This is a genomic window from Stenotrophomonas acidaminiphila, assembly GCF_014109845.1.
GTDB lineage: Bacteria > Pseudomonadota > Gammaproteobacteria > Xanthomonadales > Xanthomonadaceae > Stenotrophomonas > Stenotrophomonas acidaminiphila.
The window spans coordinates 113,378-226,379 of record NZ_CP043567.1 but is presented as its reverse complement, the minus strand read 5'-3'; the positions used below and the strand labels follow the sequence as shown (position 1 = coordinate 226,379).

105 protein-coding genes, 3 tRNA genes, 2 pseudogenes and 1 riboswitch (2 of these 111 cut by a window edge) are annotated in these 113,002 nt (G+C 67.2%); of the genes and pseudogenes, 44 read left to right on the top strand and 66 right to left on the bottom strand.

Annotation, left to right across the window (positions count from 1 at the left end):
* Positions 1-383 carry the 5' portion of a CopL family metal-binding regulatory protein gene (locus tag F0P95_RS17775; protein WP_182335394.1) on the bottom strand. 22 nt of this gene lie to the left of the window's left edge, so 383 of the gene's 405 nt are visible here — the first part of the coding sequence; the start codon lies at positions 381-383; its stop codon lies beyond the left edge, outside the window.
* Positions 384-1,241: 858 nt separating this feature from the next.
* On the opposite strand from F0P95_RS17775, the gene F0P95_RS01275 reads away from it, so the two are divergent.
* Positions 1,242-2,398, top strand: a protein-coding gene (locus F0P95_RS01275) for an IS3 family transposase (protein ID WP_139349468.1) whose coding sequence is annotated in 2 segments (ribosomal slippage) — positions 1,242-1,482 and positions 1,482-2,398 — 1,158 coding nt in all. Because the reading frame shifts where the segments join, the coding sequence is not laid out codon by codon here.
* Between the two features lie 168 nt (positions 2,399-2,566).
* Here F0P95_RS01275 and F0P95_RS01270 read toward each other — a convergent pair.
* The 12 genes from F0P95_RS01270 to F0P95_RS01215 form a co-directional block, all read right to left on the bottom strand.
* Positions 2,567-5,020: a heavy metal translocating P-type ATPase gene (locus F0P95_RS01270; RefSeq protein WP_202626336.1), complete on the bottom strand. Its 2,454-nt coding sequence runs from the start codon at positions 5,018-5,020 to the stop codon at positions 2,567-2,569.
* An 84-nt stretch (positions 5,021-5,104) separates the two neighbouring features.
* Complete coding sequence (locus F0P95_RS01265; protein WP_101099244.1) at positions 5,105-8,341, bottom strand: efflux RND transporter permease subunit; 3,237 nt, start codon at positions 8,339-8,341, stop codon at positions 5,105-5,107.
* Positions 8,342-8,356: 15 nt separating this feature from the next.
* Positions 8,357-9,610: an efflux RND transporter periplasmic adaptor subunit gene (locus F0P95_RS01260; protein ID WP_054663599.1), complete on the bottom strand. Its 1,254-nt coding sequence runs from the start codon at positions 9,608-9,610 to the stop codon at positions 8,357-8,359.
* A complete protein-coding gene (locus F0P95_RS01255; RefSeq protein WP_082393855.1) occupies positions 9,607-10,860 on the bottom strand; it encodes a TolC family protein in 1,254 nt (417 codons plus the stop codon). Before F0P95_RS01255 ends, F0P95_RS01260 begins: the two co-directional genes overlap by 4 nt.
* 518 nt (positions 10,861-11,378) lie before the next feature.
* Entirely contained in the window at positions 11,379-11,750 is a 372-nt protein-coding gene (locus tag F0P95_RS01250; protein ID WP_182335393.1) for a diacylglycerol kinase, read from the bottom strand.
* Between the two features lie 72 nt (positions 11,751-11,822).
* Positions 11,823-13,538 carry a phosphoethanolamine transferase gene (locus tag F0P95_RS01245; RefSeq protein ID WP_182335392.1) on the bottom strand — a complete coding sequence of 572 codons (1,716 nt, stop codon included), beginning with the start codon at positions 13,536-13,538 and terminating at the stop codon, positions 11,823-11,825.
* Between the two features lie 1,472 nt (positions 13,539-15,010).
* A protein-coding gene (locus F0P95_RS01240) for an IS3 family transposase (protein ID WP_139349468.1) occupies positions 15,011-16,167 on the bottom strand; the annotation gives its coding sequence in 2 pieces (ribosomal slippage) (positions 15,011-15,927 and positions 15,927-16,167; 1,158 coding nt in all).
* A gap of 354 nt (positions 16,168-16,521) precedes the next feature.
* Positions 16,522-17,340 (bottom strand): NYN domain-containing protein, encoded by an 819-nt coding sequence (locus F0P95_RS01235; protein WP_182335391.1) that lies wholly within the window; start codon positions 17,338-17,340, stop codon positions 16,522-16,524.
* A gap of 41 nt (positions 17,341-17,381) precedes the next feature.
* The gene (locus F0P95_RS01230; protein WP_182335390.1) at positions 17,382-18,194 is read right to left on the bottom strand and encodes a hypothetical protein; all 813 of its coding nucleotides are present in this window, start codon (positions 18,192-18,194) and stop codon (positions 17,382-17,384) included.
* Positions 18,195-18,371: 177 nt separating this feature from the next.
* Positions 18,372-19,634, bottom strand: a complete 1,263-nt coding sequence (locus tag F0P95_RS01225) for a Y-family DNA polymerase (RefSeq protein ID WP_182335389.1) — start codon at positions 19,632-19,634, stop codon at positions 18,372-18,374.
* A 23-nt stretch (positions 19,635-19,657) separates the two neighbouring features.
* Positions 19,658-20,056 (bottom strand): hypothetical protein, encoded by a 399-nt coding sequence (locus F0P95_RS01220; protein WP_182335388.1) that lies wholly within the window; start codon positions 20,054-20,056, stop codon positions 19,658-19,660.
* Positions 20,053-20,535 (bottom strand): LexA family protein, encoded by a 483-nt coding sequence (locus tag F0P95_RS01215; RefSeq protein WP_182335387.1) that lies wholly within the window; start codon positions 20,533-20,535, stop codon positions 20,053-20,055. Before F0P95_RS01215 ends, F0P95_RS01220 begins: the two co-directional genes overlap by 4 nt.
* A 430-nt stretch (positions 20,536-20,965) precedes the next feature.
* On the opposite strand from F0P95_RS01215, the gene F0P95_RS01210 reads away from it, so the two are divergent.
* The 6 genes from F0P95_RS01210 (at position 20,966) to F0P95_RS01185 (ending at position 25,979) form a co-directional block, all read left to right on the top strand.
* Positions 20,966-22,053, top strand: a protein-coding gene (locus F0P95_RS01210) for an IS3 family transposase (protein ID WP_182335386.1) whose coding sequence is annotated in 2 segments (ribosomal slippage) — positions 20,966-21,218 and positions 21,218-22,053 — 1,089 coding nt in all. Because the reading frame shifts where the segments join, the coding sequence is not laid out codon by codon here.
* Between the two features lie 224 nt (positions 22,054-22,277).
* Positions 22,278-22,862: an anthranilate synthase component II gene (locus tag F0P95_RS01205; RefSeq protein WP_056932814.1), complete on the top strand. Its 585-nt coding sequence runs from the start codon at positions 22,278-22,280 to the stop codon at positions 22,860-22,862.
* Positions 22,856-23,374, top strand: coding sequence for a DUF1543 domain-containing protein (locus F0P95_RS01200; protein WP_232528722.1), 519 nt, complete (start codon positions 22,856-22,858; stop codon positions 23,372-23,374). The genes F0P95_RS01205 and F0P95_RS01200 overlap by 7 nt, the downstream gene beginning before the upstream one ends.
* A gap of 13 nt (positions 23,375-23,387) precedes the next feature.
* Complete coding sequence (gene trpD, locus F0P95_RS01195; RefSeq protein ID WP_182335385.1) at positions 23,388-24,419, top strand: anthranilate phosphoribosyltransferase; 1,032 nt, start codon at positions 23,388-23,390, stop codon at positions 24,417-24,419.
* 52 nt (positions 24,420-24,471) lie between these two features.
* Positions 24,472-25,266 carry an indole-3-glycerol phosphate synthase TrpC gene (trpC, locus tag F0P95_RS01190; RefSeq protein ID WP_182335384.1) on the top strand — a complete coding sequence of 265 codons (795 nt, stop codon included), beginning with the start codon at positions 24,472-24,474 and terminating at the stop codon, positions 25,264-25,266.
* Positions 25,263-25,979 carry a haloacid dehalogenase-like hydrolase gene (locus F0P95_RS01185; RefSeq protein ID WP_182335383.1) on the top strand — a complete coding sequence of 239 codons (717 nt, stop codon included), beginning with the start codon at positions 25,263-25,265 and terminating at the stop codon, positions 25,977-25,979. The genes trpC and F0P95_RS01185 overlap by 4 nt, the downstream gene beginning before the upstream one ends.
* A gap of 42 nt (positions 25,980-26,021) precedes the next feature.
* Here F0P95_RS01185 and F0P95_RS01180 read toward each other — a convergent pair whose 3' ends face one another.
* Entirely contained in the window at positions 26,022-26,780 is a 759-nt protein-coding gene (locus tag F0P95_RS01180; RefSeq protein ID WP_182335382.1) for a sulfite exporter TauE/SafE family protein, read from the bottom strand.
* A gap of 208 nt (positions 26,781-26,988) precedes the next feature.
* A complete protein-coding gene (gene crp / locus F0P95_RS01175) occupies positions 26,989-27,678 on the bottom strand; it encodes a cAMP-activated global transcriptional regulator CRP (protein ID WP_182335381.1) in 690 nt (229 codons plus the stop codon).
* Positions 27,679-27,834: 156 nt separating this feature from the next.
* On the opposite strand from crp, the gene speD reads away from it, so the two are divergent.
* Both speD and sugE read left to right on the top strand, forming a co-directional pair.
* Positions 27,835-28,629 carry an adenosylmethionine decarboxylase gene (speD, locus tag F0P95_RS01170; RefSeq protein WP_054667806.1) on the top strand — a complete coding sequence of 265 codons (795 nt, stop codon included), beginning with the start codon at positions 27,835-27,837 and terminating at the stop codon, positions 28,627-28,629.
* Positions 28,630-28,791: 162 nt separating this feature from the next.
* Positions 28,792-29,106 carry a quaternary ammonium compound efflux SMR transporter SugE gene (sugE, locus tag F0P95_RS01165; protein WP_182335380.1) on the top strand — a complete coding sequence of 105 codons (315 nt, stop codon included), beginning with the start codon at positions 28,792-28,794 and terminating at the stop codon, positions 29,104-29,106.
* Positions 29,107-29,275: 169 nt separating this feature from the next.
* Here the strand turns inward: sugE and coq7 are convergent, their stop codons facing one another.
* Positions 29,276-29,920, bottom strand: coding sequence for a 2-polyprenyl-3-methyl-6-methoxy-1,4-benzoquinone monooxygenase (coq7, locus tag F0P95_RS01160; RefSeq protein ID WP_182335379.1), 645 nt, complete (start codon positions 29,918-29,920; stop codon positions 29,276-29,278).
* Between the two features lie 193 nt (positions 29,921-30,113).
* Here coq7 and rplM point away from each other — a divergent pair, with 193 nt between their 5' ends.
* Both rplM and rpsI read left to right on the top strand, forming a co-directional pair.
* Positions 30,114-30,542, top strand: a complete 429-nt coding sequence (gene rplM, locus F0P95_RS01155) for a 50S ribosomal protein L13 (protein ID WP_056932810.1) — start codon at positions 30,114-30,116, stop codon at positions 30,540-30,542.
* Between the two features lie 2 nt (positions 30,543-30,544).
* Positions 30,545-30,937, top strand: coding sequence for a 30S ribosomal protein S9 (gene rpsI / locus F0P95_RS01150; protein ID WP_054667799.1), 393 nt, complete (start codon positions 30,545-30,547; stop codon positions 30,935-30,937).
* Positions 30,938-31,123: 186 nt separating this feature from the next.
* Here the strand turns inward: rpsI and F0P95_RS01145 are convergent.
* The 3 genes from F0P95_RS01145 to F0P95_RS01135 form a co-directional block, all read right to left on the bottom strand.
* Positions 31,124-31,198: transfer RNA gene (locus F0P95_RS01145), tRNA-Gln, on the bottom strand.
* A 109-nt stretch (positions 31,199-31,307) separates the two neighbouring features.
* Positions 31,308-31,382: transfer RNA gene (locus F0P95_RS01140), tRNA-Gln, on the bottom strand.
* A 31-nt stretch (positions 31,383-31,413) separates the two neighbouring features.
* Positions 31,414-31,490, bottom strand: a tRNA-Met gene (locus F0P95_RS01135).
* A 120-nt stretch (positions 31,491-31,610) separates the two neighbouring features.
* Here F0P95_RS01135 and F0P95_RS01130 point away from each other — a divergent pair.
* From F0P95_RS01130 to bfr, 3 genes are all read left to right on the top strand, one after another.
* Positions 31,611-32,231: an RNA pyrophosphohydrolase gene (locus tag F0P95_RS01130; RefSeq protein ID WP_182335378.1), complete on the top strand. Its 621-nt coding sequence runs from the start codon at positions 31,611-31,613 to the stop codon at positions 32,229-32,231.
* Positions 32,232-32,345: 114 nt separating this feature from the next.
* Entirely contained in the window at positions 32,346-32,555 is a 210-nt protein-coding gene (locus F0P95_RS01125) for a (2Fe-2S)-binding protein (RefSeq protein ID WP_182336651.1), read from the top strand.
* Between the two features lie 145 nt (positions 32,556-32,700).
* Positions 32,701-33,171, top strand: a complete 471-nt coding sequence (gene bfr, locus F0P95_RS01120) for a bacterioferritin (RefSeq protein WP_104939714.1) — start codon at positions 32,701-32,703, stop codon at positions 33,169-33,171.
* 184 nt (positions 33,172-33,355) lie between these two features.
* Here the strand turns inward: bfr and F0P95_RS01115 are convergent, their stop codons facing one another.
* Genes F0P95_RS01115 through F0P95_RS01105 form a run of 3 tightly spaced genes read right to left on the bottom strand, consistent with a single transcriptional unit; the run spans position 33,356 to position 38,127 of the window.
* Entirely contained in the window at positions 33,356-35,641 is a 2,286-nt protein-coding gene (locus F0P95_RS01115) for a hybrid sensor histidine kinase/response regulator (protein WP_182335377.1), read from the bottom strand.
* A 1-nt stretch (position 35,642) separates the two neighbouring features.
* On the bottom strand, positions 35,643-37,457 hold the full coding sequence (locus F0P95_RS01110; protein WP_182335376.1) for an EAL domain-containing protein: 1,815 nt from the start codon (positions 37,455-37,457) through the stop codon (positions 35,643-35,645).
* A 31-nt stretch (positions 37,458-37,488) separates the two neighbouring features.
* Positions 37,489-38,127 carry a DUF4126 domain-containing protein gene (locus F0P95_RS01105; RefSeq protein WP_182335375.1) on the bottom strand — a complete coding sequence of 213 codons (639 nt, stop codon included), beginning with the start codon at positions 38,125-38,127 and terminating at the stop codon, positions 37,489-37,491.
* 169 nt (positions 38,128-38,296) lie between these two features.
* Here F0P95_RS01105 and F0P95_RS01100 point away from each other — a divergent pair, with 169 nt between their 5' ends.
* From F0P95_RS01100 to ampE, 5 genes are all read left to right on the top strand, one after another.
* Entirely contained in the window at positions 38,297-39,037 is a 741-nt protein-coding gene (locus F0P95_RS01100; RefSeq protein WP_182335374.1) for a DUF6776 family protein, read from the top strand.
* A complete protein-coding gene (locus tag F0P95_RS01095; RefSeq protein ID WP_182335373.1) occupies positions 39,037-39,465 on the top strand; it encodes a bactofilin family protein in 429 nt (142 codons plus the stop codon). The genes F0P95_RS01100 and F0P95_RS01095 overlap by 1 nt, the downstream gene beginning before the upstream one ends.
* A gap of 31 nt (positions 39,466-39,496) precedes the next feature.
* Positions 39,497-39,883, top strand: a complete 387-nt coding sequence (gene erpA / locus F0P95_RS01090) for an iron-sulfur cluster insertion protein ErpA (protein WP_054667784.1) — start codon at positions 39,497-39,499, stop codon at positions 39,881-39,883.
* Positions 39,884-39,969: 86 nt separating this feature from the next.
* Positions 39,970-40,875, top strand: a complete 906-nt coding sequence (gene nudC / locus F0P95_RS01085; RefSeq protein WP_182335372.1) for an NAD(+) diphosphatase — start codon at positions 39,970-39,972, stop codon at positions 40,873-40,875.
* 76 nt (positions 40,876-40,951) lie between these two features.
* Complete coding sequence (ampE, locus tag F0P95_RS01080) at positions 40,952-41,839, top strand: regulatory signaling modulator protein AmpE (protein WP_182335371.1); 888 nt, start codon at positions 40,952-40,954, stop codon at positions 41,837-41,839.
* A 114-nt stretch (positions 41,840-41,953) separates the two neighbouring features.
* Here ampE and F0P95_RS01075 read toward each other — a convergent pair whose 3' ends face one another.
* From F0P95_RS01075 to F0P95_RS01055, 5 genes are all read right to left on the bottom strand, one after another.
* Entirely contained in the window at positions 41,954-42,364 is a 411-nt protein-coding gene (locus F0P95_RS01075) for a DUF2752 domain-containing protein (protein WP_232528978.1), read from the bottom strand.
* A gap of 9 nt (positions 42,365-42,373) precedes the next feature.
* Positions 42,374-42,682, bottom strand: coding sequence for a CD225/dispanin family protein (locus F0P95_RS01070; RefSeq protein WP_182335370.1), 309 nt, complete (start codon positions 42,680-42,682; stop codon positions 42,374-42,376).
* A 22-nt stretch (positions 42,683-42,704) separates the two neighbouring features.
* Positions 42,705-43,022 (bottom strand): hypothetical protein, encoded by a 318-nt coding sequence (locus tag F0P95_RS01065; RefSeq protein WP_182335369.1) that lies wholly within the window; start codon positions 43,020-43,022, stop codon positions 42,705-42,707.
* Positions 43,023-43,111: 89 nt separating this feature from the next.
* On the bottom strand, positions 43,112-45,001 hold the full coding sequence (locus tag F0P95_RS01060; protein ID WP_182335368.1) for an MFS transporter: 1,890 nt from the start codon (positions 44,999-45,001) through the stop codon (positions 43,112-43,114).
* Positions 44,988-45,923 carry a LysR family transcriptional regulator gene (locus tag F0P95_RS01055; RefSeq protein ID WP_054667771.1) on the bottom strand — a complete coding sequence of 312 codons (936 nt, stop codon included), beginning with the start codon at positions 45,921-45,923 and terminating at the stop codon, positions 44,988-44,990. Before F0P95_RS01055 ends, F0P95_RS01060 begins: the two co-directional genes overlap by 14 nt.
* A gap of 99 nt (positions 45,924-46,022) precedes the next feature.
* Here F0P95_RS01055 and F0P95_RS01050 point away from each other — a divergent pair, with 99 nt between their 5' ends.
* The gene (locus F0P95_RS01050; RefSeq protein WP_182335367.1) at positions 46,023-47,204 is read left to right on the top strand and encodes an MFS transporter; all 1,182 of its coding nucleotides are present in this window, start codon (positions 46,023-46,025) and stop codon (positions 47,202-47,204) included.
* Here F0P95_RS01050 and yccS read toward each other — a convergent pair.
* Both yccS and F0P95_RS01040 read right to left on the bottom strand, forming a co-directional pair.
* Positions 47,201-49,399: pseudogene (gene yccS, locus F0P95_RS01045) on the bottom strand (YccS family putative transporter). The gene F0P95_RS01050 and the pseudogene yccS overlap by 4 nt on opposite strands.
* Before the next feature lie 99 nt (positions 49,400-49,498).
* Positions 49,499-50,419 carry a LysR substrate-binding domain-containing protein gene (locus F0P95_RS01040; protein ID WP_182335366.1) on the bottom strand — a complete coding sequence of 307 codons (921 nt, stop codon included), beginning with the start codon at positions 50,417-50,419 and terminating at the stop codon, positions 49,499-49,501.
* A 76-nt stretch (positions 50,420-50,495) separates the two neighbouring features.
* On the opposite strand from F0P95_RS01040, the gene F0P95_RS01035 reads away from it, so the two are divergent.
* Positions 50,496-51,491 (top strand): aldo/keto reductase, encoded by a 996-nt coding sequence (locus F0P95_RS01035; protein WP_182335365.1) that lies wholly within the window; start codon positions 50,496-50,498, stop codon positions 51,489-51,491.
* A gap of 140 nt (positions 51,492-51,631) precedes the next feature.
* Here F0P95_RS01035 and purD read toward each other — a convergent pair whose 3' ends face one another.
* The 13 genes from purD to cutA all read right to left on the bottom strand — a co-directional run bounded on the left by purD (position 51,632) and on the right by cutA (position 63,623).
* Positions 51,632-52,918 (bottom strand): phosphoribosylamine--glycine ligase, encoded by a 1,287-nt coding sequence (purD, locus tag F0P95_RS01030; RefSeq protein ID WP_182335364.1) that lies wholly within the window; start codon positions 52,916-52,918, stop codon positions 51,632-51,634.
* 23 nt (positions 52,919-52,941) lie between these two features.
* Positions 52,942-53,361, bottom strand: coding sequence for a hypothetical protein (locus F0P95_RS01025; protein ID WP_182335363.1), 420 nt, complete (start codon positions 53,359-53,361; stop codon positions 52,942-52,944).
* 57 nt (positions 53,362-53,418) lie between these two features.
* Positions 53,419-53,850 carry a hypothetical protein gene (locus F0P95_RS01020; protein WP_182335362.1) on the bottom strand — a complete coding sequence of 144 codons (432 nt, stop codon included), beginning with the start codon at positions 53,848-53,850 and terminating at the stop codon, positions 53,419-53,421.
* Positions 53,851-53,861: 11 nt separating this feature from the next.
* A complete protein-coding gene (gene purH, locus F0P95_RS01015) occupies positions 53,862-55,445 on the bottom strand; it encodes a bifunctional phosphoribosylaminoimidazolecarboxamide formyltransferase/IMP cyclohydrolase (RefSeq protein ID WP_182335361.1) in 1,584 nt (527 codons plus the stop codon).
* A 90-nt stretch (positions 55,446-55,535) separates the two neighbouring features.
* Positions 55,536-55,808: a DNA-binding transcriptional regulator Fis gene (gene fis / locus F0P95_RS01010; protein ID WP_054667755.1), complete on the bottom strand. Its 273-nt coding sequence runs from the start codon at positions 55,806-55,808 to the stop codon at positions 55,536-55,538.
* A 98-nt stretch (positions 55,809-55,906) separates the two neighbouring features.
* Positions 55,907-56,665: a DUF3426 domain-containing protein gene (locus F0P95_RS01005; RefSeq protein WP_182335360.1), complete on the bottom strand. Its 759-nt coding sequence runs from the start codon at positions 56,663-56,665 to the stop codon at positions 55,907-55,909.
* Between the two features lie 29 nt (positions 56,666-56,694).
* Positions 56,695-57,609 carry a 50S ribosomal protein L11 methyltransferase gene (prmA, locus tag F0P95_RS01000; protein WP_182335359.1) on the bottom strand — a complete coding sequence of 305 codons (915 nt, stop codon included), beginning with the start codon at positions 57,607-57,609 and terminating at the stop codon, positions 56,695-56,697.
* A gap of 178 nt (positions 57,610-57,787) precedes the next feature.
* Complete coding sequence (gene accC / locus F0P95_RS00995) at positions 57,788-59,155, bottom strand: acetyl-CoA carboxylase biotin carboxylase subunit (RefSeq protein WP_182335358.1); 1,368 nt, start codon at positions 59,153-59,155, stop codon at positions 57,788-57,790.
* Positions 59,156-59,165: 10 nt separating this feature from the next.
* A complete protein-coding gene (gene accB, locus F0P95_RS00990) occupies positions 59,166-59,654 on the bottom strand; it encodes an acetyl-CoA carboxylase biotin carboxyl carrier protein (protein WP_182335357.1) in 489 nt (162 codons plus the stop codon).
* 61 nt (positions 59,655-59,715) lie between these two features.
* Complete coding sequence (gene aroQ / locus F0P95_RS00985; protein WP_054667749.1) at positions 59,716-60,150, bottom strand: type II 3-dehydroquinate dehydratase; 435 nt, start codon at positions 60,148-60,150, stop codon at positions 59,716-59,718.
* A 222-nt stretch (positions 60,151-60,372) separates the two neighbouring features.
* Positions 60,373-60,954 (bottom strand): TlpA family protein disulfide reductase, encoded by a 582-nt coding sequence (locus tag F0P95_RS00980; RefSeq protein WP_182335356.1) that lies wholly within the window; start codon positions 60,952-60,954, stop codon positions 60,373-60,375.
* Position 60,955: 1 nt separating this feature from the next.
* Positions 60,956-63,283: a protein-disulfide reductase DsbD family protein gene (locus F0P95_RS00975; protein ID WP_182336649.1), complete on the bottom strand. Its 2,328-nt coding sequence runs from the start codon at positions 63,281-63,283 to the stop codon at positions 60,956-60,958.
* 7 nt (positions 63,284-63,290) lie between these two features.
* A complete protein-coding gene (gene cutA / locus F0P95_RS00970; protein WP_182335355.1) occupies positions 63,291-63,623 on the bottom strand; it encodes a divalent-cation tolerance protein CutA in 333 nt (110 codons plus the stop codon).
* Between the two features lie 206 nt (positions 63,624-63,829).
* On the opposite strand from cutA, the gene F0P95_RS00965 reads away from it, so the two are divergent.
* Both F0P95_RS00965 and groL read left to right on the top strand, forming a co-directional pair.
* On the top strand, positions 63,830-64,117 hold the full coding sequence (locus tag F0P95_RS00965) for a co-chaperone GroES (RefSeq protein ID WP_054667743.1): 288 nt from the start codon (positions 63,830-63,832) through the stop codon (positions 64,115-64,117).
* Between the two features lie 58 nt (positions 64,118-64,175).
* A complete protein-coding gene (groL, locus tag F0P95_RS00960) occupies positions 64,176-65,819 on the top strand; it encodes a chaperonin GroEL (protein WP_054667742.1) in 1,644 nt (547 codons plus the stop codon).
* Between the two features lie 81 nt (positions 65,820-65,900).
* Here groL and trxC read toward each other — a convergent pair whose 3' ends face one another.
* The gene (trxC, locus tag F0P95_RS00955) at positions 65,901-66,347 is read right to left on the bottom strand and encodes a thioredoxin TrxC (RefSeq protein ID WP_182335354.1); all 447 of its coding nucleotides are present in this window, start codon (positions 66,345-66,347) and stop codon (positions 65,901-65,903) included.
* Between the two features lie 306 nt (positions 66,348-66,653).
* On the opposite strand from trxC, the gene F0P95_RS00950 reads away from it, so the two are divergent.
* From F0P95_RS00950 to F0P95_RS00935, 4 genes are all read left to right on the top strand, one after another.
* Complete coding sequence (locus tag F0P95_RS00950) at positions 66,654-67,727, top strand: 3-deoxy-7-phosphoheptulonate synthase (protein WP_182335353.1); 1,074 nt, start codon at positions 66,654-66,656, stop codon at positions 67,725-67,727.
* A 147-nt stretch (positions 67,728-67,874) separates the two neighbouring features.
* A complete protein-coding gene (locus F0P95_RS00945; protein WP_152985094.1) occupies positions 67,875-68,318 on the top strand; it encodes a hypothetical protein in 444 nt (147 codons plus the stop codon).
* 18 nt (positions 68,319-68,336) lie between these two features.
* Complete coding sequence (locus tag F0P95_RS00940; RefSeq protein ID WP_054667736.1) at positions 68,337-68,597, top strand: GIY-YIG nuclease family protein; 261 nt, start codon at positions 68,337-68,339, stop codon at positions 68,595-68,597.
* A 132-nt stretch (positions 68,598-68,729) separates the two neighbouring features.
* On the top strand, positions 68,730-69,068 hold the full coding sequence (locus tag F0P95_RS00935) for a YegP family protein (RefSeq protein ID WP_182335352.1): 339 nt from the start codon (positions 68,730-68,732) through the stop codon (positions 69,066-69,068).
* 69 nt (positions 69,069-69,137) lie between these two features.
* On the opposite strand, the gene scpC is transcribed toward F0P95_RS00935, so the two are convergent.
* Positions 69,138-70,652: a succinyl-CoA:acetate CoA-transferase ScpC gene (gene scpC, locus F0P95_RS00930; RefSeq protein WP_056932486.1), complete on the bottom strand. Its 1,515-nt coding sequence runs from the start codon at positions 70,650-70,652 to the stop codon at positions 69,138-69,140.
* A gap of 304 nt (positions 70,653-70,956) precedes the next feature.
* Positions 70,957-71,388 (bottom strand): PIN domain-containing protein, encoded by a 432-nt coding sequence (locus F0P95_RS00925; protein WP_182335351.1) that lies wholly within the window; start codon positions 71,386-71,388, stop codon positions 70,957-70,959.
* Positions 71,389-71,489: 101 nt separating this feature from the next.
* Between F0P95_RS00925 and glnE the strand changes: the two genes are divergently transcribed.
* A complete protein-coding gene (glnE, locus tag F0P95_RS00920; RefSeq protein WP_182335350.1) occupies positions 71,490-74,309 on the top strand; it encodes a bifunctional [glutamate--ammonia ligase]-adenylyl-L-tyrosine phosphorylase/[glutamate--ammonia-ligase] adenylyltransferase in 2,820 nt (939 codons plus the stop codon).
* 24 nt (positions 74,310-74,333) lie between these two features.
* Here glnE and F0P95_RS00915 read toward each other — a convergent pair whose 3' ends face one another.
* The 4 genes from F0P95_RS00915 to F0P95_RS00900 all read right to left on the bottom strand — a co-directional run bounded on the left by F0P95_RS00915 (position 74,334) and on the right by F0P95_RS00900 (position 77,449).
* Positions 74,334-74,888 (bottom strand): queuosine precursor transporter, encoded by a 555-nt coding sequence (locus F0P95_RS00915; protein WP_182212700.1) that lies wholly within the window; start codon positions 74,886-74,888, stop codon positions 74,334-74,336.
* Between the two features lie 166 nt (positions 74,889-75,054).
* Positions 75,055-75,573, bottom strand: a complete 519-nt coding sequence (locus tag F0P95_RS00910; RefSeq protein ID WP_182335349.1) for a hypothetical protein — start codon at positions 75,571-75,573, stop codon at positions 75,055-75,057.
* A 16-nt stretch (positions 75,574-75,589) separates the two neighbouring features.
* Positions 75,590-76,438 (bottom strand): DUF2145 domain-containing protein, encoded by an 849-nt coding sequence (locus F0P95_RS00905; protein WP_182335348.1) that lies wholly within the window; start codon positions 76,436-76,438, stop codon positions 75,590-75,592.
* Positions 76,439-76,474: 36 nt separating this feature from the next.
* Positions 76,475-77,449 carry a mitochondrial fission ELM1 family protein gene (locus tag F0P95_RS00900; protein WP_056932847.1) on the bottom strand — a complete coding sequence of 325 codons (975 nt, stop codon included), beginning with the start codon at positions 77,447-77,449 and terminating at the stop codon, positions 76,475-76,477.
* Between the two features lie 130 nt (positions 77,450-77,579).
* Between F0P95_RS00900 and F0P95_RS00895 the strand changes: the two genes are divergently transcribed.
* The gene (locus F0P95_RS00895) at positions 77,580-78,170 is read left to right on the top strand and encodes a malonic semialdehyde reductase (protein ID WP_056932846.1); all 591 of its coding nucleotides are present in this window, start codon (positions 77,580-77,582) and stop codon (positions 78,168-78,170) included.
* Positions 78,171-78,256: 86 nt separating this feature from the next.
* Positions 78,257-78,946: a YceI family protein gene (locus F0P95_RS00890; RefSeq protein ID WP_082595147.1), complete on the top strand. Its 690-nt coding sequence runs from the start codon at positions 78,257-78,259 to the stop codon at positions 78,944-78,946.
* A gap of 109 nt (positions 78,947-79,055) precedes the next feature.
* Here the strand turns inward: F0P95_RS00890 and F0P95_RS00885 are convergent, their stop codons facing one another.
* From F0P95_RS00885 to F0P95_RS00870, 4 genes are all read right to left on the bottom strand, one after another.
* Positions 79,056-79,457: a hypothetical protein gene (locus tag F0P95_RS00885; RefSeq protein WP_182335347.1), complete on the bottom strand. Its 402-nt coding sequence runs from the start codon at positions 79,455-79,457 to the stop codon at positions 79,056-79,058.
* Positions 79,458-79,574: 117 nt separating this feature from the next.
* The gene (locus F0P95_RS00880; RefSeq protein WP_182335346.1) at positions 79,575-79,886 is read right to left on the bottom strand and encodes an I78 family peptidase inhibitor; all 312 of its coding nucleotides are present in this window, start codon (positions 79,884-79,886) and stop codon (positions 79,575-79,577) included.
* 70 nt (positions 79,887-79,956) lie between these two features.
* Positions 79,957-80,748: a siderophore-interacting protein gene (locus tag F0P95_RS00875; RefSeq protein ID WP_182335345.1), complete on the bottom strand. Its 792-nt coding sequence runs from the start codon at positions 80,746-80,748 to the stop codon at positions 79,957-79,959.
* A gap of 24 nt (positions 80,749-80,772) precedes the next feature.
* Positions 80,773-81,282 (bottom strand): PadR family transcriptional regulator, encoded by a 510-nt coding sequence (locus F0P95_RS00870; protein WP_056932842.1) that lies wholly within the window; start codon positions 81,280-81,282, stop codon positions 80,773-80,775.
* 433 nt (positions 81,283-81,715) lie between these two features.
* Between F0P95_RS00870 and aceE the strand changes: the two genes are divergently transcribed.
* The 8 genes and pseudogenes from aceE to F0P95_RS00830 all read left to right on the top strand — a co-directional run bounded on the left by aceE (position 81,716) and on the right by F0P95_RS00830 (position 91,564).
* The gene (gene aceE / locus F0P95_RS00865; RefSeq protein ID WP_182335344.1) at positions 81,716-84,403 is read left to right on the top strand and encodes a pyruvate dehydrogenase (acetyl-transferring), homodimeric type; all 2,688 of its coding nucleotides are present in this window, start codon (positions 81,716-81,718) and stop codon (positions 84,401-84,403) included.
* A 167-nt stretch (positions 84,404-84,570) separates the two neighbouring features.
* Positions 84,571-85,887, top strand: coding sequence for an ATP-binding protein (locus tag F0P95_RS00860; RefSeq protein ID WP_182335343.1), 1,317 nt, complete (start codon positions 84,571-84,573; stop codon positions 85,885-85,887).
* On the top strand, positions 85,856-86,599 hold the full coding sequence (locus tag F0P95_RS00855) for an HNH endonuclease (protein ID WP_182335342.1): 744 nt from the start codon (positions 85,856-85,858) through the stop codon (positions 86,597-86,599). The genes F0P95_RS00860 and F0P95_RS00855 overlap by 32 nt, the downstream gene beginning before the upstream one ends.
* Positions 86,600-87,053: 454 nt before the next feature.
* A complete protein-coding gene (locus F0P95_RS00850) occupies positions 87,054-87,326 on the top strand; it encodes an XAC0095 family protein (RefSeq protein ID WP_182335341.1) in 273 nt (90 codons plus the stop codon).
* Positions 87,323-87,679: a SymE family type I addiction module toxin gene (locus tag F0P95_RS00845; protein ID WP_182335340.1), complete on the top strand. Its 357-nt coding sequence runs from the start codon at positions 87,323-87,325 to the stop codon at positions 87,677-87,679. The genes F0P95_RS00850 and F0P95_RS00845 overlap by 4 nt, the downstream gene beginning before the upstream one ends.
* Positions 87,680-88,668: 989 nt before the next feature.
* Positions 88,669-88,888 (top strand): annotated as a pseudogene (locus F0P95_RS17715) (SymE family type I addiction module toxin).
* A 194-nt stretch (positions 88,889-89,082) separates the two neighbouring features.
* Complete coding sequence (locus F0P95_RS00835; protein ID WP_182335339.1) at positions 89,083-90,036, top strand: hypothetical protein; 954 nt, start codon at positions 89,083-89,085, stop codon at positions 90,034-90,036.
* A 247-nt stretch (positions 90,037-90,283) separates the two neighbouring features.
* Positions 90,284-91,564 (top strand): restriction endonuclease, encoded by a 1,281-nt coding sequence (locus tag F0P95_RS00830; RefSeq protein WP_232528721.1) that lies wholly within the window; start codon positions 90,284-90,286, stop codon positions 91,562-91,564.
* Between the two features lie 67 nt (positions 91,565-91,631).
* On the opposite strand, the gene F0P95_RS00825 is transcribed toward F0P95_RS00830, so the two are convergent.
* The 8 genes from F0P95_RS00825 to F0P95_RS00790 all read right to left on the bottom strand — a co-directional run bounded on the left by F0P95_RS00825 (position 91,632) and on the right by F0P95_RS00790 (position 100,103).
* Positions 91,632-91,841, bottom strand: a complete 210-nt coding sequence (locus F0P95_RS00825) for a hypothetical protein (protein ID WP_182335338.1) — start codon at positions 91,839-91,841, stop codon at positions 91,632-91,634.
* A gap of 291 nt (positions 91,842-92,132) precedes the next feature.
* On the bottom strand, positions 92,133-92,591 hold the full coding sequence (locus F0P95_RS17440) for a hypothetical protein (protein WP_182335337.1): 459 nt from the start codon (positions 92,589-92,591) through the stop codon (positions 92,133-92,135).
* Positions 92,592-92,649: 58 nt separating this feature from the next.
* Positions 92,650-93,381 carry a hypothetical protein gene (locus tag F0P95_RS00815; RefSeq protein WP_232528720.1) on the bottom strand — a complete coding sequence of 244 codons (732 nt, stop codon included), beginning with the start codon at positions 93,379-93,381 and terminating at the stop codon, positions 92,650-92,652.
* 270 nt (positions 93,382-93,651) lie between these two features.
* On the bottom strand, positions 93,652-94,242 hold the full coding sequence (gene pnuC, locus F0P95_RS00810; protein ID WP_182335336.1) for a nicotinamide riboside transporter PnuC: 591 nt from the start codon (positions 94,240-94,242) through the stop codon (positions 93,652-93,654).
* On the bottom strand, positions 94,239-96,407 hold the full coding sequence (locus F0P95_RS00805; protein WP_182335335.1) for a TonB-dependent siderophore receptor: 2,169 nt from the start codon (positions 96,405-96,407) through the stop codon (positions 94,239-94,241). Before F0P95_RS00805 ends, pnuC begins: the two co-directional genes overlap by 4 nt.
* Positions 96,408-96,477: 70 nt before the next feature.
* Positions 96,478-96,574: riboswitch (TPP riboswitch) on the bottom strand.
* Between the two features lie 697 nt (positions 96,575-97,271).
* On the bottom strand, positions 97,272-97,559 hold the full coding sequence (locus F0P95_RS00800) for a hypothetical protein (protein WP_182335334.1): 288 nt from the start codon (positions 97,557-97,559) through the stop codon (positions 97,272-97,274).
* Positions 97,560-98,504: 945 nt separating this feature from the next.
* Complete coding sequence (locus tag F0P95_RS00795) at positions 98,505-99,629, bottom strand: phosphotransferase enzyme family protein (RefSeq protein WP_182335333.1); 1,125 nt, start codon at positions 99,627-99,629, stop codon at positions 98,505-98,507.
* A 189-nt stretch (positions 99,630-99,818) separates the two neighbouring features.
* The gene (locus tag F0P95_RS00790) at positions 99,819-100,103 is read right to left on the bottom strand and encodes a helix-turn-helix domain-containing protein (protein ID WP_054667693.1); all 285 of its coding nucleotides are present in this window, start codon (positions 100,101-100,103) and stop codon (positions 99,819-99,821) included.
* Between the two features lie 400 nt (positions 100,104-100,503).
* Between F0P95_RS00790 and F0P95_RS00785 the strand changes: the two genes are divergently transcribed.
* Together F0P95_RS00785 and F0P95_RS00780 are read left to right on the top strand one after the other, a co-directional pair.
* Positions 100,504-102,918 carry a TonB-dependent receptor plug domain-containing protein gene (locus F0P95_RS00785; RefSeq protein WP_182335332.1) on the top strand — a complete coding sequence of 805 codons (2,415 nt, stop codon included), beginning with the start codon at positions 100,504-100,506 and terminating at the stop codon, positions 102,916-102,918.
* Between the two features lie 37 nt (positions 102,919-102,955).
* Complete coding sequence (locus F0P95_RS00780) at positions 102,956-105,046, top strand: Atxe2 family lasso peptide isopeptidase (protein WP_182335331.1); 2,091 nt, start codon at positions 102,956-102,958, stop codon at positions 105,044-105,046.
* Here the strand turns inward: F0P95_RS00780 and F0P95_RS00775 are convergent.
* The 4 genes from F0P95_RS00775 to F0P95_RS00760 form a co-directional block, all read right to left on the bottom strand.
* Entirely contained in the window at positions 105,043-106,785 is a 1,743-nt protein-coding gene (locus F0P95_RS00775; RefSeq protein WP_182335330.1) for a lasso peptide isopeptide bond-forming cyclase, read from the bottom strand. The two genes, F0P95_RS00780 and F0P95_RS00775, sit on opposite strands and share 4 nt — an antisense overlap.
* Positions 106,785-107,471 (bottom strand): lasso peptide biosynthesis B2 protein, encoded by a 687-nt coding sequence (locus F0P95_RS00770; RefSeq protein ID WP_182335329.1) that lies wholly within the window; start codon positions 107,469-107,471, stop codon positions 106,785-106,787. The genes F0P95_RS00775 and F0P95_RS00770 overlap by 1 nt, the downstream gene beginning before the upstream one ends.
* A gap of 51 nt (positions 107,472-107,522) precedes the next feature.
* Entirely contained in the window at positions 107,523-107,660 is a 138-nt protein-coding gene (gene stcA, locus F0P95_RS00765) for a lasso peptide StcA (RefSeq protein WP_152984944.1), read from the bottom strand.
* Positions 107,661-107,891: 231 nt separating this feature from the next.
* Positions 107,892-108,527 (bottom strand): GntR family transcriptional regulator, encoded by a 636-nt coding sequence (locus F0P95_RS00760; protein WP_182335328.1) that lies wholly within the window; start codon positions 108,525-108,527, stop codon positions 107,892-107,894.
* Between the two features lie 146 nt (positions 108,528-108,673).
* Between F0P95_RS00760 and F0P95_RS00755 the strand changes: the two genes are divergently transcribed.
* Together F0P95_RS00755 and F0P95_RS00750 are read left to right on the top strand one after the other, a co-directional pair.
* Positions 108,674-109,765 carry a DNA glycosylase AlkZ-like family protein gene (locus F0P95_RS00755; RefSeq protein WP_182336643.1) on the top strand — a complete coding sequence of 364 codons (1,092 nt, stop codon included), beginning with the start codon at positions 108,674-108,676 and terminating at the stop codon, positions 109,763-109,765.
* Positions 109,766-110,040: 275 nt separating this feature from the next.
* A complete protein-coding gene (locus F0P95_RS00750; protein WP_232528719.1) occupies positions 110,041-111,237 on the top strand; it encodes a serine hydrolase domain-containing protein in 1,197 nt (398 codons plus the stop codon).
* A gap of 22 nt (positions 111,238-111,259) precedes the next feature.
* Here F0P95_RS00750 and F0P95_RS00745 read toward each other — a convergent pair whose 3' ends face one another.
* Positions 111,260-111,577 carry a hypothetical protein gene (locus F0P95_RS00745; protein WP_182335327.1) on the bottom strand — a complete coding sequence of 106 codons (318 nt, stop codon included), beginning with the start codon at positions 111,575-111,577 and terminating at the stop codon, positions 111,260-111,262.
* A 250-nt stretch (positions 111,578-111,827) separates the two neighbouring features.
* Between F0P95_RS00745 and map the strand changes: the two genes are divergently transcribed.
* On the top strand, positions 111,828-112,574 hold the full coding sequence (map, locus tag F0P95_RS00740; RefSeq protein ID WP_182335326.1) for a type I methionyl aminopeptidase: 747 nt from the start codon (positions 111,828-111,830) through the stop codon (positions 112,572-112,574).
* 100 nt (positions 112,575-112,674) lie between these two features.
* Positions 112,675-113,002 carry the 5' portion of a hypothetical protein gene (locus tag F0P95_RS00735; RefSeq protein ID WP_182336639.1) on the top strand. 20 nt of this gene lie beyond the right edge of the window, so 328 of the gene's 348 nt are visible here — the first part of the coding sequence; the start codon lies at positions 112,675-112,677; its stop codon lies beyond the right edge, outside the window.

Below are 113,002 nucleotides of genomic sequence, written 5' to 3'. Positions count from 1 at the left end.
AGATTGCTCAGCGAAGCAGAAGCATGCACCGACCGGAATGACTCGGCGAGTTGCGGGTGCCGGAGGGACATATCCGCGGGCGACGACCCAGCGAGTGCCACGAAGCAGTGGTGCATGCACGCACAGCAATCGCCCGCTTCGCAGCAATTGTCAGAAGGTGATGCCGTCTTGGCTTGGTCAGCAACTTGCGGATGATGATCAGCGCGCTCGGTCACCGCCGTTTCGGCGGCCCCGTGGCACGCAGCCACGGCTTCGGCCGCCGTCTGCACTATGGTCACGGGGGTGACGTCGCTCGAGGCGTCGCCCAAGTGCTCCATGTGCATGGACACACCTGCGATGGCCGGACCGTTGGCCAACAAGGCAACGATCAGTAACAGTCGCATCAGGAGCGCGCGGAAAGGCATACGCCCGATTATACGCATGCGTGTAAACACCGGATGAATGCCGTGGTAACGCCTCGGAGGGGGGTGTAGCGGCCTCAGCGTTCAACTCGGCGATTGGCATTGGAACACGCCGCGGATCCGAGGTATCTTCGCGAAATGCGACTCTGGCTACGCCACCGCCCACTCTTGGCCAACGCAGCATTGCTGCTGCTTGCCCTTGCCTTGGTCGTGCAGCCGGTGCTTGCAGCCGTGGGGGAGTTGCACGCCGTTGGGCATGCAACGCATACGGTGAGCACCGACGGTGACGGCCATGCGTCCGACGAGGACGATCCTGCTCATGCATCGGGCGCTCACGCGCTCCTCCATCAGGCGGTTCCCGGGGGCGCTTGTGATGTGCTCCCAACTGCGTCGCCTGGGCCCGTGGTCGGGTGCCTGACAGTTGAGCCCCCGCTCACGGACCCGCAGGCCCGTCCCACGATGCTCCTGACCCTTCCGTTCAGACCTCCGATCGCCTGACGACGCTTCCGGCTGCCACGCGCGGCCGCTCCTGCGTATTCCGTCAACCGAATCGGAGGTTCTCCGTGAATCTGCGTTACTTGCTGGTTCTGGCCTTGGCCGGAACCAGCGGCGTGGCCTTGCAAAGCCATGCTGCCGAACCATTGCGCCTGGAGCAGGCTGTCTCCAGGGCCCTCGACGCCAACCCTTTGCTGGCCGCTGATACGGCAGAACTGCGGGCTGCCGAAGCGCGTTCCGCCCGTGGTGCGTTACCCAAACCCCTGACCGTCAACGGTGAGTTGGGTTCACCCCCGTTTTCACGGACACTTACAAGAAGGCCGATCGAGGCCATGAGGAGTGTTCATGTCAAAGCGTCGCAAGTTCAGTGCCGAGTTCAAGCGTGGCGCGGTGGAGCAAGCCAGTCGGCCCGGTGTCAGCTGCGCCCAGGTAGCCCGTGAGCTGGGCATCCGTGACAGCCTGCTGACCCGCTGGAAGCGGGAGGCGCAGACGGCGGGGAAAGCCGCCTTTGCTGGTACCGGGAGCCCGCGTGACGAGGAGGTTGCCCGGCTCAAACGCGAGTTGGCCCGGATCACCAAGGAGCGGGATTTTTTGCGCGAAGCGGCGACGTTCTTTGCCAAGGGATCATCCTGAGGTATCAGGTGATCGAACGTTGCCGCGATGAGTTTCCGGTTCGTCTGATGTGCCGCTGCCTGCGGGTATCGACCAGTGGCTACTACGACTGGAGCAAACGACTGCCCAGCCCTCGTCAATGCGATAACGAGCGCTTGCTGGGCCGTATCCATGTGCTGCATCAGGACAGCCGGGGCACGCTGGGTGCCGGCCGCATGCAGGAAGATCTGGTCGAGGAAGGGCTGACGGCCAGTCGGAACCGGGTTGCCCGGCTGATGGCGTTGGCAGGCCTTCAAGGCTGGCCGCGCCAGAAACGGCGTGGCCAGCGCGCTCAACCGGCCCTGACACCGCCGGGCGTGCGCAACCTGCTGGAGCGTGATTTCAGCGCCTCGGAGCCGGAAACCAAGTGGGTGACCGACATCACCGAGATCAAGACCCAGCAGGCCAAGCTGTATCTGTGCGTAGTGCTGGACCTGTTTGACCAGCGCATTGTGGGCTGGTCGATGCATCATCGGCAGGACAGGCAGATGGTGATCAGGGCCGTGCAGATGGCGGTTTGGCAGCGTCAGGAGCAGCATCGGCTGATCCTGCACTCCGACCGTGGCAGCCAATTTCGTAGCGGCGATTACCAGGATTACCTGGCCGCCAATGGCCTGCTCTGTTCGATGAGTGCGGTGGGGCATTGTGGTGACAACGCCGCCTGCGAAGGCTTCTTCGGATTGCTCAAACGCGAGCGGATCTATCGCACAACGTATCCCACACTCGATGCCGCCCGGTCCGATGTGTTCGAATATATCGAGCGCCGCCACAACCCCAGGATGCGACGGCGCCGGGTCAAGCAGGACCAGAAGTTTTCAGTCCTTTCCAAACAGTCCGTGATTTCGGGGTAGAACCCAAGCAACCAGTCAAGCACGACTGCGTCGTATAGATTGGTAGCCGCCAGATGTAGGCCCGCCAGACCATCGGCCACTACATCAAGCTGATGACCACGGGACTCGAAGTAGTCCAGAATTTGCGCTGCGTCCTTGAGGTCGCGCTCAATCAATAGAATGCGCATGTCAGGATTGGCGGTAGCCGAGGAGTCTCAGCGCATTGAACACGACCAACAGAGTCGATCCCTCATGCACTGCTACAGCAGGACCAATCCCAAGACCCATGACTGTCGCAGGCACCAACACCGCCACTACGCCCAGGCTCACGTAAACGTTCTGGCGGATCACACTTCGGGTGCGTCGACTAAGCGCCACTGAGAACGCTACCTGCCTCAAGTCTTCGGACATGAGTGCTACGTCGGCCGTCTCCAGAGCAACGTCCGAGGACGCGGCGCCCATCGCGATGCCGACGCTCGCACTCGCCATCGCAGGCGCGTCGTTCACACCATCACCAACCATCGCCACTCGCTCCGTATCCTTGAGCTGGCGGATGGCCTTCACCTTGTCATCGGGCATTAGATTGCCCCAAGCATCGTCTAGGCCCACGTCCGTTGCCACGGCCTGTGCCACTGTCTGATGGTCGCCGGAAATCATGATCATCCGCTGGATGCCCAAGCTTCGCAGCTTGTCCAATGCTTCTCGTGCTTCTGGGCGCGGCGTATCCATAAGGCCAATGACACCGATATCACGGTCACCTAGACGAACTGCCATCGTGGTTCGTCCAACGTTGCGAAGCTCGTCGATGGCCGACTGCGCCTCCGCAGTCAGGGTGCTGATGCCGCCGGTGCCGAACATCTCTGCCTTTCCGATCCAGACGTTTAGGCCATTCACCCTCGCCTGAACCCCGCTTCCAGTGAAGTTAGCGAGATCCGTGGCTACTGGCACGGGAACCTCTCCCAAGCGAGCGTTGCCATCTCGAACAATGGCTGCCGCCAGTGGGTGATCACTCAAGGCCTCTACGGCGACCGCAACCTGCAGCAGTTCCTGCTCTGTAGAGCCTTGCATCACCTTAATGTCGGTGATTCGCGGCTTTCCCTCGGTGAGGGTTCCAGTCTTGTCAAACGCGATGGCGCGAACCATTCCCAGTTCTTCTAGCGGGGCGCCACCCTTGATGAGCACTCCGCCCCGGGCCGCTCTAGCAATACCGGCCAGAACGGCACTTGGTGTGGCAATAGCCAGTGCGCACGGGCTTGCCGCGACCAGTACTGCCATCGCTCGATAGAAGCTATCTCGGAATGGCTCGTCGATCACTACCCACGAGAAAAGCAACAGCACGGCCAGAATCAGAACTGCCGGAACGAACACTCTTTCGAATTTGTCGGTGAAGCGTTGAGTTGGCGACTTTCTGGTCTCGGCCTCACTCACCATCTTGACGACGCGGGCCAAGGCCGACTCCCCTGATCGGCGGGTCACCTCAACTTCCATTGCGCCGGAGCCGTTAATGGTGCCGGCGAAGACGCGGGACTGCATCTCAACGGAGTCCGGACGCACCCGCGCCAGCGCACGATCACCTACCGGCAGCTTATCTACCGGGATGCTCTCACCGGTTACAGGCGCTTGATCAACGCTGCTGGTTCCTTTAACAACGAATCCGTCCGCCGGCATCCGATCATTGGGACGAACAACCACCACGTCTCCAGGTATCAGCGACTCAACCTGGACTTCAGTGACCTTCCCGTCTTTGACAACCCTGGCTGTCTCCGGGGCCAACTTGGCAAGCGCCTCAATCGCTCTCTTTGCGCGGCCCATCGCATAGTGTTCGAGCGCGTGGCCGAGGCTGAAGAGGAACAGAAGCAGTGCGCCCTCTGCCCATGCGCCCAGCGCAGCAGCACCTGCCGCCGCAACAAGCATCAACGTGTCGATCTCAAAGCGCTTTAGCTTGATGTTCTCAATAGCTTCGCGGAGCGTGAACCAACCTCCGAACAGGTAGGCAGCCACGTAAAGAGAAGTAGGGACCCAGTCGTTTGCGAGCAAGCCGAGCTTTTCAATTGCAAAGCCAATCAGGAGGAGCAGGCCACATGCGAGTGAGAACAGTAGCTCACTGTTGGCACCAAGGATTCCACCATGGGAATGAGCATGGTCCTGCCCATCCTTATGATTGTGACCTTCGTGCTGACCTTGCGCGCCTTGGTCGGGGGCGGGGCCGCTCCTTCCCACTCCAAAATCCTCGAGCTTCGCCCTCAGATCAGCTTCTCCTGTCTGGGTCCGGTCGTACTCGATGTTCACCCTTCCAGCAGGGCTGGTGGTCGCTTCAACGACACCGGGTATAGCTTGTAGCTGCCCCGCGATCGTCCTTGCCTTGCGGGCATGCACGGACGAGTCCATCTCCAAGGACAGATGGCCGTATCGCTCACCCAGGCCAATCCCCATAGACGACGCTAGTTCGCGCACGCGCTGAAGTGAGATCAGCTCGGGGTCATAGTGAATGCATAGGGCCTCCGGAGCTCCTGCGCTTACCCCGCGCAGATGCACGCGTGATATACCGGCCATTTCCTCAAGCTCATCGGCCAGTCTCTGTACGCAGTGGTCCTCTTGAGGTACGCCGGGGAGTACGACCGGCAGTTCGACTTCTGTGGTCATGTTCACGTATTGCCTCCAACGTCAAGAGATTGGATCGGGAGGCCCGGCAGGCAGATGCGCTGCCGGGCCCAAACACTCATTCAATCAGTGGGCGGTCTCCGGCTCCACCTTAGGATCTGACTTGGCCAGTCGCCCCGCGAAGGTCGGCAAGACAAGCAGCGTCAAGACCGTTGCAGTCAACAAGCCACCAATGACCACCGTAGCCAGAGGCTTCTGCACTTCGGCACCCGAACCACTCGCAATAGCCATCGGAATGAAGCCGACGATGGCGACCAACGCGGTGGTCACCACGGCCCGAATTCGGCTGCCGGCGCCATTCATCGCAGCAATCAGAGGGCTATCGCCGGCGTCCAGGCGCTCTCGAATAGCCTGCATGAGCACCAGACCATTCAGCGTTGCCACGCCAGAAACCGCAATGAATCCGACTGCAGCAGACACCGAGAACGGCATGCCACGAACGAGCAAAGCGAGAATGCCGCCGACCAGTGCTAGCGGAACGCAGCTGAACACGAGGCCCGCTTCCTTTGCACTGCCCAGTGCCATGAACAACAGGCTACCGATCAGCAGGAACACGATCGGCACGACGGTCAAGAGTCGCTTTTCCGCCCGCTGGAGGTTCTCGAACTGCCCGCCCCAAGTCATGTGTGCACCCGGGGGCAACTGAACATCCTTCACTGCAGCTTGGGCTTCACCTACGAACCCGCCCAAGTCACGGCCGCGTACATTGGCCTGAACCACTACACGCCGGCTACCGTTGTTCCGGCTGATCTGATTAGGTCCCTCGCTGATGTCGATGCGTGCAACAGATGAGAGGGGCACAATCCCGCCGGTGGGAGTTGCAATTGGCAGTGATGCAAGCTGATCGGGATCATTGCGGGCATCGTCTCCGAGGCGAACGACGACATCGAAACGACGATCCCCCTCAAAGATCTTGCCGGCCGCCGCGCCGCCGATGCCCGTTGCAAGGGCGTCGCTAACATCTGCAGCCGTCAGACCGTACTGTGCTGCTGCAAGGTGGTCGATCGCTACATTGAGCGTGGGCAGACCAGAGATCTGTTCCACACGAACATCCGCAGCGCCCTCCACGTTCCTCAGCTTCAGCGCAACCTGATCGGCAACAGCCTGAAGCTGCTCGAAGTTGTCGCCGTAGATCATGACAGCCAAATCCGTACGCACACCCGAGATCAACTCGTTGAAGCGCAGTTCGATGGGCTGACTGAACTCGAAGCTGTTACCTATCTGCGAGGCTGCGATCTTCTCAAACCTGGCGATTAGATCCTCCTTGCTCAAGGAAGAGTCAGGCCAATCCTTGCGCGGTTTGAGCACGATCACGCTGTCAGAGATGTTGGTTGGCATTGGATCGATAGCAGCTTCGGCAGTACCTGTTCTTGAGAAGACGGTCACTACCTCAGGCTCAGCCGCGATGGACCTCTCCAGCGCCAGTTGCATAGCCAGCGATTGCTCCAAGGACGTCGAGGGAACGCGAAGCGCCTGCATGGCAAGGTTTCCCTCATCAAGCGTTGGCATGAACTCCCGACCCAGCATCGTGAAGCCGACCACGCCCATCACAAGCATCATCAGAGCGCCAGCAAGCACAGCCTTGGGCCTACGAATGGCACCTTGGATTGCTGGCTCAATGCGCCTTCTCAGGACGCGGATGATTGCAGTCTCGTGCTCTTCATTGTCGTGAGAATCCTTGCCGTCCTTGTTCGCATGAGGCTTTGGATCTCTCACAAGGAGCGCAGCCATTGCAGGCACGAAGGTAAAGGAGAAGATAAATGCGCCAATCAGGGCGAGCATGAAAGTAGCTGCCATCGGTTGGAACGTCTTACCTTCAACGCCCTCCAAGGTGAGGATCGGTGCGAACACCAGCAGAATAATCATCTGCCCGAACGCCGCAGGACGCGCCATCTTCTTGGCTGAATCTGCAGCCACGCGGAGCCGTTCCATGGCATTCAGAGGCCGGCCAAGTTCTGCTCGGCGTTTGCCCAGCATCAGCAGGGTGGACTCGATCACGATCACCGCACCATCTACAAGAATGCCGAAATCCAGGGCGCCCAAGCTCATCAGGTTGCCGCTGATACCAAACTTGTTCATGCCGATAACGGCAAACAGGAACGAGAGCGGAATCACCAGCGCGGTAATGGCTGCTGCACGGAAGTTTCCCAGTAGCAGGAAGAGAACCACAACTACCAGCAGAGCACCTTCAGTCAGGTTCTTGGCGACCGTCTTGACGGTCGAGTTGACCAGCACGCTTCGGTCAAGCACCGGTTCTGCAAAGATATCGGCCGGCAGAGATTCGTTGACCTGCGCCAGACGCTCAGCGGCCGCCTGTGCCACGGTGCGGCTATTACCTCCGGCGATCATCAGAGCAGTGCCAAGCACGGCCTCATGTCCGTTACGGCTAGCCGCGCCCAGCCGCGGGGCACGACCCAGACCGACCTCTGCTACATCGGCTACGCGAATAACCACGCCGTCCTTGGTCGCTACCGGGGATTGGGCCAAGTCGTCGGTCGTCAACGCAAGGCCGTCGGCCCGTACTACCAGGCCCTCACCTGCACGTTGAACGAAGCCCGCACCTGCTTGAACGTTGGAACGCTCCAATGCCTGTACGAGATCGGCCAAGCCAAGTCGGTATGCCGCCAGCCGTGCGCTGTCGGGGTAGATACCGTATTCCTTGACGTAGCCACCTACCGTATCAACCCCCGCCAAGCCCGGGCTTGAGCGCATCTGGGGCGCGATAATCCAATCTTGGACGGTACGCAGATACGTTGCGCGCTCCTGCGCGGTAGCAAGGCGATCGCCTTCCGGGGTCAGGTAGACCTCGCCCTCGTGCCAACCGGCTTGGCCAGGTTTGGCCAGCTTCTTGGGGTCGAATGGCCTGAAGTCCACTGTCCACATCAGTACCTCACCCAAACCCGTAGTAACGGGCGAAAGCATGGGTGAGACATTGTCAGGCAGGTCCCCGGCCGCTTCCCGCATGCGCTCAGCGACCTGCTGGCGTGCGAAGTAGATGTCAGTCTTGTCGGTGAAGATTGCAGTGACCTGGGAGAAGCCATTGCGCGATAGCGAACGGGTGGTGTTCAGCCCCGGGATGCCAGCCAAGGCCGTCTCCAAGGGGTACGTAACCTGACGCTCGATTTGCTCAGGGGTCAGGGCTGGGGCGATGGTATTGATCTGGACCTGGCGGTTGGTGATATCTGGTACGGCATCGACTGGTAGCTTGCTTAGTTGGAACAAGCCAAAGCAGGCAATCAATGCGGCCAGAAACACCATGAGCCAGCGGAACCTGACCGCTGCTTCGATGATGATGTTGAACATGGTGAATGAGTTCCCTTAGTGGCCGTGTTCGGCTTCGCCTTTGGCCAGTTCGGCTTTGAGCAGGAAGGCGTTGGCGCCTACGACGCGCTCACTGCCCGTCAGACCGTTAAGGATCTCGATTCGATTGCCTGCACGGCGCCCGGCGAGTACCGGCGTTGCTTTGAAGCCGCCCTCGACGGCCACGAAGACAACGCTTCTGCCGTCAACGGTTTGGACCGCGTCAGCAGGCACGCTCATACCTTCGGCGGCACCACCGGCAATGATCAGTGCCGAAACGGGGGAGCCGGCCGGTGGAAGTTTCTCGGAGATTGGCTTGGCACGAATCGTGGCGGTGCCACCCTGCTGCATCACATTCGCAGCCGCAGCAATTACTTCAGCCTCGAAGCTACCTCGGGGGCCCGTGACCTCCAACTTCATCCCTGGCATGGCGACGGTGGCCAGCGCGGGGGGCGCGGTAAACACGAGTTCATTCATGTCGGGATTGGAAACCTCCGCCACCAAGGTTCCAGCCGAGACGACACCACCTGGTGTTACCTGGACGTTGCCTACCAACCCAGCGACCGGACTGGTGATGGTCACCCGGCCGGAACTGTCCGGAGAGCCGCTGGCAGCGACTTGAGCACGGGCAGCACTGGCCGCAGCATCGGCCGCCAAAGAGCGGGCCCGCGAGGCCTCCAGCTCCTGACGCGCCACCACACCTTGGTCCACCAGAGATTTATCGCGGCTGTAGGCCAAGCGAGTAGCTTCTGCCTCTGCCGCCGCCGCAGTAGCTGCGGCCTTGAACGTCGCAGCTTCGCCGCTAACCACAACTACTAGAGGTTGATTGCTTTTGACCGCTGTTCCTGGCGCAACGAGTACGCGCTCAACCCGGCCAGTGACCGTCGAGGCGATCGCTGCGCGCCCCCCGATGGCGGGCTCGACGCGACCTGCAAGCCTAGTTGAAGCGCCACCGCCCCGCCCTACTGCAACCACGCCGATGCCAGATGCCTTGATCTGATCGGACGTCAGCTTGACTAGCCCCTCCTCAGCCTCCTCCTCGCCGTGTTCACCGTCGCCGTCGCCATCATTGTGGGCTTCTGCACCATCAGGCGTGGCCTCATCTGCGTGACCACCCTTCCCTTCTTCTTTGCTGCCCTTACTCTTGGCCTCGGTGCCGGCGGCTTTTTCCGTTTCCTCCGCACCGCCACTGCATGCGGTAAGCCCCCCGGTGAGCAGGAAGGCAGCCACCAGCGTCGCTCCGATGAGCGTCTTGTTTCCGTACTTATTCATTTTGCCTCCACAAACGGTGCGCGCCCTTCAAGGCGAGCGAGGTCGATTTCTGCTGTCACCCGGCTAAGGCGGGCATCTACAGCGCTGCCACGCGCAGCAATCAAAGTTGATCGGGCGCTACGCAGCTCCAATTGCGATATACGACCTGCCTCGAATCCGATGCGGGCCAACCGATAGGCTTCGTCTGCGGCTTGTACGCTCTCATCCGCAGCTCGCGCGCGGCTGTTGGACGCTTTGAGACTCGCTACCGCTCCCAACCGAGCCGCCTCGCTGTCACGCTTCTGACCCTCTAGAACCGCCTCAGCTGCACGTTGCTCGGCATATGCAGCCCGAATCGCCCCGCGGTTGCGGTCAAACAGGGGAATGGAAAGGCTGATGCCAACGTTGTAGGCCTCGTCGCCTGCTTGGCGGAAGCGCGTTTGAGCCACAGATGCGCTCAGTTGTGGCAAAGCGCGCTTACGCTCGACATCGATGAGCCGACCTGACGCCTCCGCTTCGGCTTGGGCGATTCGAACAGCGAGCGGGGCGGCCTCGTTTGCGACCGGGTGAGATGGCACGCGATCCAGAAGGCTTTCACCGATCTCGGTAAGCCGGCCATCCAACAAAGACACCCCGGCTAGCCGCGCTAGAGCCGCGTCCCGGAAGGCCTCGGCCTCATCCAGGCTGGCCTTCGCGTTAGCAACCTCGCTACGCGCCTGGACGCCGCGCAAGTTGGGTTCCCGACCTTCGCTAACCATCGCACCTACGGCTTTCGCGTCTTGTTCAATCAACGCCAAAGCTTCGCTAGCCAACTCATAGCGGCGCAGAGCAGCCTCTGCCTCCGCATACGTGGCTGCCAGACGACCAGCCGCATCGCTGCGCATCAGATCGCCCCGCAGGCCCGCTGCGCCTGCCTCTGCACGCGCAGCGCGCACTCGCGCGCCCCGCTGACCCCAAATTTCGAGCGGCTGGGAAAGCGTCACAATGGTGTCAGCGTTGGAGAAACCCCGATAGGCACCAGTACCGTACGCGTTCTCTGCGTCGATGGAGACCGTCGGATTGGGTACAGCCCGGGCCTGTTGCACCCGAGCCTCTGCGGCCTCGGCCAGCGCGGCACCTTGGACGGACGCAGGCATCTGGTCCAAACGAGAAAGCAACGATTCGTAAGACGGTGCAGTTTGAGCACCTACATCCCCGCCAGGCACCAATGCCAGCAGAACAGCAACAGCCAACCCGGTCGCTGATAGCGACCGACCTGTCAAAATCGACATAAAAACTCCCGTAAATTATCTGAGCGAACTACCCGCTAGCGCGGGGCAGAGCCAGATCAGATACGGGGGGGGCGCATGGGCCCGTCGAGTCGAAGTGCGTAGACATCCCCGTGCTCGGTATTGCGCAGCAAGGTTCGACCATTGGCGAGCAGATCGTCGTGGCCGGCGGCGGGGAGACTAGCGGTTGAGTGGTGGCAATGCCCGTGACCGCAGGAGTCGGCGCCGGATGATTGCTTACTCTTGTCCTTGCCCGATTCCAGGTCTGAGTCACTGCTCAGGGCGTGAACATCTCCCTGGCTAGCCGGTGCTTCCTGCGCACACGCCAACGACTCGGCCACAGGCACGACCACAAATACCGCCAAAAGCAGCAGCATTAGGTACATACGAATGGCAGGAAGGGACCGGCGCATGGTGGGAAGACTATCAACCTGATTGAGACGGATACAATTACATAGAAGGGTGGAAGCGACCGCTTTTGGCACGATTTAGGCTTCCGTTCAGGTTTGGAGCTAAGGTGGTCAGTCTAGGAGGATGAATGCCCAGGTCAGTCCGACATTGCAAAGTGCTACGAACACAGCGGCTGAGCCCATGTCTTTGGCACGACCAGCGAGCTCATGGATCTCCGGCCCGTATCGTTCAATAACTGCTTCGATGGCCGAGTTCAGTAGTTCCAACGCAAGCACCAACAGCACACTCCCTACCAAGAGGGCTCGCTCTACCCCTGAGTCGCCTAACCAGACTGCGGCGGGTAGAGCCGCCAGGGCCATGACGACCTCTAGCCTAAAAGAAGACTCATGCAGCCAGGCCGATCGCAGGCCCTGAAGAGACCAGCGTAGCGCTTTCAACACACGGGCGATGCTCCGTGGACGATGACCATACATGTCTGCCATTGTGATGTTTCCTTCTTTTGCCGTTAGGAGGCGCTGCCGGGATCTCCCGGCAGCGCTGCTCCCGAGAAATGGTTATGGGGCGGCGACGCTGCCAACGGAGCAGCCGGAGAACAGATTTAGGCTCTGGTCCAACGCTTTTGTCCGCACCTGCATGAGACCGAGCACAGAATGGAAGAGGTTGTCGTGAGTGGCTGGCAGCCTTGAACGTCCCTGGACGCATTCAATATCCAGCTTGTTGCTGCTCTTCATGCCCTCTGACATCCACATCACCATCGGCACTTTGATCTGAGTCTCCGGGGCAATGGCGTAGGGAAGACCATGCAGATAGACGTTCGCCTCGCCCAATGACTCCCCGTGGTCGGATACATAGATCAAGCCTGTATCGTGGCTCTTGTCCTGTTCGAGCATACGGATTGTCTTTGCCAGAAAGTCATCCGTCGCTAAGACTGCGTTGTCATAGGCATTGACTATCTCGGCGCGAGTACACTTGCCAAGGTCGGCGTTGCGGCAGTCAGGAGTAAACTTCCTCAGGCTCTCGGGGTATCGCTTGTAGTAGCTAGGTCCGTGGTTACCAAGCTGATGCAGAACCACGACGACGTCGCCGGGATTGTCGTCAATGGAGTCATGCAATCCCTGCAGCATGATTTCGTCGCGACAAGCCTGATCGTCACATAGACTATCTTTGGCGGGAACGCGGTAAGACTCAAATGCAAGATCAGAGCACACCCCCTTGCATCCCGTCTGGTTGTCGCGCCACAGGGTCTTGATTCCGGCGCGCTCCAATACGTGCAGAAGCGACTCGGATCTTTTGATCTTGTCTCGGTCGTAGTCTCGCCTTCCATACATAGAAAACATGCAAGGAACGGACACCTCGGTATTGGAACCACAGGCCGTCACGTCGGTGAAGTTCACGACGTCCAGGGCTTCAAGTTGCGGTGTCGTGTTCCTAGCGTATCCGTTCAGCCCCCAGTTCTGGGCGCGAACCGTCTCGCCTACAACAATGACAAGAAAGTGTGGCTTCGCGCCTGGTGGATGAGGATCCATCGTGGCGTCGGGACCGACTACTTTGATCGGTCCACGCTCTGCGCGCGTCTCCTCTTTGATGACCTTCCCTATCGAGGCAAGGTAGTTCCCGGGCGTCGCAAGGTATCTGACTGACTTGTGGTTGCGCATAAGCGAGGATAGGTTGTCGAATGAGGCCAGTGCCGCACCAACAACTACCACCATAGCCATGCCCAGCAAGAGAGCTCTGGAAAGTAGTCCGCGCGCCATGGTGCAGCGAGGTCGAATTCGTACCGCACATACCGCAACGGCGGGAAGCAGACCTTTGACCAGCACCGACAGGAACAATCCCCAGGTCAGCAGCTCTCCGGCCTCCGCGCTGTCAGTCTTCAGCACGTTTCGAATCATGCTCGAATCGAAGTACACGCCGTAATTGTCGGAGTTGTATGCCGCCGCTGCTGACACAATGAGGAGCAAAGCAACAATCGGTTTCAACGTCCATCGGACGCACAGAAGCCCAAGAATAAGTACGTTCATAGCCGTAAGAAGCGCGGCCGTAGACGCGACAAGCAGCGCTCGCGCCACACCCTCCACACCACTCTTTTCAACTACCTCTGCAAAGAAGGCGTTGTTGAGGAACAACGTGAAGTAGAGTGCGACGATCACGATTAGTGTGTTGATCCCGGCCTGAGGCCCACGAAGAGGCCGGCCGAGCCGTCCTAGTGGATTTGAGCCATTCCCACCAAGCTTCCAACTGTGGTTCAGGTATTTTTTCACGTAACGCATAGCTGCTTCCTTTTGATCGACCGCCAAATGCGCTCATGGCGCATGCGGAGGCACTTCGCAGACCGCGCCAACTCGTCGAAGGGCGTTCCTGCTCGCGGGTCTAATTCCAACGGGCGCTTAGAGATGCGATGCAGGTCTGGGAGAAGGTGCGTCTGCACTCGCAAGAGGCGATGCATAAGGCCGCTGTATTGAGTCCGCGCAAGCAGACGCATCGCCGCCAAGAGGCAGAGTCCTGAAGTAGCGATTGGTTGGGCTAGAGAGCTTGCGAGGTTTCGGATCTTCACCGGGACAGTCGCCGAGCGCTGATCCCTCGATAAGTAGTCGACGCCTGCGCAGTCGGTGGCGGTTACAGTTCATCACCAGTGCAGGCTGCCGCTGACTGGCTTGCGCGAATCCATAACAGGTCGCGACTGACTGCGTCGAAAGCGAATGCTCCCCGAGCCACTTGTAGCGTCTATGCGCTGCGGAGGGCCGGGTACGTCTGGCTACTCGCGCGGAAGTCCCTGGAAATAGCTTTGAAGCGCTGTGCCATTTGGAACTCGCAAGCGCCTGGACGACTCCTACGGCGCTCATGCCCGGGGAAGGCCTCTTCAACGCACCGCGTGAGACTGACAGCACTGAGACACTACGTATCCACGCATACGCAGAGACTGATACCCGGGAGGCACCCAGGAAGGAAGTCCGCAAGGTTTCGGTTAGTTGCGCCAGCGTGGCTTGAATCCCGGTCAGTAGCGGAGGTCTGCCTACGACCAGGCCGTCCCTGTGCCACGGCAACCAGGTAGCGGTATCCACGAATTCAGGGGAGAAGACCGAGGCCAAACGTGCCTCACCGGCTGGAGATAGAGCACCGTCTCCAGGGCGTGCGGGAATGATCAGCACAGAAGCTGTCGTCAGCACGGCAGATTGACCGTACGAAACTCGGTTAGAGGTGGGAATCGGAAGAGGCATTTAGTCCACCTTTTTGAAGGCGGCACGATGCCGTTCGGCGGCTGCACCAGCAGCCACGCGTCGGCCGGGCGCGCCAAGCGCCCAGCAACAAAGTTTGATCATGGAGAGACCTGTTAAAGGTGATCGCAGAAGTACGAGCAGACGCGCTGCGCCTGTGTCGCGATCAAGCCTTGGGAGGTCTAATCAGCCTTTCGGGCGTATGGGACGTCACAGGCTGTTCGTAGAACGTATGCCCGTCTTCATTTAGTGCAGTGTCGGCACTGGTGAATCCGTTGGACGCGACGAAGGTGCTGCTGTGGTGGCAGTGCCCATGACCACACGCAGGGTGTGACTTGTCGGAATGGCCGTCGCCTGCCCCTGCTACGTCCTGATGGGCCTGCTCTTCAGAAGAGCAAATCGACGCATCCACGAAAGGCACGACCACCAGCACTGCAAGTAGCAGTGCCAGAGCGTAGCGCTTAGCGTGGATGACGAAGGAAGTCACGTGCGGCTCTGACCAATACGGTTGAGGTCGAGAAGGGGTTCTACCCCGAAATCACGGACTGTTTGGAAAGGACTGAAAACTTCTGGTCCTGCTTGACCCGGCGCCGTCGCATCCTGGGGTTGTGGCGGCGCTCGATATATTCGAACACATCGGACCGGGCGGCATCGAGTGTGGGATACGTTGTGCGATAGATCCGCTCGCGTTTGAGCAATCCGAAGAAGCCTTCGCAGGCGGCGTTGTCACCACAATGCCCCACCGCACTCATCGAACAGAGCAGGCCATTGGCGGCCAGGTAATCCTGGTAATCGCCGCTACGAAATTGGCTGCCACGGTCGGAGTGCAGGATCAGCCGATGCTGCTCCTGACGCTGCCAAACCGCCATCTGCACGGCCCTGATCACCATCTGCCTGTCCTGCCGATGATGCATCGACCAGCCCACAATGCGCTGGTCAAACAGGTCCAGCACTACGCACAGATACAGCTTGGCCTGCTGGGTCTTGATCTCGGTGATGTCGGTCACCCACTTGGTTTCCGGCTCCGAGGCGCTGAAATCACGCTCCAGCAGGTTGCGCACGCCCGGCGGTGTCAGGGCCGGTTGAGCGCGCTGGCCACGCCGTTTCTGGCGCGGCCAGCCTTGAAGGCCTGCCAACGCCATCAGCCGGGCAACCCGGTTCCGACTGGCCGTCAGCCCTTCCTCGACCAGATCTTCCTGCATGCGGCCGGCACCCAGCGTGCCCCGGCTGTCCTGATGCAGCACATGGATACGGCCCAGCAAGCGCTCGTTATCGCATTGACGAGGGCTGGGCAGTCGTTTGCTCCAGTCGTAGTAGCCACTGGTCGATACCCGCAGGCAGCGGCACATCAGACGAACCGGAAACTCATCGCGGCAACGTTCGATCACCTGATACCTCAGGATGATCCCTTGGCAAAGAACGTCGCCGCTTCGCGCAAAAAATCCCGCTCCTTGGTGATCCGGGCCAACTCGCGTTTGAGCCGGGCAACCTCCTCGTCACGCGGGCTCCCGGTACCAGCAAAGGCGGCTTTCCCCGCCGTCTGCGCCTCCCGCTTCCAGCGGGTCAGCAGGCTGTCACGGATGCCCAGCTCACGGGCTACCTGGGCGCAGCTGACACCGGGCCGACTGGCTTGCTCCACCGCGCCACGCTTGAACTCGGCACTGAACTTGCGACGCTTTGACATGAACACTCCTCATGGCCTCGATCGGCCTTCTTGTAAGTGTCCGTGAAAACGGGGGTGAACCCGTGTGTTGCATCGATCAATTGAATCCGCGACCCACAGCGGACATTGCCGACCCACCGGGCTAGGCGCCCAATATCAGTCGTCCCACTCTTCGTTCCGCTTGGCCTCGCGCTGACGATCAATGCAGCCGCAGTCTTGGTCGTATATGCGTTCAAAGCCACTATGTCCGTCGTCCACGTCTTCGGAACGAACGGTGCGCTGACAGTTGTAACACTCGTAGTAAAAAGTGGTCATGAAGGACTCTACGGTCAGGTGACGGCACGCGCGATATGTTTCTGGCTAGCGAACAATTAGCTAGGCCGCCGCTGTAGTTTTGATGCGAAATTCTTGGTCGTGCTGCCCCTTTCTGACCTCGAAGACATCGGAGTGCTTCTTCAGCAGATCGGCGAAGTTAGAGGCGTTGTAAGTACTTTCGTCAAAAGTCGGGTCGAGCCGTTTAACCATAGGCCGAATCGCGGCCTTAAGAACCCATGGGTCTCCTCGATTCGCTGAAAGGCGCAAAATCGCTCTGCGAATCAAGTCGACAGGGTCAGCAGGTGCAGGAGCTATATCCTCGTTCGGGTCTTCGCAGGCGGCCGGCTTGGTGCCGTCTATCAGAAGGGACTCGTAGTATCTGAATTCGTGGCAGCTATGAGCCCAGTGGCGATTGGTTGTTGCTTCGCAGCCCACGCCCACCAACGTCTTTCCGGCAGCTTTGATCTTCTGTGCAACAGGCAGGAAATCGCTGTCGCCTCCCACGATGACGATCGTCGTGATGTGCGGAAACCGGATGATGTCCTCGGTAGCGTCCAGACATAGCTTGATGTCCGCACCGTTCTTTGCGGAGGCACCTGGCGGGAACAGCTGGATCAGTTCGACCGCGTTGTGCAGGAGGACTTCGCGGTATCGTGAGAACCATTGCCAATTGCCGTAGGCCCGGTTGATGGCCACCGAACCGAGCGAAGCTATGAATTCCATCAGAGCTTCGACGTCGATCACGGGCTCTTGATTGGTAAAGCGTGTTTGCTTGTAAGCGCCCACGCCCTTTCGGCGGTCCAATACGCTTGCATGGATATTTTCGAAATCCCAGTACAGCGCAACCGTCGACTGGTCCGAGCTTTGAAATGCGTTCATTTGCGTTGCATGCTGTGAGGAGTCGGCAGGCGTCCGCCGAATCATTCAGGAAGTGTTCCATCAGGGCTAGCGAACTCTCCACGACCCTTGCGAAGGTCGCTTACGATTTGCCTGACCGTGTAATCGAGATCAAGCTTCCGCCTTAACGCTTCATCAAGCTGTGCTCGAAACTCTTCGAAGGTCGCGCAGGAACGGGTCAACGCAACGATCTGGCCGATCATATCTGCATGGTTGCTTGTGGCGCGCCGGGAGCTGATCTCCATTTCCGTCAACCGCTGGGCCAATTCCATTAGGTCGGCGGACCGCCACTTGTGGAGCGTGGCTTCTTCCTCTGCAATCTCGGCCTCGGCAAGTTGTAAGGAGCGCTGATCACGCAGTTGGGTATGGAACGCCAGTGTTTGTCCGCTAGGCGTGCTGTGAAGAATGCTGCTCGTCTCTTGCCAGTCGGCCGGCGCTCGGGGATTGCTCGCCAGGTATTGCTCTAGTGCCAACAGGGCCCACTCCGGGCATCGGCGGCTGCTCGGGCGGCCAGCAGGCATCATCCACGCCTGAAGCGTGCGCACAGAGACCTTCTTTCGTGTTTGCCTGCTCAGAATTGCTGCCACGTGGCTGTAGTCGCCGTTGTACGGGCCATGCAAAAGCTCGGACACCCGCCTTTGCGTGTGGGCATCGTGCACTAGTTGATGAAGCTCGTCGCGCAGTGCGGCGACGTGGGCAGCCTCGACCGAGGGGAGCCTTTCTCCCTCGAGAGAAGTCACCCAGCCAGGCGCAGTCGAGTTATAGGCAATGCGAAACACCAGGCCTGTTGGCCTGTGCCTGGCAGTCGCTGCTCGATACGTATATTCCCAATCCATCTATGTCTCCGGTGTTCGCACAGTGTGCGGCACAATGTGCGGAAGTGCAACGCCTTTTGGCGTCTATGGCCTACGGGACCCAGGGGCGGGAGTTGAAGGCGTGCCGACGTCCTAAGCCGTATAGGCGCATTGGCAAGGTCTGTTATTGGCCGAAATCAGTCGTCCGCTTCTCACTCCTTATCTGGCGACAGCAAGCTCACCCCAGCTTGTCGTATATCGCCCCGACAGCGTCGCCTGATTCATCCTCCATACCGGCTTCTCTAACGCCCCTTTGCGCGGACGCCAGGCACTCGACGCCAGCCCTAGCGCCCCTCTCCCGAAGCGCGCATTGGCTCGATCCATGACCTCCATCAGGCTCTTCGAGCGCGGATCGGCCTGTGCGAACAGATCCGCTTGCTGGTGGTCGCCGTGAGTCAGATCCAGCAGGCCGACGCCTGCCTTCTTGTAGCGATAGCCCTCCCGATACATCGCCCGCACGAGTTGCTGCGCCTGGCGCAGCAACTCCCGGGTGTCGGACGTCGGTGCGATCAGACGCATGGCGCCGGAAGGGTGGTATTGCGGCGCGTCGGGCTTGAAGGGATTGGTGTTGAACCAGACCCAGACGCCGTTGGCTTGCAGCGAGCGGGCGTGCAGCTTCTCGCATGCCCGCTGGGCGAAGGTCGCCGCGGCCTGCTGCAGGTCCTCCAACGCGACGACCTCGCGGCCGAAGGAGCGGCTGACCACGATCTGTTTCCTGTCCGGCTCGCTCTCTTCCAGGTCCGCACAGGCGATGCCCTGCAGCTCGCGCTGGGTGCGGGCCAACACGACGCCGTAGCGCGCCCGCAGCGTCTCGGGGTCGGCGCGGCACAGGTCTGCCGCGGTCAGGATGCCCTCGGCACCCAGCCGCGCCGTGAGGCGGCGCCCCACGCCCCAGACATCCTCCACGGGGAATTTTTCCAGCGCCGCATCACAGGGCAGCACTGTCACGACGCCGTGCGGCGTCTTCTTGGCGAGCTTGTTGGCCAGCTTGGCCAGCGTCTTGGTTGGCCCGATCCCCACGCAGCAGGGAATGCCCACCCACTGCCGGATCCGGGCCCGCACCTCGACGGCGACCTGCTCGCGCCGTTCCGCCCGGATCCCCTCAAAATCCACGAAGGACTCGTCGATGGAGTACACCTCCACCCGGGCGAACTGGTCCCGCAGGATCGACACCACCCGACCCGACAGGTCGCCGTAGAGGGCGAAGTTGGCCGAGAAGATCCGCAGCTGCCGGCGCAGCGCCGGCGGCACCTCATGGATGGGCTGGCCCATCCCAATCCCGAGGTCTTTGCACTCCTGGCTACGCGCGATCACGCAGCCGTCGTTGTTGGACAGCACACAGACGGGCACGCTCTGCAGCTCGGGCTTGAACGCCCGCTCGCAGGAGGCGTAGAAGTTGTTGCCGTCGACCAGGCCGAACATGCGTCGTCGCTCCGCCAGACCCATCAGCCCGTGAGCAGGTCGACGGTCGCTTCCGCTTCGACGTGCAGCTGGCGGATCAGGCTCAACACGCCCTCGAAGCGCTGCAACTCGGCTTCCTCGGTAGTGGCTCGCGCATAGGTTTCCGGCTCATCCAGCACGTCAAGCATCACCGCGGTGGCCGATCCATCCTTGTGCAATGCCAGATGCGCCTCATAGACACAGGCACCGGTCCAGGAACGCCAGCAGCGCAGCACATCGCCGTCCATCCAGATCGCCCAGCGGTAGTCCATGTCGCGCGGCCACAGGCCTGCCTGCAGCCGCAGGACGTCTTCGATGGCAAACACGTGGCGGCACCGCAGCGGCCAGCGGGGGCCTTCCATCGGCTTCAGCTTGTGCTTCCAGCTCTGCGGGATGTTGCTCATCGCCTGCGCCCCAAGAGTTGACGGAAGTTCCAAGTCACGACACCCCAGATCTCCAGCTCCATGTCGGGGGGAACCAGAATCGGGGGATGGTCCGGATGCCCGGAATGAAGCTCGAACCGCCTGCCGCGCCGCTGCAGCTGCAGCTGCTTGCAGGTGAAGCCACTGTCCCAGATGGCGATCACGATGTGCCCGTGTCGTGGCGTGATGCTGCGATCCACGATCAGCGTGTCGTCGGGGTAGATGCCGAAGTTGATCATCGAGATCCCGGTGTCGGCCCGCATGAAGAAGGTCGAGACGGGGTTGAGGATGCAGTGCCGGTTGAGGTCCAGCGCGTCGTTCTCGCCATAGAAGTCCTCGGCCGGCGACGGGAAGCCGCAGGTCACCCGATTCGACAGCAAGGGCACCGCAAGCTCTGGCGCGTCAGCATCGGCAGGTCCGATGACGCCAGGCGGGAGGAGGGGCGAGGGGGAATCGATCATGGCGGCAGTCTCGGGGGACGGTGGGCTCACCGTTTGAGACGGGCCATGATAGCCGATTAGCAGTAATACTACTAACAGGCTTTTGCGACGCACACTTCCACCCGACAGTTCAAAGACTTCCAGAGGCAGACCCCGGGTCTTGGCGCGGTTGGCCGCCCCTTCATCCCTGGCGGGGCGCGCGACGGGTGGATGTCCTAGCCGGTGGGCCGGTCCCGTGCGTTGCCAACGAGCACAGTGTCGTTGGTCAAGCGAGGGGAGGACATCAGCCAAGTCCCAGTCGATGAGTCAGGGGAACACTCGGAGTGGCTTGCCAAGCGGCACTCTCACGGGACTACGCTTTCACGGGCACGCCGAGACGCGTGGGTAATCCCCCGCCCATTAGCTGACGCCAGAAGTGGAATTTTCTCGTACCCTTTTCCGAGGAGGTTCCATGAAGAAGTCCCGCTTCACCGACAGCCAGATCATCGCCGTGCTCAAGCAGGCCGAGGCCGGCACGCCCGTGCCAGAGCTATGCCGCGAGCACGGCATCAGCTCGGCGACGTTCTACAAGTGGCGCAGCAAGTTCGGCGGCATGGAGGTGTCCATGGTCGCGCGCATGAAGGAGTTGGAGGAGGAGAACCGGCGTCTGAAGAAGATGTACGCCGAGGCCCAGCTCAGTACCGACCTGCTGAAGGAAGCGCTCGCAAAAAAATGGTGAGGCCATCTCAGCGGCGCGAGATGGCCCAATCCGCAGTCACGAGCGGGCGCACGAGCATGCGCCACGCCTGCCAGACCTTCGGGGTGAGCGAGACCTGTTTCCGCTACCGGGCCAAGGCCAGCGAGGAGAACGCCCGCATCGCCGACTGGCTGATCCGGTTGACGACCGCCCATCGCGACTGGGGCTTTGGCCTGTGCTACCTGTACCTGCGCAACGTGAAGGGCTTTGGCTGGAACCACAAGCGGGTGTACCGGATCTACCGCGAGTTGGAGTTGAACCTGCGGATCAAGCCGAAGAAGCGGCTGGTGCGTGAGCGGCCCGAGCCTCTGGCGGTGCCGGAGACGATCAACCAGGTCTGGTCGATGGACTTCATGCACGATCAGTTGGCCGACGGCCGCAGCTTCCGGCTGTTCAACGTGCTCGACGACTTCAACCGCGAGGGACTGGGGATCGAGGTGGATCTGTCGCTGCCGTCGGCCCGGGTGATCCGGTCGCTGGAGCAGATCATCGAGTGGCGCGGCAAGCCCGCCGTGATCCGCTGCGACAACGGCCCTGAGTACATCAGTGGCGCATTGCTGTCCTGGGCGCAGCGGCATGGCATCCGGGTCGAGCACATCCAGCCGGGCAAGCCCCAGCAGAATGCCTACGTTGAACGCTACAACCGCACCATCCGCTACGCCTGGCTGGCCCGCACCCTGTTTGACACCATCGACCAGGTGCAGGACAAAGCCACCCGCTGGCTATGGACGTACAACCACGAGCGTCCGAACATGGCGCTCGGCGGCATCACGCCAGCGATGAAGTTGGCAATGGCCGCTTAGCTCCACTTCTGGCGACCGCTAAAAGCGGGGGGATTACCCGTGTGTCTCAGGCAAGAAGGCGCTGGTGCCCACTCGTCACTGATCCCCGCATGCGACGATGTAAGGCCCGTTGGACCGGCTCGGCACACATGCAGGGGTACCGACTGGCTTTGGGGGTACTTGTGCGGGTATCGATCGCTATTGTCGAGTTTTATCCCGTCTAAAAACACTCAGTTAGGACTCATATGCTGCTGATGATCGACAACTACGACAGCTTCACCTTCAACCTCGTGCAGTACCTGCAGATGCTGGGCGCCGAGGTGAAGGTGGTGCGCAACGACGCGCTGAGCGTCGAGCAGATCGCCGCGCTCAATCCCTCGCACATCGTGGTGTCGCCGGGGCCGAAAACCCCCGACGACGCCGGGGTGTCGCTGGAGGTGATCCGCCGGCTCGGCCCGACCATCCCGATCTTCGGCGTGTGCCTGGGCCACCAGAGCATCGGCCAGGTGTATGGCGGCGACGTGATCCGCGCCGGCAACATCATGCACGGCAAGACCTCGCCGATCCGCCACGAGGGCAAGGGCGTGTTCGCCGGGCTGCCCGACCGCTACGAGGCCACGCGCTACCACTCGCTGGTGGTGGACAAGGCCACGCTGCCGGACGTCCTGGAGATCACCGCCTGGACCGAGAATGCCGACGGTTCGATGGAGGAGATCATGGGCCTGCGCCACCGCCAGCATCCGGTGGAAGGCGTGCAGTTCCATCCCGAGTCCATCCTCACCCAGCACGGCCACGCGCTGATGAAGAACTTCCTGGACCGCACGTGCTGAGCGGGACCGAAGCGCTGCGGCTGTTCGTGGTGATGCTCGGCGGCCGCCATGCGCGCGCCAACACCGAAGTGCACGACGTGGTGCTGGCGGTGGCGCCGGGCATCGAACAGAGCCACGCGCAGCTGCGCCAGCAGTGGTTCGGCGAGACGTCCGGGCTGCACATCGATTCGTGGATGACGGTCGATGGCGTCGAACAGTGGCAGGTGCGCCTGTCCGCGGACGCGCCCGCCGCCGATGCGCCGCGGCTCTACTTCGTGAATCTGGGCGGCTATGTCGCCGGCGAATTCGGCGAGGCCCATCGTTACCTGCTGGTGGTCGCCGACGACACGGCCGACGCCAAGCGCAAGGCGCTGCGCCAGGCCGGCGCGGAGTGGATCAAGCCGCACCGCGACGCCCTGTTCGACGTCGACGGCTGCCTGCCCGTCGGCCCCATCGGTGGCCTGCACGTGCATCTGGTTCCCGGCCCCCACGCCGGCATCCGCAGCCAGAGCGACTACATCGTCATTTCCTGATCCTGGAGTTTTCATGACCATCACCGCGCAGGAAGCCCTGCAACGCACCATCGAACACCGCGAGATCTTCTTCGACGAGATGGTCGACCTGATGCGGCAGATCATGCGTGGCGAAGTGTCCCCGACCATGACCGCCGCCATCCTCACCGGCCTGCGGGTGAAGAAGGAGACCGTCGGCGAGATCGCGGGCGCGGCCACGGTGATGCGCGAGTTCGCGCTGCCGGTGGCGGTGGCCGACAAATCCCACCTGGTCGACATCGTCGGCACCGGCGGCGATGGCTCGCATACCTTCAACATCTCCACCTGCTCGATGTTCGTGGTGGCCGCGGCCGGTGCCAAGGTGGCCAAGCACGGCAACCGCAGCGTGTCGTCCAAGTCCGGCAGCGCCGATGCGGTGGAGGCGCTGGGTGCGGCGATCGAGCTCAACCCGGAGCAGGTGGCGCGGGCCATCGAACAGACCGGCATCGGCTTCATGTTCGCGCCGATGCACCACCCGGCGATGAAGGTGGTGGCGCCGGTGCGGCGCGAGATGGGCGTGCGCACCATCTTCAACATCCTCGGTCCGCTGACCAACCCGGTCGGCGCCACCAACATCCTGATGGGCGTTTTCCACCCCGACCTGGTCGGCATCCAGGCGCGGGTGCTGCGCGAGCTGGGCGCGCAGCGCGCGCTGGTGGTGTGGGGGCGCGACAACATGGACGAGATCTCGCTGGGCGCCGGCACCCTGGTCGGCGAGCTGCGCGACGGCAAGGTGCGCGAGTACGAGATCCACCCGGAGGATTTCGGCATCGCCATGTCGGCCAGCCGCAATCTCAAGGTGGCCAACCCGGAAGAGTCCATCGCCATGCTGCGCGGCGTGCTCGACAACCAGCCGGGCCCGGCCAACGACATCGTCGCACTCAACGCCGGCGCCGCCCTGTACGTGGCCGGCGTGGCCGACAGCATCGCCGACGGGCTGGCGCGCGCGCGCGCGGTCATCGCCGACGGCAGCGCCCGTGCCCGCATGCAGCAGTATGTCGCCGCCAGCCGCGCCTTGGCCGGTTGAGCGTCCACCCTTCTTCCCTTACCGCCGTACCGTCTTCCAGGAAAGCAGAGCCATGAGCGACATCCTCAACACCATCCTCGCCCGCAAGACGCAGGAGGTGGCAGAGCGCAGCGCCCGCGTGCCGCTGGCCGAGCTGAAGGCGCGGGTGGCCGATGCGCCGCCGGTGCGTGGTTTCGCCAGCGCGCTGCAGGCGGCCATCGCCAACGGCGACCCGGCGGTGATCGCCGAGGTCAAGAAGGCCAGCCCGTCCAAGGGCGTGATCCGCCCGGATTTCCGCCCGGCCGAGATCGCGGTCAGCTACGAACTGGGGGGCGCCAGCTGCCTGTCGGTGCTCACCGACGTGGACTTCTTCCAGGGTGCCGACGCCTATCTGCGCGAGGCGCGCGAGGCCTGCACGCTGCCGGTGCTGCGCAAGGATTTCGTCATCGACCCCTACCAGGTGGTCGAGGCCCGCGTGCTGGGCGCGGACTGCATCCTGCTGATCGTCTCGGCGCTGGACGACCGCCAGCTGGCCGGATTGTCCGACCTGGCGATGCAACTGGGCATGGATGTGCTGGTGGAAGTCCATGACATCGACGAACTGGAGCGCGCCATCCAGGTGCCGGTACCGCTGGTGGGCATCAACAACCGCAACCTGCGCACCTTCGAGGTATCGCTGGACACCACCCTGTCGATGCGCGCGGCGGTGCCGCGCGACCGCCTGCTGGTCACCGAGAGCGGCATCCTCGGCCCGGCCGACGTCAGGACCATGCGCGAGGCCGGCGTCAACGCCTTCCTGGTCGGCGAGGCCTTCATGCGCGTGGAGGAGCCGGGCGAGGGCCTGCGTCAGCTATTCTTCAGCGCATGACCGAGTCCTACCCCGTTCCCCGCGACGACGCGCAGCTGGTCGTCTTCGATTTCGACCACACGCTGTACGACGGCGATTCCGGCAGCCACCTGTTTGCCTGGCTGATCCGCCGCAACCCGCTGCGGATGCTGGCGGCAGTGCTGGCCACGCCGCTGTTCGGCCCGCTGGTGGCGCTGCTGCCGACGCGCCGCTTCGGCATTTCCGGCTACGTGTGGATCGCGACCTTCGGCCTGCACCGTGCACGGGAGTTCAACGGCATCATCGACCAGTACGTGCGCGTGCACGAACCCGCGATCCGCGCGCGGCTGCTGCCGCAGGCGCTGGACGTGTTCGCCGCGCATCGCCGCGCCGGCGACCGGGTGGTGGTCGCAACCGGTGCGCCGCCGGAGCTGGCGCGCGCCATCCTGGCCTTCGTCGCGCACCAGGACGTGCCTGTGGTCGGCAGCGAAGTGGGGCCGCGGCTGGGCGCGATGGGCGCCACCCGCCACTGCCACAACGAAGAGAAGATGCGCATGCTGCGCGAGCGCGGCTATGGCGCCATCGCCATCGCCTATTCGGACAGCACCGCCGACCTGCCGCTGCTGCGCGCGGCGCAGGCGCCGGTGGTGGTCAACCCCAAGCATTCGCGGGTGGCGTACTTCCGGCGGGTGCTGCCGGCCGGTACCCGCATCCTCAACTGGGGCTGCGCCGACCGCGGCGGCGAGCGGGCCTGAGCGGCGCCGCCGGCTACTGGCGGGCGGTGCGCCTGCCGGACGTCAGCCCAGCCAGCGGTGCAGTGCGTGGCCGATCTGGAACAGGCTGATCGACAGCACCAGCACGCCCACCGCGATGAGCACCCAGCGCTCCTTGAGGCGCTTGACCAGCAGCGCCGCCACCGGCGCGGCCATCATCCCGCCGACCAGCAGCCCGGCGACGATGGACAGGTGCTGCAATCCCATCGACAGCAGGAACGTGGTCGAGATCGCCAGGGTGACGATGAATTCGGCGGCATTCACCGTGCCGATGGTGGTGCGCGCCTGGCCGCCGCGCGCGAGCAGGGTCGAAGTCGCCACCGGCCCCCAGCCGCCGCCGCCACTGGCGTCGAGCAGGCCGGCGAAGAAGCCCAGCACCGGTACCCGCTGCACCTCGCTGCGCGGGGTGAAACGGCCGGCCGCGCGGGCAAGGATGAAGATCGCCAGCGCCAGCAGGTAGAGATAGATGAAGGGGCGGATGAATTCGCCGGGCAACTGGGTCAGGACGTAGGCGCCGAGCGCACCGCCGACCGCGCCGGGCAGCGCCAGGCGCAGGAACAGCCGCCGGTCGACGTTGCCGGCTACCAGGTGCGATACCCCGGACGCGCCGGTGGTGAACACCTCGGCGGTATGGATGCTGGCGCTCACCGCCGCCGGTGGCAGCCCCATGCTCAACAGAACGGACGAGGACACCAGCCCGAATGCCATGCCCAGGGCGCCATCGACCAGCTGCGCCCCGATCCCGATCAGGATGAACCAGTAGAACTCGCTTCCAAATTCCATTGGTGGAGACTGCTGGCTAAGGAAGGGAGCCGTCAAGGCCGCGGGACTGCCCCGCGGTGCCGGGCTACGGGGCTTGCGACGTCATGTTTCCGCTGAGGCAGCCCCCTCTGGGAAAGGGGGCGCGCCGGCAGGTGCGGGGATCTGGAGGCCGGTGAACCGGGGCCCGGGGTCTGCGAAGCAGGCTTTGGGGTCGATACGTGAATACGTATCAACGCGTTCCGTACAGCACGATGGTCTTGCCGCGCGCATGCAGGATGCCGTCGGCCTGCAGCTTCTTGAGCACGCGTCCGGCCATTTCCCGCGAGCAGCCCACCAGCCGGGCGATCTCCTGCCGCGAAACGCGCAGCTGGGTGCCCTGCGGATGGCTCATCGATTCCGGCTCGCGGGCCAGGTCGTGCAGGGTGCGCACGATGCGGTCGGTCACGTCCAGGAACGCCAGGCGGCTGGCCTTGCGGCTGGTGTGCAGCAGGCGCCGGGAAATCTGCGAGCCGATGGCGTACAGCAGCCGCGGGGCGTCGCTGGACAGCGGCCCCAGGAACAGCTGGTGCAGCCGTTCGTAGCTGATCTCGGCCAGTTCGCAGGGGGTACGGGTGCGCAGGATCACCTCGCGCTTGTCCGATTCGATGAACAGGCCCATCTCGCCGACGAACTCGCCGGCGCCGAAATAGCCCAGCACCAGCTCCCGGTCCTCGTCTTCCTCGGCGATGATGCTGACCGAGCCGCTGACCACGTAGTACATGGTGCCGGCCGGGTCGCCCGGGCGGAACACGTCGGTGCGCGCCGGGTAGCGGCGGCGGTGGCTGTGGGCCAGGAACCGATCGATGGTGGCGATGTCCAGGGCCAAGGGGCTGGAGGCGAGGCGCACGTTAGGCACGGTGTTGGCGATCCCTGGACTCATGATGACGTTCATGTTCGTGTTTATGAACTTGTCTTAACGGACAAGCTTAGCGACGCAGGCCACGAGGGGCAAACGCCTGTTGGCCGCGCACGTTTCGCCAGGGGGCGGTTTGCCCCATAATTGCCCCCTTTCCCACCATTCACAGGACCGACCGCCGTGGTCAAGCCGTTGCCTCGCCTGAGGTTGCAGGGTTTCAACAACCTCACCAAGGCGCTGAGCTTCAACATCTATGACGTCTGCTATGCGCGTACCGAAGAGGAGCGCCAGCGTTACATCGAGTACATCGACGAGGAATACAACGCCGATCGACTCACGCAGATCCTCACCGATGTGGCCGAGATCATCGGCGCCAACATCCTGAACATCGCCCGCCAGGATTACGATCCGCAGGGTGCGTCGGTGACCATCCTCATCTCCGAGGAGCCGGTGATCGACAAGAAGGCCGCCGGCAAGGAGCTGATCTCCGACGCGGTGGTCGCGCACATGGACAAGAGCCACATCACCGTCCATACCTATCCCGAGACCCACCCGCAGGAAGGCATCGCCACCTTCCGCGCCGATATCGACGTCGCCACCTGCGGCGTGATCTCGCCGCTGAAGGCGCTGAACTACCTGATCGAGAGCCTCGAGTCGGACATCGTGATCATGGACTACCGCGTCCGTGGCTTCACCCGCGACGTGAAGGGCAAGAAGCACTTCATCGACCACAAGATCAACTCGATCCAGAACTTCCTGGCCAAGAACATCAAGTCGCGCTACGAGATGTTCGACGTCAACGTCTACCAGGAAAACATCTTCCACACGAAGATGCACCTGAAGGACTTCGACCTGGACCAGTACCTGTTCGAAGAGAAGGCCAAGAACCTCTCGTTCAAGGAGCGCATGAAGATCGAGGCGCTGCTGCGCCGCGAGATCGAGGAGCTGTTCCACGGCCGCAACCTGGCCGAGTGACGGTTACATGCGGTTCGGGGGGCGGTTGCTAGCCTGCCGCTCCTGAAATACCCGGCGGGACGGCCCGCCCCGTGGCGCGATCCACGGAACACAGCCGACGGCGGCCCGGTGCTCACCAGCACCGGGCCGCTTTTTTTGTGCCCCAACCAAGGAGGAAACCCAATGGCCTGGATCTATCTGCTGGTGGCCGGTCTGTTCGAAGTCGTCTGGGCGATCGGCCTGAAGTACACCGAGGGCTGGACCCGGCTGTGGCCCAGCGTGGGCACCCTGGCGGCGATGGTGGTCAGCTTCTGGTGCCTGTCGCAGTCGCTCAAGTCGATCCCGATCGGCACCGGGTATGCGATCTGGACCGGGATCGGCGCGGTCGGCGCCGCGGCGCTGGGCATCGTGCTGTTCGGCGACAGCGCCTCGTGGTCGCGGCTGCTGTGCATCGGCCTGATCGTGTCCGGCGTGATCGGGTTGAAGGTGGTGGGGTAGGCGCGGCCGCGGCGCGGCCAGAGCCCGCAGGGGCTGCGTGGCAAGCCCGGGGCCCCACCCCGGGTCTGCCTGTCCCCGCGGCTGTCGCCGCGCCCCTTCGGGCAAGGCGGCTGTGCTGCAGGTGGATTCGCGGGCTTCGCCCGTTCCGGCATGAGGCCGGGGAGTGGGTTCAGAGCCGGTAGGCGATGGTTTTCATGGCCCGTGAGGCCAGTGCCATCACCGCCGGGATCGGTGCCGGCAGGACCCGCGCGCCGGCGTGTTCGGCATGGTCGGCGTGGCGCGCCTCGTCGATCTTCATCACCTTGAGGATCTCGCGGCTGCGCTGGTCGGCCGGTGGCAGGGTTTCCAGGTGTTCGTCCAGGTGGGCCTCCACCTGGCGCTCGGTCTCGACCACGAAACCCAGGTTCCAGCCGTCGCCGCGCAGCCCGGCGAGGGTACCGATGGCGTAGCTGCCGGCATACCACAGCGGGTTGAACAGGCTGGGGCGGCTGTCGAGCTCGCGCAGGCGGTCCGCACACCAGCCCAGGTGGTCGGTCTCCTCCTGCGCCGCTTCCAGCAGGTGCGCGCGGGTGGACGGGTCGCGGGCGACGGCCGCCTGTCCGAAGTACAGCCCCTGTGCGCAGACTTCGCCGACGTGGTTGATGCGCATCAGGCCTGCGGCGTGGCGCCTTTCGTCCGGCTCCAGCACCACGTCCGGGGTATCGCCGGCGGGATTGGGACGGCGTGCCGGCGGGTTGCCGAACACCGTGTCCAGCGCGCGCTGGGCCTCGGTCAGCAGGCGGTCCATGGGCGTGAAGGCGCGGTCGGTGGTCATGGCGTCCAGGCGGGGTGGGGGAGAGCCGGATTCTCGCCGCTGTCCCCGGGGCTGCCAAGGCCGGCCGGCTGGCGGCTTGCGTGGGCCGGCCGCGGCCGGTACAATCCCGCCTCTTGTGTTTCACCTTCACAACGCGTGGCAGAGTTCCGGCAGTGCAGCGCCGCAATGAGCCCGACCTAACCTGAGTTCTTTCATGAGCACTTTCACCGCAAAGAACGAGACCGTCCAGCGTGACTGGTATCTCGTCGACGCCTCGGGCAAGACCCTGGGCCGTCTGGCCACCGAGCTGGCCCGCCGCCTGCGTGGCAAGCACAAGCCGGTCTACACCCCGCACGTCGATACCGGCGACTACCTGGTTGTCATCAACGCAGAAAAGATTGTCGTCACCGGCAAGAAGCTGCAGGACAAGCAGTACCACCGCTTCACCGGCTACATCGGCAACCTGAAGACCGAGACCCTGGCCCAGGCGCTGGAGCGTCACCCGGAGCGCGTGATCGAGATCGCTGTCAAGGGCATGCTGCCGAAGGGTCCGCTGGGCCGCGCCATGTACCGCAAGCTCAAGGTCTACGCCGGCGCCGAGCACCCGCACGCCGCCCAGCAGCCGCAAGTTCTGGATATCTAATCATGGCTATCACGCAAAACTACGGCACTGGCCGCCGCAAGTCCTCCACCGCCCGCGTGTTCCTGCGCAAGGGTTCGGGCAACATCACCGTCAATGGCCGTCCGCTGGACGAGTTCTTCGGCCGTGAGACCGCGCGCATGATCGTGCGCCAGCCGCTCGAGCTGACCAAGAACACCGAGAGCTTCGACGTCATCGTCACCGCCACCGGCGGCGGCACCACCGGCCAGGCCGGTGCGATCCGCCTGGGCATCGCCCGCGCCCTGGTCGAGTACGACGAAGGCCTGAAGTCCGAGCTGCGCAAGGCCGGCTTCATGACCCGCGACGCCCGCGAAGTCGAGCGCAAGAAGGTTGGTCTGCACAAGGCCCGCCGCGCCACCCAGTTCTCCAAGCGCTGATCCATCGCGCCTGGCGTGGGATCCTCCGGGATCCCGCTGGGAAAACAAAAGCCCGGCCTCGGCCGGGCTTTTGTCGTTCCGGGATGGCGTGAAGGCCCGCGTGCGCGGCCGCCCGGCGGACGTGCCTGCCGATGGCCGATGGGGGCAAAAAGAAAGGCCTGATCTTTCGATCAGGCCTTTGGTATTTGGCAGCCCCGGAAGGATTCGAACCTCCGAATGCCTGAGTCAGAGTCAGGTGCCTTACCGCTTGGCGACGGGGCTAGGCAGGGGTGGATTATCGCATGCCGTGACGGTCGAGGCCAGCAGGCGTGGCGAGACCGCTGTAACGGGCAAAAAAAGACCAGATCTTTCGATCTGGTCTTTTGATATCTGGCAGCCCCGGAAGGATTCGAACCTCCGAATGTCTGAGTCAGAGTCAGATGCCTTACCGCTTGGCGACGGGGCTGTGGCTTTCAGGAGCCGGGCTCCTGCTCCCTTGGTGGCTATGGGTGGACTCGAACCACCGACCCCAGCATTATGAGTGCTGTGCTCTAACCGGCTGAGCTACATAGCCTCAGGGAGCCCGCAATTCTGCGTATCGGCGGCTTGCCTGTCAACTGTTTTTTCCGCGCTTGTGGCATTGCAGCGGCCATGGCAGAGTCCAAGCCAGTAGAAATATTTAGGAGTCCGCATCGTGATCGATCCGGACGGCTATCGACCGAACGTCGGCATCGTGCTGATGCGGGAAGACGGACAGGTGTTCTGGGCACGACGCGTGCGCCGGGATGGCTGGCAGTTCCCGCAGGGTGGGATGAACTCCGACGAGACGCCGGTCGAGGCCATGTATCGCGAGCTGCAGGAAGAAACCGGCCTGTTGCCTGAACATGTCGAAGTGCTCGGGGCTACCCCGGGCTGGCTTCGCTACCGGTTGCCCAGCCGCGCCATCCGCCGTACCGAGAAGCAGGTCTGCATCGGCCAGAAGCAGGTCTGGTTCCTGCTGCGGCTGACCGGCGACGAGGGCCATGTGCGCCTGGACCATACCGAGGCCCCCGAGTTCGACCATTGGCGATGGGTGGATTTCTGGTATCCCGTCGAGCATGTGGTCATGTTCAAGCGCGGCGTCTATGCGCGCGCGCTGCGGCATCTGGCGCCGTTGGCGCAGGGTATCGCCGGGCAAGGGGTGACGGCGATGCCGAAGAGCGCCCAGGAGGCGTGGATGCCCGGCCACGCTGCGGGTCATGAGCGCCCGCGCAAGCGTTCGCGCAAGCGCGGCTATTGGCCGCGGAAGGCGCAGGGCGAGGGGCCGACGGCCTGACGGCCTGACGGCCACCGCCTGATCGAGAACGATTCAGCATTTTAATTGACAATCGTTCTCGTTTTCGTTGAAATGGCTTCCGGCCACTCCCGGCCGGTCCTGTCCATCGCCCCCGTGTACGTCTGCATCTGCAACGGTGTCACCGACCACCAGATCCGCGAAGCGGCCGACAACGGCTGCAGTTCGGTTGCCGAACTGACGATGCGTACCGGCTGCGGTTCCAGCTGCGGTTCCTGCCTGGAGATGGCGGGCGAGCTCCTGGCCACGGCACGCGCGGTGCACGACCTGCCGCTGCCGATGCTCGGCCTGGCCAGGGTGGCCTGAATTCCGTCGCGGCGCGCAGCCGCGGCGTGACCGTGGCGGGCAGGTCCGCCGTTGCGGACGGACCAATGCGTACGATTCGCGTTCCTTCATCAGCGCACGCGTGACGCTACAGTGCGCGCGTTCAATGCGTGCAGGAGCAACCCCCATGAAAGGCGACGCCAAGGTCATCGAGTTCCTCAACAAGGTGCTCTACAACGAGCTGACCGCGATCAACCAGTACTTCCTGCACGCCAAGATGCTGAAGAACTGGGGCCTGAAGGAGCTGGCCGAGCACGAGTACAAGGAATCCATCGACGAGATGAAGCATGCGGACGCATTGTCCGACCGCATCCTGTTCCTCGAGGGGCTGCCGAACTTCCAGGCGCTGGGCAAGCTGCGCATCGGCGAGAGTCCGGTCGAGATCCTGCGCTGCGACCTGGCGCTGGAAACCTCGGCGGTGGCGGTGTTGCGCGAGGCGGTGGCCTACGCCGAGAGCATCGGCGACTACGTCAGCCGCGAGCTGTTCGTGAAGATCCTCGACTCCGAGGAAGAGCACATCGACTGGCTGGAAACGCAGCTGGACCTGATCGAGCGCATCGGCGAGCCGAACTACCTGCTGACCAAGCTGGACGACTGAGCCTCCGGCCCGGCGCCGCGCCGGGCGTTGCCGGGTCCCGTCAACGGCGGCCGCGCCGCCGTTGCTGCCGTGCTGCCACGGCATCCGTCAGCTGCGTAGTGCGGTGCTGCCGCGCGGCGGTGATCCCACTCTCCTTGCCCGCACGCGTGTCCGGGCGCGACGCGCGCATGCGCGCGAGCCGGGCTCAGGCCTGCAGGGCCCGTTCGCCGCGGATGTCCGACTGGTAGCCGATCAGCGCCAGTCGCGCGCGGGCGAACTCGGCAATGATCAGCGCGACCATCACCGCCGGGCGTTCCAGCTTGCCGGACCGGGCGGCCAGTTCGACCCGGCGCGCCGCCGCCGACAGGGCCAGGGCGCCGACATTGGCGCTGGCCGACTTGAGGCTGTGCGCCAGTTCGCGCAGCTGGTCCAGGTCGGGTGCGACCGCGGCCTCCTGCAGCTGGCGCACGAGCGGGGTGGTGTCGTCGAGGAACACGTCGATGATGGTGGCGGTCTCGGCGCCGGCGATCTCGCGCAGTTCGTCCAGCACCTCGCGGTCGAGCACCGGCAGGGTGGTGGCCTGCACGGCCGAAGCCGGGGCTTCCTCGAGCTGGGCCGGTGCCGCCTGCGGCGGTTCGTCGCCAGCGGTCGGCGCGGGCCCGCACCAGCGCAGCAGGCAGGCCTGCAGGCCTTCGCGCGAAATGGGCTTGGACAGGTAGTCGTCCATTCCCGCGTCCAGGCAGCGCTGGCGGTCGCCGGCCATGGCGTTGGCGGTCATGGCGATGATCGGCAGGCGCGTGGCCTGGGTGGCGGTCTCGTGCTCGCGCCAGCGGCGGGTGGCGGCGTAACCGTCCAGCACCGGCATCTGGCAGTCCATCAGCACGGCCTGGTACGCCGCGGCGTGCAGCTTGTCCAGCGCGAGCTGGCCGTTGATGGCGGTCTCCACTTCGCAGCCGAGCACGCCCAGCAGCTTCTGCGCCACCAGCAGGTTGACCGGATTGTCCTCGACCAGCAGCACCCGCGCACCGGCCAGTCCGCGCGCGCGCTCCAGCGATGCCGGGGCAGCCGGCGCCACTTCCGCCGCCACGGAAGGCGCGGCCTGGCCGCTGGCCGGCGCGGTGGTGGCCGGCTCCGTCAACGCCGCGCGCAGCGCCGCATCCGTCGCCTGGCGCGATACCACGCGTGGACTGTCGCGCAGTTCGGACGGCAGCGGTGCGTCGTCCTGCAGCCAGACCAGGCGGTGGTCGCCGCCGGCCCGCTGCAGCGCCGCCACGCCCAGGCGCAGCGACGGCAGGTCGCCGATGACGGCGTGCCAGGGCTGCGGCGAGCCCCCCGCGCGCAGCAGGTCCAGCGCTTCGTGCACCGTGTCCACGCTGCGCACCTCGAACCCCCAGTTCGGCAGGACCAGCTCCAGCCGTTGGCGCAGGCGCGCGTCGGTGGACACCAGCAGCACCCGCGGGTGGGCGCCGTGCGCCGGCGCGCGCAGGTCGCCGATCACCTTGAGCAGCGGGATCTCGAACCAGAAGGTCGAGCCCTGGCCGGGCACCGAGTCCAGGCCGATGCGGCCATGCATCAGGTCGATGATGCGCTTGCAGATGGCCAGGCCCAGGCCGGTGCCGCCGTACAGGCGGGTGGTCGAGGCGTCGGCCTGGGTGAAGGCGCTGAACAGGCGCTCCTGCTGGTCGGCGTCGATGCCGATGCCGGTATCGCGGACCTCGAAGCGCAGCAGGTGCTGCGCATTGGTCTCGCCCATGCGCCGCACCTGCACCTGGATGCCGCCGCGTTCGGTGAACTTGATCGCGTTGACCATCAGGTTGCTGAGCACCTGGCGCAGGCGCACCGGGTCGCCGCGCACCGCCAGCCGCACCGCCGGGTCGAGCGCCAGGGTGATGTCCAGTCCCTTGTGCGCGGCCGAGCGCTGCATCAGCTGCAGCAGCGAATCCAGCAGCTCGCGCAGGTTGAACGTGGTGATCTCCAGCTCCAGCCGCTGCGCTTCGAGCTTGGAGTAGTCGAGGATGTCGTCGACGATGCGGAACAACGCCCGCGAGCTCTCGCTGGCGGTGTTGAGCATCTCGCGCTGTTCGGCGGCCAGCGGCCCCTGCGCGACCATTTCCAGCATCGGGATGATGCCGTTGAGCGGGGTGCGGATCTCGTGGCTCATGGTGGCCAGGAACTCGCCCTTGGCCAGCATTGCCGCCTCGGCATCCTGCTTGGCCTGCAGCAGCTGCTGCTCGAGCTGGACATGGCGCTGCTGTTCCTGGCGCAGGCGCTGCAGCTCGCGCTCGTTGTCGCGGGAGCGCTGCGCGAATGCGGCGGACGTGTCGGCCAGGGCGCGCGCGGCGAGCGCCGCCAGCAGCGCGCACAGGCAGGCGAGCGCGGCCAGGGCGGTGGCGACGATCTGCGCCGGTACCGGCGGCGGCAGCCACTGCGCCACGCCGGCGGCCACCGCGAGCATCGCCGAAGCCATGGCCCAGCGGTTGGCTGCCTGCATCTCAGAGCACCGTGTTCTGGAAGTCGAAGTCCAGTTCGCTGCCGACCGACTGCACCACGTTGCCCTGGATGAAGTCGATGCCGCTCATCCACATCGCGGCGGCGGCCTGTGGATCCTCGATCTGCTGGCCGATGATCTGCAGCCCGGCGCGGTGCGCGGCGTCGATCGCGCCGCGCAGTTCGTCGCGCAGCTGCTGGCTGGCGTGGCTGCCGGCGAAACGCCCGGCCATGCGCACGAAGCCCAGCGGCAGCTGGGTCATCAGCGCGTTGGCCTCGTCGCCGGGTTCGAACTGGCTCAGGCAGAACTGCACGCCGGCGGGCATCAGCCGTTCGCAGAACTGCTGCAGCGTCACCGCGTGTACCAGCGCGTCGCCCAGGCGCACGTCGATGACCAGCGAGCTGCCGGCGATCTGCCGGTCGGCGATGGCCTTGAGCAGCCAGCCGGCGAATGCCTCGCGGGCGAGGCTGCGCAGCGACTGCGACACGAACAGCCGCATCGGCGGCACGGCGTGCTGGTAGCGGTGCAGCAGCCCCAGCGCATGGTCGAGCACCTGCTGGTCGAGGTCGCCGATGCGCCCGGCCGCCTCGGCCGCCGGAATCACCTGGCCGGCCGAGAGCAGGGTGCCGTCGTTGCGCCGCAGGCGCAGCAGCACTTGGTACTGCGCGGTGTCGCTGCCGGCGACGGCCACGATCGGCTGGTAGGCCAGCTCGATCTGGCCTTCCAGCAGGGCCAGGTGTTCCTGCGCGGCGGCATCGCCGTTGCCCTGATAGGCGGCCACGCCGTCGGCGAGCAGCCGCGCCTGCAGGGCGGTGCGTTCGACCGCCTCCAGGGCGATGCCGGCGTCCTCGAAACCCTGCGACAGGCGGGCATGGCCGACGGCGCAGCGCAGGTGCAGCGATTCGTCATCGCGCACCACGAACGGGTGCGCGGACAGGGCTTGGCGTACCGAGCGCGCCAGCGCATCGACCGCGTCCTCGTCCATGCCGCGGCCCAGCAGCAGGAAGCTGTTGTCGTTCAACCGTGCCAGCAGGTGCGGGCGCGCGGCTTCGGCCAGGCGCCGGCCGGCCTGCACCATCAGCCGCTCGAAGGCGGCATAGCCATAGCGTTCGCGCAGGCCCAGCGCGCTGGCGATCTCGATGAACATCAGCCCGCCGTGCTCGGACGCGGCCAGTGCCGCATCCAGCTGCAGCATCAGGTTGTGCCGCGTGGGCAGGCCGGTCTCCGGGTTGCTCAGCGCCACCCCTTCGGCCGTGCCCTGCGCCTGCTGGCGCGAACGGCGGATGCGGTTGGCTACCGCCGCGACCAGGTGGCGCGGGCGGATCGGCTTGGTGAGGAAATCGTCGGCGCCGCTGTCGAGCACCTCGAACTGGCGCTCGGGGTCGGGGTCGCCGGTCAGGAACACGATGGGCAGCAGCTGCTGGTGCGGGTTCTGGCGGATCAGCGCGGTCAGCCGCATGCCATCGAGCCCGGGCATGTGCAGGTCCATCAGGATCAGGTCGGGGCGGTGCTCGACGATCGCCTGCTGCACGCCCTCGGCGTCCATCTGCACGATCGCCTGCATGCCGGCACCGTGCAGCACGCTCTGCGCGAACAGCGCCTGCGAGCGGTCGTCCTCGACGATCAGCACGCGATAGGGCGTTTCGGCGGCGGCAGCCTGGCCCGGTTCCGGCGTGGCGGCCGGGGCGGCGGCGATATGCGCGCGGACCGCGTCGGCCGGCGGCGCATTCTCCACGCTCCAGCGCTGCCAGTAGTCTGCCGGCGGGACCTCCGCGCGCGTCAGGCGGGCGGTGGAAGTAGGTGTGTCGTTGCTTGCCATCGGTACTCCCCGTATGCCGTGGATTATGCGGTCAACGAGCCGGTGGCAGCGAATGGTCCCTGGCCGTCGCCGGTGGCGCGGCCGGCGGTGGCGCGGCGAACAGGCGCTTGACCCCGCGCCAGAGCGTGCGCCAGACCAGCCATACGGTCAGCGCGCCCAGCAGGCTTGCGCCGACCACCAGTGCCAGCGCCAGCCACGGGTGGGCCAGTGCCAGCGCCAGGCCGGCGATCACCACGCCGTCCTCGGCCACCGATGCGGCCCAGTTGCTGGCCGGTTCCGGTGAGGTGTTCAGCAGCGCCCGGGTGCCGGCCTTCAGGCCATGGCTGGCCAGTGCCACGCCGGCACCGGCAGCGAGCGCGCCGGCACCGAGCTGGCCGTCGGGGGAAAGGGTCGCCGCGGCCAGGAAGGCGCCGGCCGGTACCCGCGCCAGGGTCTGCAGCAGGTCCCAGATCGAATCCACGCCGGGGATCTTGTCGGCGAAGAATTCGGTGGCCGCCAGCGCGGCCGAGGTGCCCAGCACCCACCATGACTGCGTGGCCTGCAGCGCCGGCGGCAGCTCGACCCAGCCCAGCACGCCGGCCAGGCCGACGCCGAACACGGTCAGGTACACGCGGATGCCGGCCAGCCAGGCCAGCAGGATGCCGATGACGAAAACGTGGGCTTCGGTCATGGTCGCGGACTCGCGCGGGAACTGTGAGCAGGATCGCAACTATCGACCATGCCCCGGGCGATTGCCAGTTCCCGGCGGGCCGTGCCGGGAGTCGTTTACACTGCCAGGCCGTTTCAACCGGAGCGAAGGTGCCGCTTCGCGCAGGATCCGGCACCGGTCATGTAACGCCATGAGCAATCGATCCCCGTCGCGTTTCCAGATCACCCTGCGGGGAACGCCGCAGCGATCGGCGTGGGTGCGGCTGGCCGTCCTCGCCGTCGCCTGGCTGCTGTCGCTGCTGCTGGTGGGCTGGCTGGCCGCCCGCTACGCCTCGCCCGATGCCGGCGGGTTGCGCGAGCGCCTGCGCCAGAGCGAGCGTACCGTCGCCGCGCAGCGCGCCCAGATCGAGGAGCTGCGGCAGCGCCAGGCCACGCTGGAGGCGTCGGACAAGATCAGCCGCGCGGCCAATGCCGAGGTGCAGGCATCGCTGGCCGAGCGCGACGAGGAGATCGCCGGGCTGCGCGCGGACGTCGCGTTCTACGAGCGCCTGGTGGGCGCCACCAGCCAGCGCAAGGGGCTGAATGCGCATTCGGTGGAGTTCTCCGCCGAAGCCGCCGGCACCTGGCACTACAGCGTGGTGCTGACGCAGAATCTGAACAGGGGCGCTATCAGCCAGGGGCAGATGCGGTTCTCGGTGGAAGGGGTCAAGGGCGGCAAGCTGGCGACGGTGACCTGGGACGAGCTCCACCAGCGCCGTGATGTGCCCGGGCAGGCCTATTCGTTCCGGTATTTCCAGCGCCTGGACGGCAGCGTGATGCTGCCCAAGGATTTCACCCCGCAACGTGTGCGAGTCTCGTTGACCGGGCCCGGGGGGAGCGCGACACAGACATTCGATTGGAAACTCGCCGGCAACGGCAGAGGGGAGCAGTGATGTTCAAGAACAAGTCCAGCCGCGACAGCCACCTGGTCGTGGACGCCCTGATCGGGCCGCAGGTGGTGATCCGTGGCGACGTGATGTTCAGCGGCGGCCTGTACGTGGAAGGGCGCATCGAGGGCCGGGTGATCGCCGAGGAGGGCGCCAAGGCGGTGCTGACCCTGGCCGAGCAGGGCCACATCGACGGCGAGGTCCGTGCCTCGGTGGTGGTGCTCAGCGGGCGCATGGACGGCGACGTCCATGCCGGCGAGCGCATCGAGCTGACCCCCACCGCGCGGGTCAACGGCAACGTCCACTACCAGGTGGTGGAGATGGGCGCCGGCGCCCAGCTCAACGGCCGCCTGGTGCATGCCACGGCGATGGCCGCGCTGCCTTCGCCCGAGGCGGCGGCGCTGCAGGCGCAGGCTGAAGCGGCGGAGGCTTGAATCGGCGCGCGGGCGTCCCCATGCTGGGCGCATGAGCACGCTCGTTTCCCTGCCCGGCGCAACGGCCGCCCCCGATTACCAGTCCCTCGATCGCCCGCTGAACTTCACCCCGGCCGCCGCGGCCAAGGTGAGCGAGCTGATCCGCGAGGAGGGCAACGCTGCCCTGGCGCTGCGCGTCTATATCCAGGGGGGCGGCTGTTCCGGCTTCCAGTACGGCTTCGAGTTCGACGAGAACCGGGCCGACGATGACCTGGCGGTGGTCACCGACGGCGTGACCCTGCTGGTGGATCCGCTGAGCCTGCAGTACCTGATGGGCGCCGAGGTCGATTACTCGGAAAGCCTCACCGGGGCGCAGTTCGTGATCCGCAATCCCAACGCCCGCACGACCTGCGGCTGCGGCAGCAGTTTCGCCGTCTGAGCCCGGCGCCATGCCGCGGGCGCGCGCGCATCCCCGCGGACGCGGGCAGCTTCTCGCCACGGTGGTTTGCCGGTAGTCTGCCGACGATGCATGCTTTCGACTCTTCCTTCCATGCACACGCCTTCGCCGGCGCCGCGCTGGATCGCGCCGATGCGCTGCGCGACGACGCCGATGCGCTGGCGCGGCTGTGGCCCGACGCCCGTGTGCTGGTGCTCGATGCCGATGGCACCGCCTTCGCCGATGCCGAGGGGCAGCCGTTCCTGACCAGCGGCCGCGAACTGGGCGGTGGCCCGGGCACGGCCATCTTCCTGGGCATGCAGCACAAGCGCGCGTGGTTCGTGGTCGAGGCGGCGATGGTCGGGGTGCGGGCGCCAGGGCGTATCGACCTGCGCCGCGCCGCCGCCGAATGGCCGGCCGACGCGTCGGGCGTGTTCTGCTACGCGCGCGGCATGTCGTACTGGCATTCGCGCAACCGCTTCTGCGGCGTCTGCGGCGCCGCGGTGGTGTTCGGGCGTGGCGGTTTCATCGGCCGCTGCGGCCAGTGCGGCACCGAGCATTACCCGCGGGTGGACCCGGCGGTCATCGTCGCGGTCGAACATGACGGCCGCCTGCTGCTCGGCCGCCAGGCCAGCTGGGCGCCGCGGCGCTGGTCGGTGGTGGCCGGTTTCGTCGAACCGGGCGAGACCTTCGAGCAGACCGTGGCGCGCGAAGTGTTCGAGGAAACCCGGGTGCGGGTGATCCAGGCCGACTACCTGTGCACCCAGCCGTGGCCCTTCCCGGGGGCGCTGATGGTCGGTTTCCGGGCCACCGCCCATGGCGACGTCCCCCAGGTGGACGGCGAACTCGAGGATGCGCGCTGGTTCGACGCCGAGGAAATCGGCGCCGCGCTGCGGCGCGAGCAGGCCGACGACGGCCAGGGCATCCTGCTGTCGCCGCGGATCTCGATCGCACGTACGCTGATCGAAGACTGGTACCGGCGCCGGCAGCCATGAGGCCGGCAGCGGGCCGTCGCGGGCATCGGCACGCACGGCCTTGGCGGGGCCTACAATCAGGACCCGGAGGAATCGCATGTTCACGACCCTGGTAGCAGTGATCGCGGCACTGGTCCTTGGCCATCTGGCGCCCGCGCCGATGGCGGCCCTGCGCGACTGGCGCTGGTTCGGGCGCTGGCTGGGCTGGCTGCAGGTACATGAAGGCGGCAGCAACGCCGGCCGCTTCGGCCTGCTGCTGGCCATCGCCCCGTGCGTGCTGCTGGCGGCGGCGGTGCAATGGCTGCTGGCCGGGCACCTGCACGGGCTGCCGTCGCTGCTGTTCGGCATGGCGGTGCTGGCGCTGTGCTGGGGGCCGCGCGACCTGGACCGCGATGTCGAGGCGGTCATCGACGCGGAGGATGCGGCAGCCCACGACGCGGCGGTCGCCCAGCTCCAGTCTGCCGGCGGCAGCCTGCGCGAGGATGTGCCCACGCTGGTCGACGCGACCCTGTACAACGCGCTGCGGCGCTGGTTCGCGCCGTTGTTCTGGTTCCTGCTGCTGGGCCCGCTGGGTGCGGTGCTGTACCGCCTGCTGGTGCAGTCCGTGCACGGTCCGATCGCCGCTGGCGTGGCGGCCGAAGCCCGCGGGACGGGCGCCTGGGCGCTGGCCCTGCTGGAATGGCCGGTGGCCCAGTTGATGACGCTGTCGATGGCACTGGTCGGCAATTTCGACACGGTGTTCTCGGCCTGGCGCCGTGCCGGTGGCAACCGCTGGGCGCTGGACCTGGGCTTCCTGGGCGAGGCCGCGCGTGCCGGCGTCGGCATGGAGCTGGCCGAGGATGCGGCCGATGCGCGCGAGGCCGGCCTGGTCCCGCACGCCGAACGCCATCCCGAACTGCGCGATGCGATGAGCATGGTCTGGCGCATGCTGCTGTTGTGGATGGCGCTGCTGGCGCTGTTGATCATCGCCGGCTGGGTGGGGTGAGCCCCCTGCGGCGGGTAGGGTCGCGCAGCGGTGGCGGCCGGTGCGCACGGCATTGGCCGGTGGAGGTGCCGGGTACGTCGCGCGGATGGGAGCGCCGGCGCGCAGCGCTGTCTTTCAGCCCGGCGCGAGCAGGGTGAACGGGTACCAGGGCAGGTTGCGGGCGACCCAGTAGGCCGGCAGTACCGCCAGCCACAGCTTCGGCGCCATCACCACCCGCATCAGCGGCTGCAGCCAGCGCGGGTTCCAGCCGGCGGACCAGAGCACCATCAGCGGGACCAGGGCGAGGGTCACCAGGCCCAGTGGGTTCATCGAGAACGCGCGCAGCAGGTCGCCGTGGGCCAGCGCGTGCAGCGCGCGGGTCAGTCCGCAGCCGATGCAGTAGTAGCCGGTGAAGGCCAGGAACATGCAGGGCGGGAACGGGTTGCCCTCGACGTTCGGATCGAAATGCCACAGCAGCCAGATGCCGGCGGGGATCGCCAGTGCGACCCCCGCCAGCGCGAGCTTGTGCCGGGTTCCGAGCAGCAGCGCCACGGCTTACTGGTATTTCTGCAGCATTTCCATGTAGGCGGCGGCACCGCCCATGGCGAAGTAGATGGCGTTGAACACCACGCCGATGATGGCCAGCGCGGTAGCCACCCAGCACCAGGTCTTGGCGTTGTTGGAGGCGCGGCGGGCGCCGTCGATGTCGCCCTGGCTCAGCAGGTTGTTCACCTTGCTGGAGAACACGATGGCGACGATGCCCACCAGGCCCAGCGGGCAGCACAGGCAGGTGGCCAGGACCGTGGCGATGATCGACCAGGCCAGGTGGTTGGGGATGCTGCTGGCGGGATTGACGGTATTCATGGGTTCTCCGATGGGGTTGCGATCAGCGTGACTTGCAGGCGTTCGCCGCGGTCAGCGACGAGAGGATCATGGCCGCGACCCAGCACAGCGGCCAGGTGATGAAGCCGATGAAGACGAAGCACAGCAGGATGTTGACCAAGGTCAGCGCCCAGTAGCCGAACATGATGATCAGGCCGGTGCCGACATTGCCGGCGTACATGTGGCCGATGCCGAACGTCTGCAGGAACAGCCCCGGCAGCACTTCCAGCAGGGCCGCCACGCCACCGGACTTCTGCGGGTGGTAGTAGTGGTGCACCTGCTGCGGCGCGGGAGCGGCGGGAGGGGGCGGTGGGATGTCCATGTTTCCTCGGTGTCGGCGGGTGCCGTGCAATCCCTGCAGCCGCGTCTGGAGGGATAGCGTAGCGATTTGCCGGGCAGACGGTAAGCCGGTCAGGCGTCGTCGCCGCGCAGCGCCCGTACCCGGGCCTCCAGCGCCGCCGCGTCGGTGGCCGTGCCGTCGACCGTGGGGGCGGCGGCCACTTCGATGTGGGCGCGGAAGCGGCGCGGTACCCGCATCCGCCCCAGGCGCGTGTCGCGCCGGCTCCACATGCTGCTCCACATGCCTTTGAGCGCCAGCGGCACCACCGGCACCGGCCGCCGGGCCAGGATCTTCTCCACCCCGGAGCGGAACCGGGCGATGTCGCCGTCGCGGGTCAGTGCGCCCTCGGGGAAAATGCAGACCAGCTCGCCTTCCGCCAGCGCCGCATCGATGGCGTCGAACGCGCGCTGCATCAGTTCGGCGTCCTCCTTGGGGCTGGCGATGGGAATGGCCTTGGCGGTGCGGAAGATCCAGCGCATCACCGGGATGTTGAAGATCCGGTAGTACATGACGAAGCGCACCGGGCGCGGGATCACCGCGGCCAGGATCAGCGCGTCCATGTAGCTGACGTGGTTGCAGACGATCAGCGCCGCGCCCTCGTCGGGCACGTGTTCCTCGATGCCGGTGCGGCGCAGGCGGTACAGCGCGCGCACCATCACCCAGCTCAGGAAGCGCATCAGGAACTCGGGCACGATGCTGAAGATGTAGCTGGCGACCAGCACGTTGGCGATGGCCAGGGCCAGGAACAGCTGCGGCACGCTCCAGCCCAGCACGCTCTGGGTGAGCAGGCCGGCCATCGCCGCCAGCACGATGAAGCCGGAGTTCTGGATGTTGAGCGCGGCGAACACGCGCGACATCTCCGACTTCGGCGTGCGGCTCTGGATCAGCGCGAACAGCGGCACCACGAACAGGCCGGTGAACAGGCCGATGCCGAGCAGGTCGACGACGATGCGCGCGCTGCCGGGCTGGCGCAGGAAGCCGGCCACGTCCAGCCCGCTCACCGCCACCGCGCCGGTGCGGGCGAAGTACAGGTCGAACAGGAACGCGCTCATGCCGAACGCGCCCAGCGGTACCAGGCCGATCTCGACGGTGCGCGCGGACAGCTTTTCGCACAGCAGCGAGCCGGTGCCGGTGCCCACCGAGAACAGCGCCAGGGCGAAGATGTACAGGGTCGAGCCGCCGCCCAGGTTGATCTCGGCGTAGGTCGGCAGCTGCGAGGTCAGGACGGTGCCGACGAACCAGAACCAGGACACGCCCAGCACCGCGTTGCGCACCGCCTTCTGCTTCCTGGCCATGCGCAGCACGGCCAGCGATTCGGACAGCGGGTTCCAGTCGATCTTCAGGTCCGGCGCGCCGGCATCCACTTTCGGGATCAGCCGCGCGGCGATGTTGCCGGCCACCGCCAGCGCGATCACCGCCACCGATGCCACGACCGGGCCGTGGCTGCCGGCCAGGGTGAAGATCATGCCGCCGACGATCATGCCGCCGAGGATGGAGATGGAGGTGCCCATCTCGACCAGGCCATTGCCGCCGGTGAGCTCCTCCGGCTTGAGGATGGACGGCAGCACCGAGTACTTCACCGGGCCGAACAGGGTGGACTGCATGCCGGTGCAGAACAGCGCCACCAGCAGCACCGGCATGCTCTGGGTGAGGAAGCCCAGCGCGGCCAGCGACATGATCACGATTTCCATCGTGGTGGTGATGACGATCAGCCGCTGCTTCTCCAGCTTCTCGGCGAACTGGCCGGCCAGCGCCGAGAACAGGAAGTAGGGCAGGATGAAGATCGCCGGCGCGAGCATGGCGTAGATGCTGCGTTCCTTGGTGCTGACGCCGAGGAAGAACAGCAGGCCGATGATCGCCTGGCGGTACACGTTGTCGTTGAAGGCGCCCAGCGCCTGGACGATGAAGAACGGCAGGAAGCGGCGCTGTCCGAGCAGCGCGAACTGGTTATGGCCGGCCACGTGGGTTCCTTGGTTTGCGGCGCACCTTAGCAGGTTCGATGCGCGGCCCGTGCGTCGCGGCGGCGGGCAACAGGTCGAGCAGGGCGCGCGCGGCGGGCGTGGGATCGGCGCGCCAGACCGCGCAGGTGCGGAAGCGGAACGGCTCGGCCAGCGGGCGCACGTCCACCCCCTGCATGCGCGCGGCCATGCTGTCCGGGATCGCCGCGACCGCGAGCCCGGCGGCCACCAGTTGCCGCAGCAGTTCGCCATGGCTGACCTCGTACTGCAGCCGCGGCGCGACGCCGCGCTCGCGCAGGGCGTCGTCCATCATCCGGCGCACGCCGGCGCCGGGAACCAGCGCCGCCAGCGGGACGCCGTCGAGCGCGGGCAGCGGCACCCGCTGCATCGCCGCCAATGCATGCCCGCGCGGCAGCAGCAGCGACAGGCCTTCCTCGTCGAGCAGGCGGTGCTGCGCCGGCAGCGGCACCTGCGGGCCGACGCCGACCAGGGCCACGTCCAGCCTGCCCTCGGCCAGCTCGGCCAGCAGCTCCTCGCTCATGCCCACGCGCAGGTGCACGTCCACGGCCGGATACGCGCCCCGGAACCGGGCCAGCAGGTCGGGGACGTCGACCACGGTGAGCGCGGTGATCTGGCCGATGCGGATGCGCCCGCGCACCGTGCCCAGCGCCAGCGCCATCTCCTCCTGCAGGCGGTCGGCGGCCTGCAGGGTGAGCCGGGCGTTGCGCAGGAATACCTCGCCGGCGGCGGTGGGCCGCACCTGGCGGTGGCCGCGCTCGAACAGGCGCGCACCGAAAGCCTCCTCCAGCCGCGCCACCTGGTGGCTCAGCGCCGACTGCACGGTGTGGCAGCGCGCCGCCGCCGCGGTGAACCCGCCTTCCTCGGCGACGGCGACCACGAATTCCAGCTGGCGCAGGGTGAACATGCCATCAATCAAACAGATGAAGTGGATGATGACAATACATTTGTGTCATGGAAGGCCCCGCCACAGACTTGCCGCCTGCTCCCCCCGACCGAGGCCGTGATGTCCACCCACTCCCCCCGTGCCAACGCGCTCAGCCAGCGGCGGGTCATGCTGCTGGCGGCGGCCACCGGGCTGATCGTGGCCAGCAACTATTACGCCCAGCCGCTGCTGCAGCTGCTGGGCGGTGCGTTCGGGCTGGGCGCCGGCACGGTGGGCTGGGTGGTGACCGTCGCGCAGCTGTCCTATGCCGCGGGCCTGTTGCTGATCGTGCCGCTGGGCGACCGCCTGGAGCGGCGCCGGCTGATCGTGGCGCTGTTCGTGCTGGCGGCGCTGGGGTTGCTGGTCAGCGCCAGCGCCGGCCATTTCGCGCAACTGCTGGCCGGTACCGCGCTCAGCGGCCTGTGCGCGGTGGCCGCACAGGTGATCATCCCGCACGCGGCGACGCTGGCGGCGCCGGAACGGCGCGGGCGCGTGGTCGGCACGCTGATGGCCGGCCTGCTGCTGGGCATCCTGCTGGCGCGCACCGCCTCGGGCGTGCTGGCCGGGATCGGCACCTGGCAGACCGTGTACTGGGTTGCCGGTGCGGCACTGCTGCTCATGGCACTGGCGCTGGCCCGCGCGCTGCCGGCCTACCGGCCGCAGGCGACGCTGTCGTATCCGCGCCTGCTCGCCTCGGTGCTGGCGCTGCTGCGCGACGAACCGGTGCTGCGCCGGCGCGCATTGCTGGGTGCGCTGCTGTTCGCCGGCTTCAGCGTGTTCTGGACGCCGCTGGCGTTCCTGCTGTCCGGGCCGGCCTATGGCTACTCCATCGCCAGCATCGGCCTGTTCGGGCTGGTCGGCGCCGCCGGTGCGCTGGCCGCCAGCCGCGCCGGGCGCCTGAGCGACCGCGGCCATGGCCGCCTGGTGACCGGTGGCGGCCTGGTGGTGTTGCTGCTGTCCTGGGGGGTGCTGCTGCTGGCGCCGGTCTCGCTGGCCGCGCTGGTGGTGGGCGTGCTGGCGCTGGACGTGGCGGTGCAGGCGGTGCACATCGACAACCAGAGCACGATCTACCGGTTGGACGAAAGCGCCCGCAGCCGCATCACCGCGGCCTACATGACCTGCTACTTCATCGGCGGCGCGGCCGGTTCGGCGCTGGGCACGCAGGCCTGGACCCGGTACGGCTGGAATGGCGTGTGCGCGGTGGGCATCGCGCTGGCGCTGGCGGCACTGCTGGCGATGCCGCGCGCGTCTGGGCGGCACTAGGCCAGCGGTGTCGCCGGCGTGGCGGGCGCCGGCGCTCCCACCGCTTCATCCGCGGCCGCGCGCAGCCGCGGCAGCAGGCGCAGGATCAGCGCCAGCTGGGTGCGTACCAGCCGCGATTTGTCGTCGCTGTCGCCGGGCAACTGCTCCAGCGTATCCGCCAGCGCGGCCTCATCGACCTCGGCCGCCGGCACCGGCCGCCGCTCGGCGAGTGCGGCCGACAGTCCGGCCAGCGCCAGTTGCAGGCACTGCTGTGCATGGCTGACCAGGGGATCGTCGGTCACCGTCGCGCGCGCACGGTGCGCGCCGAGCGCGGACAGGTAGCCGAGCAGGGTGTTGGACAGCGCCAGGAAGCGGAACCCCGCATCCAGGTTGCCGCGCGCGTAGCCCGGCTCGCGCAGCATGTTGGACAGCGCCACCGACAGCGCGACGTCGGCGTTGTGCATGTCGCGGCGGGCGATGCGGTAGGGCAGGTCGTCGCGCATGCCGCTGCGGTACTGGCCCAGTACCTCGTCCAGGTAGCGGGCGCTGGTGGCGATCACCTGCGCCATCACCCGGTGCAGGCGCCGCCCCTGCTAGTCGGGCAGGATCAGCAGCGAGGCGGCGGCGGCGATCACGCAGCCGATCAGCGTATCCAGCAGCCGCGGCCAGATCAGCACGAAGCCGTCGCCGAGCAGGTTGAAGCACAGCAGCGCCATGGTGGTGATCGCGGCGGTGGCGATCACGTAGCGGTCGGTGCGGGTGACGAAGAACAGCAGCGCCGCGGCCAGTGCCAGCAGCAGCTGCACGGTGGTGCCCGGGAACAGCTGCATCAGCGCCCAGGTCGCGCCCAGCCCGAACAGGGTGCCGCCGATGCGCTGCACCAGCCGCAGCCGGGTCGCGCCGAAGTGCGGCCGGCACACGAACACGATGGTGAGCAGGATCCAGTAACCGTTGCTCGGGTGCACCAGCTTGAGCACGGCGTACCCGGCGATCAGCGCCAGCGCGATGCGCACGCCATGGCGGAACAGCACCGAGCCGGGCGTCAGCGCCTGGCGCAGGCGGGTGGCCATCTCGCGCAGGGTGTGCGGCGAGGAATCGCGCAGGCGGGTGTCGATGCCCTCCAGTGGCGTGTCGGCCAGCGACGCCTCGGACAACTGCCGCGCGATGCTGGACAGGTTGGTCGCCAGCAGCTGCAGCGAGCCGAGCAGGCGCTGCCAGTGCGGGTTGTGCTGGTCGCGCAGGTACTGCAGCGAGTGCTCCAGGTCCTGCCCGGCCTGGCGGTTGCGCTCGCCGTAGTCGAACGGCTGGCGCAGGCGGATGGCCTGGCCCAGCGCCATGCAGGCGCCGCCCTGCAGCGACAGCAGGCGCCGGCAGCGGTACAGCACGTCGCTGTGGAAAAACGCCTCGGTCAGCGCTTCGTAGGGATAGTGCGAGGAACTGGCGCGTTCGTGGAAATCCTGCGCCATGTAGTACAGGCGGAAATACAGCCCGGACTGCACCCCGGGGCGCCCGGAGCGGCCGAAGCGGCTGAGGATCGCGGTCTTGGCCGCGTTGAGCGCCTCGACCACGCGCACGTTCTGCTCGGCCAGCGCCAGCCGCCGCGCCTCGAGGTCGCCGTGGCGCACCGGTTCGAACAGGTCCGCCTTGAGCTGCAGGTAGCGCCCGAGCTCGGCGAACAGCCGCGCCAGCCGCTCGCGCACCGGCCGGTTGGCGAACATCACCGTCCACAGGATCGACAGCGCGCCATACCACGCCGCGCCGGCCAGCATCTGCGCCACGTCGCGCCAGGCCGCATCGGTGCCGGCGCCGCGGTGCTGGTCCATCGCGATCATGGTGTAGATCGCCAGGGTCACCGTGGCCTGGCCGATGGAGGCGTAGCGTTCGCCCAGCGCGCCGAGCAGGGTCAGGGCGAAGGCGGCCAGCGCCAGCGCCGCGACGAACGGCAGCGGCCAGTCGAACAGCTGGATGACCGCGGCGGCGGCGGCGACGAAGCACAGCAGCGACAACAGCACCGATTTGCTGCGGCCCCAGCCGTTGTCGTCGGTCTCGGCCACGGCGCTGGCGATGGTGCCCAGGAACAGCGACGGCAGCGGCTGCAGGTCGCCGCGGTACCAGCACACGGCCATCAGCGTGGACAGCGCGATCGACACGCGCAGGCCGTAGCTGGCCTTTTCATGGGCCCAGAGCCGGTTCAACAGGCGTTCGGTGGGGCGCATGCCGGTGCGGTGGATCGCCAATGGGGAGAGTGCGCAAGCTTGCAGTGCCGGCCACCAGGCGACAAGGCCGTGCCGCTCGTGGACAGGCGTGCGCGCACGTTACGACGACACCGCGTTGGCGTCGCGCATGAAATCGACGAACACCCGCAGCTTGGGCGCGAGCTGCTCGCGCGACGGGTAGTACAGGTGGAAGCCGGGGAACGGCGGCTGCCACGCGTCGAGCAGGCGCAGCAGGCGGCCGGCGGCCAGGTCCTCGGCCGCCGCCGCCTCGAACACCTGCGCCAGCCCGAGGCCGGCGATGGCCATGCGCCGGCCCAGCCCGCTGTCGTTGAAGATCGGCCCGCCACCGACCTCGATGCTGAAATCGTGCCCGTCGCGGGTGAACTCCCACGGCATCAGCCGGCCATCGCTGCGCCGGTAGCGAATGCAGGCATGCGCGGCCAGCGCCTGCGGCGTTTCCGGTGGCCGGTGCCGGCGCAGGTAGTCCGGCGCGGCCACGACCACCAGGCGCTGCGGCGGGCCCAGCGGCACCGCCACCATGCCATCGGCCAGCGATTCGCCCAGGCGGATGCCGGCATCGAACCCCTCGGCCACCAGGTCGGTCAGCGCCGCCTGCACCGCCAGTTCCACCTCGACATGGGGAAAGCGCGCGGAGAACGCCGGCAGGTGCGGCAGCAGCATCTGTTCGACCACGATCCGCGGCGCGGTGATGCGCAGGCGCCCGGCGGGCACGTCACGGCTTTCCTCCAGTGCCTGCAGCGCGCCGCCGATGCGCGCCAGGGCGGGTGCGGCTTCGCGCAACAGGCGCTCGCCCGGCTCGGTCAGCCCGACCCGGCGCGTGGTCCGGTGCAGCAGGCGCACGCCCAGCCGCCGCTCCAGGGTGCGCACCGACTGTGACGCTGCCGAAGCCGACATGCCCAGTTCGATCGCCGCCCGGCTGAAGCTGGCGTGGCGCGCGACGCAGGCGAAGGCCGCCAGTGCCGGCAGCAGGGAGGGGTCTATTGTGAAGTCCTGCTTCATTGATGTTGCAGATTACCCGGATTTATCGCCATGTTCCCGCGCCCTACAGTGGCCGTCCCCGATCTGGAGCATTGCCATGCAGACCCGTACCCTTGGCCGCGACGGCCCCGTGGTTTCCGCCCTCGGCCTCGGCTGCATGGGCATGAGCGCGTTCTACGGCGGCCGCGGCGACGATGCCGCGGCCATCGCGGTGATCCACCGCGCGCTGGAACGCGGCGTCACCCTGCTCGACACCGCCGACATGTACGGCCCGCACACCAATGAAGTGCTGGTCGGCCGTGCCATCGCCGGGCGCCGCGGGCAGGTGGTGCTGGCCACCAAGTTCGGCGTCCGCCTGGACCCGTCCGACCCGCAGGCGCGTGGCGTCGACGGCCGCCCCGAGTACGTGCAGGCCGCCTGCGAGGCCAGCCTGAAGCGGCTGGGCGTGGAGCATATCGACCTGTACTACCAGCACCGGGTGGATCCGCAGGTGCCGATCGAGGACACCGTGGGCGCGATGGCACGGCTGGTCGAGCAGGGCAAGGTGCGCTGGCTGGGCCTGTCCGAGGCGGCGCCGGAGACGATCCGCCGCGCGCATGCGGTGCACCCGCTCACCGCGCTGCAGACCGAGTACTCGCTGTGGTCGCGCGAGCCCGAGGACAACGGCGTGCTGGCCACCGTGCGCGAACTGGGCATCGGCTTCGTGCCGTACTCGCCGCTGGGCCGCGGCTTCCTGACCGGTGCGATCCGTACGCCCGCGGATTTCGACGCGGACGACTACCGGCGCCATTCGCCGCGCTTCCAGGGCGACAACTTCGCCCGCAACCTGGCGCTGGTGGAACAGGTGCGGGCGCTTGCCGCCGCACGCGGCGTCACTGCCGGGCAGCTGGCGCTGGCCTGGGTGCTGGCGCGTGGCGAGGACCTGGTGCCGATTCCCGGCACCAAGCGCCTGGCGTACCTGGAGGAAAACCTGGGCGCGCTGGACATCGTGCTGGATGCCGCCGACCTGGCGCGGATCGAGGCGGTGTTCCCGCCCGCCGCCGCGGCCGGCGCGCGCTACCCGGCGGCCAGCATCGGCAGCGTGCACCGCTGAAGGGCCGGGGTGAGGGCCGAGGGCCTCCGGGCGCCTCGTGTTTCCCGCCCCATGGGTCGTATCCCATCCCGCCGGCAGATGCAGGCAACAAAAAAGGGCGGCCGCAGGCCGCCCTTTTCATGTTCCGTCGCACCGATGGCTTACTGCTGTTCGCGGGCGATCGCGCGCCAGCCGATGTCGTTGCGGTGGAATTCGTTGGCCCAGTGGATCTTCGCCACGCCGGCATAGGCATGGGCCTGCGCATCATGGACGCTGTCGCCCAGCGCGGCCACGCACAGCACGCGGCCGCCGGCACTGACCACGTTGCCGGCGGCGTCCAGCGCGGTGCCGGCATGGAACACCTTGGCGCTGGCCGGCACGTCGTCCAGGCCGCTGATGACATCGCCGGTGACCGGCGTTTCCGGGTAAGGCCTGGCGGCCATTACCACGCCCAGCGACGGGCGCGGATCCCACTGCGCCTGGACTCCGGCCAGCGCGCCGTCGACGGCCGCTTCGAGCAGGTCGACCAGGTCCGACTGCAGGCGCAGCATCACCGGCTGGGTTTCCGGGTCGCCGAAGCGCACGTTGAACTCGATCACCTTCGGTGCGCCCGTGGCGTCGATCATCAGGCCCGCATACAGGAAGCCGGTGAACGGCACGCCGTCGGCGATCATGCCGGCCACGGTCGGCTCGACCACTTCGCGCATGACCCGGGCGTGCACCTCCGGCGTCACCACCGGCGCGGGCGAGTACGCGCCCATGCCGCCGGTGTTGGGGCCGGTGTCGCCATCGCCCACGCGCTTGTGGTCCTGGCTGGTAGCCATCGGCAGCGCGACGCGGCCATCGACCATGGAGATGAAGCTGGCTTCCTCGCCTTCGAGGAACTCCTCGATCACCACCCGCGCGCCGGCATCGCCGAAGGCGTTGCCGCTGAGCATGTCGCGCACCGCGGCCTCGGCTTCGTCCAGCGTCATCGCCACGATCACGCCCTTGCCGGCGGCCAGGCCGTCGGCCTTGATCACGATCGGCGCGCCCTTTTCGCGCAGGTAGGCCAGCGCCGCATCGACCTCGGTATGCACGGCGTAGAACGCGGTGGGGATGCCGTGGCGGGCGAGGAAATCCTTGGCGAAGGCCTTGCTGCCTTCCAGCTGCGCGGCGGCGGCGGTCGGCCCGAAGATGCGCAGGCCGGCCGCGCGGAACGCGTCGACCACGCCGGCCACCAGCGGCACTTCCGGACCGACCACGGTCAGGCCCACGGCTTCGTCGCGGGCCAGCGCGAGCAGGCCGGCGATGTCGGTGACCTTGACCGCCACGTTGCGGCACCTGCCTTCGGTGGCGGTGCCGGCGTTGCCGGGGGCGACGAGCACTTCGCTCACGCGCGCGGACTGGGCCAGCTTCCAGGCCAGGGCATGTTCGCGGCCGCCGGAGCCGATGACGAGGATCTTCATGGGGGTCAGTTCCTGTGGGGCATTCAAGGGGAAGGACAGTCGGAGGCTTTCAGCGTGGCTTCGAAGAACACGGCGCCATCGGCGTCGACGAAACGGCGGCGGACGCCACCGCCGGCGGCGCGCAGCGGCGCCAGCGCCGGCTCTTCGCACAGCGCCTGTATCGCCTCCTGTTCATCGGCGCGCAGCGCGTCGAATACCCCGGGCCTGGCCGCGGCCATGGCCACGGTGATGTCCGGCGAGCGGATCAGCAGCACCAGGTCATTGCCATCGCGCTGTACCGATTCGACCACCAGCCCGTCGCGGTATGGCGCCGGCAGTGGCTGGCCGAGGGTGGCCATGGCCTGTTGCAGCGCCTCGTCCAGGTCCGGTGCGGCGCAGGCCGCGAGCAGCGCCGGCAGCACGGCCGCGGCAAGCAGGTGCCGGGGCGGACGTCGCCACGGCACCGCCGCGGCGGAGGTGGGCAGGCCTGCCCGCGGGGGTCGGTGCCGTGGCCGCATGGCTCAGTGCCCGGCGTACAGCGATTCGAACTGGTCGTCGAACGCGAACTGGTTCGTGATCCAGGCATCGCGCGGGCGATAGAAGCTCACGCGCCAGCGCAGCGCGTGCTTCTCGAACTTCTGCAGGTAGACGTAGCGCACGAACGACTGGCCGATGCGCTCGGTGCTGACCAGCTCGTAGCCCAGCGGCTTGCCGAAGCGGGCCTCGATCACCTGCCACTGCAGGCTGGCCTTGCTGGCCAATCCGTCGATCTCGGCCGGGTCCATCGGCCAGTACGGCTTGAGCACGGCGAACGCGGCACCCGGCGGCTGGGTCATCGCCACGTCCATCATCCTGCGCGACAACGCCAGCGTATCGGCTTCGCTGCGCAGCGTTTCAGCGCCTGCCGCGGCGGGAGCCACCAGCAGCAGGAGGACCAGGAGGATGCGCTTCATCGGCTGCAGGCTCAGTGACGGAAGTGGCGTACGCCGGTGAACACCATGGCGATGCCGTGCTCGTCGGCCGCGGCGATCACCTCGGCATCGCGCATCGAACCGCCCGGCTGGATCACCGCGGTGATGCCCGCTTCGGCCGCGGCGTCCAGGCCGTCGCGGAACGGGAAGAAGGCATCGGAGGCCATCACCGAGCCCGGTACCACCAGCCCCGCGTCGGCGGCCTTGATGCCGGCGATGCGCGCCGAATACACGCGGCTCATCTGCCCGGCGCCGACGCCGATGGTGCGCTCGTCCTTCGCATAGACGATGGCGTTGGACTTGACGTACTTGGCCACGCGCCAGGCGAACAGCAGGTCGCGCAGCTCGGCGGCGGTCGGCGCGCGCCGGGTCACCGTCTTCAGCTCGTCGGCGCTCATGCCGCGGTTGTCGGCGCTCTGGATCAGCAGGCCCGAACCGATCCGCTTGGTGTCGTAGTTGTTGCGCGCGTCGCCGGCCGGGATGCGCAGCACGCGCACGTTGGCCTTCCTGGTGGCGTACTCCAGCGCGGCCGGCTCGTAGTCCGGGGCGATCAGCACTTCGACGAACTGGCGGTCGAGGATGGTCTTGGCGGTGGTCGCATCCAGCGTGCGGTTGAAGGCCAGGATGCCGCCGAAGGCGCTGGTCGGGTCGGTGTTGTAGGCCATTTCGTAGGCAGCACCGACATCGGTGGCCACGGCCACGCCGCACGGGTTGGCATGCTTGACGATGACGCAGGCCGGCACGTCGAACTGGCGCACGCATTCCCATGCGGCATCGGCGTCGGCCAGGTTGTTGTAGCTCAGTTCCTTGCCCTGCAGCTGCACGAAGGTGGCCAGCGTGCCCGGCACCGGGTACAGGTCGCGGTAGAACACGCCGCTCTGGTGCGGGTTTTCGCCGTAGCGCAGGTCCATGACCTTGATGAAGGACGAGTTCATCTGCGCCGGGTACTCATCGCGCACCGGCACCGCGGCGGTGGTGTCGGTGATCGCCGACAGGTAGTTGCTGATCGCCGCGTCGTACTGGGCGACGCGGTTGAACGCGGCCACCGACAGCGCGAAGCGGCGGGCGGCCGAGAGCCTGCCGTCGTTGGCGGCCAGTTCGGCCAGCAGTGCGTCGTACTGGTCCGGGCTGGTGGCCACGGCGACGCGGGCGAAATTCTTGGCGGCGCTGCGCAGCATGGCCGGGCCGCCGATGTCGATGTTCTCCACCGCATCGGCCAGGCTGCAGTCGGCGCGCGCGGTCACCGACTCGAACGGGTACAGGTTCAGCACCAGCAGGTCGATCGGGGCGATGCCGTGCGCGGCCATCACCGCGTCGTCGGTACCGGCGCGGCCGAGCAGGCCGCCGTGCACCAGCGGATGCAGGGTCTTGACCCGGCCATCCATCATTTCCGGGAAGCCGGTGAGCTCGGATACGTCCCTGACCGGCAGGCCGGCCTCGCGGATCGCCTTGGCGGTGCCGCCGGTGGACAGCAGTTCGACGTCGTGCGCGGCCAGCGCGCGGGCCAGTTCGACCAGGCCGGTCTTGTCGGAAACGGACAGCAGGGCCCGGCGCACGGGCAGCAGATCAGCGGACATGGGGGTGGGGAGGGAAGCGGAAGCGGGCCCGTATTGTAGCCGCGCGTTCACCTGCCTGCCCCCGGCAGGCGCGCCCACCGGGCGAGGGGCTCAGGCCAGCCCGTATTCCTTGAGCTTCTTGCGCAGCGTGGCGCGGTGGATGCCCAGCAGCGCCGCGGCGCGGCTCTGGTTGCCTTCGCAGTGGTTGAGCACTTCCACGAACAGCGGAATCTCCATCTCGCGCAGGACGATTTCATAGACATCGTCGGCATCGCAGCCATCCAGATCGCGCAGGTAGCGGCGCACGGACTGGGCGACGTGTTCGCGCAGCGGCGGCTTCGGAGCGCCACGACTGTTGTCAGGACGGGGTGGGGCAGCGTTCAAGGGATTTCCCGGATTCAGCGGAGCCGGCGCGAACGCGCCCGGCATGGGGAGGGGAGTCTAGCGCGTGGACGAGGGGGCCGCCACGGCAGGCGGCGCGGTCAGCGGAACTCGAACGCGTAGGCCACGGTGGCCGCCGAGGGTTCGCGCAGCAGGAACGCGATCTGCGCGCTCTGGCCCGGTTCCAGGCGCTGCGCGGGGTCGTGCGCGGCGCCTAGGTAGTCGCGCGGCTGCAGCAGGCGGCGCCCGATCACGCGGCCGTCGGCATCGGACAGCGATAATGACAATGCCGGCCAGGCCTGCGCCCAGCGCGCGTCGTTGCGGAAGCTGGCCTGCACCTGCAGCACGCCCGGGCGTCCGGGCAGCGGCCGCACTTCGCGCTGCAGCATGGTGTAGGCCGTGGGCTGGTGCCAGGGCGGCAGGGTGCAGCGCAGGACCGTGCACAGCCCGGCCACGAGCGGCCGCCAGCCGGCGCGGGCGGCCAGGGTGGCGCGGTCGGCGAGCACCACCTGGACGGCGAGCAGCAGCGCCAGTGCGAACAGCAGCAGCCATTGCCAGCGCGGCGTGCGGCGGATCGCTGCCGGCGCCATCGCCGGGCGGCGCAGGAAGTCCGGTGCGATGCCGCCTTCCAGTGTGGGGCTGTCCCCGTCCTGCTGCGCATCCGGCTCGCCGCCGCCGATGTCCTGCGCCTCGGTCCGTGGCTCCGCGTCCGCGGGCGGGATCGTATCGGCGTCGGCGTCGGCGTCGGCGCCGGTCTGGTTGCCGGTGTCCGTGGCCTCCGCCCCGGCGGCCTGCGGCGCGGCCCCGCTGCGCAGCAGCGTGGCCAGCGAAGGACGGGGCGGGGTGGTTTCTTCGCTCATGGCAGGTCGGTCCTGGACGCTGCGCTCATTCAAGCACGGCGTACGCCGGTAATGCGCATCCAGTCGCCGTCCTGCACGGCTTCCAGCTGTTCGAACCAGGGGGCGTAGCGTTCCAGCAGTTCGCCTTCCTGGCCGTGCAGGATGCCGGACAGGGCAATGCGCCCACCGGGTGCCACGCGTGCGGCCAACAGCTCGGCCAGGGCGTCCAGCGCCGAGGCCAGGATGTTGGCGACCACAACCGGATAGGTCGCGGCGGGCTCGTCCTGCGGCAACCAGGCGGCGATGTGCACGCCATTGCGCTCGCCGTTGTCGGCGGTGGCGGTCAGCGCCTGCGGGTCGTTGTCCACGCCCACCGCGGCGGCGGCGCCGAGCTTGAGCGCGGCCAGGGCGAGGATGCCCGAGCCGCAGCCGAAGTCGAGCACGGTGCGGCCCTGCAGTTCGCCCTCGGCCGAAAGCTGGTCCAGCCAGCGCAGGCACAGCGCGGTGGTCGGGTGGGTGCCGGAGCCGAACGCCAGGCCCGGGTCCAGCCGCACCACCGCGGCGTCGGCGGCCTGCGCCGCTTCGGGCAGTTCATGGTTCCACGGCACGATCCAGGTGCGCAGGCCGAACCGCATGGGCTGGAACTGGTCGAGCCAGGCGCGCTCCCAGTCTTCGTCTTCGACCGCGCGGAACCCGGCACTGCTCCAGTCCAGGCCGGCGTCGAACGCCTCCAGCGCAGCCAGCAGCGCCAGCGCGTTGGTCTCGGCCGGGAACAGCGCGGTCAGCACCAGCGCGTTCCACAGCGGCGTCTGGCCCACGCCCGGCTCCAGGATCGCGCGCTCGTTGCTGGTGTCGGCATCGGCGTCGAGCATCGTCACCGCCAGCGCGCCGACGTCCTCCAGGGCGTTTTCGTAGCGGGGCTGGGTGGCTTCGGTGCAGTGCAGGGTGAGTTCGAGGAAAGGCATGGGGGGTGGCGGCGACAGCGGGACGGAAGCGGGCATCCTAGACGAGGCTGTGGATGTTTTCCTTCTCCTGCCGGCCACGGGTGCCGTGGTGCCCGTCGCCGCGGCGCGTGCGTGCGGCCGCGCAGACGGAAGAAGGCGGGTTTCCCCGCCTTCTTCCTTCACCCTCGGCGAGCCGCGCTCAGGTCAGCGCGATCGACTGGTTCTTGCGCTCGGCCAGGCGCTTTTCCAGGTAGTGGATGTTCTGTCCACCGGCCTGGAAGCCCTTGTCGCGCATGATCCGCTGCTGCAGGGCGACGTTGGTCTTGATGCCGTCCACGACCATCTCGCTCAGCGCCACCCGCATGCGGGCGATGGCGGTGTCGCGGTCCGGGCCGTGCACGATCAGCTTGCCGATCATCGAGTCGTAGTTGGCCGGCACGCGGTAGCCGCCGTAGATGTGCGTGTCCACGCGCACGCCGGGGCCGCCCGGCGGGTAGAAGCCGGTGATGGTGCCCGGGCACGGGAAGAAGGTTTCCGGGTCCTCGGCGTTGATGCGGCACTCGATGGCGTGGCCGTTGATCTTGATGTCGCTCTGCTTGATCGACAGCTTGTGGCCGGCGGCGATCTTCAGCTGCTCGGCGACCAGGTCGATGCCGGTGATCATCTCCGTCACCGGGTGCTCCACCTGGATGCGGGTGTTCATCTCGATGAAGTAGAAGCGGCCGTTCTCGAACAGGAATTCGAAGGTGCCGGCGCCGCGGTAGCCGATGCGGATGCAGGCCTCCACGCAGACCTTGCCGATTTCCTCGCGCAGTTCCGGGGTGATGCCCGGCGCCGGCGCTTCCTCCACCACCTTCTGGTGGCGGCGCTGCATCGAGCAGTCGCGCTCACCGAGGTGGATGGCGTTGCCCTGGCCGTCGGCCAGCACCTGGATCTCCACGTGGCGCGGGTTCTCCAGGAACTTCTCCATGTAGACCATGTCGTTGCCGAACGCGGCCTTGGCTTCCTGCTTGGTGGTGGCGATGGCGTTGACCAGCGCGCCCTCGGTGTGGACCACGCGCATGCCGCGGCCGCCGCCGCCGCCGGCCGCCTTGACGATGACCGGATAGCCGATCTCGCGGGCGATCTTGACGTTGGCCGCCGGGTCGTCGCCCAGCGGGCCGCCCGAGCCGGGCACGCACGGCACGCCGGCGGCCTTCATCGCGCGGATCGCCTCGACCTTGTCGCCCATCAGGCGGATGGTGTCGGCCTTGGGCCCGATGAAGATGAAGCCGGACTGCTCCACGCGCTCGGCGAAATCGGCGTTCTCGGAGAGGAAGCCGTAGCCGGGGTGGATGGCCTGGGCGTCGGTGACCTCGGCCGCGGCGATCAGCGCCGGGATGTTGAGGTAGCTTTCCGACGACGGCGCCGGGCCGATGCAGACCGACTCGTCGGCCATGGCCACGTGCTTGAGGTTGCGGTCGACGGTGGAGTGCACCGCGACCGTGCGGATGCCCAAGGTGTGGCACGCGCGCAGGATGCGCAGCGCGATTTCACCCCGGTTGGCGATTACGACCTTGTCGAGCATGGCCGGCGCCTCAGGCGATCACGAACAGCGGCTGGTCGAACTCCACCGGGTTGCCGCTTTCGCCGAGGATGGCGACCACGGTGCCGGACACCTCGGCCTCGATCGGGTTGAACATCTTCATCGCCTCGATGATCGCCAGGGTCTCGCCGGCCTTGACCTGCTGGCCCACGCTGACGAACGGCGGCTTGTCCGGCGACGGCGACGCATAGTAGGTGCCGACCATCGGCGCGCGCTGCACGTGGCCGTCCGGCAGGGCGTTGCCCGGCTTGGCGGTGCCGCCGGTGGACGCCTCGGTCGGCGAGCTCATCGGCATCGACGGCGCGGCCACGGCGGCCGGCGCGGCGACGTGGGCGGGGGCGGCCATCACCGGCGCCGGCACGTAGCCGCCGACCGGGGTGCGCGACAGGCGCACGGATTCCTCGCCTTCCTTGATCTCGATCTCGGCCAGGTTCGACTCTTCCAGCAGGTCGATCAGCTTCTTGATTTTGCGCAGGTCCATAGGATGCCTCTTGGGTGGTGTAGGCGGTGGCGCGCTCGCGCCCACCGCCCGGGAATGGGGGTCACAGCCGCAGCAGTGCCGCGTCCATGGCGTAGCGGTAACTGTCCGCGCCGAAGCCGCAGACCACGCCGACCGCCTTGTCGCTGAAATAGCTGTGCTGGCGGAAGGGCTCGCGGGCGTGGGGGTTGGACAGGTGGATCTCGATGAACGGGATGGCCACCGCGGCCAGCGCATCGCGCAGCGCCACCGAGGTGTGGGTGAAGGCGGCCGGGTTGATCAGGATGAAACCGGTACCATCGCCGCGCGCGGCCTGCACCCGTTCCACCAGCACGTGCTCGGCGTTGGACTGCAGGCTCTCCACCGCGTGCCCCGCCGCCTGCGCCTGCCGCGCCAGCGCGGCGTCGATGTCGGCCAGCGTGGTGTGCCCATAGACCTCCGGCTCGCGCGTGCCGAGCAGGTTCAGGTTGGGGCCGTGGAGGACCAGCAGTTTTGCCATGGGCCAGCGGTGGGCGGGAAAGGGCGGCAGTGTGAGCGAACCGGGGAATACTGTCCAGTTCGGCGAAATTGACGACGTTTTAATCGATTGTTTGAAATTGCCCGGGGTCCCCGCCGGGTGCCTGGGGCGTCGTGTGGACGCATGCGCGCGGCGTCCGTGGGGCGCTGCGCCGGCGCCATGGGTGCGGCCTGCTGGCGGATGTTGGCGTCACGTTCGCCGCGGTTAGCGCGCGTCTTCGTCCAGCCCGGCCCACGCCTCGATCTCCCCGGCCTTGAAGGGGCCCAGCTTCTGCCGGACCACGCGCCCCTGCGCGTCGATCAGCACGCTGTAGGGCAGCAGGCCCTGGCGGTTGCCGAGCCTGACGCTGGCGTCGGCCGGGCCGGGGGTCTCCAGCACGATGGGGTAGTAGACCGGCACGTTGCCGAGGAAATCGAGCACTGCTTCATGCGTGTCCAGTGCCAGCCCCACCACCTGCGGGCCGCTGTCGGCGTGGCGGGCGGCGAAGCGCGCCAGTTCCGGCATTTCCTCGATGCACGGCGCGCACCAGCTGGCCCACACGTTGATCAGCAGCGGCCGGCCCAGGAAGCGGTCCGGGAACTGAACCGGCATGCCGTCCAGGTCGGGCAGGGTGAAGGCGGGCACCCGGTCGCCCGGGGCGAGCGCCGCGGGGGCCGCGGCCGGCGTGTCCGGGCGGGCCGTCGACGGCTCGGTCATCGGCGGCAGCGCGGGCCGGGTCAGCCAGGCGCCGGCGGCCAGCCCGGCCGCCGCGGCGATGCCCACCACCCACCATGCCGCGCTGCGCATCTCAGCGTGCCGCGCGCAGCAGCGCGTCCTCGACGATGGCCTGGGTCAGCACGGTCGGCAGCACGCGCGGCGGTGCGCCCGGCCCGTACACCACGTACAGCGGCACGCCCACGGCCTTGTGCTGTTCCAGGAACGCGCTGATCTGCGGGTCGACATTGGTCCAGTCGCCGTGCATGTACACCGCGTCCACCCGCTTGAGGGTGTCGCGGAACGTGTCGCGGTCGAGCACGTTGCGTTCGTTGGCCTTGCAGGTCACGCACCAGTCGGCGGTCATGTTGACGAACACCACGCGGTTGTCCGCGCGCAGCCGGTCGAGCATTTCCGGCGAGTACGCCACGGTGCCTTCGCTGGCCGCGCGTGCCGGCGGTTCCATGCGGGTCACGCCCCACACCGGCACCAGCGCCAGCAGCACCAGCACCGCGCCCAGCGCCATGCCCGCGCGGCGGCTGCGCCAGCGGTTGCGCTCGAACCACCACAGCCCCAGCGCCAGCAGCGCCGCACCGGCCAGCAGCAGCGCCATCGCGTCGATGCCGCGCTGCTTGCCCAGCACCCACAGCAGCCAGATCGCGGTCAGGTACATCGGGAACGCCAGCACCTGCTTGAAGGTTTCCATCCAGGCGCCGGGCCTGGGCAGGCGCCGGGCCAGCGCCGGCACGAAGCCGATCAGCAGGAACGGCAGCGCCAGCCCCAGCCCCAGGGCCAGGAACACCAGCATCGCCACCGCCGCCGGCGCGGTGAAGGCATAGGCCAGCGCCGGGCCCATGAACGGGGCGATGCACGGGCTGGCGACCACGCAGGCCAGCACGCCGGTGAAGAAGTCGCCGGCTGCGTCCTGGCGCTGCGCCAGCGACTGGCCGACGCCACCGAGGTTGCCGCCCAGGGTGAACACGCCGCTCAGGCTCAGGCCGACCACGAACATCAGGTAGACCAGCGCGGCGATGAACCACGGGTGCTGCAGCTGGAAGCCCCAGCCGGCGGCCTGCCCGGCCGCGCGCAGGGCCAGTACCAGCGCGCCGATGGCGGTGAACGCGACCAGCACCCCCAGCGTGTACCACAGCGCATGGCGGCGGGCGTGCTGGCGGCTCTCGCCGCTCTGCGCCAGCCCCAGCACCTTCAGCGACAGCACCGGCAGCACGCAGGGCATCAGGTTCAGCACCAGGCCGCCGGCCAGTGCCAGCAGCAGGATCCACGCCAGCGAATCGCCTTCACCGGCGTTGCCCGGCGGCTGGCTGCGCCCGGCGTTGTCGGCCGAGGCATCGGGGAGGGGCGCGGACGCGCCGCTGCCGTTGTCGTTGGAGCGGACCACCAGCGGCTGCGGGGCGGGCGGGTTGGCCGGGTCGATGGCCGCCGGGTCGGCCGGCTTGCGGCCGCTGGGCAGCGGCGTGATCACCAGCGGGGTGACCATCGCCTCGCCGCTGGGCGAGACCTTGCCGGCCGGCAGCGCCAGCCGCACCCGCCGGGTCATCGGCGGATAGCAGATGCCGTCGGTCTGGCAGCCCTGGAAGGTGGCCACCAGCGTCGCCGGGCTGGCATCGGCGCGTTCGCGGTGCAGCGGCAGCGGTACATCGACCTGGTCGAAGTACACCACCACGTTGCCGAAGTGCTCGTCGCGGTGCGAGGTGCCTGCCGGCCACTGCGGCTTGCCGGTGCGGATCCCGGCCGCGCCCTCCAGCGCCAGCGAGGTGCGGTCGCGGTACAGGTAGTAGCCCGGCGCCGGCGAGAACCGCAGCAGCAGGCGGTTGCCGTCATCGACGATCGCCTCGAAGCCGAACGCCTGCTCCGAGGGCAGCGGCAGGGACGGGGTGGCGGCGCTGCCCGGCAGCTTCAGGCCGCCGCCATCGTTGCGCGCCAGCGGGTTGAACAGCGGTGCGCCGCCGGCCGGGGCGGCCGCGGCGCTGGCGCCGGGCAGCCGGACCTCGACGGTGCGCTTCTGCGGGGGGTAGCACACCCCGGCATCGGCGCAGCCCTGGTAGCGCACCTCCAGCGTCACCGTCCCGGCGCCGGGGTCGGCGGTACCGGGCAGGGTGGCCTTGAGCTGCCGGTGGTAGGTCTCGACGTCGCCGAAGAACTCGTCGTGCTTCTTCTCGCCGGCCGGCATCTGCAGCGCGCCGGCGCTGAACCCGGGCCCGGCCTTGACGCTGGTGCGGTGGCGGTAGAGGTAGTAGCCCGGGGCGATGTCCCAGCGCAGCTCGATGCGGTCGCGGGTGTCCGCCTGGACCTGGAGGGCGAAGGCCGTGTCGACCGGCAGCAGGTCCTTTTCGTCCAGGGCCAGGGCCGGGAAGGCACAGAGGGTGAGCAGGCACAGGGCGGTGAAACGGCGCAACAGCATCTTCAAGTCAGGTGTCCTCGCGGGTCTGGGCCCGGATCCAGTCCAGGTAGGCCGGCAGGCCGGCGCTGGGGGAAACCGCCAGTATTTCCGGCAATTCGTACGGATGGTGCTGCAGGAGCGCCGCCGTCAGCGCTTTCAGGCGGTCGGCGGTGGTCTTGATCAGCAGTTGGACTTCCTCCGCCTGCTCGATCCGCTCCTGCCAGCGATACACAGACTGTATCTGCGGCAACAAGTTCACGCAGGCGGCCAGGCGCCGCTCGACCAGCAACCGGGCCAGTGCCTGGGCCGTGGCGGCGTCGGGGCAGGTGCAGAAGACAAGGCGGGCGTCCATCCGGGGCATTGTCGCAGATGCCGCCGCCGCCGCCGGGGCCAGCGGTGGCGGGGCCGCAGGAAGTTGGGTTCAGGCACTTGAAAGCCCGCCGGCGGTCCCCATTTCCCAGCCAAGCCCGGTGACGGGCGTTTTTAGGCGTGGCGTCGCCGCTGCCGGCCGGCGGGGTGGCGACCACCGGACTTTCCAGACCAATCAACAACATCAAGAGGTCTCACATGAGCATCAAGCCGCTGCACGACCGCGTCGTGGTCAAGCCCATCGAAGCCGAGGAAGTCTCTGCCGGTGGCATCCTGATCCCCGATTCGGCCAAGGAAAAGTCCACCAAGGGCGAAGTCGTGGCCGTCGGCCCCGGCAAGCCGCTGGACAATGGCAGCGTCCGCGCCCCGGCGCTGAAGGCCGGCGACAAGGTCATCTACGGCCAGTACGCCGGTTCCACCTACAAGGCCGATGGCGTCGAGTACAAGGTGCTGCGTGAGGACGACGTGCTGGCCGTGATCGGCTGAGCCGCGTTCCAGACGACTCCACAAGACCCCTTAAACCCTGATCCACTGAGGTAAAGCAATGGCTGCCAAGGATATCCGTTTCGGTGAAGACGCCCGTTCGCGCATGGTGCGCGGCGTCAACATTCTCGCCAATGCCGTCAAGGCGACCCTGGGCCCGAAGGGCCGCAACGTCGTGCTCGAGAAGAGCTTCGGCGCCCCGACCATCACCAAGGACGGCGTGTCCGTCGCCAAGGAAATCGAACTGGCCGACAAGTTCGAGAACATGGGCGCGCAGATGGTCAAGGAAGTCGCTTCCAAGACCAACGACAACGCCGGTGACGGCACCACCACCGCCACCGTGCTGGCCCAGGCCCTGATCCGCGAAGGCGCCAAGGCCGTGGCCGCCGGCATGAACCCGATGGACCTCAAGCGCGGCATCGACAAGGCCGTCGTGGCCGCCGTCGCCGAGCTGAAGAACATCTCCAAGCCCACCGCCGACGACAAGGCCATCGCCCAGGTCGGCACCATCTCGGCCAACTCCGACGAGTCGATCGGCAACATCATCGCCGAAGCGATGAAGAAGGTCGGCAAGGAAGGCGTGATCACCGTCGAGGAAGGCTCGGGCCTGGAGAACGAGCTGGACGTGGTCGAGGGCATGCAGTTCGACCGCGGCTACCTGTCGCCGTACTTCATCAACAACCAGCAGGGCCAGTCGGCCGACCTGGACGACCCGTTCATCCTGCTGCACGACAAGAAGATCTCCAACGTCCGTGACCTGCTGCCGGTGCTGGAAGGCGTGGCCAAGGCCGGCAAGCCGCTGCTGATCGTCGCCGAGGACATCGAAGGCGAGGCGCTGGCGACCCTGGTGGTCAACACCATCCGCGGCATCGTCAAGGTCGTGGCGGTCAAGGCCCCGGGCTTCGGCGACCGTCGCAAGGCGATGCTGGAAGACATGGCCGTGCTGACCGGCGGCACCGTGATCTCCGAGGAAGTGGGCCTGTCGCTGGAGAAGGCCACCATCAAGGACCTGGGCCGCGCCAAGAAGGTGCAGGTCTCCAAGGAGAACACCACCATCATCGACGGTGCCGGCGATGCCGCCGCCATCGAATCGCGCGTCAAGCAGATCAAGGTGCAGATCGAGGACACCACCTCCGATTACGACCGCGAGAAGCTGCAGGAGCGCGTGGCCAAGCTGGCCGGTGGCGTTGCCGTGATCAAGGTCGGTGCCTCGACCGAGATCGAGATGAAGGAGAAGAAGGACCGCGTCGACGACGCCCTGCACGCCACCCGTGCGGCGGTCGAGGAAGGCGTGGTGCCGGGCGGCGGCGTCGCCCTGATCCGTGCGGTCACCGCGCTGGCCGGCCTGAAGGGCGCCAACGAAGACCAGGACCACGGCATCCAGATCGCCCTGCGCGCGATGGAAGCGCCGCTGCGCGAGATCGTCGCCAACGCCGGCGAAGAGCCGTCGGTCATCGTCAACAAGGTCAAGGAAGGCTCCGGCAGCTTCGGCTACAACGCCGCCTCGGGCGAGTTCGGCGACATGCTGGAGTTCGGCATCCTGGATCCGACCAAGGTGACCCGTTCGGCGCTGCAGAACGCCGCCTCGATCGCCGGCCTGATGATCACCACCGAAGCGATGGTGGCCGAGGCCCCGAAGAAGGACGAGCCGGCTGCTGCCGGTGGCATGGGCGGCATGGGTGGCATGGGCGGCATGGACTTCTAAGTCCGCCGCAGCCTCACCGCTGCCGTTGCACGAAGGAACCCCGCCGCGAGGCGGGGTTCTTTTTTTGCCCGCGCCCGCCGCTCAGCGCGGCAGGTACGGGCGCACCCACTGCACGATGGCGCTGGCGGGCATGGCGCCGGACTGGCGCGCGAGCTCGCGGCCGTCGTGCAGCAGCACCATCGTCGGGATGCTGCGGATGCCGAAGCGCGAGGCCAGGGCCGGCTCGGCCTCGGTGTCGAGCTTGCCCAGGCGCACCTGCGGCTCCAGCTGCGCGGCCGCCTTGGCGAACTCCGGCGCCATCTGCCGGCAGGGGCCGCACCAGGCCGCCCAGAAATCGACCAGCAGCGGCAGCTGCGAGCGCTGCGCGTGGGCCTCGAAGGCGGCGGCGTCGAGCACCACCGGCGTGGCGGCGAACAGCGGCCGGTGGCAGCGTCCGCACGCGGGCGACTGCTCGCGCCGTGCGGCGGGCAGCCGGTTGATGGCATTGCAGTGGGGGCAGGCGATCTGCAGCAGGGTGTCGGTGTTCATGGCCGGGCCTCGCGGGGCATGGCGGGTGGAGATGGCCACAAGTATCGCGCCCCGGCGGTGAATCCCGGTTGCGGTTGAAACTGTCGCATCGCACAAAAAACCGTGTTATCAATGCTGCCCATGAACGCAACCCGCGCCAGCTTTTACTTCTGGTACTACTTTCCGAAGCCGCTGGCGGAGGAAGGACTGCGCTCACCCTGAAGAAACTTTCAGACGCATTCCCGAAAAGCCGCCAGCGAACCTGGCGGCTTTTTTCATGCCGCCTTCCGCTGGGGCCCCCATCACGCTTGAACCGGAGACCCCGCAATGCCCCCCCACACCGACGACCTTCGCATCCGCCGGCTCGACCCGCTGACCCCGCCGGCCCAGCTGATCTCGCTGCTGCCCTGCGACGAGCAGGCCTCGCAGACGGTGGCCGACGCCCGCGCCGCGCTGCACCGCATCCTGCATGGCCATGACGACCGCCTGGCGGTGGTGGTCGGCCCCTGCTCGATCCACGACCCGGTGGCGGCGATGGACTACGCCCAGCGCCTGCGCCCGCTGCGCGACGCGCTCGGCGGCGAACTCGAAATCGTCATGCGCGTGTACTTCGAGAAGCCGCGCACCACCGTCGGCTGGAAGGGGCTGATCAACGACCCGGACCTGGACGGCAGCTTCAACATCAACAAGGGCCTGCGCGTGGCGCGCGGCCTGCTGCGCGACATCAACAGGCTGGGCCTGCCGGCCGGCGTGGAATTCCTCGACGTGATCTCGCCGCAGTACATCGCCGACCTGGTGGCCTGGGGCGCGATCGGCGCGCGCACCACCGAAAGCCAGGTGCACCGCGAGCTGGCCTCCGGGCTGTCGTGCCCGGTGGGCTTCAAGAACGGCACCACCGGCGACGTGAAGATCGCCGCCGACGCGGTGGGCGCGGCCTCGCATCCGCACCATTTCCTGTCGGTCACCAAGGACGGCGGCACCGCCATCGTCGCCACCCGCGGCAACCCGGACTGCCACGTCATCCTGCGTGGCGGCAAGCTGCCCAATTTCGACGCGGCCAGCGTGCAGGCCGCCAGCGAAGTGCTGGCCAGGGCGCAGCTGCCGGCACGGCTGATGATCGACGCCAGCCACGCCAACAGCAGCAAGAAGCCGGAGAACCAGCCGCAGGTGATCGAGGACATCGCCGGCCAGCTGGAAGCGGGCCAGTCGCGCGTGGTCGGGGTGATGATCGAGAGCCACCTGGTCGGCGGCCGCCAGGACCTGGTCGAAAGCCAGCCGCTGGTCTACGGCCAGAGCATCACCGACGGCTGCATCGGCTGGGACAGCACCGTGCAGGTGCTCGAGCGGTTGGCCGACGCGGTGCGCATGCGGCGCCGTGCGCGGCTGGAGGCGGCGGCCTGAGCGGATGTGACGCCTGTGCTGGCATGCCCGGGCCAGTCACAGTAATTTAAGCAGCGGGAGGCGGCATGCCTCCCGCCTGCTTTGGGGAACAGGGCGCGTCGCGTCCGGCAGGAAGCCGATCAATCACCGTACCAGGGAGAAGGAATGATGCGTACCCTCAGTTTCGCCGTCGCTGCGGCATTGATGCTGGTGCCGGCACTGGCCATGGCCAAGAAACAGGTCCAGGACTCGGGCAGCGGCTGCCTGCAGAATCTGTCGGTGACCGGCGGCTTCACCACCGGCAAGCAGTTCCTGGCAGCGACCGAACACGAAGGTGTGAGCTACGCCGAAGCCTTCCGCAAGACCGTCGCCGCGATCGAGGCCGAGGGCATGGTTTCGGTGTCGCCGAACGAGCGCACCGGCTACATCGCCGCCGAGAACCCGGTGCGTGGTGGCGGTGGCTCGACCGTGCCGCTGCGCACCACCGTGCGCCGCCAGGACGACGGCAGCATCCGCGTGGAGGTGCGCTTCAGCATCAAGGGCGGGCAGATGACCTCGAACAAGGCGGTGGGCGAGGGCATGTGCAAGATCGCCGACGCCGCCAGCCTGTAAACCGCGCGGGCCTGCGCCATGGCCACCGGCTCGTGGTTCCTGTACCTGCTCGAGTGCAGCGGCGGCAGCTACTACGCCGGCATCACCACCGATGTGCAGGCGCGCTTCCAGGCCCATGCGACCGGCAAGGGCGCGCGCTACACGCGTGCGCATCCGCCGCTGCGCGTGCTCGGTTTCCGCGAGTACGCCGACCGTGCCGCCGCATCGCGCGCGGAGTGGCAGCTGAAGCGGCAACCGCGCGGGCGCAAGCTGGCCTGGCTCGAACACGGTGGCCAATGAGGTAGATTCGGGGCATGGCCGTGGTGTCGCGCGGCCATAGCAGCCCGGTTTTTTGCGGGCGTCCGGCCGGACCGGGGCGGCTGCCATGCCGCGGCCCCGCATGCCGGCAACCCCAGCAGCGGAGGAAACCCGATGAATGGTTGGTTCGAATTGCAGCGCAGCAGTGACGACCAGTTCCACTTCGTGCTCAAGGCCGGCAATGCCGAAGTCATCCTGAGCAGCGAGCGCTATACCACGCGCGCGGCGGCGGAGAACGGCATCGCCTCGGTACGCGCGAACAGTGCCGACGACGCGCGCTACGAGCGCAAGACGGCCAGCGATGGCCGTTACCATTTCAACCTCAAGGCGGCCAACCACCAGGTGATCGGCAGCAGCCAGCTGTACGCCTCGCAGGCCGCGCGCGAAGCCGGCATCAACAGCGTCAAGGCCAACGGCCAGACCGCGACGGTCAAGGACAAGACCGCCGGCTGAGCCGGGCGCGCCCGCAAACGCATGAAGCCCGGGAATCCCGGGCTTCATGCGGTGCGCCAGGCGCGGGCCTCAGGCCTTCATCGTGCCGGTATCCAGCCAGCGCTGGTGCCAGGACAGCGCCTCGGGCAGCAGGTGCGGGGTGTGCTTGCCGTAGCTGTCGCGGCAGGCGCGCTCGAAGTAGTCGCTGAGCTGGTCGCGGAAATCCGGGTGCACGCAGTTGGCGATCAGCGTGCGCGCGCGCGCACGCGGCGGCAGGCCGCGCAGGTCGGCCAGGCCCTGCTCGGTCACCACCACCGCCACGTCGTGTTCGGTGTGGTCGACGTGGCTGACCATCGGCACGATCGAGGAAATGCTGCCGTTCTTGGCGGTGGACGGGCTCAGGAAGACCGACAGGAAGCCGTTGCGCGCGAAGTCGCCCGAACCGCCGATGCCGTTCATGATGCTGCTGCCCATGACATGGGTGGAATTGATGTTGCCGTAGATGTCGGCCTCGATCATGCCGTTCATGCCGATGCAGCCCAGCCGGCGCACCAGCTCCGGGTGGTTGGACACTTCCTGCGAACGCATGATGATGCGCTGCCGGTAGAAGTCGATGTTGCGCATGAACTCCTCGGTGGCGGCCGGGCTCAGCGCGAAGCCGGTGCACGAGGCATAGCGCAGCACGCCGGCGCGCAGCAGGTCGAGCATGCCGTCCTGGATCACCTCGGTGAACGCCTCCAGGTCGCGGAAGCCGCTGTTGGCCAGCCCCGCCAGCACCGCGTTGGGGATGTTGCCCACGCCCGACTGCAGCGGCAGCAGGTTGGCCGGCAGGCGGCCGCGCGCCACTTCGTGCTTGAGGAACTCGATCAGGTGCCCGGCGATGCGCTGGCTGTCGGCATCGGGCGGATTGAACGGGCTGTTGCGGTCCGGCGCATGGGTCAGCACCACCGCGGCGATCTTGTCCGGGTCGCAGCGCAGCGTGGTCTGGCCGATGCGGTCGTCGCCGCGCACCAGCGGGATCGGCTTGCGGTGCGGCGGCAGCGCGGTGCCGTAGTAGACGTCGTGCATGCCGTCCATGCCCAGCGGCTGCCACCCGTTGACTTCGATGATCACCTTCTTGGCCAGGTCCAGCCAGGTCTTGTTGTTGCCCACCGAGGTGGACGGCACCAGCGAGCCGTCGGCGTGGATGGCGGAGACTTCCACCACCGCGGTGTCGATTTCGTTGTAGAAGCCGAACCACACGTGCTGGGCGACGTGCGACAGGTGGATGTCCAGGTAGTCCAGCTTGCCGGCGTTGATGCGCTTGCGCGCGTCCGGGTCGCTCTGGAACGGCATGCGCATGGCGATGCCATCGACCTTGGCCAGCGCGCCGTCCAGTTCCGGCGCGGTCGAGGCGCCGGTGAGCAGGTTGATGCGGAATTCCTCGCCGCGCCCGTGCGCCTGCTCGATGCGCTGGGCCAGGCACTGCGGCACCGCCTTGGGGTAGCCGGAACCGGTGAAACCGCTCATCGCGACGGTTTCGCCCGGCTGGATCAGGCTGGCGGCGTGTTCGGCGGAGACGACCCGTTCGCGCAGGCGTGGGTCCAGGATGCGTTCTACAGACATGGAAACGACGTTGGCTCGTGGGGATGGCCGATTATCCCGGATGGCGGGCGCCGAAGGTGTTCTACCTTCGTGGGATGGCATTCGCCCCCGGGGTGCGGTGGTGGCAGGACCGGCCGCAGGCCGTTTCCGGGCCCTGGGCGGTGCCACCGGATTTTTTGCACTGCAGCGTGCAACTTGTACGCCGACCCCGCAGGATCGCCCTGCATCCCGACGTGGGGGAGGGAGCAAAGCCCGCTGGCAGTTCGCTGCCAGCGGGCTTTTTATTTGCGGTCTCCCGGTGCCGTGCTCCGTGCCGCGGTCGGCCTTACAACTGCACCAGGTGCTCGGGCCGCGCGCCCGCTACCGCACTCAGCGCAATGTGCCGGTCGAACGTCACCAGCCGCCCGCCGTGGTGCACCGCAAGCGCGAGCAGGTACAGATCGGTCAACTGTCGCGGACTGTGGATGTAGCCATGATGGAAATGCGTGCGATCCAGCACGCTGATGGCGTCCGGCCAGAACGCATGGAAGCGCGTGGACGTGGAACGCGCCAGCATGCTCACCAGGCTGCCCAGCCGTTGCGGCTTGGCGTATCCGGGCCGGGACATGATGCGCAGGCAACCGTTCTGGGTAAGTGGACAACTGGCCCAGCCATGCGCGATGTGCGTGCGCAGCCACGCCGAACGGCTTCTTCGCGCGGCGTGCCAGCGCCCGGGCGGCAAACAGCACGTCGTCGGCAATGTCGAGGGAGGGCGCATGCGGCTCTCCCTGATGATTGATGCATGATGCTGCCCCACATGACCTGTCGAGCGCCTCCGCTTTCTGTGGGGCAGGCGCCCGGCAATGCCAGAATTGGCCCATGACCTTCCCGACTCCCGACCTGCCCCCGCCCGTGGCCGCCCTGCTCGACCGCGCCATCGCCCGCCTCAGGCTCGCCGCGCCGGATCCGGCGCAATGGCCGCAGGCCCCGGACTTCGAGACCGGCCTGCGGCGGCTGGCGCTGGCCAGCGATTTCGCCATCGACACCCTGTGCCGGCAGCCGGAGCTGCTGGCGCAACTGGACGCCGGCGCGCCGCTGCCGCTGCCCGTGCTGGACCCGCTGCAGCCCAGCGCCTGGCCGGTGCAGCTGCGCCGCTACCGCGCCGCCGCCTCCACGCGGCTGGTCTGGCGTGACGTGAACGGGCGCGACGACGTCGACGCCACCCTGCGCGGCGCCACCCGCCTGGCCGAGGACTGCCTGCAGCTGGCGCTGGCCGCGCTGGAGCAGGAGTTCGCCCAGCGCCACGGCGTGGTCCGCGCCGACGACGGCAGCGCACAGCGGCTGGTGGTGTTCGGGCTGGGCAAGCTTGGCGGCGGCGAGCTGAATTTCTCCTCCGACATCGACCTGGTCTATGCCTACCCGCAGGCGGGCGAGTCCGACGGCGCGCGCGCGCTGGCGGCCGAGGAATACTTCGCGCGGCTGGGCCAGCGCCTGGCGCGGCTGCTGGACGAGACCACCGCCGACGGCTTCTGCCACCGTGTCGACCTGCGCCTGCGCCCGTTCGGCAGTGCCGGGCGGGTGGCGCTGTCCTTTGCCGGCATGGACCAGTACTTCCAGCGCGAGGGCCGCGACTGGGAGCGCTATGCGTGGATCAAGGCACGCGCGGTGGCCGGCGACATCGCCGCCGGCGAAGCCTGGCTGGAAACCCTGCGCCCGTTCGTCTACCGCCGTTACCTGGACTTCACCGCGCTCGACGGCCTGCGCGAGATGAAGGCCGCGATCACCGCCGAAGTCGCGCGCAGCGACCGCTTCGACGACATCAAGCGCGGCCCCGGCGGCATCCGCGAGATCGAGTTCCTCGCCCAGGCGCTGCAGCTGATCCGCGGTGGCCGCGAGCCGGCGCTGCGCGAACGGCGGCTGCTGCCGGCGCTGCAGGCACTGGTGGAGTCCGGGCAGATGGACGCGGCCGATGGCGCCGCGCTGGTCCATGCCTACCGCTTCCTGCGCCGGCTGGAGAACCGCCTGCAGATGCTGCGCGACGCGCAGACCCACCGCCTGCCGGCCGATGCCGACGACCGCCTGCGCATCGCGCTGGGCCTGGGCCACGCCGACTGGGACGCGTTGCTGGTGGCGCTGGACCAGCAGCGCCAATGCGTGGCCACCGAATTCGCCGCGCTGCTGGCGCCACGCCGCGGCCAGGCCGCGCCCGATGCCCTGTCCAGCTACTGGCGGGTGCTGCCGGGCGGTGGCGACGCGGCGGTGCTGGCCGAGGCCGGCTTCGCCGACGCCACCGGCGCCGACCAGTCGCTGCGCGAGTTCGCGCAGTCGCTCGGGGTGAAATCGCTGTCCGACGCCGCGCGCGCGCGCCTGGACCGGGTGCTGCCGGCGCTGCTGCACGCCGCCACCCGCTCGCCGCAGCCCGATGCCGCGCTGCGCCGCGTGCTCGGCCTGCTGCAGGCGATCCTGCGCCGCACCAGCTACCTGGCGCTGCTGGACGAACAGCCCAGCGCGCTCACCCGGCTGGTCAACGTACTGGCGCGCAGCGCGCTGCTGTCCGAACGCCTGGTGGCCTTCCCGCTGCTGCTGGACGAACTGCTGGACACGCGCGTGGCCGGGCCGTTGCCGGAGCCGCAGGAAATGCGTGACGCCTGCGCCGCGGCGCTGGCCATCGACGACCCGGAAGCCGCGCTGCGCGCGCTCAACGAAGTGCGCCTGGCACTGAGCTTCCGCATGGCGCTGGCCTTCCACGATGGCCGCCAGCGCGCGGTGGACTGCACCCGGCAGCTGGCGCAGCTGGCCGACGCCGTGGTCGACACCGTGCTGGCGATGGCGCGTGCCGACCTGGCCGCCGCGCACGGCCAGGTGCCCGGCGGGCGCTTCGCCATCATCGGCTACGGCAGCCTGGGCGGGCTGGAACTGGGCTTCGGGTCCGACCTGGACCTGGTGTTCCTGTACGACCACCCGCCCGCGGCCGAGGAAAGCGACGGCCGGCGCCCGCTGGAGAGCAGCCGCTGGTTCGCGCGCCTGGCGCAGAAGGTGATGGCGCTGCTGTCGGCGGTCACCGCCGCCGGGCGCCTGTACGACATCGACGTGCGCCTGCGCCCGGACGGCGGCAAGGGCGCGCTGGTGTCCTCGCTGGCCAGTTACACCGAGTACCAGCGCGAGCGCGCCTGGACCTGGGAGCACCAGGCGCTGGTGCGCGCCCGCGGCGTCGCCGGCGATGCCGGCCTGCTGGCCGATTTCGAACAGGTGCGCGGCAGCACGCTGGGCCGCACCCGCGACGCCGACACCCTGTTCGGCGACGTGCTGAAGATGCGTGCGCGCATGCGCGCCGAGCTGGACCGCAGCGATGCCGCGCGGCTTGATCTCAAGCAGGGCGCCGGCGGCCTGGTGGACCTGGAGTTCCTGCTGCAGACCGGCGTGCTGGCCGGGGCGGCCAGCGACCCGGCGCTGTGCGGGCCGCGCGAAACCCCGCGGCTGGTCGATGCGCTGGCCGCCAGCGGCTGGCTGCCGCCGGCCACCGCCACCGCCCTGCACGCCGCCCATGCCACCCTGCTCGACGCCGGGCTGGCGTGCACCCTGGACCGGCGCCCGCGCATCACCGTGCCCACCCCGGAGATCGAAAGCGCGTGTGCGGCGATCACCGCCGCGGCGGTGGCGCAGGGGCTGCCGTTCGAACCGGGCAGGGCGGCGGATTGACCGACCGGCCAGCCCCGCGTCGCGCTACATCCGCGCCGGGGCCATCTTCCACAGCAGCGCGCGGAACGGCACCAGCAGGCACAGGCCGATGCCCAGCTTGACCAGCCAGTCGCCCACCGCCCAGCTCACCCACGGCAGCGGCGCGCCGGCGAAGGCGATGGTCCAGAAGATCGCCGTGTCCAGGGTCGCACTGCAGCTGGTGGCCACCGCCGGCGCGCGCCACCAGTTGCCGCGGCGCAGCCGGTCGAACACGGTGATGTCCAGCAGCTGCGCGCAGATGAAGGCCATGCACGAGGCGATCGCGATGCGTGGCGTGGCCACCCATACCGACAGCAGCACCGCCACCGCGAAGCCGGCCCAGGCCACGCGCCGCGCGGCCTGCGGGCCGAAGCGGCGGTTGATCAGGTTGCTCACCAGGAACGCCACCGGGTAGCTGAAGGCGCCCCAGGTCAGCCAGTCGTTGATCGGGTACTGCACCAGCACGTTCGAACCCAGCACCACCGCGCCCATGGCCAGCACGGCCAGCAGCAGCGACAGGGGAGTGAGCGGGGCGAAACGGATCGGGGGCGTCGGGGACATGGCGGCAGACGGGCAACGGGCGGCAACGCCAGGGGGCGTGGCCGCCGGCGGGCGGGAAAACGTGGGTGGCGGTGCCGGAACAGGCAGGCGACAACGGGCCGGCATTGTACCGGCCGCGGCCTTTACCGCCCTTCACCGGTTGCCGTTACCGTTGCCGGGCGCCGGCCTACAGCGTGGTGCTGCGGCTGTCGTCGGCCGCCTCGATGGTCGGCACGAAGGTCAGCACCGCGCCGTCCTCGGCGCGCAGCATCCAGCCGCTCCCGCGCGGGCTGGGGGTGAAGGCCACGGTCTGGCCGGGCACGAAGTTGGCGGCCGGGTTGTCCTCGCGCTGCGGCCACTGCAGGCGCGCGCTGTTCGCCGGGTCGCGCGGGTCCACCAGGGTCACGCTGCGGCCGCCGTCGGCGGTCTGCGCGATCTCCTTGACCTGCATGTCCGGCAGCGGCCCGGCGCTGATCCGGCGGCGGCCGTCGCCGGGCGCGTTGCTGCCCCTGGACAGCTCGCTGGCGCGGTTCATGCCCTCCGCCGACAGGAACACCGGCCCGGAGACCACCATCACCGCGCTGCCGCTGACCAGCAGCACCGAGACGTCGGAGGTGTTCAGGTTGTCGCCGGCGCGTGCCGGGGCGCCGGGCAACAGCAGGGCCAGGGCGAAGGTCAGCGCGGCAGCGGTGGACAAGGGCTTCATGGGGGCGTTCCTGGGGTCACGGGGAAGAAGGGGCGGGCGCGGGGGCCGCGTCGCCTTGGTGGGGAATGCTCAACTCGCGCTCCAGCGCGCCACGGTGGTGCAGGAAATCGAACACCGATTCGACCGTCACCACCGAGTAGTTGCCGGAAATGCGCTCGCTGGCCGGGTGGTCGGTGACCGCCACGTTGTCGGCGAACAGGCGCGCGCCCAGCCGCTTGCCCAGGCCGATGTGCAGCCGTGCGGGGCGGTAGTCGGTGCGCTGCAGCCAGTCGCGCGTCGCGCTGCGCCCGTCCAGCACGCGGCCGTCGCCGGCCCGTGCCATCGCCGCGGCCAGCACTTCCAGCCCCCACTGGTTGGAGTTCTGGTAGTCGGTGCTGCCGGGGTAGGCCAGCATGCTGTAGCGCGGCTGGTGCAGGGCACGTGCCGGCGCGGCGTCGCCCTCCAGCAACGGCGCCAGCGCCGCGCGCACCGCGGCGGTGGGAATGCCCACGCGCAGGTCGGTACGGATGGCGCTTTCGCCCACCAGGTTCACCAGCCCCTCGCGATACAGCGCCGAAGTACCGCCCTGGCAGCGGTTGAGCAGGTGCAGTACTTCCCAGCGGCCGGCCGCGTCGCGCCGCAGCAACGCCAGGTGGCTGTGGCGCAGCCCATACCGGCTCAGGTCCTGGCCGCCGCGCGCGGCAATGGCCACGTCCACCCCGGGCAGGGCATCCAGGGTGTCGGCGGTGAGCGCGGCCATGTCGAACATCGCCGCCATCGTAGTGGGCGGCGGGTAGCGCGGGGCGCAGGCCGGCGGCTGTGCGGCCGCGGCCGGTGCCAGCGTGGCCACGCACAGGGCCAACAGCGCGGGAAGGTGGGGGATCATCGGGGCGCATCCTTGCAGGGGCGGCGTAAAGAAGGGTTACAGGCCGAGCCGCGCCTTCACCTCGGCGGCGATGCGCGGGGTTTCGCGCAGCGGTTCGATCGGCTGCAGCGGATCGGCCTGCAGCGCGTCCAGCCCGTCCAGCAGGCGCCCGCGCGCGCGCAGGGCGCGCTGGAAGCGCAGCATGCGCGCCTGCGCGCGCTGGCCCAGCAGCACGCCCACCGGTACCCGGGTGGCGCAGGCCTCGGACAGCAGGTTCACCGAATCGGGCGTGCACACCACCCGGTCGGCCCAGCCCAGCAGGCCGGCATACGGGTTGCTGCCGTCGCCGCCGTCGCTCCAGATCACCCCCGGCACGTCATCGAACGCATGCAGCAGTGCCTGGGTCACCGGCCGCGGCGTGCGCCGCGAGGTGGTGGCCAGCACGCTGCCACCCTCGGCGCGGATGCGCGCGGCCAGTTCGCGCAGCACCGGCACGATCTCCGCCTGCTGCCACGGCGCATGGTCGGTGGGGCCGCCCACCAGCAGCGCGGTACGCGGCCCGGGCAACTGCTCGAAGCTGGCGAACGCGGCGCGGCCGCAGGCCAGCCAGTCGTCGGTCACCGGGTTCAGGCTGCCCAGCAGGGTCAGCACGTTGCCGCCGCGCAGGCGGTCATGCTCGGGCACCACCACCAGGTCCCAGTGGCGGGCGTTGATGCGCGGGTCCAGGATCTGCACCGTGCGCGTGCCACGCCCGCCCAGCACCCGCAGCGCGCCGGCCGCCTGGCGGCCGCAGCCGATCGCCAGCGCCGGTGCCGGCCCGGTGGCCAGTTGTTCGAAGGTCGGCCCAAACCCGCGTGCGGCACCGGGCAGGGTGCGCGGCGCCAGCCAGCGCCACGGCGCGCGCGGCTCCAGCTGCAGCCGCTGCTGGCCGCCCAGGCGCAGCGCCGAAGCCAACGCCACGGCCTGGCGCACGTTGCCGGCGCGGCCGTCGGTGATCGTCCAGGGAAGCGTCGATCGTTTCGCGTGTGGCATTAATTCGTTTCAGTCAGGCCGGGTGTTGCAACAGTCGCGACGCCCTACACTGCGCCCTCTGCTGCGGTGGCATTGTCCGGGGCTTGCCCGCACAAGGCCACGACCGTAGCCAATCCATCACGGAGTTTCCATGTCTGATGTTCTTGCCGATGCCGCGCTCGACCAGCTGTTCCGCACCGCGCGCACCCAGAATGCCTTCCAGGACCGCCCGGTCGAAGACAGCCAGCTGCGCGCGCTGTACGACCTGCTGAAGTGGGGCCCGACCGCGGCCAACTCCACGCCGGCGCGCTTCGTGTTCGTCAAGTCCGCCGAAGCCAAGCAGAAGCTCGCCCCGGCCCTGTCCGAAGGCAACCTGGCCAAGACCCTGGCCGCGCCGGTCACGGTGATCGTCGGTTACGACGAGGATTTCCACGAAAAGCTGCCGTACCTGTTCCCGCACACCGACGCCAAGTCCTGGTTCGACGGCCCGCGCGAAGGCCGCCACGAGGCCGCCTTCCGCAACGGCAGCCTGCAGGGCGCCTACCTGATGATGGCCGCGCGCGCGCTGGGGCTCGACGCCGGCCCGATGTCCGGCTTCGACAACGCCAAGGTCGACGCCGCCTTCTTCGCCGGCACCGCCATCAAGTCCAACTTCCTCGTCAACCTGGGCCATGGCGATCCGTCCGGCGTATTCCCGCGCCTGCCGCGCCTGTCCTTCGACGAAGCCGCGCGTATCGTTTGACCGCTCCACCCCGGCGCCGTCACGCCTGCGCCGGCATGCTGAAAAGACCGCTCCCGCCTTCTCATCCCGCATCCCAGGAGACACCCATGTCCACCGTCACCAAGCTGCTGCTCCCGCTGGCCCTGGCCGCCGCCATCACCGCCTGCTCCAAGCCGGCCGACACCGCTGCCCCGGCCGCCCCGGCCGACACCACCGCTGCCGCCCCGGCCGAAGCCGCCGCCCCGGCCGCGCCTGAAGTGGCCCCGATCCAGGTCGCTTCCGGCACCTACACGCTCGACCCGACCCACACCGACGTGCTGGTACAGTGGACCCACATGGGCTTCTCCAACCCGAGCGCGCACTTCGGCAACGCCGACGGCACCCTGGTCTACGACGCCGCCGACGTCAGCAAGTCCAGCGTGGAAGTGACCCTGCCGCTGTCGGGCCTGAACGCCTTCACCGCCAAGTTCGACGAACACCTGCGCAGCGCCGATTTCTTCGACGCCGCCAAGTTCCCGACCGCCACCTTCAAGAGCACCAAGGTCGAAGCCGCCGGCACCAACAAGCTCACCGTCACCGGCGACCTGACCGTCAAGGGCACCACCAAGCCGGTCACCCTGGACGTCACCATCAACGGCGCCGGCGAACACCCGATGCTGAAGCTGCCGTCGGTGGGCTTCGACGCCACCACCACCCTCAAGCGCAGCGACTTCGGCGTGGGCGCCTACGCCCCGGCGGTCAGCGACGAGGTCAAGGTGCGCATCACCACCGAAGCCTCGATCCCGAAGGCCGAGTAAGCCGCCACCGGGCACGTCCCGGCCGGCAACACGCACAAGGCCCGCCAATGGCGGGCCTTGTGCTTTTCATCGCGGCCGCATCGGCGCCGCGCCGTGGTGCGCCGGTGGCTCAGCGCAGCGCCTGCAGCCACGCCACCACCGCCTCGCTCGGCGACTGCCTGGGCTTCAGCGCCAGCCCGCTGGCCTGCACGAAGGTCTGCGCCACCTGCGCCAGCCGCTGCCGCGCGATCAGCATCACCTGCTTTGCCGCCGCCTGCTGTTTGCGCAGCTGCACGATATGGATCGACGGCCGCCCGGCCGGTGCGTACTTCTGGTCGCGGCGCAGCACGTCGGCCACCTGCGCCACTTCGTGTTCGGCCTGCAGCAGCTGCTGCTGCGCCTGCACCAGCGCCCGCAGCGGCGCGCGCAGCGCCTGCGGCTGCGCAAACCCGGCCAGCAGCGCATCGCACGGGCCATCGTCGGCCACGCGTGCCTGCAGGGTATCCATCACCGCCATCGTCAGTTTGCCCACGTTGCCGCCTGTTCCGTCATGACCGGGCGCGATTGTCGCATCGCCCATGCGCAAAAGGCCCGTCGGGGGCGGGCCTTTGCTCGCTTGTCGTTTGTTGCTCGTGGTGCGGCGGGGCGTTTACTCGCAGCGCACCGCGGTGATGGTGTTGTCCGCGTCCAGGAACACCCGCAGCCGGTCCTGGCGGATATCGCGGCTGACGATGGTGGCCGGGCCGATCGGATTCACCAGCCCGGCGCCGCTCTCGCGCGCCAGCCGGCGCATGTTGGCCTCGTTGCCCGGCTGGCCCACCGCCCACTGCAGCTGCGAGGCATCGCAGCGGCCATCGCCGGCCACGGTCGGGCCGGGGGTGGACAGGCAGCCACCCAGGCCGGCGGCGAGCAGCACGGCGGTGGCGGGAACAAGCAGCAGGTTCAGCGGGCGCGGGGTCATGGCAGGCAACCGGATCAACTGCCCGCAGCATAGCAGCGGGCGCCTGCCGCGGCGTCGTGGTGCGGGCGGCTCAGTCGGCATCGCCGGGGTGCGCCTTCCAGTACCCGGTGGCGCGGATCCAGTCCGCCGGCACCTGCAGGTACTCGGCAAAGAACTGCCGCATCGCCCGCGCGCGCCGCGATTCCAGCGCGATCCAGTAGTACGCATCGCCGTCGGGCACTTCGAAATCCACCAGCGCGTCCTCCAGCAGGGTGCTGCTGGCCGCGTCCACGCCATTGCGCTCCAGCCACGACACGCGCACCTGCGCGGCGCTGGGCAGCGGCTGCCGGTCGGCCTCCTCGGGGATCTCGATCAGCACCTCGGCCTGCGCGTGTTCCGGCAGTTCCGCCAGGCGCCGGGCGATGGCCGGCAGCGCGGTTTCGTCGCCGATCAGCACATAGTCGTCGTAGTCGTCGGCCACCTGGTAGGAACCGCGCGGCCCGGCCACCACCAGCGCATCGCCCGGCTGCGCACGCAGCGCCCAGCCCGATGCCACGCCGTGGCCGTGCAGCACGAAATCCAGCACCAGCTCACCGGCCGCGGCATCGTGCAGGCGCGGGGTGTAATCGCGGCTGGGCGAGGGCGCCAGCCCGTCCGGGTAGCGTGGGCCCTGCGCGGTCAGCTCCGGCAGCACGAACGCGCCCTGCGCATTGGGGAAGAACAGCTTGACGTGGTCATCCGGCCCCGGGCTGTCGAAGCCTTCCAGGGCATCGCCGCCCAGCACCACGCGCTGCATGTGCGGGGTCAGCCGCTCACTGCGCAGCACCTGCAGCTGGCGGAAGCGCGGGGTCAGGGAAATCCGTCGGTTTTCGTGCAATGACATGGGAATGGCTCGTCAGAAGTAGGGTCAGAGTCGGTTTTTCGCCGCGTCGCCGTGCGCATGTGCGGCCGCCTGGTCCAGCAGCGCGGCCACGTGCGCGGCGTCGGCGTCCTGCCAGCGGCCGTTGCGCGCCACCAGCGCCTTCTTCAACCGCTGCATGGCCGCGCGCACCGGCGGCGGCAGGCTGGCCTTGGCCATGGCGCGCGCGCGCTCACGGGCGCGCCGCTGCGCCGCCTCCACCTCGGCCGCGTGCAGCGCCAGCTGCGCCAGCCCGGTTGCGGTGATGCGGTAGCGCCTGCGGCCGCCATCGGCCTCGGCCACCACCCAGCGCTGCTTTTCGAAATCGGCCAGCAGCGGGTACACCGAGCCGGCGCTGGGCACGTACATGTGCATGAACATCTCGCCCACCTGCTGGATCAGCTCATACCCGTGGCGCGGCGCCTGCCCAAGCAGCGCCAACAGCAGCAGGCGCAGGTCGCCACGGCCGAGCGCGCGGGCGGTGGGGTGCTGGCGGGGGCTGGAAGAGGCGGCAGGCATGGGTTTTCGATATATCGAACAAGCCAATGACGATATATCGAAAACTACCCGTGCGCAAACCTGCCGCAGCCCCGGCCCGGGCCGCTGTCGTCGCGCTGACCCGCCGCCGCGGCAGTGTTGCCCTTTGCCTGCATGCCCGCGGCAGGGCGTGCCGACGGGACACGCTGTTCCGCCGCCACGCGCCGCAGTGGCCGCGCGCTGCCGTTGCCAACGCCGGTGCCGGGGCATGCGGGCAAGCCAGTGCGGGGCGTCGCGGCTGTCCGCCGCTGTCCCGGCAACGGCCAACGCACTGTCGCGCGTTGTCCGCCAGACACCGCCGCCGGCACGCCCATACGCAGGCGTAGCCAGCTTCGCAGGCGGGCGGGTGCGCTACACTTTGTGGCTCAAAACTACTGAACAAGCGCGCGCGTGCGTGCCGTACCTGGGAGCGCCAATGAACTGGTTGAATGAAGTGCTGCACAACGACCCGAACCCCCTGGAAACCCAGGAGTGGATCGAGTCGTTGAAGGCCGTTATCGATGTCGAGGGCCCCGAGCGCGCGCATCAGTTGCTGGAAGGCATGGTTGAGCTGACCCGTCGTTCGGGCGCGTTCCTGCCGTTCTCCCCCACCACCGAATACGTCAACACCATCGAGCCGCAGCTGGAGGCCAAGAGCCCCGGCAACGCCGAGCTGGAATGGCGCATCCGTTCCATCATCCGCTGGAACGCCATGGCCACCGTGGTGCGCGCCAACCGCAAGCCGGGCGACCTGGGCGGCCACATTGCCTCCTTCGCCTCCGGCGCCACGCTGTATGACGTGGGCTTCAACCACTTCTGGCGTGCCCCCAGTGACAACCACCCTGGCGACCTGCTGTTCATCCAGGGCCACAGCGCCCCGGGCATCTACGCCCGCGCCTTCCTGGAAGGCCGCATCAGCGAGCAGCAGCTGGACAAGTTCCGCATGGAAGTGGACGGCGGCGGCCTGTCGTCCTACCCGCACCCGTGGCTGATGCCGGACTTCTGGCAGACCCCCACCGTGTCCATGGGCCTGGGCCCGCTGGCGGCCATCTACCAGGCGCAGTTCATGCGCTACCTGGAAAACCGCGGCCTGATCGAGAAGTCCGACCGCAAGGTGTGGTGCTTCATCGGCGACGGCGAAAGCGACGAGCCCGAAACCCTGGGCGCCATTGCCCTGGCCGGCCGCGAAGGCCTGGACAACCTGATCTTCGTGGTCAACTGCAACCTGCAGCGCCTGGACGGCCCGGTACGCGGCAACGGCAAGATCATCCAGGAACTGGAAGGCGTGTTCCGCGGCGGCGGCTGGAACGTCATCAAGCTGCTGTGGGGCTCCTACTGGGATCCGCTTCTGGCCAAGGACACCAACGGCGTCCTCAAGAAGCTGATGATGGAAACCGTCGACGGCGAATACCAGAACTGCAAGGCCTTCGGCGGCGCGTACACGCGCGAGCATTTCTTCGGCAAGTACCCGGAAACCGCCGCCATGGTGGCCAGCCTGTCCGACGACGACATCTGGCGCCTGAACCGCGGCGGCCATGACCCGCACAAGGTGTACGCCGCCTACCACCAGGCGGTGAACACCAAGGGCATGCCCACCGTCATCCTGGCCAAGACGGTCAAGGGCTACGGCATGGGCAGCGCCGGCGAGGCGCTCAACCCCACCCACCAGACCAAGAAGCTGGACGACGAAGCGGTGCGCCACTTCCGCGACCGCTTCAACATCCCGGTCACCGACGAACAGCTCAAGGACGGCCAGGTGCCGTTCTACCACCCAGGCCCGGATTCGCCGGAAGTGCGGTACCTGCAGGAGCGCCGCGCCGCGCTGGGCGGCTACCTGCCGCAGCGCCGCCGCAAGGCCGACAAGTCGTTCAACGCGCCCAAGCTGGAAACCTACGAGCGCCTGCTCAAGGATTCGGGCGAGCGCACCTATTCCACCACCATGGCCTTCGTGCAGACGCTGAACATCAGCCTGCGCGACAAGGAACTCGGCCCGCGCCTGGTCCCCATCGTCGCCGACGAAGCCCGCACCTTCGGCATGGAAGGCCTGTTCCGCCAGATCGGCATCTACGCCCCGTACGGCCAGAAGTACAAGCCGGTGGATGCCGACCAGCTCATGTACTACCGCGAAGACCAAAGCGGCCAGGTGCTGCAGCAGGGCATCAGCGAGCCGGGCGCCATCGCCTCGTGGATGGCCGCCGGAACCAGCTACTCGGTCAGCAACGTGCCCATGCTGCCGTTCTACATCTACTACTCGATGTTCGGCTTCCAGCGCGTGGGCGACCTTGCGTGGCAGGCGGCGGACATGCGTACCCGCGGCTTCCTGCTGGGCGGCACCGCCGGCCGCACCACGCTCAACGGCGAAGGCCTGCAGCACGAGGACGGCTTCAGCCACATCGTGGCCGGCGGCATTCCCAACGTGCGCAGCTACGACCCCACCTTCGGCTACGAAGTCACGGTGATCCTGCAGCATGGCACCAAGGCCATGATGGAAGACCAGGTCGACGAGTACTACTACATCACCCTGATGAACGAAAACTACACCCACCCGGCCATGCCGGAAGGTGCAGCCGACGGCATCATCAAGGGCATGTACCTGCTCACCGACGCCGGCAAGCCCAAGAAGGGCGAACTGCGCGTGCAGCTGCTGGGCAGCGGCACCATCCTGCGCGAAGCCATCGCCGCGGCCGAACTGCTGGACAAGGACTTCGGCGTCACCGCCGACATCTGGTCCTGCCCCAGCTTCAACGAGCTGCGCCGCGACGGCTTCGACGTCGAACGCTGGAACCGCCTCCACCCGGAAGCCGAACCGCGCAAGGCCTACGTCACCCAGCTGCTGGAAGGCCGCCAGGGCCCGGCCATCGCCGCAACGGACTACGTGCGTGCCTACGCCGACCAGATCCGCGCCTTCGTGCCGATGACCTACTCGGTACTGGGCACCGACGGCTTCGGCCGCTCCGACACCCGCGCCAACCTGCGCCGCTTCTTCGAAGTGGACCGCTACTACATCGCCCACGCCGCCATCGCCGCGCTGGCGAAGGACGGCAAGATGACCGCGAAGGACGTGGCCCGGGCGATCAAGCAGTACAACATTGATCCGGAGAAGGCGAATCCTGTCGGGGTTTGATGATTTAGTATTAAATGCAAAGAAAGGGCGGCCATTGGCCGCCCTTTTTGTTTATAGACGATATGTCTGCTGTGATGCTAGTTTCAAGATGGGTCGCCTCGGCATTGTGAATTTGCGCCGTAGGTCTGCGCCTAGTTAGTTTTGTAGCGTTTTTTATAGGGGGCGTGATGGTTGCTGTTAAGAGTGTGGGTGTCCGCAAGGGGCAGTTTGAATTTGGCGGGGCTAGCATTGACGGAAATGTGGTGTCTGTAATAACTGGGCCAAATGGTGCGGGCAAGACGGATATTCTTTGTGCGATTGCCGAAAACATTCGATCCGATAGCTACTTCCCGAATGGAATTAGCGGTGTTGTGTCGAGATTGATCTGTCAAACATTTAGTCCTTTTTCTCGCTTCTCGGAAGGGCATGGTCGCGAAGGGGGAGTGGCAAGCTCTTATCGAGATGGATTGGATGATCTTTCTTTTTATATTTCTTTGGGGATTACAAAAAGCAAGCCATTTAGATCAAGTAGAGTTGCTGTCGAGGTTCTTGAGCGAGCTATCCTCGGTGTAAGTCAAAGCGAAGAGCGCGCTAATCATTTTTTCCGCTTTCTCTCTGCGGTCGGATTTCTTGAGCGATGCGCAATTAATTTTAGATTTTATCCAGCAGCCTCAAGGTTTCTAAAAGCGATGCGAAGAGGTGAGCGCTTTGCTCAGGAGGTGGTTCGTTCGGGTGAAGGCAAGCGGGCGTTATCGGAGTTGCGAAGGCAGATTGATCTGGATGGCTGGCGGGAAGTATTTGAGGTTATAGACGTTTCATTGTCGACTATTGGGGAATCTAGTCGAGAAGTTTTAGTGGATTTTGGCAGGGATGCAGTTGGGTCTTCTTTGGCATTTGCCAGGTTCCAAGCATTATCAGTTCTGCGGCGATTGAAAATGGTGGATGTTAATGAGGTGCGGGTGTTTAGAAAGAGTGGTGAGGCGTTGGGTATTACCTCGACCAGCTCTGGTGAGCAGCAGTTTCTTTGCTCAATGCTTGGCTTGGCGGGAACTGTTAGAAATGAATCCATTATTCTTATTGATGAGCCGGAACTAAGCCTGCATCCTCGGTGGCAAATTGATTATGCTGGCCACCTTATGGAGTTGCTGAAGCTGGTTGGCGGTTGTCATGTATTAATTGCAACACATTCGCCACTTATTACGCAGGGATTTCTGAATCATGGATGTGAGGTGATTTCTCTGCGCGCGAAAGGAGGCGGGCAGTCAATAAATAGGATGGCAAAATCCGTAGAGGGGGTTCTTGTGGATGTCTTCGATTCCCCGGTTCCCTCCAGCTTATATCTTGCTGATGAGCTGATGAGGATCATTTCGCTGGACCAGGAATCAGGGTGTTCGAAGGAGGATGCTCTGGATAGGTTGAATGCTTTAGAGCATACCTTTCTTGAAAGTCCTGAGGATATAAAGCTCATTAGAGATGCAAAAAGATTGGTGTCGGATGATGAATAGAACTATTGCATATGTGCCTAGCGATAACGATGTGGGTGTCCCTGTGGTGATATACCGCCGCGTGGTTGAGGGGCTTGTGGAGGGGAATCATTGGTCAGATCCGCCGCCGCACCTTGCTGATGACTTGAAGTCAATTAAAAAGGCTCTTAAGGGGCACTTCTATAATTGTCAGTCGCGACGCTGTTGCTATTGCTCTATCGAGTTGCCGAATCACGGGGCGTCTATCTATTTGGATCACGTTATTTCACGCCGAGATCGTCCGGATTTTATGCTGTCGCTCAATAATCTTGGGGCGGCGTGTGGTCCTTGTAATGGGTCAAAGTCCGCTAAGCCGGTACTGATTGAAGGACTTGATGTTGCGGGGGTGGTGAATGTGCCTATGGATTCGGGCGCGTATATTCTTGTTCATCCACAGTTGGACGAATGGGCTGATCATTTTGAGTTGGATGAATTTTCCCGCATAAGAAAGACTACGGATAAGGGGGGTAAGACTATTGAGATGTGTGGTATAGATAAGTTAAATGCTGCGCGTCTTTCGGATCACTTTGCATCGAGAGATCGTGCTGAAGTTGTCAAGGTCATAACTAAGGTCGGCTCTTATAAACAAAGAGCAAGAAAACAACGCGCTATCCAGTTATTGCGAGATCTTGCGTATAGAGGGTCTGACAAGGCTAGAGTTGCAGTGGCCAGGATTGAGATGGAGGTGATTTGATGATTGGCTCTATGTGTGCGGACGGGACTTAATAAGTGAATGTTGATCATTTTTCTTTGCTCTAGGCTGGGCATCTATTTGATGGTGTTTTCCCGACTGCAACTAATTTCCGGGTTGGTGCGAGGGGTTGGTGGCCGGGCGGGTAATGAGGAATGTAGGTAAATTCCCACACGAATTTTGTGTACTGTGGTGTTGACACGACATTGAATTGGTAGCAATCTCGCCCCCAAGGAGCGTCGAAACTCCTCACAGAGCGGTACCCACCTCCGTCAAACCGGTGGGTTTTTTGTGCCCAATCCTGCGGGCGCAAGCCGACGCGATGCCTGCGTCGGGAGGGCGGCTAATACAACACCCTTCGGGGAAATACGCCCGCCGACTCTGTGCGGTTTCGAACCTCCCGACATCCCGTCGCCTTCGGGCGGCGGTACTTGGCGTATTCCAGGAGGGCGTTGCCATGTACACCGCACCATCCCCGCCGGCCCCCATGCCGGGCTACCTGTTGCCCGAGGGCGCGCACGCCCTGCTGCTTGAAGTGGGCGACGTCATGCAGCGGCTGGCCGCACTGGCGGCCACCGAGCAGGGCAACCACGATCTCACCGCGCACCTGCTGTGCCAGCCCGGCGTGCTGGCGCAATGCCTGCGCAGCCTGTCCCTGCGCATCAACGTCGCCCTGCGCGAATGCAGCGGCGACGCCCAGTCCGCGCGCGACGCGCAGGAGTCACCATGAGCCGCCGCCGCGCCCCCGCCACCTCGCGCGCCAAGCGCCCGGCCCGCCGCGATACACGCACCCTGGCCCAAACGCTACTCGATGCCTTGCCGCCCCTGCCGCCGCCCGACCTCCAACTCGATCCGCTCCCCACCCGCCGCGGCCGCCTGAGCGCACCCCGCCGCCCACGCCAGCCCCGCCAGTGCACCGTCAGCTGCACGTACTACCCCGGCGCCCACGGCCACGGCGGCGACCAGCCCGTCCCGCACCTGCGCCTGAGCGGCCTGTGGCTGGAGCAGCTGGGCTTTGCCATCGGCGCCAAGCTGCGCATCACCGCGCAGGCGGGACGCCTGGTGATCGAGTTGCCGGCGTGATCAGCGGTGTGCCGGGGTGGAGGGGCGCCGCCGATCCACCTGACCACGTGGATCGGTGAGCCATGGGCGGTCAACTGACGGTCTTGTCCGCACAAGGAATGCCGCCGCCGGTAGGCTGGGCCCCAGGTGGACCTTTCCGGATTACGAGACCCGGTGGGCGGCGATATAGCAACTGAAACCCGCTACAGCCAACGCTTGAATATCGCGCCTTACTGCAGAAGGTGCTATCTCGAAAGCTCCGTTTTGCGTAATGATGCTTCCAATGGCACGGGTTTCGTTGGCGGCCGTTACCTGAAGCAGATGCGTTGTTCTGGCCGGGAACGCACGTAAGCCCGGTCACGGCAGCCAAATGCAAAGGCGCCCTCGGAGGCACAGAAGAAGAATGCTTGGCGTTTGAGAGACGGAGGCGGCAATGCGGTTGCGCTACATCGCTTTCATGGCTCTGCTTTGCAGCCCGCTGCTTGCATGGGCGCAGACAGCGCATGAATTTCGTGAGTGGGAAGCCATCGAGGCTAGAGCATTCGAGCGCCTACCTGGCACCGTGCTTTCGTACGCTAGCTCAATCGGCTGCAACGTCTCGTTCAATCCAAACAACATAGTGCGTTGGAAGGAAGAGCCTGGGGTGAGGTACATAGCCTTGGTCACGCTCGACGTGGGCTGTTCCGGCGGTTCCAGAAGTTGGAGGTCGATAGTTCTGGGCATACGGCAAGGAGCAAATGCAGCGCTGCTCATCCATCCAGACTATTCCCTGCCAACGCTCACTTCGAACGCGTTCCCGCAGATGATCGACTCCATTTCGGCTACATCGCGCGGCGTCCGGTTTGCGGGGCGTGTCCCGCAAGGGAATGACAGCGCGAACAGTCCGTCAAGGCGTGTAGAAGGAACCATCGGGTGGAACGGAAAGGGGTGGGACGTTCGGCGCTGATAAAGGCCTGCTCCTGCCCGGAACAGCCAGAAACCGCCGGCGATCGGCGCGCTGTCCATTCTCCATCAGCGCACCACATGGCCACCTGAGCATGCCGCGTTGCCCACGCCAGCCCCGCGAGCGGCACGTACTACCCCGGCGCCCACGCCCACGGCGGCGACCAACCCGTCCCACACCTGCGCCTGAGCGGCCTGTGGCTGGAGCAGCGGGGCTTTGCCATCGGCGCCAAGCTGCGCATCACCGCGCAGGAGAGGGGGGGGCTGGTGATTGAGCTTCCGGCATAACTTAGGGGGCGCGTGGCTTTCAACCAAGATGACCCGGACCTAGCAACCGATAGCAAAAGGCATATCTCAACGCTATGCAGAGAGGTTCTATCCGCTGTGTGCGTGTGGAGCTTTAGTGTAGAAGTGGTTTGCAAGCACACTAAAGCTGGCTGTACGGAGGCCGATATGTTGTAGAGCCATGCTATGAGGTTGAGATGGGAACGGAACTGGCATATAGCGAGCAATTCAACGATGTTGTCAACGCCGAGCGTGCCTACGAGCTTTACTGGGCTAATGTCATCACTGACAAGCGGGCGTTCCTTTGTTCGGAGTATGAGAGCGGCTGCCCCGCAAGATATACCTGCGCGAACATGGATACCGAGCAGCTTCAGTTGAAGCAAGTGCCACATTTTCGTAATCAAACCGGCAGCATGCCCCACATGAATGGCTGCCCGAATTTATTCGAACAAGAAGCAAGAGGAAGAGGTAGCGATGTAGGGCAGGCATCTGAGGCTGGCCAACCAGCCCCTGATCGATTTCTACTAACACGCCCAGCGGGCCACTTCGCAATCCGTGAGCGCGTGGTGGCAGGTGGTATTGGGGTGGGGTGTGGGCACAACGAGGATAGGGGAGGTGGAGGCAAGCGTAGTCGGGGTGCTGAGCTCTATTCGCTGGCCGGACTGGTTTCGCGTTGGTTGAAGGCCCGTCGGGACAATGTTGATAGCAAGCTGATCGTCAGTGCAGGTACGCAGGGCCCGATGACTTACCGAGAGATGTTCGAGAACTTCTTTGTGAAGCGTCCCTCTCTCTCCGGCGAAAAACGAGTGTATTGGAGCAAGGCGTGGATTAATGCGACCCCCAAGGGTCATCGAATAAGGTTTTGCACATCGGTCAACGCAATCAATGGTCAGGAGTTGGAATATCCCATCTTTCCCTCCGCAATGATCTGGAAAAATGTGCTGGCCGAATCGGAGATGAAGAAGCTGCATACCAGGCGGCTCATTCGATTTTCTGATACTAAAAAGCCATGTGTTGTCTTTATCTGCGGCGCCCCAAAGCTGCAGGAGAGAGATGGCAGAAAGTTCATTAATTTCGAGGTGGGGAGTCTGGATCACCTGGATGTGCAAGGGGTTGACCTATTTGAGAGGATTCGGCGCGCTAAGAAATAGAGTGGGCATACTCCTGTTTTTACCTTGACGCGCGTGGCGATCTAGTCTTTGCACATGCTAGGCATGTGCGCGCAACATCCCAGAGCGGATCACCAGCAGGCTGATGGCGCTGTATCGAGACAAGGACGTTAGTCACGATCACTCCAGTTGCAGTCTACGTTAGTGCCTCCCGTAGGATTCCGTTCCAGCTACTTGGTAGGCTCAGATCATTTAGCTACCCTGTAGCTCGCAATCGAATGGGGAAGTCATGAAGCGGTTTCGTATGGGGGAGCTGTACCGGTATGCACGCCCCACGCTGCCCGAGGAGCCGGTGATTGATGGGCTGCCTAACTTCCACTACGTCGTCGCAGACCCCGGGCAGCCTACGCTGCAGCTGGAGCGGGGAATCAACGCCCCTAGCGCCACGCGCGCTGTAGACGGGGAGCGGCTCGCGGTCATCTTGCTCTCTAGTAATGAGCACAAGCGCGGCTCGGCAGAGAACCCGTGGCACGATACCTTGGCGCCGGACGAGGGTTTCGCCAGGTACTTTGGCGACAACAAGCTGCCGGATGTTGACCCCGGTACGACGCTGGGCAACCGGACATTGCTGCGTCAGTTCGATCTTCATACATCGCCGGACCGTGCCAAGCGCGAGCGTGCAGCGCCCATTCTCCTGTTCCGCTCCTCGCGTAAGGGGTTCAAAGAATTTGCGGGGCTGGGGCTGATCACCGGCGCTCAACGGGTTACGCAGTTCTCGGAACAGAACGGGGGCTTCTTTACCAACTATCTGTTCGACCTGGCGATCTTGTCCTTAACGAAGGAGGACGAGAGCTTGCCGATGCTTTGGATCAGCGACCGCCGCAATCCGAAACATGACGCAATGGTTGCTAACGCCTATGCGCCGAGGGCTTGGCAGCAATGGGTGAAGTACGGAAGCCCGGAGATCGAGCGCATAAAGCGGCGTGTTGCGCGCTATCACATTGTGCGCAGGCAGGACCAAGTAATGCCGGCGAGCTCGACAATCGGCAAAACGTTGGACACCGTGTATCGCTTCTATGAAGGGAAGAAGCACCGATTCGAGGCGCTTGCTAGTCTCGCTTGTGAGTCCATGGTCCGCGGTACAGGCGCTGGCTATAGGCGAGGATGGCTAACCCGTGGAACGGGGGATGGGGGCTTGGACTTTGTGGGCCGTATCGACATCGGCGAGGGCACTTGGGGAACGAAGCTAGTGGTGCTGGGACAGGCCAAGTGCGAAAAGGTCGATACGCCTACCGGCGGTGTTCATATCGCCCGCACCGTGGCGAGGCTTCGTCGCGGGTGGGTAGGTGCTTACGTTACGACCTCGTTCTTCTCCGAGGCTGTGCAGCGTGAGGTCCATGACGATCAGTACCCGGTCATCTTGCTCAATGGCGCGAGCTTGGCTGGCGAAGTCGCCAAGATGCGGCTTGCGGGCGGCTTCGCAAGCGATCAGCAGTTCTTGGAGCATGTAGATGCGGGGTACGAAGACCAAGTGAGCAGCCGGCGACCCGAAGAAGTGCTTTGGGATTAATAGCCGCGGCAGCTCATCAGGCAACCGCAGTCACGCCTTCGAAAGGTGGCGGGCATTGGCTGGTGAATCACAGTTGCGTCGGCGACATCCAGTCAACGTCTACCCGTTGTAGATCGTAGTCTTCCCCGTACTGCAGAGCGGCGTCGTGCGGACGAAGGTCTGCATAGCGGGCTAAGTCCGTATCACCCATGCCAGCTTCTGCATGATCAATCAGAAAGTAACGCTTCAACGCGGTATCAAAGTCCTGCAGCCAATTCGGATCAACGTTGCATTTCATGTCGGTTTTCCTGGTGGCGATGCGACGATTGTGTCCGTTGTCATCTCGGTGGCTGCGACGAGTCGTCGGCTATCCGGCGCTATCTGCTGTTGCATGTCGGAAGCACCGCGCGGCCATGCCGTGCATGTGATGCGTAGCTGTGGGTCCATGCTGTTGGGGTAAATGCGGAGGCTTTCCAAGAGCGTGTCATTGTTGCTGATGACGTGGTCAATCCAGCGCAGGTGGGCCACCTCGTAAGCGGTGTGGCGTTCGATCCAGCGCTTCGTCTGGCTGAGCTGTCGTTGTTCCCCATCAATTGCAGCGCGCCCCATACGCCGGCCGGTTGCCGCTGGCGACGGCTTCGGCCTCCGTTGCGTACCGGCCTTGTTTGGTGGCGCCGTAGTAGCGCGTGCCGGGGCAGTGATAGACATGCGAGCCGGTATTGATCCAGACGCGCGTAGTGGTGGCGGGCGCGGCGTGGGTGGCCGATTGCGTGAGCTGCTGGATGGCCTGCTGCCGGCCGGCTGCGGCCTCGCCGGGTGTGCAGGTGCGGCCATAGGCGGCGCGGTATCCATGCTGCGCTGCCTCGCGCTCGGACATGAAGCGGCCGCGTTTGGTGGCACCGTAATATTGCCCGCCGGGGCAGTGGTAAACGCCGGTGCTGGTGTTCACCCAGACGTCGGCCGCTGCCGCCGGCAGGGCCCAGGCCAGCAGGAACAGCAGGGCCAGTAACAGGGCGAGCTGCTTTGGTTGGTTCGTGGTGTTGGCCATGTCCCTGCCTGTCATCGCAAAAGGGGCACCGCAACAGTCGAAGAAACACTATTTGTGGCTACTCGCCGTCCTGTGCGTTGGCTTCGGCCAGGAGCAGTTCGTAGGCCTGCACGCGGACGCGGAGGTTGATCAGGTGCCAGGAGAGCGCGTAGGCAAGGAAGATTGCGAACGCCAGGAGGCCTTGCACCAAGGTGATGTTGGCAAACGCGTTCCAGCTGCCCCAGCGCCAGTCCTTGAACTGCAGGTACAGCGCCACGAGCAGCGGCAGTATCCCCAGCCGTTCCATTCCACCGGTGAACAAGCCCAGGCGCTCGTGCATCGTGGTTCGCCGGTCACGTACGTAGCGCAGACGCCGACGGCGCTGTTCTAGTGGAAATGCGCGCAACTGCTGGACCAGTTGCTGGTACTGCGTATATCCCTCCTCGATCTCCCGCGCGTGTTCGCGGCGAGCGTCCCAGAACTGGCGCCAATCCCGACGTATCTGCAGGCACGTGGATGTGCCAAGCCCCAAGACTTCCACGGCGAGGCCCGACAGGGCGGCGATAACCCCGGCCTTCCCTGAAAGAACACTGCCCAGCAACATGGCCAGCCCGGCACCGGCGATGCCGATGATCAGCGACCAGCGTTCCCAGGGGCCGGCTTTGGTGCCACCCGTTCGCGCCAGATAGTCATCCAGTGCCGCGTTGAGCGCGGGGAAGCTGACTTCCTGCAGGGCAATCGCCGCATGGGCCGTGGGTGCCACCGTTGCGGTGGGCGTATTGGGTGCTGTTGGCGCGGGAACGGTATCCATACGATTCCTGGGGCATAAGCTGCCCCACACCATGCCCGATTGCCCCTGGTGGGTCGAGGTCTGCACAGGGCTGGCCCCGCCCGCGGTTGCGCATGAGGCTGCCGCGGGCGGGTCGGTACGGCTTGGGTATGGACCGGTTTCTTTACGATTCCCGGTCGATCAATTCGGAACGGAAACCGTGTAACGGGTTGTTTGGAAAGGCGTAAGCGGGTAACGCCCGCCTGGGTTTCTTTACGATTCTGGAATGATAAATCGTGCGATGCCGCCCCCTCACGAATGCGCGGCACCGGGCGTTCCTTCCTGCCGCGCCGCCTTCTTCCACGCCTGCAGGCCGCTGGCTGCCAGCGCCACGAACACCAGGTACAGCGCCGCGGTGGCGTGCAGCGATTTCACCGCGTACATGCCCACGTAGACCACGTCCACAATGATCCACAGCCACCAGGTGGCGGTGTGGCGGCGCGCCTGCCACCACTGCGCCACCAGGCTGAGCGCGGCGAGCATGGCGTCCAGCCAGGGCAGGGCGGCGTTGGTCCAGGTGTGCATGGCCGCGCCCAGGGCCAGGCCGAAGGCCACGCCCACGGCCAGGTGGAGGGCGCCGGTGCGTGCGGCCAGCGGGGCGATGGCGACGCGGCCGTCGGGCTTGTCCTGGCGGTGCCAGGTGGCCCAGCCGTAGGCCAGGAACGCGGCGAACGCGCCCTGCAGCAGCATGTCCGAGTACAGCCGCGCCTGGAAGAACACCAGCGCGTACAGGCCCACCGACACCAGCCCCACCGGCCAGGCCAGCATGCGCCGCTGTGCCATCAGCCACACGCCCAGGGCGCTGGCGATGACCGCGGACCATTCCAGAAGTGCCGGGCTCATAGCGCCAGGGTCACCGTCAGCCGCGCCTGGCGCGGGGCACCCGGGAACAGGTAGTAGTCGCCCGAGCTGCTGCCGGTGTCGCGCCAGTAGAAGCGGTTGAACACGTTGTCCACGCTCAGGTTCCAGTCCAGTGCGCGGCCGTGCAGTTCATGCCGGAAGCGCAGGCCGGCATCGACCACATTGTAGGCAGGCGCGCGCACGCGGCCGTCGGCGGTGGCGACGTTGGACGAGGCGTAGCGCCAGCCACCGGTGACGCCCAGCCCGGGCACGAACGGCAGTGCGTAGTCGGCATGCACGCTGGCGCGGGTGGTGGGCACGTTGATCAGCGGGTGGCCTTCGTAGGCTGGCGTGCCGGTGTCGCGCGCACGCGCGCGCAGCACGCTGGCGCTGGCGGTGAGCTGCAGCGCGTCGCCAATGCGCCCGCGTGCGCTCAGTTCCAGCCCGGTGTGGGTCTGCTGGCCTTCCTGCACGAAGGTGTAGCCGTAGTCGCTGGCGTCCGGCTTGGCGTACTGGAACGGCCGACTGATGCGGAACAGCGCCGCGCCCAGGCTCAACGCATCGGTGGGCGCGTACTTGGCGCCCACTTCCAGCTGGCGCGACAGCACCGACGGCAGGAAGCTGCCTTCGTTGCTGGTCCAGAACGGTGCCTCCTGGCCCAGGGCAATGCCGCGTACGTAGCTGGCGTACAGGTTGAGCTGCGCGTTGGCGCTCCAGATCAGCGCGGTCTGCGGCAGGAAGCGCGAGACGCGGCTGTCGCGCTCGGGGTTGCCGCGCTTGTCCCAGGCGCGCTCGTCCAGGCGCACGAAGCGGCCGCCGGCCAGCCACTGCCAGTCGTCGGCCAGCTGCATGCGGTCCAGCACGAACAGCGCCTTCTGGCGGCTGTCCACGCGCCGCACCGAGGGGCCCGGCTGCAGCGGCGAGGGGTCGAACTGCGGCACCGCGTCGTCGTGGATGTTGCCGGTGCCGACGTATTCGTTGACGTTGCGGCGCTTGTCCACCGAGCGGCGGAAGTAGTCGGTGCCGAGCACCAGCTGGTGCCCGACGGCGCCGGTGGCGAAGCGGCCGCGCAGTTCGGCGCGCAGCTGCTGGTTGCGGCGGGTGTCGTCGGGGCTGCGGTAGTCGTAGATGTCGTAGTCGCCGTTGGGCGCGAAGTAATTGCCCGGCACGCTGCCGTCCCAGCAGGCTTCGGCGTAGTAACAGCCGTAGGCGAAGGCGACGTTGTCGTCGATCACCGAGCGGCTGTGGCTGGCGGACACGCGCGACTGCCATGCGGGGCTGAAGTCGTAGGTGTGCAGTGCGCTGAGGTTGGTGCTGTCGATGCCCACCGGCTGCTGCCAGCGCTGGTAGCCCAGCATCTGCGTGCGGTCCACGTGCTGCGGCAGCATGCTGGCGCCCAGCAGCTGGTAGCCCGAGGCCGAGCGCTGCGCGCTGGTCTGGTAGTTGGCGTCCACCTCGAGCTTGGCGCGCTCGCCGATCAGCCAGTCGGTGGCCAGCGCGTAGAAGTTGCGGCGGCCGTCGGCATGGTCGATGTAGGAGTGGTTGTCGTCCCAGGCGGCATTGAAGCGCACGCCGATGCGCGGCGTCAGCCAGTGGCCCACGTCCACCGCGGCGTAGCGCGAGCCTTCGGCGTCGGTGCCCAGGGTGACATTGCGTACCTCGGCCGGGCGCTTGCCCACGTAGTTGATGACGCCGCCCGGGGCGATCACGCCGGCGGCCAGCCCGGCCTCGCCCTTGAGGATTTCAACCTGCTGCACGTTCTCCAGCGCCAGCCGCTGTTCGCCGGCGATGCTCAGGCCGTTGAAGCGGTAGCCGGTGGCGGTGTCCAGCGCGAAGCCGCGGATGGCGATGTTCTGGTAGTAGCCCACCGGGGCATAGCTGTCGCCCAGCGAGGCATCGTTGTCGGCCAGTTCGGACAACGTACGCACCACGCGGCGGTCGAGCAGCCCGCGGTCCAGCACGCTGATCGAGGCCGGGATGTTCTTCCAGTCGCCACTGCCGAAGCTGTTGGACTGGGTGTCCCTGGCGCCGGGCTGCTTGGCCTGCACGCGCACGGCATCGAGCTCGGTGGGCGAGCGGTCGGCGGCGGTGTCCAGGGCACGGGCGTGCAGCGGCAGGGCCGCGGCCAGCGCGGCGGTCAACAGCGAAAGGGTATGGCAGCGGTTCATTCGTTTCGTCATCAGCCGTAGGGGGAGACGAAGCGAAGGCGCGCACGCGCGACCGGCCACGAAGGCGGTGTGCCTGCTGCTCAAAGCTCCCTACGCCGGTGCAAACCGGATCAGGTTCCAAGGGACTCTCTCAGCCTGGACAAGCCCAGGCACCCCCGCTTCAGGCCGGTATTTGACCACAAATGCCGCGGTTTGGCCCATGGGTGGGTGGAGCGGGCCTCGCCGGGCTGGGGGCCTGGCATTTCGTGGAAGCGAGGCTGTGGCCCTGCATGGGGCCTTCCCGCCAAAGCCCCGTGCATGCAGCCAAGGCGCCGGATGGCCCTGCCAACAGGATTGGGCGCCGCCAGTGGTTGGATGCGGTAAGAGCGCTCGCGGACTGAGGAGCTGACTACTGGCGGAGATCGGCCCGTTGTGGACGTTCAACTTTGGAATCAAGCCGACTCGCGAAGCGAGTTCGCCTTCAATGAACAGTTAGTTCACATGCTAGGGGAGCTGCACTTGCGACCCGTACAGGACCTCACCTGCTTGGACTCGTAGCTCAACATCCGCAATGCGCTGATAGACCCTGCGCCAGTGCCGAACCGAATGCACCAATAGTGGCAGGCCGAACAGAAGGTAGGTGACGGCTGCTAGAAAAATAGCCGAAGAAACCTCGCTAGGATGCAGCCAAAGCCATGCCGCGACTACGAAAGCACTAAAGATGACTCCGCCCACAGCTGCGACAAGAATTGACCGTGAACGCATGGCCGATACGACCTTGTGGACATCCGAGAGATCATTGAGCGATATGCGATCGGAGCTGTCCATGCGGCCTAACTCTGGAATTAGACCGAGCCCCGGAGCGGGTTCGGCTTGAATGAACTGTTAGCTGTTATTGCCGGAAGGCAACTGCTTGTCATACCAGGCCTCTGAATGTACGTCTTTCTTAGCCGCGGCTATCAAGGACTCTAGCTGCGCAACGGCTATACGAACAGGACGGCCACATACTGTCAGCTCCAGTGCCAGTGACTCATCCGCCGGATCAGCTACAAAGCTCGCGAAGTAATGTTTTTCCCCGGAGATATCACAAGAGAGCTCAAGCTGCATTCCCTCCCCATGCATCCCGGCCCATTGGGTACTGATTGTTGGATAAGACGCTGAATTGTTGCTCATAACAGCTAACGCCTGAATTAGGCCGCGCCGCGAAGTGGCGTCGGCTTGAATGAATGGTTAGGTGCCAAGGCTGGCAAGTGCAAACACAAAAGCAACCGAGCCTGCGCCAAGTAAACCGTAGGTAGCCCAGAGAGGCATGCCCTGGCCAAATGAGAAGGCAACGTATCCCCCCCGCGGGTCTCTCCCGGAGAGGATAGACACTATGAAGATGGCCAGAAGTGGCAAAACAGACGCGAGGCCGAAACCAAGCCCGAGTGGTCGCCAGTCGGTGTTGTCGAAGCCGCCGATCCGATACAGGGCGACACCGAAGATAAGGCCGAGAAAGAAGAGAGTGTTGGCCGTCCAGATAGCAGGACGATGTTGCCGAAGAAGCGCGTCGCGTGACTTTCCGTTGTGCCTTGAAGGTAGCCGACGAGACCAGCGAGAGGTGAGCCATGTGGCAATGATGCCACCAGCCACACCGCTAAGAACTGGACGTATCGACTCAAATTCCATTGGCACCCAACTACCTAATAGACGGACCCACGGGTCCGGTTATGCGACTTGTCTACAAAGCACCCTATGGCGAGCTTTTCTCTTGCGATACCTCGATCTTAGGGTGGCTTGGTTCGGCTAACAAGCCAGCGTATAGCCGGAGCCACCGGTGGGCTCAGTTATCAAGGCAAGCTCGTTCCGGTAGAAGTACAGATGTCCGCCTTGGGTCGCTTGCTGCCGGCGCAGTTAAAGGACGCCATGCTCAGTTCGTTGGTATCGCCGGCCAGTTCAGCCGGCGTCGGTGTTCGATCAACTCGACTGGGAATGTCCAGCCAACCGGCATTCCATAACCTTATGCTGGGCAAGCCCGGCACTTGCGGGCGCGGGTTCCCGCAGCGCCGCGCTCCAAGGGGCAGGTTTGCCTTGCATGGTCCGCACTCCGTAGATGCGGGGTTTGCCCCGCATGCGGATTCAGGCGGCCGCGTGCAGTGCGGCCAGCAGCGCCTGGCCGTGCGCGCTGCCGAACCATTGCGCATGGCCGAGCAGGAACGGCTGCCAGGCCACGTCGGCGTTGGCGGTGGAGCCGGTGACGCCTTCGAAGTACTCCACTTCCGACAGCGCGAAGTCCAGCTGCACCACCGGCAGCAGGTCGGCCAGCAGGTGCACGCGCGTGGGCGACAGCGGCAGCAGCTGGCGGTAGCCGTCGAGCAGCGCCAGTGCGATGTCGATGCGCACGGCCTGCGCGCCGCGTTCCAGCTCCAGCCAGGCCACCGCATTGCGTTCGATGGCGGTGGCCAGGTCGAACAGCGCGCTGGTGGGCGAGGCCAGGCCGAAGTCGAGCACGGTGCTCACCGTGTCGCCCTGCCAGAGCAGGTTGGAAACGTGCCAGTCGTTGTGCGCCCACAGCCGCGGTTCGTCGCGCAGGCGCTCGGCCAGGCCCGCATGCCAGGGCAGTACGATCCCGCGTAGTTGGTCTTCCCACGGAATGCGCGCCAGGTAGCGGGCAAGGCCGGGGCGGTTGCCCAGGTCGGCGGTGAGCGCGGCGATGGGGTCGTGGCTGCGGATCAGGTCGTCGCGCGCCACCAGCAGGTGGGTGCCGCGCTGCGGGGCGTGGTAGCGGGCGGCAGCGTGGTGCAGGCGCGCCAGCATGCGCCCGGCGTCGCGTGCCTGGGCGACGTTGGTCAACGGCGTCCACGACACCGCGTCGCGGTACAGGTCCTCGCCGTTGCCCGGTGTGTGCAGTTCGTAGGTCCAGCCGTCGTGTTCGACCGCGGTGGCGCCGTCGCGGTCGCGCAGCACCTGCACCACCGGCACGCCAGCGGCGGCCAGGTGGGCGATGAAGCGGTGTTCCTCGCCCAGCGTGGCCGCGTCGCGCACGCTGTGGTGGTGGCGCTTGACGAACACGCGCCCGGCCGCGCCCTCGACCAGCGCCGCGGCCGACAGCGGTCGCGGGCTGTGCCACAGCGCGGCGGTCGCGCCATGCAGTTGCGGGAAGCGCCCCGCCAGCCATGCGATCTCGCGCGGGCTGATGGCGGGCCAGTCGGCCGGCACCTCGTCGTTGTTGAGGCCCTGGACGCGGTGGGAGGAAGCGGTCATGGACGGGACAGCCGGTAATGCGGGGGGAGTGCGGGGCGACAGGGTAGCGCGCGGCGCGCCGTCGGGCGCCTGGGGGGCAGGAATACGACCGTGCGGTGCAATCGGGCCTGGACGCCGGGGACCGTGTTGTCCGGTGTAGGAGGTTGCCGCACAGGGCTGTAGGAAAACTACGTGCAGTAGCGTCGGCGATCAGCTTTTGCGCGACTTGCCGCGCCTGTATTCCTTGATCAGTTCCGCCAGCGCGTCGTCCTCGGCGAAGAAGTACGCCACCGGCAGGTCGAGCACTTCGGCGATGCGCTGCAGGGTCTGCAGGTCGGGCTGGTGTACGCCGGTTTCATAGCGGTTTACGCGGGTGCTGGCGACGAAATCATCCAGTCCGGCCTTGATGCCGAGATTGCGCTGCGAGATGCCATAGGTCTCCCGCGCTTCGCGCAGACGCACGCTGTAGACGGGGAGCTCTCTCTTTTCGGACAAGGCCGTGTACGTCCCGGGCTTCGGTGAACGAAAGCTTCCGGATGGGCGCTTGACACCGATACTACGTTAAACGTAGTGTGCGCATCGGGTTAATGAATGAACGCTTCGCGTGCATGCGCTTCCACCCCCTCGGGTGGAGCGCGACGCGGTACGGCAGGGCGACGGCGCCGGGGGTAACGCACAGGCCACGCCCGGGCACGGCATCGGGAACACCACGAAGGAATTGCCAGCACGGCCGACGGGCTCCGTCTGTGACCGGACACGTTGTGACGGAACACGTCGTGATGGAGCGCGTTGTCATGGAACGCGCCCGCCCGTGGCCGGCCCGGTGTGCCCTGCGCCTGCGTCCCTGCACGGACCGCACCCCCGAGTACCCACCCTGGAAACCAAAGGACGCCGCATGAAGACCCGTGCTTTACGCAACGCCATTTCCATCGCCCTGTTCGCCACGCTGCATGGCCATGCAGCCACGCTCCCGAACGCGGAACCGTTAGCGGGCAGCCCCGATGCGGATGCGCAGCAGGACAGCGCGCAGCGCGAGGACGCCGAGGGGCAGGGCGCCGTGGCCGCGGGCACGCCACCGGTGCAGGACGCGGCCGCGACCGAACTGGAGACGGTGACCGTCACCGGTACCCGGCTGCGGGGCGGCATCACGCCCTCGCCGGTGATCGCCATCGGCAGCGAGCGGATCCGCCAGGAAGGTTTCAGCACGCTGGGCGAGGTGGTGCGCAGCCTGCCGCAGAACTTCAACGGCGGGCAGAACCCGGGGGTCGTCAGCGCGACCGGCTCGGGCAACATGTACAACCAGAACGCAGGCGGCGGCTCCAGCCTCAACCTGCGCGGGATCGGCCCGGACGCGACCTTGACCCTGCTCAACGGCCGGCGCCTGGCCTACGGTGGGTTGATGCAGGCGGTGGACATCAGCGCCATCCCGGTGGCCGCAGTGGAGCGCGTGGACATCGTTGCCGACGGCGCATCGGCGATCTACGGCTCGGACGCGGTGGCTGGCGTCGGCAACGTGATCCTGAAGCGCGACATGGAAGGGGCGGTGCTCAGCGCCCGCTATGGACGCGCGGGCGGCGGTGGCCTGGACACGCGCGAGTACGACGCCACCGCCGGCACGACATGGAAGGACGGCGGCCTGATCGCGACCTTCCGCGATACCCGCGTCGACCCGATCGATGCCGGCGAGCGCTCGTACACGCAGCACATGGCGCGGCCTTTCGTGCTTTACCCCGGCGGCAGCACGCACAGTGGGCTGGTGAGCGCCTACCAATGGCTGGGCGAAAGGACCGAACTGCGCCTGGATGCGCTGCGCACCGAGCGCGACCAGGTCTACTACCAGACCGGTCGCGGGCTCCATTACGACCAGCGCTCGGACAGCACGGCGTGGTTCCTGGCGCCGTCGCTGGAGGTCGGGCTGGCGCACGGCTGGACCCTGCAGGCCGGTGCGGTGCGGGCCCGCGACGAGAACATCGGCCGGGCGTGGTTGGTCGTCGATGCCGGTGGCGACCCACGCCAGGTATCGGGCGTGTGCCGCTGCAACGAAAGCCGCTCGTATGAAATCGGCGCCGAAGGGCCGCTGCTGGCGCTGGACGCGGGCGAGGTGCGGCTGGCGGTGGGTGCCGGCTACCGCAGCAACGAACTGCTGAACCGCAATCTGCTGTCCAATGCGCAGGCGCGCAGCCAGGACAGCAGCCGCTTCGCCTATGCGGAAGCGAACGTGCCGCTGCTCGGTGCGGGAACGGCGGCACCGGCGCGGCGGCTGGAACTGACCGCCGCCGCAAGGATGGAGGATTACGACAGCTTCGGCCGGGTGACCACGCCCAAGCTGGGGCTGCTCTATGCACCGGGCCGCGACGTCACGTTCAAGGCATCGTGGGGCCGGTCGTTCAAGGCGCCGACGCTGAACGAGCGCTACGGCAGCCTGGTGGCCTACCTGGTGCCGCCGACGATGATCGGCGGCACGGGGTACGGTGCCGGCGACGCGGTGCTGTTGTCGTGGGGCAGCAACCCGCGGCTCGGCCCGGAACGGGCGACCACGCGCACCGTGTCGCTGGCCTTCCACCCGGACCGCGTGCCCGGCCTGCAGGCGGACCTGACCTGGTTCGACATCGATTACCGCGAGCGCGTGGTGCAGCCGTTCGCCGCCTTCGGCCAGGTGCTGAGCGATCCGGCGGTGGCCGAGTTCCTCGAGTTCTCGCCCACGCTGGAGCAGCAGGCCGCCCTGCTTGCCACCTACTCCGGCGGTTTCTACAACTGGACCGGCAAGCCCTACGACCCCGCCACCGTGGTGGTCATCGGGCGGGGCGAGTACGTCAACGCGCGCACGCAGCGGATCAAGGGGCTCGATCTTTCCGGCGCATACGGGCGCGCGCTGGGCCGCGGCCGCCTGGACCTGCGCGGTTCGGCGAGCTGGCTGGACAGCACCCAGCAGAACACGCCGGGGCAGGCGCCATTCGACCTGGCCGGCACCATTTTCTATCCGGCCAGACTGCGCGGCCGGCTGGGGCTGGTGTGGAACGACGGCGGGTTCACCGCGTCCTCGTTCGCCAACTACACCGGGGGCGCGACCTATCCGGCGTTGCGCCAGGACCTGGCCTCGTTCACCACCTTCGACCTGGCCCTGCAGTACTCCACCGCCCGGCGCAACAACACCCGCGCCGGCTTCGAGGTGGCGCTGTCGGTGCAGAACCTGCTCGATCGCGCACCGCCGCTGTACCGGCCCGCGGCGGCGACCGACGTGCCCTACGACTCGACCAACGCGTCGGCGATCGGGCGCTACGCCAGCCTCACCGTATCCCGGCGCTGGTAGGCCGGACGTGGCCCGGACCCATGGGGAGGATCCAACGATGAACCCAGTGATGCGGCGGGCCTGGCAGCTCCTCGCGCCGGTGCTGGCCGGCATGCTGCTCGGCGGCGGGCTGCACGCGCAGGGGGTTTCGCCGCGCCAGCTGGTGGAAGTCAGCGACCTGGGCGAACTGGCGGTCTCGCCCGACGGCAGCCACGTGGCGTTCCGGCTGCAGCGTGCATCGGTCGAGCGCAACACCCACGACACCGCCTGGTACGTGCAGCGCATGGATGCGAGCGCCCCGGCACGCCGGGTGGGCGAGGGCGGCCAGCTGCTGCGCGAATCGGATGGGGCATCGCTCGCCCCGGCCGGCGTGGCGTGGTCGCCGGATGGCCGCTTCATCTACTACCGCGCGCTGCTCGATGGCCGCGTCGCGGTGTGGCGGGCCCGTGCCGATGGTTCGGACGCGCGTGCGCTGACGCGCGACCCGGCCGACGTGCGCAGCTTCCGGCTCGCTGCCGATGGCCGGTCGCTGCGCTACAGCGTCGGCGCCACCCGCCAGCAGGTGCGCGACGCCGAGCAGGCCGAGTACGACCGTGGCATCCACATCGACCAGACCGTACCGCTGGGCCAGCCATTGTTCCGCTCGGGGTATCTCGACCGGCGCGGCTCCACGCAGCGCCTGCTCGGCAGCGACGTGATCCGCTCGCCGTTGCTGGCTGGCGCTGCCGACCGCTGGCGCGAGATCGCGCTGGCGACGGGGCAGGTACGGGACGTGGCCGGCGAGGACACCGCGTCGGCGTCGCCGCCGGGCTGGGTGGCGGCGTTCACGCCCTGGAAGCTGGCATGGGATGCGCATGCCCGCCGCGCCGCGATGCTGGTGCACGTGGGCGGGTGGCAGGGCGTGGGGCCGCGGCCGGACGTCGAGCTTGTGGTGGCCACGGGCAAGGGCAGGCGGCCGCTGCGCTGCCGCGATGCGCTGTGCACCGGGCAGCCGATCACCCGCGTGCAGTGGCGGCCCGGGCACGACGAGGTGGTGTTCACGCTGACCGACCCGGACGACAGCCAGGCCCAGTCCATCTTCCGCTGGGACATCGCCACCGGCCGGGTGGTCCTGGTGGTCCGCACCCCCGGGCTGGTGAACGGCGGGCGCGCGGCACCCGGCGGTTGCGGTGCGTCGGCCGCGGCGCTGGTGTGCGTCGCCGCGGACGCGCGCCATCCGCCGCGGTTGGAGCGGATCGATCTGGAGTCGGGTGCCAGGCAGGTGCTGTTCGATCCGAATGCGGCGTTGGCGGCGGAAATGGCGCACGTGCCGGTACAGCGCCTGCACTGGCAGGACGCGACGGGGCGCCGGTTCAACGGGCTGTACTTCCCGGCCCGCCGCGCAGGCCATGGCCGGCCGCCGCTGTTCCTGACGTATTACCGGTGCACGGGCTTCGTCCGCGGCGGGGTCGGCGACGAGTGGCCGCTGGCGACCCTGGCCGATCGTGGCATCTCGGCGCTGTGCATCAATGCGCCGCCGAGCGTGCAGGACGCGGTCACCCGGTTCGAGACCGGCCGCCTGGCCATCGAGAGCGTCATCGACCTGTTGTCGTCGCGTGGGGAAATCGATCGCGACAGCGTCGGCATGGGCGGGCTCAGCTACGGCACCGAGGTGACGGTGTGGATGGCGATGAACACGGACAGGCTGGCGGCCGCGTCGGTCAGCAGCATCGCCTTTTCCCCGCTCGCGTACACGCTGATGAGCCTGTCCGGCGATACGTTCTTCTCGCGCCTGCGCACCTACTGGCAGCTGGGCGACCCGGAAACGACGGCCGCGCAATGGAAACGCCTGTCGCCGGTGTTCAACCTGCAGCGGGTCGACGTGCCGGTACTGATGCAGCTGCCGGAGCAGGAGTACCTGCACACGCTCGACTATGCGGTTCCGCTGATCCGGGATGCGCGTGCGGACCTGTACGTCTACCCGAACGAAGCGCACCAGAAGTTCCAGCCCCGGCACAAGCTGGCCGTGTACGAGCGCAACCTGGACTGGTTCCGGTTCTGGCTGCAGGGCATCGAGGACCCGCACCCGTCCAAGGCCGGGCAATACGCGCGCTGGCGGGTGATGGCCGCCAGGCAGGGTGCAGGGGACCGGGGGAACGCGCGTCGCTAGGACTGATGCCGTGCCCAGTTCTCCACCGCGCACAGCTCCAGGATGCGGCCGATGGAGCGGTCGCGCGGGCTGGGCTCGCGTTCGAAGCAGCGCTCCAGCGAGGCACCGTCCACGATGCCCTGCGCGTGCAGCATGCCGTCGAGCAGGAACTCGCGCAGGCGCGGCCGGTGCCGGGCGTGCAGCGCGCCGATGTAGCCGGCGAAGGAGCCCTTGCTGCGGCGCGCGAGGATCGCCTGCGGAAGGACGTCCACGTATGCCTGGCGCACCAGCGAGCGGTTCTGCGCGCCGGCGATCCACATCCAGCTGGGCGCGCGCAGGGTTGCTTCCATCACCGGTTGCGACAGCAGTGGCAGCCGCAGGTGCGCGCGCATCGCCCGGGGCGCGGACTCCCTGTATATCTGGGTGGCGGCCAGGGCGAAGATCCGTTCGCGTTCGCCGGGAAGCGCATGCCCGGGCAGGTCCAGCCAGGGGTGAAGATCGGGCGCGCAGGGGGCACGCGCGGGCGCGATGAATTCGTCCGTGGGCCTGCAGGGCGGCCCGGGAGCGCGTAGCTGCCTGCGCAATGCGAGCCTGCCTGCCTTCCAGACGGTGCACTGGTGCAATCCGGCCAGGTCGCGGATCGCGCGCATCGCCTGCGCCGCGCCCCGTTGCCGGAAGGCATCCACCGCCGGGGCGGCCGAGGTCAGGTAGCAGAAGACGGTGTCGCCACCACCGCCGGAGAAGAAGCTGGTGGCGCCATGGCGGTGCCGGGCCTGTTCCATGATGGCGTCGGTGGCGTGCTGCAGCATTCCCACCCGCGGCGTCGCGGTCCATGGCGCAACGTCGAAATCGTGCGCCACCGATTCCAGGCCCATGACCTGCGCATCCAGCGGTGCGCCGATGAGGGCCGCCACCTGGCTGGCGTAACGCCGCTCGTCCGCGCCCGGCACTGGCGTCACCAGCGTGCAGCATGCCACCGCGGCACTGGTGTCTTTCAGGCTGATGCCGACGACCGATGAATCCAGCCCGCCGGAAAGTTCGAGCAGGATCGACCGGTCGACGCCGGCCCAGGCGCGGGTGACCATGCCGACCGCGGCGCGCACGGCGTCGGCTGCCTCACGCGCACTGGCGTACGGATCCTGCCGGTTGATGACGTCCCAGGGCGACCATTGCGCGTGCAGGGTGGTGCGCCCTCCCTGCACGTCCATGCGCGTGCCGGGGAGCAGTTCGCGGATGCCGGCCAGTCCGGTGCACGCGGTCTTGATGTCCGGGTACAGCAGCCGCTGCCCGATGGCATCCCAGTCGATGCGCCTGCGGTAGCAGCCCAGGCGCACGGGCAGTTCCACGTCCGAGGCGACGAAGCCGCTGCCATCGGCGATGCGATGGAGGCAGGGCATCCCGCCCTCGGGGTCGCGCTGGAAGGTGAGGCGGTCGGCGCGCGTGGGATCCGCCTGGACGATGAGGTAGGCGCCCCAGCAGTTGTCCAGGATGTGCCGGCGCAGATCGCCAGGGGTGGGGCAGGGCGGAAACTGCCGCGCATGCGTCAGCGGCGTGCCGCTTTGCGAAAAGACATGGCCCAGCACCAGGCCTTGCCCCGGCAGTACGATCACCGGCGTGTCCGCGCTGGCATACAGCGTGCAGCCGGTGGTTGGCCGGTGGCATTGCATGCGCAGCGGGTGCAGCCGATGCGTGGCTTCATCGATGGAAGGCGCCTGGGCGCCAGCGGCCGGGTGCAGCAGCGCGAGGTACCGGTATGCCATCACACCACCCGTATCGGGGTGTGGGCACAGGCGTTGCCGACGGTGTCGTTCACGACCAGGTGCCGCGCCTGGACCCAGCAATGCGCCGACAGCGGATTGGCCATGACCCCGAACACCAGGTGCGCGAACAGGCCGTGCCTGGACAGGTACCGGACCAGGGCGATCGAATCGGGCAGGCAGCGCGTGGCAGCGGGAACATACAGGCGGGCGTTGCGGAATGCGCCGGCCGCAGCGCACAGGCGCTGCAGCAGGGCAGGGGACAGGCCGGCATGGGGCGGGCCGGCACGATCGCGGCGGTAGGCCACCATCGCCGCCAGCGTGTCCTTGAGCGTGCGGTGTTTCAGCTGCAGGCGTACCGTGCAGACATCACGTAGGACCCCCAGCGGCAGCGCGCGGCCGCCTGGCGGGCCGTGCGGCGCACGCTCCATCGCGCTTTCGGAGGGGGGATCGAGGGTCGCCGCGCCCGCCGTGGCATCCGGCGACGCCTGCTCCGCAGCCGGCGCGATGCCGCGCGCAACCAGCATCCGCGCAGCGGCCGCCGCAAGCGGCGCCCCGTCGAGATGCGCGAGGAACGCCTGTTCGGTCGTCGCGGGCAGCCTGAAATAGCGGTCGCCGGCCAGATCGAGGAAGAGCGGGTGGCCGTCGATCAGGCAGTAGGACAGGTCGGGGTCGATGCAGGCGTGCATGGGTGCGTCCTCGGAAAGAAGAGGGGCGCACCTGGCGGTGCGCCCCGTGTGTCACTCTTCGGAAATACCCGGCACGGGTTCGCCGCCCATCGGCTCGTTGCCCTGCAGGATGCCCTGGGTCTCGACGCTGGCGACGCCGAGCACGATCACTTCGTCGGCGTGGACGCCGGTGTTGTCGTTGCGGTTCATCGTTGCCTCTCCTGTGGTTGCGCCATGGCCGTTCCATGGCGAGCGCCAGCCTGTGAGGCAGTGGATTTGATTTTCAAATGATTATTGCGTTGCCAGGCGATGATTATCCGAAGACGTGCCGGCGGTCATGGATCGGGTGGGTGCAGCAGCACGCCATGGCGCGCAGGCGCAGGGCAGCGCCGCATCGCACGGGCCCGCGCGCATGCGGACGCCGTGGCCGGAATGCCGCGGCTACAGGTGCCGGTCGCGGTGGTCGACGAGAAAGGCCACGATCCGCGGCACCAGTTGTTTGCGGCGTGCGTGGTAGCCGCGCACGGCGGCTTTCAGCGCCGGCATGTCGCGGTTCTGCCAGTGGCCGCTGAGCCTGGCCAGTTCGTCGCCGACATGGTCGATCAGCCCGCGCTTGGCGCGGCGCACCGGCGCCAGCCGGTCGTTGCCCTGTCTGACCGCGTCGTGCAGGGGGCGGAATCCGGATGCGCCGGCGATCGCGTCGAACAGCTGCCAGGTTCCCTTGACCAGGTCCTCGCGGCTGTACAGGGCCGCGCCCACCGGTTCGCGCGGCGGGCCGTCGGTCGCGTTGGCCCCCAGCTCGCAGGCCCTCAGCAGCAGGTGCTCCATCCAGTCGTAGAGGTCGCGCAGGGCGACTTCGGTGAGCAGCGGCACATGCAGCCCGTTGCGGGCATGATCATCGATGAGCCCTTCGCCGACCAGGCGGTGCAGTGCGAACCGCACGGGCGTGGGGCTGGTGTTGAATTCCTCGGCCAGCGTGCCCGGATCGATCCGCTGCCCGGGCAGGTAGCGCCCCGACTGCAACGCGCGCCGGACCTGGCGGTAGAGCAATGCGCTCTTGGAGTGGTTCGCGCACATGGCCGAACTCCCTGTCTGCGTATGGCGTCCTTTCCCGCACCGATAGTACAGGAGCCGCCCGCATGCCCCGCAGTGCGTCCGCCGGCGTGCCGGCGCGGCCACCGCCATGCGCCGCCGGCGGCAGCGGCAACTGGCATCATGCCTCCATGCCGCCCAGCCTCGACCAGCTCCGTCGTTACGCCATCGCCCGAACGCTGTTCACGCCGACCACGTTGATGCGTGCGATAGACCGGCTCGGCTTCGTCCAGGCCGATCCCATCCGCGCGCCGGCGCGGGCCCAGGACCTGACCCTGCGCCACCGGGTCAGGGCGTACCGTGCCGGCGACCTGGAACGGCGCTACCCGCGCCTGCCGCTGGAAGAGGACTTCTTCGTCAACTACGGTTTCCTGCCGCGCGCGCACCAGGCGCTGATGCATCCGCGCAAGGCGCGCGTGGCATGGACGCCGGCACGCTGGAAGCAGGCGCATGCGGTGCGCGAGTTCGTCGCCGCACGCGGTGCGGTGCATCCGCGCGAGGTCGATGCCCATTTCGCCCACGGCAAGACCACCAACTGGTTCGGCGGCTCGTCCAATGCCAGCACGCAGCTGCTCGACGGCATGCACTACCGCGGCCTGCTGCGGGTGGCGCGGCGCGACGGCGGCACCCGCGTGTATGCGGTGCGCGAGGATGCGCCACCGGTGGCGGCGCGGGAGATCGACGCGCGGCTGGATGCGCTGATCGACCTGATCGTGGGTACTTACGCACCGCTGCCGGCGGCCAGCCTCCGGCAGCTGGTCGGCTACCTCGGCAACGGCGTTCCGCAGTGGCGCGATGCGTGCCGGCCGGCGCTGCTGCGCGCCCGCCAGCGCCTGCAGTGCGCGCAGGTGGATGGCGTGGACTGGCTGTGGCCCGATGCCGAACGCGTGCAGAGCCGGCGCTGGCAGGCCGACGCGCAGGTGCGCCTGTTGACCCCGTTCGACCCGGTGGTGTGGGACCGCCGCCGCTTCGAACTGCTGTGGGGCTGGAGCTACCGCTTCGAGGCCTACACCCCGGCGCCGAAGCGCAAGCTCGGCTACTACGCGATGCCGTTGCTGTGGCGCGAGCACGTGATCGGGTGGGGCAACCTGTCGGTGCTGGCCGGTACGCTGCAGGCGCAGCTGCACTACGTGGCGGGCCGGCCGCCGCAGGATGCCGCCTTCGATGCGGCGCTGGAGGCGGAGCTGGCGCGGATGACGGCGTTTCTGGGACTCGAGGGCTGAGCCGCGGCCGGTTGTCGATGCGCGCCGCTGCGCACCTGCGTGCAGCGCCCATGCAGCCTGGTGCGGTGGGGCCGGCAGCAGCCTGGCGCTGATCGATGGCCAGCCCGATGCGTCCGATGCACCCGGCGCGGCCATCGCGCGCCCGTGCCCGTCGCCCTGCGAAACGACCTCGGCGCCGGGTGCGGAGCGCCGCCGTGATGCATGCCATCGTGCACTCGACGCCATCGCCGTTCTTGCCTATGGTCGGCGCTTCGGCAAACGGGGGGGGAACGCGAATGCGCGTCGGGTATCTGCTGGGGATGTGGCTGGTCGCGGCAAGTCTGCAGGCGGCCGAGCCGGTGGCGACGGTGCGGGTGGACTTCGACCGCAATGGCGTCACCGCCACCCAGGTGCACGGCATGGCCGATGTCGCCGCCGGGCGCGCGGTCAGTGCCGACGATCCGGTGCGGATCGCGTCGATCTCCAAGCTGGTCACCGCGCTGGGGGTGATGCGCATGGTCGAGGCCGGGCAACTGGACCTGGACGCCGACGTGTCACGTTGGCTCGGCTGGCCGCTGCGCCACCCGCAGTTCCCGGATACGCCCATCACCCTGCGCCTGCTGCTGTCGCACCGCGCCGGCCTCACCGATGCCGCCGGCTACTACGCGGTGCCGCTGGGCGGGCAGCTGCGCGAGGTGCTGGACGACCCGCGCGCCTGGGATCCGGTGCATGCGCCGGGCACGTATTTCCGTTACGCCAACATCGATTTCCCGCTCGTCGCCTCGGTGATGGAGAAGGCCAGCGGCGAGCGCTTCGACCGGCTGATGCAGCGCCTGGTACTGCAGCCGCTCGGCATCGCCGCCTGCTACAACTGGGCCAGCTGCGACGATGCCAGCGTGGCGCGCGCGGTGGTGCTGTACGACGCCGCCCAGCAGCCGGTGCGCGACGACAACCGCGGGCGTCGCCCGGATTGCCCGGTAGTGGCCGCGGCCGACGGCAGCTGTGAGCTGGGCCGCTGGCGCGCCGGCGACAACGGTGCGCTGTTCGCACCGCAGGGTGGGCTGCGCATTTCCGGCAACGGCCTGGCCAGGATCGGGCGGCTGCTGCTGGGCGAGGGCGAGGTCGATGGCGTGCGCCTGCTGCGCGCCGAATCCGTGCGCGAACTGGCGCGTCCGCAGTGGACCTATGCGCCGGGCGACGGCATGACCACCGAAGAGGACGACAGCGGCCAGGGGGGCGAGGGCTTCTTCTGCCGCTATGGGCTGGCGATGCAGACCCTGGCCACGCCGGTGAAGGGCTGCCGCGACGATCCGTTCGGCGATGGCGTGGCGCGCATCGGCCATTCCGGCTCGGCGTACGGGTTGCTGTCGGGGCTGTGGGTCGACCCGGCCAGCGGCACCGGCGTGGCGTTCTTCGCCACCGGCCTGCCGGACGCGCGCAAGGGCGGGCACTCGGCGTTCTCCGCGGTCGAGGAACGCCTGGTCAAGCCGTGAGGCGCGGCGTCGTTGCGTGCGATCAGGCGGGCCGGGCGCCACGCAGGTAGTCGAGCAGTTGGCTGATGCCGCCGACGGCCAGCTCCACCCAGATCGCGAGCACCACGCACAGCGTTGCGGCGCCCAGCAGCCAGCGCTGCCGCCGGCTGCCCAGCCGCCGCGCGGCATACGCATGACCCAGCCCGGCCCCGAACAACAGCGCCGCCATCACCACGAAGTCGAGCGGGCCCCAGTGCCAGCCCTGGCCGGCGGGCAGGTGGCGGTCGCGCACGGACAGGGCCAGTGGTATCAGGAGCAGCAGGCCGGTGCCGATCGCCGGCCGGATCGCGAGGTGGTTCACGTCGTACTCCATGGGTGATGGGTGGGCCTGCAGCATTGGCCCGCTGCGCGGAGCCTCGATGGGGGCGCGGTGAAGCCATGGTGAAGCCGGAACCGCCGGGCCAGGCGCGGCCGCGCCGGTGTGCCGGGGGAGGCGTGGCCTGGATCCGCGCCAGGCCTTCGGGGCGCTGAATTAATCCTTGAAAATCAATAGTCTGAAGAAAATCCCCGCGGCACTGCTAGCCTGTGCCCATTACCGGGAGGAAAACGCCATGACCATCGGATCGCAGTTGGACATCGACGGCCTGCAACGCATCGGCCGGCTGGTCGCGCGGGTGCGCGAGGAAATGCTCGCCGCCGCCTGCCCCGGCATGACCACCGGCGAGCTCGACTTGATCGGCGAGCGCCTGCTCGCCGCGCACGGCGCGCAGCCGGCGCCGCGCCTGACCCTTGGCTTCCCCGGCGCGACCTGCATCAGCGTCAACGAAGAGGCCGCCCACGGCGTGCCGGGCGCGCGCGTGCTGGCCGCCGGCGACGTGGTCAACGTGGATGTCTCGGCCGAACTGGGCGGCTACTTCGCCGACACCGGCGGTACCCGCGTGCTGCCCACGGCCGCGGCGCGCGACCTGCGCCTGTGCCACGCCGCACGCAGCGCGCTGGCCAACGCGCTGAAGGTCGCGCGTGCCGGGCAGCCGCTCAACCGGATTGGTGCGGCGATCGAGCGCACCGCGCGCCAGGCCGGCTTCCGCGTGATCGAGAACCTGGGCAGCCACGGGGTCGGCCGCGCGCTGCACGAGGAACCGGACCACATTCCCGGCTACCACGACCCGCACGACACGCGGCGGCTGCATGAGGGCATGGTCATCACCATCGAGCCGTTCCTGTCCACCCGCAGCCGCGTGGTCGAGGAAGGCGACGACGGCTGGACCCTGAGCGGCGCGCCCGGCAACCGCTCGGCGCAGTACGAGCACACGCTGATCGTCACCCGTGGCGAACCGATCGTGGTGACGCTGCACTGAGCACTGAGCACTGAGCACTGGGCACGGCACGCGGCATCGACGCGGCGTGCACGCGCCGGCGGCGAGGGTGGCGGTGTTCCCCCTGCACCCCCTGTCCGGCATGAGCGAGCCGCCGCTGCGTACCCCGGATGGCCGTTACCTGGTGGTACGTGGCCGGCTGTGGCGTGCGACCGACCCGGCGCTGCCGGAGGAGCAGCGGCAGGCGGCGCTGCGGCAGCTGATGGCCGCGCGCCGCGAGGTGGGGCGGGCACGCCGCGCGGGAGACCGCCAGGCGCTGGCGCGGGCCGGCGAAGCGGTCGATGCGGCCAAGCGCGCGCTCGGCGAGCGCGGCCCGGTGTGGTGGGCCGATGGCGCGCCGGACTACAACCGCCACCTGGCCAGGAACACGCCCTATGCGGCGTGGCATGCGCAGGCGCCGGCCGCCGGAG

Coding starts and splice junctions, on each gene's coding strand:
- F0P95_RS01270 (WP_202626336.1), bottom strand. CDS start 5,020: ATGACCACAGAAGTCGAACTGCCGGTCGTACTCCCCGGCGTACCTCAA.
- F0P95_RS01265 (WP_101099244.1), bottom strand. CDS start 8,341: ATGTTCAACATCATCATCGAAGCAGCGGTCAGGTTCCGCTGGCTCATG.
- F0P95_RS01260 (WP_054663599.1), bottom strand. CDS start 9,610: ATGAATAAGTACGGAAACAAGACGCTCATCGGAGCGACGCTGGTGGCT.
- F0P95_RS01255 (WP_082393855.1), bottom strand. CDS start 10,860: ATGTCGATTTTGACAGGTCGGTCGCTATCAGCGACCGGGTTGGCTGTT.
- F0P95_RS01250 (WP_182335393.1), bottom strand. CDS start 11,750: ATGGCAGACATGTATGGTCATCGTCCACGGAGCATCGCCCGTGTGTTG.
- F0P95_RS01245 (WP_182335392.1), bottom strand. CDS start 13,538: ATGCGTTACGTGAAAAAATACCTGAACCACAGTTGGAAGCTTGGTGGG.
- F0P95_RS01235 (WP_182335391.1), bottom strand. CDS start 17,340: ATGAACGCATTTCAAAGCTCGGACCAGTCGACGGTTGCGCTGTACTGG.
- F0P95_RS01230 (WP_182335390.1), bottom strand. CDS start 18,194: ATGGATTGGGAATATACGTATCGAGCAGCGACTGCCAGGCACAGGCCA.
- F0P95_RS01225 (WP_182335389.1), bottom strand. CDS start 19,634: ATGTTCGGCCTGGTCGACGGCAACAACTTCTACGCCTCCTGCGAGCGG.
- F0P95_RS01220 (WP_182335388.1), bottom strand. CDS start 20,056: ATGAGCAACATCCCGCAGAGCTGGAAGCACAAGCTGAAGCCGATGGAA.
- F0P95_RS01215 (WP_182335387.1), bottom strand. CDS start 20,535: ATGATCGATTCCCCCTCGCCCCTCCTCCCGCCTGGCGTCATCGGACCT.
- F0P95_RS01205 (WP_056932814.1), top strand. CDS start 22,278: ATGCTGCTGATGATCGACAACTACGACAGCTTCACCTTCAACCTCGTG.
- trpD (WP_182335385.1), top strand. CDS start 23,388: ATGACCATCACCGCGCAGGAAGCCCTGCAACGCACCATCGAACACCGC.
- trpC (WP_182335384.1), top strand. CDS start 24,472: ATGAGCGACATCCTCAACACCATCCTCGCCCGCAAGACGCAGGAGGTG.
- F0P95_RS01185 (WP_182335383.1), top strand. CDS start 25,263: ATGACCGAGTCCTACCCCGTTCCCCGCGACGACGCGCAGCTGGTCGTC.
- F0P95_RS01180 (WP_182335382.1), bottom strand. CDS start 26,780: ATGGAATTTGGAAGCGAGTTCTACTGGTTCATCCTGATCGGGATCGGG.
- crp (WP_182335381.1), bottom strand. CDS start 27,678: ATGAGTCCAGGGATCGCCAACACCGTGCCTAACGTGCGCCTCGCCTCC.
- sugE (WP_182335380.1), top strand. CDS start 28,792: ATGGCCTGGATCTATCTGCTGGTGGCCGGTCTGTTCGAAGTCGTCTGG.
- coq7 (WP_182335379.1), bottom strand. CDS start 29,920: ATGACCACCGACCGCGCCTTCACGCCCATGGACCGCCTGCTGACCGAG.
- rplM (WP_056932810.1), top strand. CDS start 30,114: ATGAGCACTTTCACCGCAAAGAACGAGACCGTCCAGCGTGACTGGTAT.
- rpsI (WP_054667799.1), top strand. CDS start 30,545: ATGGCTATCACGCAAAACTACGGCACTGGCCGCCGCAAGTCCTCCACC.
- bfr (WP_104939714.1), top strand. CDS start 32,701: ATGAAAGGCGACGCCAAGGTCATCGAGTTCCTCAACAAGGTGCTCTAC.
- F0P95_RS01115 (WP_182335377.1), bottom strand. CDS start 35,641: ATGCAGGCAGCCAACCGCTGGGCCATGGCTTCGGCGATGCTCGCGGTG.
- F0P95_RS01110 (WP_182335376.1), bottom strand. CDS start 37,457: ATGGCAAGCAACGACACACCTACTTCCACCGCCCGCCTGACGCGCGCG.
- F0P95_RS01105 (WP_182335375.1), bottom strand. CDS start 38,127: ATGACCGAAGCCCACGTTTTCGTCATCGGCATCCTGCTGGCCTGGCTG.
- F0P95_RS01100 (WP_182335374.1), top strand. CDS start 38,297: ATGAGCAATCGATCCCCGTCGCGTTTCCAGATCACCCTGCGGGGAACG.
- F0P95_RS01095 (WP_182335373.1), top strand. CDS start 39,037: ATGTTCAAGAACAAGTCCAGCCGCGACAGCCACCTGGTCGTGGACGCC.
- erpA (WP_054667784.1), top strand. CDS start 39,497: ATGAGCACGCTCGTTTCCCTGCCCGGCGCAACGGCCGCCCCCGATTAC.
- nudC (WP_182335372.1), top strand. CDS start 39,970: ATGCATGCTTTCGACTCTTCCTTCCATGCACACGCCTTCGCCGGCGCC.
- ampE (WP_182335371.1), top strand. CDS start 40,952: ATGTTCACGACCCTGGTAGCAGTGATCGCGGCACTGGTCCTTGGCCAT.
- F0P95_RS01070 (WP_182335370.1), bottom strand. CDS start 42,682: ATGAATACCGTCAATCCCGCCAGCAGCATCCCCAACCACCTGGCCTGG.
- F0P95_RS01065 (WP_182335369.1), bottom strand. CDS start 43,022: ATGGACATCCCACCGCCCCCTCCCGCCGCTCCCGCGCCGCAGCAGGTG.
- F0P95_RS01055 (WP_054667771.1), bottom strand. CDS start 45,923: ATGTTCACCCTGCGCCAGCTGGAATTCGTGGTCGCCGTCGCCGAGGAA.
- F0P95_RS01050 (WP_182335367.1), top strand. CDS start 46,023: ATGTCCACCCACTCCCCCCGTGCCAACGCGCTCAGCCAGCGGCGGGTC.
- F0P95_RS01040 (WP_182335366.1), bottom strand. CDS start 50,419: ATGAAGCAGGACTTCACAATAGACCCCTCCCTGCTGCCGGCACTGGCG.
- F0P95_RS01035 (WP_182335365.1), top strand. CDS start 50,496: ATGCAGACCCGTACCCTTGGCCGCGACGGCCCCGTGGTTTCCGCCCTC.
- purD (WP_182335364.1), bottom strand. CDS start 52,918: ATGAAGATCCTCGTCATCGGCTCCGGCGGCCGCGAACATGCCCTGGCC.
- F0P95_RS01020 (WP_182335362.1), bottom strand. CDS start 53,850: ATGAAGCGCATCCTCCTGGTCCTCCTGCTGCTGGTGGCTCCCGCCGCG.
- purH (WP_182335361.1), bottom strand. CDS start 55,445: ATGTCCGCTGATCTGCTGCCCGTGCGCCGGGCCCTGCTGTCCGTTTCC.
- F0P95_RS01005 (WP_182335360.1), bottom strand. CDS start 56,665: ATGAGCGAAGAAACCACCCCGCCCCGTCCTTCGCTGGCCACGCTGCTG.
- prmA (WP_182335359.1), bottom strand. CDS start 57,609: ATGCCTTTCCTCGAACTCACCCTGCACTGCACCGAAGCCACCCAGCCC.
- accC (WP_182335358.1), bottom strand. CDS start 59,155: ATGCTCGACAAGGTCGTAATCGCCAACCGGGGTGAAATCGCGCTGCGC.
- accB (WP_182335357.1), bottom strand. CDS start 59,654: ATGGACCTGCGCAAAATCAAGAAGCTGATCGACCTGCTGGAAGAGTCG.
- aroQ (WP_054667749.1), bottom strand. CDS start 60,150: ATGGCAAAACTGCTGGTCCTCCACGGCCCCAACCTGAACCTGCTCGGC.
- F0P95_RS00980 (WP_182335356.1), bottom strand. CDS start 60,954: ATGCGCAGCGCGGCATGGTGGGTGGTGGGCATCGCCGCGGCGGCCGGG.
- F0P95_RS00975 (WP_182336649.1), bottom strand. CDS start 63,283: ATGCTGTTGCGCCGTTTCACCGCCCTGTGCCTGCTCACCCTCTGTGCC.
- cutA (WP_182335355.1), bottom strand. CDS start 63,623: ATGCCCCGGATGGACGCCCGCCTTGTCTTCTGCACCTGCCCCGACGCC.
- F0P95_RS00965 (WP_054667743.1), top strand. CDS start 63,830: ATGAGCATCAAGCCGCTGCACGACCGCGTCGTGGTCAAGCCCATCGAA.
- groL (WP_054667742.1), top strand. CDS start 64,176: ATGGCTGCCAAGGATATCCGTTTCGGTGAAGACGCCCGTTCGCGCATG.
- trxC (WP_182335354.1), bottom strand. CDS start 66,347: ATGAACACCGACACCCTGCTGCAGATCGCCTGCCCCCACTGCAATGCC.
- F0P95_RS00950 (WP_182335353.1), top strand. CDS start 66,654: ATGCCCCCCCACACCGACGACCTTCGCATCCGCCGGCTCGACCCGCTG.
- F0P95_RS00945 (WP_152985094.1), top strand. CDS start 67,875: ATGCGTACCCTCAGTTTCGCCGTCGCTGCGGCATTGATGCTGGTGCCG.
- F0P95_RS00940 (WP_054667736.1), top strand. CDS start 68,337: ATGGCCACCGGCTCGTGGTTCCTGTACCTGCTCGAGTGCAGCGGCGGC.
- F0P95_RS00935 (WP_182335352.1), top strand. CDS start 68,730: ATGAATGGTTGGTTCGAATTGCAGCGCAGCAGTGACGACCAGTTCCAC.
- scpC (WP_056932486.1), bottom strand. CDS start 70,652: ATGTCTGTAGAACGCATCCTGGACCCACGCCTGCGCGAACGGGTCGTC.
- F0P95_RS00925 (WP_182335351.1), bottom strand. CDS start 71,388: ATGCGCCCTCCCTCGACATTGCCGACGACGTGCTGTTTGCCGCCCGGG.
- glnE (WP_182335350.1), top strand. CDS start 71,490: ATGACCTTCCCGACTCCCGACCTGCCCCCGCCCGTGGCCGCCCTGCTC.
- F0P95_RS00915 (WP_182212700.1), bottom strand. CDS start 74,888: ATGTCCCCGACGCCCCCGATCCGTTTCGCCCCGCTCACTCCCCTGTCG.
- F0P95_RS00910 (WP_182335349.1), bottom strand. CDS start 75,573: ATGAAGCCCTTGTCCACCGCTGCCGCGCTGACCTTCGCCCTGGCCCTG.
- F0P95_RS00905 (WP_182335348.1), bottom strand. CDS start 76,438: ATGATCCCCCACCTTCCCGCGCTGTTGGCCCTGTGCGTGGCCACGCTG.
- F0P95_RS00900 (WP_056932847.1), bottom strand. CDS start 77,449: ATGCCACACGCGAAACGATCGACGCTTCCCTGGACGATCACCGACGGC.
- F0P95_RS00895 (WP_056932846.1), top strand. CDS start 77,580: ATGTCTGATGTTCTTGCCGATGCCGCGCTCGACCAGCTGTTCCGCACC.
- F0P95_RS00890 (WP_082595147.1), top strand. CDS start 78,257: ATGTCCACCGTCACCAAGCTGCTGCTCCCGCTGGCCCTGGCCGCCGCC.
- F0P95_RS00880 (WP_182335346.1), bottom strand. CDS start 79,886: ATGACCCCGCGCCCGCTGAACCTGCTGCTTGTTCCCGCCACCGCCGTG.
- F0P95_RS00875 (WP_182335345.1), bottom strand. CDS start 80,748: ATGTCATTGCACGAAAACCGACGGATTTCCCTGACCCCGCGCTTCCGC.
- F0P95_RS00870 (WP_056932842.1), bottom strand. CDS start 81,282: ATGCCTGCCGCCTCTTCCAGCCCCCGCCAGCACCCCACCGCCCGCGCG.
- aceE (WP_182335344.1), top strand. CDS start 81,716: ATGAACTGGTTGAATGAAGTGCTGCACAACGACCCGAACCCCCTGGAA.
- F0P95_RS00860 (WP_182335343.1), top strand. CDS start 84,571: ATGGTTGCTGTTAAGAGTGTGGGTGTCCGCAAGGGGCAGTTTGAATTT.
- F0P95_RS00855 (WP_182335342.1), top strand. CDS start 85,856: ATGCAAAAAGATTGGTGTCGGATGATGAATAGAACTATTGCATATGTG.
- F0P95_RS00850 (WP_182335341.1), top strand. CDS start 87,054: ATGTACACCGCACCATCCCCGCCGGCCCCCATGCCGGGCTACCTGTTG.
- F0P95_RS00845 (WP_182335340.1), top strand. CDS start 87,323: ATGAGCCGCCGCCGCGCCCCCGCCACCTCGCGCGCCAAGCGCCCGGCC.
- F0P95_RS00835 (WP_182335339.1), top strand. CDS start 89,083: ATGGGAACGGAACTGGCATATAGCGAGCAATTCAACGATGTTGTCAAC.
- F0P95_RS00830 (WP_232528721.1), top strand. CDS start 90,284: ATGAAGCGGTTTCGTATGGGGGAGCTGTACCGGTATGCACGCCCCACG.
- F0P95_RS00825 (WP_182335338.1), bottom strand. CDS start 91,841: ATGAAATGCAACGTTGATCCGAATTGGCTGCAGGACTTTGATACCGCG.
- F0P95_RS17440 (WP_182335337.1), bottom strand. CDS start 92,591: ATGGCCAACACCACGAACCAACCAAAGCAGCTCGCCCTGTTACTGGCC.
- F0P95_RS00815 (WP_232528720.1), bottom strand. CDS start 93,381: ATGGATACCGTTCCCGCGCCAACAGCACCCAATACGCCCACCGCAACG.
- pnuC (WP_182335336.1), bottom strand. CDS start 94,242: ATGAGCCCGGCACTTCTGGAATGGTCCGCGGTCATCGCCAGCGCCCTG.
- F0P95_RS00805 (WP_182335335.1), bottom strand. CDS start 96,407: ATGAACCGCTGCCATACCCTTTCGCTGTTGACCGCCGCGCTGGCCGCG.
- F0P95_RS00800 (WP_182335334.1), bottom strand. CDS start 97,559: ATGAGCAACAATTCAGCGTCTTATCCAACAATCAGTACCCAATGGGCC.
- F0P95_RS00795 (WP_182335333.1), bottom strand. CDS start 99,629: ATGACCGCTTCCTCCCACCGCGTCCAGGGCCTCAACAACGACGAGGTG.
- F0P95_RS00785 (WP_182335332.1), top strand. CDS start 100,504: ATGAAGACCCGTGCTTTACGCAACGCCATTTCCATCGCCCTGTTCGCC.
- F0P95_RS00780 (WP_182335331.1), top strand. CDS start 102,956: ATGAACCCAGTGATGCGGCGGGCCTGGCAGCTCCTCGCGCCGGTGCTG.
- F0P95_RS00775 (WP_182335330.1), bottom strand. CDS start 106,785: ATGGCATACCGGTACCTCGCGCTGCTGCACCCGGCCGCTGGCGCCCAG.
- F0P95_RS00770 (WP_182335329.1), bottom strand. CDS start 107,471: ATGCACGCCTGCATCGACCCCGACCTGTCCTACTGCCTGATCGACGGC.
- stcA (WP_152984944.1), bottom strand. CDS start 107,660: ATGAACCGCAACGACAACACCGGCGTCCACGCCGACGAAGTGATCGTG.
- F0P95_RS00760 (WP_182335328.1), bottom strand. CDS start 108,527: ATGTGCGCGAACCACTCCAAGAGCGCATTGCTCTACCGCCAGGTCCGG.
- F0P95_RS00755 (WP_182336643.1), top strand. CDS start 108,674: ATGCCGCCCAGCCTCGACCAGCTCCGTCGTTACGCCATCGCCCGAACG.
- F0P95_RS00750 (WP_232528719.1), top strand. CDS start 110,041: ATGCGCGTCGGGTATCTGCTGGGGATGTGGCTGGTCGCGGCAAGTCTG.
- map (WP_182335326.1), top strand. CDS start 111,828: ATGACCATCGGATCGCAGTTGGACATCGACGGCCTGCAACGCATCGGC.